Genomic DNA, 115,343 nt, shown 5'->3' on the forward strand with positions numbered 1-115,343 from the left:
ATACAGAAAGTAAACTTCCCATATTTAACATTCATCGTTTACAGCGTGGACTACCAGGGTATCTAATCCTGTTTGCTCCCCACGCCTTCGCGCCTCAGCGTCAGATTTGAACCAGATAGACGCCTTCGCCACTGGTGTTCCTCCTAATATTTACGAATTTCACCTCTACACTAGGAATTCCTCTATCCTCTTTCAATCTCTAGGTTAGCAGTTTTAAAAGCAGTTCCAAGGTTAAGCCTCGGGATTTCACTTTTAACTTACTAACCAGCCTACGCGCCCTTTACGCCCAATAATTCCGAATAACGCTAGCCCTCTCCGTATTACCGCGGCTGCTGGCACGGAGTTAGCCAGGACTTCTTCTGTGAGTACCGTCATTATCTTCCTCACTAAAAGAGCTTTACAACCCAAAGGCCTTCTTCACTCATGCGGCATGGCTGGATCAGGCTTTCGCCCATTGTCCAATATTCCCCACTGCTGCCTCCCGTAGGAGTCTGGACCGTATCTCAGTTCCAGTGTGGCTGATCATCCTCTCAGATCAGCTATAGATCATTGCCTTGGTAGGCTATTACTCCACCAACTAGCTAATCTAATATAGGCTCATCTAATAGCAATAAATTTTTCCCCCGTAGGGCGTATACGGTATTAGCTGCCGTTTCCAACAATTATTCCGTACTACTAGGTAGATTCCTATATATTACTCACCCGTCTGCCACTAAGTTATACCATAGCAAGCTACAATATAACTCCGTTCGACTTGCATGTGTTAGGCCTGCCGCCAGCGTTCATTCTGAGCCAGGATCAAACTCTCAAATTTAGACTTCAACCTATAAAAGGTTGAGGGTACATCGGATAAATCCGACAAAAAATAATTTAGCTTAATACTGCTGTCTTTATTTCTACTTTAGAAATATTTTAATCTCCAACTATTCAAACAACTTTGAGAATATTATTATGTGATATAATCACTATGTCAATATGTTTTTGCAAATCAAAAGCATTAATGTATAAATATATAACTATTTGGAATATTACCATGAAAAAATACATCTTTCTGCTTGCACTCGCACCAATGTCAGTTGGCATCACATTATACTTATTGCGCAACATTGATAACACAAAACAATCTATAACTGCGGGTGACAAGTTTTACGAAGTATTATTCTTTAAAAAAGATAATAAGCCGCTGCTAGAAGAAATAGATTCAAATTGGGGGTATTTAGCAAATTTTGAACACGCATTCAATCATATCTCAGATTCAATGCCAACAAACACAGCATCTATTTATAATGATTTGGCAGATGATAAAGATGCTCCTGATGTTTTGCGTGAGTTAGCACAATACTTAGAAGTAATGAGCTTACTTCACTCCAACGGTGAAAAAATAAATAAAGATAAAATTGATAATTTAGAATCAAGTGCAGTGTATCCTTATTCAAGCCAAGAAGCTATCGCTGTAGTAAAGATACATAATAACGACATTAAAGGTGCAACTGAAATATTGCGTTCCCTATTAAATGACAGAAAATGCCCTATCCTAATCAAAGCTAATGCACAAGAACTACTCAGGATATATGGAAGTTAACTCATTAGACTTTTTGTATAGTTTTTGGCAACAACCGTTAGAAACGAAAAAACTTCCTTGACAAACTCCGCCAGCCCCCTTATCATGATAGTGAAGGTATTCAGTTATCTTCATCTGTGCAGATTAAACAGCAAGAAAACAACGTAGTTGGTGTCTTATTTTTAATTTTTTGCACTATGTGCACCTTATGTCTTCACAACATTTCTGGGTTTTTACCTATATAAGCTGAAACGCGCTTATAAGTCGTTTAAGACAGTATAGTACGCCAATTTGCAGGATTAGAGAGTGACAACTAGCTAACACGGGGTTTCTTTTGCCTTTTTTTCTGCTTAGTAAATTTCTTAAACATTTAAACTAAGGTGAGCTGCACTTAAAAGCAGCTAAATTGCAGTGTTTAAGACTTAAAAAACGCCAATACAGAAAATAGACAATGACTAGGGCTTCTTTTGCCTTTTTTTTCGTTTGGTAAATTTCTTAACGTTTGTAGCTAAAAGAGCCCAAGAGAGGTGTCATCCCGCTGCTTGTTAGCGGGATCTATGTTAAGAGATACCGCGAATGAATCGCGGTATGACGTAGGACTGCTGTCATCCCAGTGTCGGGGCACTGGGATGACAAAAAAGGGGCTACTCGGATGACAAAAAAAGGATGCTACTGGAATGACAGGAGAATGGGCTACTTGGATCCTAGAGGGAAGCGTTCGTGCAATTATTGTGCATGAATTTAAATGGCACAACTTATGACAATTATCTTCGCACCAAAACGTTTGTGAGACTCAGTGGTTAGATTTACTTCGCCTATTCAGCTAATTTTTATTACAATTATAACAAAATAATTTTGATTTTAATGAAAACTGTATATGTATGTCAATCCTGTGGTCATAGCACTGGTAGGTGGGTAGGAAAGTGCATTGCATGTGACAATTGGGATACAGTTGTTGAAGAAATAGCAGTAAAAACGGGCAAAAGAAGTATATCTGCGCCAATTTTAATAAAGGCGTTATCGGGTAGCGAAATTATCACTCCAAGTCGTTTTCTAACAGGAGTAGAAGAATTAGATAGAGTTTTTGGTGGGGGTATCGTTCAAGGTGCTAGCATTCTAATTGGAGGCGAACCTGGTATTGGAAAATCTACCCTTTTGCTTAGAATTGCAGCTAATGTTGTGCAACTTTCCTCTTTTGAATGTCTTTATGTATCTGGCGAGGAATCTTTAGAGCAGGTGAGCCTCAGAGCAAAGCGTCTTAAGATAAATGAACCTAAAATTAAGCTTTTATCTACAGTGTCTTTAACTGATGTAGTAGCAACAATAAAGGAAAATAAAAGCATTAAATTTTTAGTAATTGACTCTATACAAACAATGTATGATAGCAGAATTACATCGGCACCAGGAACTGTAACTCAGGTTCGTACTTGTGCCCATGAATTAACCATTCTTGCGAAACAATATGGTGTTTCTCTTTTAATAGTTGGTCATATAACTAAGGATGGGCAAATAGCTGGACCTAAAACTTTGGAGCATATGGTAGATACGGTATTATATTTTGAAGGTGAAAATAGCAATCAATACCGTATTTTGCGTACTATTAAAAATAGATTTGGCCCTGCAAATGAAATTGGTGTTTTTGAGATGTCTGAAGCAGGACTTGTGCCTGTTGATAATCCATCATCATTGTTTCTGATGGCCCATGACAGAGAAGTAGTTGGCAGCGCCGTATTTGCAGGAATTGAAGGTTCAAGACCAATTTTAATGGAAGTTCAAGCGTTGATAGCAGGGACTAATATGGCAACCCCAAGAAGGGCAGTAGTTGGGTGGGATATTAATCGATTGGCTATGATCATCGCGGTGCTAAATGCTCGCTGTAAAATGTTTTTGCATGATAAAGAGGTATACCTAAACATTGCAGGGGGACTCAAAATACAGGAACCATCGGCTGATCTTGCTGTTGCTGCTTCCCTTATTTCAAGTGTAGTAAATTTACCGCTGCCAACTTCTTCAATAATCTGCGGTGAAGTTGCACTTTCTGGAGAAATTAGGAATGTCTCGCATGCTGATCTTAGACTAAAAGAAGCACAAAAGTTAGGATTCAAAAAAGCAATTATGCCTAAAAATGGTAATTACTCTTCTCATGATATTGAGATAATCAAGCTTGGTCACGTAAGGGAATTAAGAGAAATTTTTAATTACAATTAAATAATGCTTCAGCAAACTCTTTACTAGTAAACTCCTTTAAGTCCTCTATACTTTCACCAATTCCTATAGCATGTAACTTTACCTTATAAGCTTCTGCAAGTCCAATTACTACTCCGCCCTTAGCAGTGCCATCTAGCTTTGTTATGATTAACCCTGTAACACTAACCATCTTACTAAATGCCTCTAATTGGCTATAAGCATTTTGGCCGATAGTTGCGTCAAGAACTAAAATAACATCATGAGGGGCAGTGTCATCCAATTTCTTTATCGTTCTATATATTTTTGATAACTCCTCCATAAGGTTCACATTATTTTGCAGCCTTCCTGCTGTGTCAATTAGAACAACATCAACGTTATCTTTTATAGCTTGACTTACAGCTCTATATGCCACACTCGCAGAATCGCTACCATGCTCTCCAGTAACAATCAAGCAATCAGAACGTTCTGCCCAAATGTTTAATTGTTCACTAGCAGCAGCTCTAAATGTATCACATGCAACAAGCATAACGGACTTTCCCATCTCCTTATATTTATATGCGAGCTTACCTATAGTTGTGGTTTTACCATTACCATTTACTCCACATACCATTATTATATGTGGTTTTCTGTTTAAAATTAACGGTTGCACGACAGGGTTTAATATAGCTTCTATTTCGTTCATTAACTGCTGTGTGATGATATTATGCTCAACTTCCTTGTCAAATTTGATGCTTGTGAGCCTGTCAATAATCAACTTGGAAGTTTTATGACCAATATCCATGCTAATTAGCAATTCTTCTAGCTCATCTAAAAGCGACTGATCTAATTTTTTTTTGGCAGAAAAAATACTTTTTACTCCGTCGCTAAAGCGAGAAGAAGTTTTCAACAAGCCTTTATAAAGATTACCAAATAAACTCAAGGGAATACTCCTTTTAAAATTATAAACTTAATACAGAGAATGACATGCACTACGTATATTTGTAAAGAAAAATGCACTCGCAACCGTTACATTTTACTCACAAAATACAGCGGTTGCGAGTGCATTTTTCTTTAGTTTTTAACCTAAATATGTTATAATATAAGGTAGTGGTTTATAGGTAATTTTATGAGTTATAATGAAAAAATTTTAGATCATTACGAAAATCCAAGGAATGTTGGTTCTCTGGATAAAAATGATCCAAATGTTGGTACTGGTTTAGTTGGTGCACCATCGTGCGGTGATGTAATGAAATTGCAGATAAAGGTCAATGACAAAGGTGTTATTGAAGATGCAAAATTTAAAACTTTTGGTTGTGGTTCTGCCATTGCTTCAAGTTCCTTGTTAACAGAGATGATAAAGGGAAGAACCATCAGTGACGTTACACAGATAAAGAATACTCAAATAGTGGAAGAGTTGTCTTTACCTCCAGTGAAGATACACTGCTCGGTGCTTGCTGAAGATGCTATAAAGGCTGCTATTCATGATTATCAAAGCAAACAAAGTAAAGGTGGACATTGAGAACTAAAGCATGAGTGAATATCAAGGAGTAAACGCTATAAAGAAAGATAAAAAACTTATTACTATAACTGCGAAAGCAGTAGAAAGGATAAGGCATTTATTGGACCAAAAGAAGCATACTAACCTTGAGAAACCGGAAGAAGCAATAGGAATAAGAGTGCTAATTAAACAAAAAGGATGTTCTGGTTTAAAATATGATATTGAATATGCGTATGATACTCGTCCTTTAGAGTCGATAATTGAGGAAAACTGCAGTGATGACCAAAAAGTTAAAGTGTTGATCGATCCAAAATCTGTCATGTTTATTCTTGGCTCTGAAATGGATTATGTAGAAGAAAAATTTTCATCGGGTTTTGTTTTCAAAAATCCTAATGAGAAAGGAAAATGTGGTTGTGGAGAGAGTTTTCATGTCTAGCAACTATTTTGCATTGTTTGAAATTGAACCAACTTTCAATATCAGCTTTGATGAGTTAGAGAAAAAATATATTGAGCTAAGCAGGACTGATATAAACGAAGGACAATCTAAAAATATAATTAATATTAACAAAGCTTATCAGGTGCTAAAGTCACCTCTAAAACGTGCCGAGCATTTGTTGAATCTTTTTGGTGTGGAAAGCCCAAAGGATCATCCAAATTCTGAAATATTAAATGAATCAATGGAAATAAGAGAATATTTGCTGGACTGCGATGATCTACAATTTGCAAGTAGGATGGTTGATGAAAAAATAAAAGATTGCGTTAAAAACCTAATTAACACTTTTGCTGTAAAGAATTTTGATGGAGCTGCTACACAAGTCTTAAGATTGAAATATTTATATAAGTCATTTGAGGAGGTGAAAAAGAATGCAACCAATTCAAATTTCTGAACCAAATTCAAGTGAAGTAGTTTTTGGTATAGATCTTGGCACTACTAACTCTTTAATTGCTATGGTAAATAAAGCTGGCAACGTGGAGATATTTAAAGATGAGCAGGGAAGAGAGCTACTGCCTTCTGTTATTTCGTATGAAAATAATACATTGAAAACTGGCTGTGACGTCGGTCAAAATGCAATCTACTCAATAAAGCGTTTAATGGGTGAAAGTGTTGAAGAATTAAATAAAGAAGGCCTCAATTTTGAAATAGATAACGAAAGTGAAAAAGTTATTAGAGTAAAATGCTCAGAGGAAAAGTATCTTACTCCTGTTGAGATTTCTGCTGAGATATTAAAAGCTTTATGCGAGAGGGTGAAAAAGTCTACAGGAATGGAAGTAAAAAAAGCAGTGATCACTGTGCCAGCTTACTTTGACGATTCAGCACGTAACGCAACTAAATATGCAGCAAAATTAGCTGGCATAGAAGTTCTTCGCCTCGTTAACGAGCCAACCGCTGCAGCGCTTTCTTACTCCATTGAAAAGAACAACAGCAGCGGAATATATGCAGTTTACGACCTTGGTGGAGGAACATTTGATATTTCAATATTGAAATTACATCAAGGAGTGTTTCAAGTCCTTGCAGTTGGTGGTGATACCAAACTCGGCGGTGATGATTTTGATCACCTACTAAGTTCAATTGTACTTGATAAGTATAGAGAAAAGGCAGGTTTAAGCGAAAGTGTCATCCCAGTGCCCAGACACTGGGATCCAGAGAACTTGATTGCAAATGAACATACCAAAAAGTTATATAATAAGAACTGGATTCCAGTGTCAAGCACTGGAATGACAGGGCCATTATCATTCGTTGAACTACGTGCCGTGAAAGAATACCTAAGTGAAAATACATCAGGCACTTTTGGCTTTAACATTAACGGCAAGCCATTTGAATGTGAAATAACTAGAGAGAAGTTCGAACAGGCAATAAGTCCTTTAGTTAATAAGACTATCAATATAGTCACTCGTACTATAAGTGATATAGATCTTAAAATTGATGATATAAAAGGAGTAATTTTAGTTGGTGGTGCAACTAGAACACCATTGGTTCAAAATTCACTAGTCAAGCTCTTTGGAAATAAAGTACTAAATGACGTGGATCCGGATAAAGCAGTTGTCATGGGAGCAGCTCTGCAGGCTCATGATTTAACTTCGAGCTCAAAAGATAGGAATATTCTCCTGGATGTTTTACCTTTATCACTTGGCATAGAAACTATGGGAGGCATAGTTGAAAAAATCATACCAAGAAATACACCACTACCAGTTTCAGAGATAAAAGAGTTTACAACTTATGTTGATGGGCAACCAGCAATGAAAATTCACGTTTGTCAGGGAGAACGTGAAATGATCGAGGATAACAAATCTCTAGCGCAGTTTGAACTAAAAGGTATACCGCCACTGCCTGCAGGTTCTGCAAGAGTTGAAATAGAATTTACAGTTAACGTTGACGGAATCTTGACTGTTACTGCAAGAGAAAAAGCTACTGGAATTGAGCAGACAGTTGAAGTAAATTCAAATTTTGGCTTGAGTGAAGCTGATGTTCAAAATATGGTTAACCAGTCAATAAACAGCTTTGATGAAGATATGAAGGCTCGTTCCCTTGCAGAGGCTAAAATTAACGGTAACAAGCTCATACATCTAGTTGAAAATGTTTCCACTGATCAAAAGTTGAAAAACCTATTACAAAACGCAAAAAACGCTTTACAAGGCAATGACTTGAATGAAATTAACAACGCTATCGCCGAGTTAGAAAATTCTTCTTTAGAGTTGTGTGAATTAACAGATAGGTAGAGTTTACACAACTTTATGCAATATCCTGTCAAATCTCAGAGCAACAGGTAACCTGAAATTAAATGGTAACCAATCGACCTTCCCCAATTTAAACGATAAACCAACTATACTTACACGCCCAATGATATTTTCCATTGGTACAAAACCAACTTCAGGAAACCTGCTATCCAAAGAATTATTTCTATTGTCTCCCATAACAAAAAATTGATCGTTAGGTACATAATAAACCGTAGTGTTATATGATAGCTTATTAGAAATGTTATCTACCAAAATCTCATGCTCCTTGCCACTTAAAAGCGTTTCTATATATCTTGGTATGTTACGATTTGACTCATAATCAAAAAAACTTTCAATTTGCCTTCGCTCTACTTTCTGATCATTTAGGTATAATTCTCCCTCTATCATTTGCACTTTGTCGCCTGGTGTTCCTATTACTCGCTTAACAAACCTGATGCTGTCATTTCTTGTGGGTTTGAAAACTACTATGTCGCCACGCTTTGGAGGGGTATAAAAAATCCTGCCGCTAAAAATGTTTGGAGAAAATGGAAATGAGTGTTTACTGTAACCGTATGAATATTTACTAGTAAAAATGTAATCCCCTTCAAGTAGGGTGCTTTTCATTGAACCAGAAGGTATATGAAATGGCTCGAATAAAAAACTACGTATTGATAGCGCAATCAACAGTAAAAAAAACAATGAAGATAAAAATCTTCCCGTTCTTATCACCCAGTTTTTGCTTAGTTCTTCCAACTTTTCCAACTTTGTTTTTCTTATAGATTAAGCTTATTATAATACATAAATTAAAAAATGGTAATATGAAATTTTACTTGTGAATGTTATTCCTCTATTCAAAACAATTTTGAAAAGGCGGTTCATTTCTTTCAACGGTGTCATCCAAGTAGCGTGACACATAACTGTACGAACATTGCAATTTGCAGGTGGCAGATGAAAGTAGCTGACACTGAGATCCAGAAAAAAGAATGGTGTCATCCAAGTAGCTGACACTGGTTCCTGCAATCTCATCGAAAACGTTGTAACCACTTTCTATGCTAATTTGCTTGTAAGCAACCTGGATCCCAGTGGGCTTTGTTGCATAGCAACCGAAAAAATCTGGTGGCTACTGACAAAATTCATTATAAATAACCATTTAACTGTTGAAGAAAAAATATGCCACAGAAAATGAAAGTCAGTAACCAAAACGAATATAACAAATTCCTTGAAAAAAGGGGAAATATTTTTCGTTACATCGATGAAGCTATCGAAAATTGGTATGAAAATAGTCCAAAAATGCAGGGCGGCAACTATATTTACAGTGATAAAGTCGTAATTTTGGTGCATATAATTGTCAATCTTTTTAGAATTGGGTTAAGACAAACGGTGGGGTTTATAAAAGGATATCTGCAACAAATAGGAAAAAATTTGGCAGTTATCAGCTATTCACAAGCATCAAGAAGGTTTAAAAAACTTAATATTAAGATAAATGATTGCAGGGTTGATAAAAGCAACATGGAAAATATTGAAATTATCATAGATAGCACAAGTATCAGCATTTACAGTAACACTCCTGGCCACAGTAAGGAAAACAGTGCAGATAGAAAGTACCGAAGCTACGAGCAAGTAAGAAAGTTACATGTTATGTTAAGTGTGAATAGTAAAAAAGCTATAGCTGCAAGATACAGTAATGGCGTCTACTCTGACCACTATGGAGCTTGCGATTTGCTTGAAGAAGTTAATTTTCAGCACAAAATAAAAGCATTATATGCAGATAGGGCATACGATAGGCACAAACTTTATAAATTGTGTAAGAAATACGATATAAAGACAAAAGTTCTACCAAAAAAGGATGCAGCAGAACATTCAAAAATAGATTATATGTCTGACAGAAATGCTGCTATTAGGTTAATAAAATTATATGGACAAGATGGTGTAAAAGAGTGGAAAAAGGAAGCAATTTATGGAAAGAGATCTTACATAGAAGGATTTTTCTCAAGGTTGAAGCAAGTATTTGGATTTAGCTTTAGGAATAAATCTGAAGTAAATCGTGAAAAAGAATTACTAATTAAGTGCTATTTGCTCAACAAATTCACTGATATTGGTATGGCTAAATTTGAAATCATTACATAAATTTGTCGTAAACCATCACTGCTTAAGGTGCTATGCAACAAAGCCATCCCAGTGTCGGCTACTTGGATGACACCATTATAGAGTGAACCAGTGTCAGCTACTTTCATGACACCATCTGGATGTAAATTTCCTTAAACGTTCGTAAACTTAAAACTTTACTTTAGGTCAAACTGCTGTATAGTGGCTTTATAGCTTTAGTTTTACAATGAATATACCTAGTATAGAAAATTGTGATCTTCACAATAAAACCGTCTTACTCAGAGTTGACTTCAATGTTCCTATAAAAGATGGAGAAATTCGTGACGTCACTCGTATTTTGAGAGCATTGCCTACTATTGAGTATTTAGTGAATGCAAGTGCAAAGATTATTATTATATCGCATTTCGGACGCCCAAAGGCCAGAGACAATAATCTGTCGCTAAAAAATGTAATTGACACTTTATCGCAGTTACTAAATAAAAAAGTGAAATTCATTGATGATTGCGTTGGTGAAAAAGTGCAAAAAGCAGTGAGTGCTATGGATGCAAGAGATATAATATTACTAGAGAATCTAAGATTTTATAAAGAGGAAGAGCAGAGTGACTCAAATTTTGCCAAACAACTAGCATCTCTAGCGGATATATATGTAAATGATGCATTTTCTTGCTCTCACAGAGCTCACGCTTCTATTTCACGCATTACAGAGTTTTTACCTTCCTACGCGGGATTTTGCTTACAAGATGAGCTAAAGTATCTTGAAAAAGCTGTATCGTTTAAAGCTAAACCTATTACTGCGATAGTTGGGGGAGCCAAAATGTCAACTAAGATAAAAATGCTTATAAAGCTAACAGAAAAGGTTGATTACCTAGTTCTCGGAGGTGCAATTGCTAATAATTTTTTGTTATTTAGCAAAGTAAATATAGGAAAATCTTTCTTTCAAAATGGTGTTGACGACCTTCTACATAATATTGTTGAAACAGCAAATAAAAACAATTGCAAAATAGTTGTGCCAGAAGATGTTCTGGTTGCAGTAAACCCTGATTACAGCACTAGTATTTCAAGAAGAACTGAGTCCATTTTGGACGGTGATATAATTTTGGATATCGGACCACAAACTTTGAGTACAATAAGCCGTATAATAGCAAGCAGTAAGACTCTGCTGTGGAATGGACCTATTGGTGTTTTTGAACATTCAGCTTTTGCAAGTGGTACAATAGGGGTAATGAAAGTCGTAAGTGACTTAACGCACAAAGGAAAGTTAACCAGCATAATAGGGGGAGGTGATAGTCTATCTGCAATAAGCGCTGCAGGCCTTACCGATAAGGATTTTACATATGTTTCCACTGGTGGAGGAGCGTTTTTAAGTTGGCTGGGTGGTGATGAAATGCCGGGAGTTGCTGCTCTGCAAAAATGATTAGATTAAAACTTTTTTAAATTGTTTCTTATAAGCTAGCTTTTTTGTGAACGTGATTATGTCGAAGACAGTTAAACTAATTTTGTGTTTAATAATACCAATAATAGGATTTATTTTTTATATTAGGGATCATTATTTTCACACTGACTATGTAGAAGAAAATAATTTTGAACCATTTTTCAGTTCACAACCAGGTTATATACCACCGTTTCCAGAATTAACTGACTTCGATAGAGGAGTGTTGAAAGTTTGTGGAGATTGGGGAGCACATCCAGATAAAGAAGATTTCAAAATTTTACTTAGTTGTCCGCAGCATCAAGAAGTAGTGAAAGGAATATATGATAAGCTTGATCATCAAGTGATTACGCCAGATGCGGATTTGGAGTTATTTAAAGATGAACTGGCTAACATTTGGTTTACAAATAGTGAAAGTGAAAAAGAAACTATAGGGTTTGGACATATTTTTTGTGGTGAGCCAAACGATAAATTAGGTGGTATGCATTTTGTAGGTAGATATGTTGAAGCTCAAGAAGATAAATGGGCAGGTGCAATTTGGAATGATAAGTCCCTATGCAATAAATCAGATATTAAGCCACCAGTTTATACATTTGGAATGAAATATTTGGGTAAGGATGGGGAAGTGAAAGTTAAATGCCCAAATGGATACGCATATAACCTTCATGCCGATGATATTTTAATTTCTGCAACTAAGGCGTTCAAGGAATTAGGAAAAGATGGAATGTGCCTATATGAAATGGAAGATGACAATTATCAATCAGTGTTTGTAAGAAAGAATGATGCTATACTCACGTTCTATCCCGACTTAACACCAAAATGTGATGATAAGAGTACTTATTGTAGCTGCAGTAAATCTTAATTTATTTCAGCCAAAGATATATATAGCTAAAGTGGCTTAGGTTTACCTACAATTTGAAAAACAAAAATTCGTCATCCCGCTGCTCGTTAGCGGGATCTAGAGATACCGCGAATGAATCGCGGTATGACGTAGGGAAACCTTTCTTGGGTTAGCTATACCAGCAATGATGCCGTTACTTCAAAAATCAGGTAAACCTTTCTTAGGTATATTTTCAAACTCACCAATTAAAGTTTTTATATCTTGCGGTAAATCAGAGACAAATTCCATGTATTCCTTACTTTTTGGGTGGTGTAATCCTAATTTGTAAGCATGTAGTGCTTGCCTATTGAAATTACGAATAAAACTAGAGTTTTTAGCATATTTTGTGCTTTTACTACTATTTTTTCCGTAAACTTGATCACCAACTATGGAATGTCCTATGTGGCTCATGTGGACTCGAATTTGGTGTGTTCTGCCTGTCTCTAAAGTGCATTTAACCAGGCTTGCTTGTCCTATAACTTTTTGTACTAAATAGTGAGTGATTGCTAATTTGCTTGTGATTTTTGTTACACACATCATTTCTTTATTACCGCGTTTGGGAGCAATGTTAGTTTTTATAGTTCCCTGCTGGGAAGATAATGCTCCCCAAACTACTGCTAAATATTCTCGCTTTATTTTACGATTTGATAACAATTCAGACAAAAAACTATGGGCTTCCTCATTTTTTGCAATTACCATCAGCCCACTAGTATCTTTATCGAGTCTATGAACAATTCCTGGTCTTACATCAAGGTGAGCGATAACTGCGTTCAAGAGCGTATCATTGTTTGTCCCAGCACCAGGGTGCACTGTTAATCCACTTTGTTTACTCAGAACTATAATGTCCTCATCTTCATAGACGATATCAAGTTTTATGTCATAATTAGGCTCAATTGATGTGGATATGTCAGGTTGAACGAGATGTACTATATACTCTTCACCTGGTTTTACTATGTGATCATTATTAATTATCGGTATGCCAAGTAATTTCACCTACTCATTTTGTATCAATCTTTGAGCTTTACTGCGTGATATGTTGCACTTTTCAGCTACGTAGATATCTAGCCTTAATTTCTCCTTATCATTATTAACACTTAAGGTTATTACTGAGTGATCTATAGTGATTTACCCCGCGCCATTTCCCATGCTGCTTGAATATTTTGATTTACGAAATCAACTTTTGTACTAGGAAGATCACCTTGTTTTTTAATATGGCAAGTTGTTTGAGAGCCATCTTTCCAGTGAATTATTATCTTGTTATCAAAATCCCGTAGTGTTGCCTCAACCTTTTTTTCTTTATTATCTTTTTCTTCCAGCTTAATAGATTCTAGTATGTAATGTAAAAATTCACTTGCTTTGCCGTTGATTTTTTCTTTCCACTTGTCTGTTCTTTTTCGTTCAAGTAAATCTTTTTTCAGCTGCCTTACTCTGTCTTGTTTTTCTAAGACTGCCATTTGTTCTTGTAGCTTCTTCTCTTCATCTACTAATTGATCAGTATTATCTTCATTATCAGGCTCACTTGGTTGGTTGTGTTCTTCTAATAACTGTGTCTGTATCTCTTGATTTGCAGATTCATTAGTACTAGTTTGTATCTCTTTATTTGCAGATCCGTTAGCATTAGATCGACTACTGCTTCCTTGCCCATTTTGTTGAGGGTTGGGGTTATTAGATGCGTTAGGTAATCTTTCATCTGCAAAAGTTGCTCCGGATAATCCCATACGGGCTCCAGGTTTAAGTCTAGATATTCTATCTTCTAAAGTCTCTGCTAGATTACTCAAGTTGTTTACTAAACTCATTACCTTTTCTACGTCCACTTCACTCAGTTTACCTTTTACGTCTCCGCTAACTTCTTTACACAGAACATCCACACTTTTACTAATATTTTTCAGGCAGTCAGTTATTTCTTTACTAGCAGTTGTTTTCACCTCATCCACATTTTTCTTTATATCTTTTTCTAATTTATCAAGTAAAGCTTTGAGATCCTTCCCTATACTGCCAAGCGTTTCTTTAATGTTAATATTTGCAGGCCTTAAAAGACTATTATCAAGTAAATCGCAAGCTTTTTTAAGGTTACTGCGAAATGAGTCGCAAAACGGACCAAACAGTTCTTTTATTAGAGATATTAGTTCATTTTCCTTTTTACCAAGCTTATTTTCTATTACTGATACAACCATGCCCTTTCCAGACCAGTATGGAAGTAGAAGACCTAAAGTACTGTGGTTTCTAATAGTATGATTTTCATAATCTACGCTATTACTTACTAGATTGCTAAGTGTTGATATGATGCATACAAGAATAACAACTAATAAAGATATTAATGTTATTAAAACATTAATGGATTGTGATATTGCTGAAACTACTATAATAGCACCAAATACATACGATCCAGTAAACAAGAAAATCCTATTTCTATTTTCTGCTTTTATATCTTCTAGTATTTCTCTCTGCATCTTAGAAATTGGTAAAACTATTGAAAGCTTTTTCCTCTTACGATCTAAATTTGTTACAATTTCAATTTTTTCGGCTTCTTGAACAATCTGGCTGTACTGTTCATCAACTTGATAGTTTCCTACTTTTTTATCTATCTCATTCTCTTTTATTTTTTGTGTATTTATAAAGTTTATAACAGCAGTAAATAAGAGAACTGCAAGAGGAATAAAGGCAAGAGGTGCTGGCGTGAACGTAAACCCAGCAATACTTACTGTAACAGGCTGAATAGAAAAGGCAGTAAATGCTATAAGAGTAGCAATGGTACTTGCTATCGATATAGTACCAGAATACTTTCTTATAGAGCTCAAAATTCTACTGGGCTGGTCAGCAAGTTTTCTAAATCCTAAAAAATCAAAATAGTCTTTGAAAGGATCTTTAGTGTCTGTAACCATAACATTTTTCTAGTTTTAATTTATTTAGGTATACATTAACCAAACCTTAAAATCAAGTTTCTTAATTTTTCAACATGTGCCAAGGCCGGTTAGAGCGCACTGTATTAATCTTTACGTAACGATTTGTTAACCAAATTGAATGTGTGCCATATGTTTTTAGATTGGTGTATTTAATAGTTCTAGTATTACAAACTGAATAGTCGAATTCACTTAATTGAATTATTAAATCAACTTTATCACAATTTTCTGAAATATCTTCTTTTTTATAAGCAAGCAGTACTGATTTATTATTTCCTTTATTATATATACAGCCATAATCGTTGCACTTTAGTCTTTTATCTGGATTGCTATATTTTGTATGATTCAAAATTTGGTTCTGCCCATTTTGTTTCGCCCATGTTTTGACAACAAAGTTCCTATTTTTTCTGGTGAGAGAATATAGTAAGTTATCACTCTCCTTTGCAGCAACATTATCAGCATTTATTAGGATGTCGGGGGTTTTATATGCGGTGCTAAAGCAAATACCTAGTACAATAAAGAAAATTCCGAAGAAACGCCAATTTCTTTCCCACAAGCACAGCCACAATAAACCAAGTGTTATGATAATAATTGATGAGGCAGGAAAAGTACGAATGGGAATAACCAAATACTGAAGACTAGCGATTGCATTTGTTATATACAAGATAATCTCTAACTTTTGGACGTCTAATGGTAAGCTCTGAGATAGAAATACCATCAACTGTTATTGGATTATCAAGTTTTACTGTTGTCATACTTTCTCCTAAAAAATAAAATTCTAAAATCTTTTTAAAACTAAACCTAAATACCTAAAACCGTTTGCAGCAAGGCCATTTGATCAACACCATTTATCTTTCTAATCATATTTTCAGCATCGATTTCTATTAATTCATTACCACCTATAGTAAGTTTGTAGTAATGGGCAGCTGCAGTACACTTCAGCGTTGCTTTTTCAGCAGGTTTCCAGCTACCAAAATCAAATTCTTTGAATATGCCCCTTAAATTGATTATTACTGCTTCAATATCATTGTTTCCGCTGCCTTGTAATCCTCCACGAAGCGTCAAAGAAACTGAGTTTCCATTTATCAACCCAAATAGCCGAAAGAGTTCCGTATCGTATTCAGAAAAAGTGAAATCTGCTTCCAGCTTTTCCATTCCCATGTCAATATTTATTGGAATATCCATACCACCAGCTCTATATTCATCTGTTTTTATGGTAAGTTTTGGCAAGGTTATTTCATCTATTTTTCCTGCATAACCACGACCATCAACGAATACGTTAAAATTTCTCAGTATTTTCGGTAACATTTGTTTTTCTCCTTTTCTTACAGTACTTCGCTATTGATCAAGTGTGACCTAAAAGTAATCTGTTCAGCTGGGTATGGTGGTGTAAACTCAAAGTCAAAGTATACTTTTCCGCTTGCAATATTTGCCGGTGTATTGAGTTCAGATGTTGCATAACATTTTCCGCTGATAATTGCCCCTTGCGCTTTTAAACTTGCTAGGTAGGAATTCACCCCCTCAATCACATCATCTATGTAAGTTTTGGTAATATTGCGATCAACTGCCCATAGATGAGCTCGAAGTAGACTATCATTGATTAAATCTGCAGTGCGCCTCACTGATAGAAAAGCCCATTTCGAGTCATTTGAACATGTTCTATTGCCCCAAAGCCTATAGCCATTTTGATGAATTACCGTTGTTACTTCATTTTCATTTAAATGGTTTGCTCTACAATTTGTATTACCGAGCGTAAAATCAATAGGCCTGCTTGTTCCAACAATACCATTTATCTCTTTATTTGAAGGTGAATGCCAGAAGCCTTGTTCGCTGTCTATTTTAGCTATTAAACCAGCTACAAATGGACTCGATGGCAAGATTTTTTCTTTTCCTTCAATAAATAACTTAATCCATGGGTCAACTACGTAAACTCTTGAGCTGCCTACACTTTTTCTCCATTTTATTGCTTCTTCATCATTAGTATTTGGTCCGTCTGCAACAATAATTGCTCTTAATTTTTCTGCTATGGAAATTAAAGCACTCACTACTGGATTTACTCCATCTATTTCAGGTAACTGATGAGTAAACTGAGGTGCAATTAATATTCTTGGAGCAACATGAACTATACTTTCACTACTGAGGAATGCCTCTATCCCTTGATATTCTCCAGTCTCTTTATCAACTCCACCGATTATACTTTGAATAGTTTCACTTTCTTTGAGCTTTGGATCGCTGTTTTCACTTTCTTTAACTCGAATAACTACTACTGTTGCACCAATCTGGGAAAATATTCCATTTATTGCAGAAGGTAAACTGCCACTCTTTCCGAGCTTTGCTGCTTCCTTTAAGCTTCCTGCAACTAACACTGGTTTATTTAGCGGAAATTTTTGCTCATCTGCTTCAGGTGCAGTACCAATTACACCTATCACTGATGATTTAGCTGTACGTACTGTCTTTGCTCCTGAGGTTACCTCAATAACATTTACGCCATGTAAAAATTCTTCAGCCATTTCTTTGTATTTTTTTCCTGAAATCATCTAGCAAAGTCTGTAGCTCATTTTCACTTTTGGCTTCTTCAATCTTTCTTTTGGCTAAATCTTCAAGCTCTTCACATTTAATTATTGCTTTTACTGCTTTTTTCACTTTTTCCTCAATTATTCTTGCCATTTCAATAACCGTAATACCACGGACTTTTGCTAATGGTTCTATAATTTCTGTATCCTTTTTACTTATAGACTCTGGTGCTGCTAGAATGCTTTTTGCTGCTTTTTCTTGTATTTGATACGATTTAGCTTTTTGGTGAGAATTTCCAGCGTATTCGTTAGTATAGTTATTAAAATAAAAACGAAGTGCAGAAAGTTTCGCATTTTCCAATAATTCCAGCTCAATATCTTCCTTATTCCTTTCAACAATTTTCTCTCCTTCTGTTAAACAATAACTTTTTTGCCAGTCAAAATTCTTTGGTGCTTCATACCAATCATTTCCAGTTGGCTTGTTTTCAAGTGTTGTTGTTTTAATCTGCTTGTGGTTTTCAAAACGTATATAAATAGTCACAAATTCCTCCTCATTGCCATATTTGATCAGTTCGTTCTAACCCTGGACATTGCCAACCCCTGAGCGTCCTTTCCACATCTACCTCAAGCCCTGTGGTGAGAAAATTGCTACGTATGTTATAAATCCCCCACTGAATAAATTGACCATAGTTGTGTACATAATTTGATGCAAGCATACCTTGACTAACTTGTGTTCTGGAATACAGATAAGATGATGTGTAAAGTAATATTGCAACTGTTTTTCCTGCTGGAATCTCCACATTACCAGATCCGGCTAACTTGCTATCAGAACTCGTGTATTGGTAAACATTTTTCCATACTATTTTTGAAATACTTGATTTATTAGAATTAGTGTTATCAGGAGTTCCCACAAATAATCCTGCTCCCCCATACTCCGTACTCGAATACGATGATCCAACAAATTCCATTGTCTTATTTATGTTCACATTGGTTGTATTTTTTACAAATACTACTCCAAGTGCAGCATACGGGTAATAGTATATCTCATCATAACTACCCGAAAAACTTTTTGTGCATAACTCTCCGTAAATAAATGTTCCTTTACTTCCCTCTATAAAACTTAGTTGTCTTGGCCGATAAAAACTAACGTAATCTGTATTGTACGTATGGCTACCTGCTAGTAGTTGTAACATATAGTCAGTTTTTGTTATATCACTACTCCACTTTCCAAGCTCTGTCGTAAAAGTTCCGTGGCCAAAATAATTATTTTTTCTGCCAAGTACACCAAATAAGAAAGGTAATGACCCTGGTTCAACCATGTTGCGCTTTCTTATTTCATTTATAAGAGACACTTTTAACTGTTCATCCCGAGTTTTTACCTCATTTATCAGGGATGTTTTTAATTGGTTATCACGAGTTTCTATTTCCCCAATAATTGATGAGCCAGATGGTACATTATTAACAGCACGAAAATCTTCTACTAAACCTTTAAGACCATCTTTATGACTATTACTAATGCTATTTATTGCTGCAATATTGGCATTCTTTCTCGTATCAAGTAGCGATAAATTTGTTGTTCCTTTTTCATCAATTCTCTTTAATAACTGCTTCTCTGATTCAGAGATCACTGCTAAAGAACTAGCTTTTTTATTATCCAGATCAGTTAAGTGTTTTTTTGCACTATCAAGAAGTTCTTTTAGCTTACCATCAGTCATCTGTACAATTTCAGAAACTGCACTTTTGTCGACTATTGATTCCAATGCTTTAGCAAGATATGCTAATTGATCTGGTGTACTGTTTGCTGCTAAATCCTTAAGCCTCTTTTGTAGTGCATCAATTATCTCTTTTACCTCAGTCATCTGCACAATGTCAGCAATAGCTTTTTTATCTGCTATCAATTCCAGCGATTTTGCAAGATATGCCAGTTGATCAGGTGTGCTATTTGCTGCTAAATCCTTTATCCTTTGGTATATTGCTTCTTTCATTTCCAAAAATTTAAAAAAGTTTCAAAGTTAAACCGCTCAAAATTACTCTTAAGTTGATTATGCTCATCTTCTCTTTCGGTAATATCTTCATCTATTTTCTTAATTGTGGTACGGATACGAACAACATCTTGCACAGCAATGTTTTCTGGATGAGGCAAAGAGTATCCTCTACTTGTTTTATCATCTGACATTCTGCTAAGTGATAATGATTCGTAGATTTTTGACTTTTGGACGATAGACAACCGTTCCACTTAAAACCAATTTTATCCTTGTATCATTACCATTAAAATTTGATAGCACATGAGTTCTCTCTACCCAATTTTCTCCAATTGGTTTTCCTGATGTTAAATTTACTAATTGCCAATCCACGTTTTTTTGTACATATGCTTTAACATCTGCAGTGCCAGGTATCAGCGCATCATATGTTATGGTAATCTTAGTGTTAGCTCCTGCTGTAATGCTTCTTGTAACATAATCTCCGGACTCTGAAAGATTACCTAGAACTAGCTGTAACCCTGGATATAGCACTGGACTTTTTTCTTTTGACCCTTTTAAATTTGCCTTTACTGTTAACTCTCCAGATAGTCTTTCACGCAGCGCGAGCGGCAAGTTATCAGATAAAAAGTTTTCTCTTCCCTCTTCATCTGTTAAGATAAATTCTACATTGGTATCAAATGCTACTTTTTCGACGTTCGTCAAAACAATTAAATCTGATACATTATTTACAGTAACTTTGCCAAGATCAACAACATGAGAAACTTCACTAAATTTTGCAGCTAGTAGTCGAAACGTTAAATCTAAATTTTGATGTGGAGTCCAGGTGCTTGCATTGCTAGATGACAGTAATACTCCTACTTGATATGGTTGACTCGTTACCCAGCGGCTATTTACTGCATCATATTTGCCAAGTTCTGCTATTTTTACTGTAGTATCTGCATCATCAGTAAGCAGTACTATCGCATACTCTTGTTCTGCATGGCAAAACACTGGTGACCAAGTTATACGTGTTGCTGTGCCATCTATCTTTATATCTTTTGGCTCAATATAGCTTTCAGCAATGACAGTTTGTGAGGGTACTCCCACTGCTGTTTCTGTAATCTGCACAACAACACGTTTTTTGCCTTTATTTATGAACCATAGCTCTACACCTCCTATGTGCCTACTCTCATTTAAAGTAAATGTTTGCGCTAAAGGATCAATTCTTCTTGCTGCAATAACTCTTCTTCTCTCTTCTATAGTAATAGTTTTTTTACCAGTATACGTTGTTTCTCCATAACTTCCTTTATCCCCATAAAACTGTACTAATTTAGTACCTGCTGGAATATTTGCTGGTACTTTCACCTTTCCCTTTAATTTTCCCTGGTTGTTAGCTCTTTTTTCCACTTTTTTTTCCTCTATGCCATAGGTATAATAGAAATGCCATCAAATTTTATTTCCTTAAGCTTTTCATCTGGCTCAAAACCTTCAATCTCAAAATTTTGAGTTGCTTCTCGCATAAATTCAGTTTCGTATGAGGTACTTGACAGCAGCTCTGTTGTTTCTTTAACATTAAACACTCTGGTTACTGGACTTTTCCAATTTGTTTTTACCTCCGTCCAGTGATCAATATTTTTATTTAAAGTAATTTGTGCTGGTACTGGATCAAAAGCTTGATACGGATTAATTCTTTCTCCTTTAGTCTGTAAGAGCTGTTCTAGTACCGGCTCAAGTTCATACGGCAAAAGATATCTTTCCCCACCTTTTTCAATATCTGCAACTTCTACATCTATTGGCAGAACTAGCTCTCTATTTACTATTGCTGCAGACTGCGAAATTCCTTGATCACGCATATCATCATCGAAGAACGAATCAACAAATACTCCTTTTTTGGTGGTAGGTTCTCTTGAATTTGCATCACTGCGTAAACGTTCCTCTGCAACTAGAGCATAAAGATCATTTATTCCTTTTTTCATTGCTTCAAGCTCATTCATCGGTACAGCATGAATAGCATTATTCACTATTTTTACCCCTTCTTTTTCTCCGTTTTTCCATGTTTGGTGAATGTAGCAGAGCAAAAGTTGTCCGCTAGGCGCTTTAGGCATTGATGGTCTCCAAGAATGGGAAATTCCTTTTATCCTTCTTATTGTGCCTTTTGCATCTATAGTAATTAAATCAAAGCGGGGCATTTTCCAGGTGTAATCAATCAGAACCAAGCTGTTATCAACTGCTCCTTTTACTTTACACCCCTCTTCACTTATATCTTCAGGAATTACATGAGTGCGGCAGCGGTAAGTTATTTGATAACTACTTCCAGGAGCTGGTTCTTTACCTGGTAATGACCAATCAACGTTTCCTGCATTTAACTTATAGTCTGTACTATTTTCATAAATAACATTGCCTTGTTTAACTTGAATAATCTCAAGTACTGCAGAATCAGGTATCGGATCAACAGCTCCTGAGTATGAACCATGAGTAACAGTAGTGGTTTTCTGAACAGTTATATCTACTTTTTTAATTTCACTTATTGGAAAATCATTAACTTTAAGTTCCATTACTCTTTGGCTATTTGGCTGAAAAGTATGTGGTTCTGATTCAACTGATTTTATATTCGGATCTTGATCAAAAGAAACACGAATACTATGAGGTAACTCAATTTCATAACCATCAACATGAGCTTTGCCCTCATTAATCACAAATATTTTTTTTCCCTTTTCGTCTCCCTCTTCTCTCTGCAAACACATTACTTCTAGACCATTTACAACGTAGGAACCATTTGCCTCTTTGTCATAACGAGCAAGCGCAGTAGTTACTATATTTGCTTGTGGTGGCGGTGAATGTTCTATCAATACTCCATTTTCAATATTGTAAATTGGGTAAAATTCGCCATTTGTAGAGTTAACAGTAACACTTTCTACTTGGTATCCCCAAATGGTGGAAACTTTAAGCCTTGCAGCTCCTACTTCCTGATAGTTTCTTGTACCAACAGCAGGATCACGAAGATTTTCGTCCTCAAGTTCTGTAATGGTAGATTCTAGGTAATAAATACCTATACGAACTGTGGTACTCAGTGGAATAACAAACTCTTTTGCCTCTACTTTTCTCACCGCTCCACGAAGATAGATTTTTCCTGACTCAAGTGTAACTTTACCAGTTTCTCTATCTATAATACAATTGCTTCCTGTTATAACATCACCATCACGAAATATTGCATCACCTATGCCTTTAAGCTTAGAAAGAGCATACTCCTGAGTCTCATTTAATTCTGCAGACTGTAGACCTCTTCCTGCAAGGAACAAACTTTTTTCGTACTCTTTGTCAGGATTAAAGCGGTTATAATAGGCGTTTAAAGTCATTTTATTCTAAAAGGTTACAACAAATGAAAAAGTTTCCCGAGTTGCAGATGTTCTGATAAGTGGTACAGTGTGTTCTAAAACTAATAAGATCCCTGGGTCTTCTATATCTTGTGGTTCAAAATACCTCTGTCCTATAGGTAATTCTTCTTTTACTTTAGTACCAACCATAACCCCTAATTCCCGTATAACTTGATTTGCTGCGTTTGTGAAATCGAAAGTAAATTTGAGATAGAGATTATTAGTTGGTACATTTGAGGGCCTAAACCTTCCAGATGGAGTTATAAGTTCACCGTTTTCATCACCTGTGCAGAATAGCACTTCGTCTGCAGTACGTCTGCCAAGTTCATTGAGCAGCTTTTCAGAAGTTATCAGCTCTGGTGGTGTGCTTTCACTATACTCTACAGTAACTTTATCACTTACTGGAATAGAGCTATTTTCCGTAAGTTTTATTACACCAGTACTGCCATTAACTGTATAGTCAATACTTGGCTGATAAGTTGTTTGCCCTGTAAAAACCTTCACATCTTTAATAGGTTGATGATCAAATTTTATTTCACCCTTAACGAAAGTTTTTTCTACTTTGTGGCTACTTTCCCAACTTGAATCACCTGTTCCCCAAGCAAGATGGATAGATTGCTTTTTGATGCTTGCTGCTATTGCTGCTCTTCCTGACTGTGTGAGTATTGACATTTTTAATTAAGCCCCCTATATTATATATGTACGGTGAGTTCAAAATTCGTCCGCAAAAATCAAAATATTTTTTTATATCAGAAAAATTTTTTAGGAGAATAGTTCAGCTCCACAGCTAAACTTTCCAACGCCGCGAGCAAATGGTCCGCTAGGAATGTCAAGCCATTTATCTTCTTTTGAACCAGTAGCCATTCCCTTAACCAGCTTCCGTGTTTGTAACAGCTCTTGAACTATACGCTCCATTCTATCTCTTCCTATACTGTGAAACTCCTCAGGTAGTCTATGCCGCTGTTTATACACTCCTGTACTTCCTGTATGGGTAAATGGATGTCCAGAAATTGCTGCTCGTGTAATTGCAGTTATAAGATGCTGCTTTGAATCTTTTTCGTTCATATTTTTTATTCTTAATCTTTCAGTTATGTCCTCTAACAATCCTGTTTCTTCATTTCTTAAATAAGTGCGTAAAGTGCGATCAGCCAAACCGTTTGCTTTAACAATTGCTCCATAAAATAATGCGTTCTGTCTTACAGATTCTCCTATTGATTTAAAAATTGTCGGTTTAGCTGCATCTTCCACAGACCAAAAAGCGTATGAACACCTAACACCATTAACAAGAGCAGATGTACCTCTAATGGCATCACGTGCTTGCTCAACAGTCGATATAGGTTTTTCACTTTTTGGCTTTCTCATATGATGGGCAGTAATTATTGATGCTCCAGTGCTACCTGCTAAATCAGATAATAAAGACATCAAATAATCGCCTACGGCTGGGTCAGTATTTAAATCAGCATGCACAAATGATGCAAGTGGATCAAATACGATTAATTTTAAGTCTTTTATTTTATTAAGTTGTTTTGTTATAGATTCAAATTCAGGAGAAGTCTCTATAACTTTACCTGAAACACTCTTTATGATTGTAAGTGATCCACTAACATTTGGTAATGGTACAATAAAGAGCCTATCTTTATATTTTAATCTTTCGCATTGCGAATCAAGACGCTCTAAACGACGATGTATTTCACTCATATCATCTTCTGCTGAGAAAATTACCACAGATCCATGTTCAGTAACTAAAGGACCAAAACCACATGGCTGATCTTTTCTACTCGCAACTTTCAGTGCTAAATCAAGCAGAAGCATACCTTTGCCAGTATCTCCCATCGCAGCTAGAATAGATGTTACTCCTAAAGGAAATAACCCTTCAACAAGAAACTTTTGCTCTGGTACTGGACCTATAAAACGTTCTACGCTCCATTCTTGAATATTAAGCAATTGCTTAACGATGATTTTTTTCGAGTTATTTTCAATGAATTCAGGAATATTCATCTTTTCTTCTATACCATCAGCTGAATCCCATCCTTTTGGTTTATTGTCAGGTATTTCAAGAAGAGTAAGTGATAAAACACCAAGAAAAGTAAGCTTTTTCACAACTTTCTCAGCATATTGTTTACCTGGTTCATCATTGTCTGGCCAAATAATAACATGCTTACCCTTAAGTGGTGACCAGTCTGTTTTTTCTATTTGTGCATTTGCTCCTAACATTGCAGTTGTGGCAGTTATACCTTGCTCTATCAGAGCATCTGCACACTTTTCACCTTCAACTAAAATCACCTTATCAGATTTCATAATACCTGAAATATTATATAAAGGCCTGATCTGTGGTGGAGTAAAACTAGACCTTTTTACATCAAAAGGAAGATATCTTTTTCCTGAATCAGTGTTATAACGATAAACTGTAGCAATCACTTGATCACTTTCATCGTAATAGTTCCATGATGCCGTTGGTTGCCCCAGAGTGTTATTTTTTTCCGAATAACCAATCCACTTAGCAATATCTTCTATCGTATCAGTAAATTGATTTTTTCCAGTAACAGCAGCCCAAAGATCAAAAATATCTCCTCCTTCTCCGGTAGAAAAATCATGCCATAATCCGGCTTTACTGCCAGTTAACTCCACTATCATACTTTTTCCTTGATTGCCTTTTAGATCACCTACATAGAACTTATCACCACGAAAAGTTCCTCTTGGCAGTAAATAAGAAAGACATGACCTTATATTTGATAGGAGTTGAGTTCTTAACTGTTCTTTCTTCCCTAATAATTTATAATGTCCATTTCTTTGTGAACAATAAATATCCATACCTACCTGAAGAATTTTTATGTTCTAGCTATAACGTTAGCAGTTTTCCAACATCCATTAATCTTATTGATGAATTTTGTTGGTATAGATCTACCGTTTCTAAGTTCATATACTACTTGCAAGATATTTGTACGTTTATTGGGTTGAAATATTACTATTCCAGATGTATAAAAACTTCTTAAAGCGTTAGCACCAACGAGAGCTTGAAATGGATTCTTTTCCAATATAGAGGTAGGTACTTTTTTGGTGTGATTTGTGATGATTATTCCAGCCATAGGATTAATCTTGGAACGTAGTTTTTCTATTGCATGCTGCAGACCATAGTTAACGGAATTATAAGGAGAATCAATCACAACTAAATCAAACTTTTCCTCTACCATATTTTTTATTTTTTCTATACCTTCTTCATTTAAGGTCAAATTCATCTTGTTCGTCACAATTAAGTTTTCTGTTGCTAAATGAGGAAGTTTGTTGAGTTGTTGTATACGTTCTCTAATGTAATCATATTCCATTTCGTTTTGTAGATAGAATATTTTTAGCGGTCTTGTAGGCTTCATGCCAAGAAATGATCTTCCTGCTGCCAGATGTACTAATAGAGAAAGAAGAAAATGACTTTTGCCAATCTTTGGAGTACCACCTATGACCAAAAGACCACCTGGTGTCAAAATTCTTGGGCCTATTATATCTTGTGGCATTGGTGATTTGTCATTTAAGTAATGGTTTACAGAAAATGCTTTTCCTTCGTTTTGTTTTTCTTGTAATATGGAACTTCTTTCATCTTTACTGTTCAACCATGTTTCAGCAGAATCTATATTACCTTTAACTAAAGTCCAAAGGTCTATTATATTTCCTTTCTTTTCTTCGATCAGGTTGTACCAATTTCCTGCATTTTCTCCTTCCATTTCAACTATTATCTTATTTCCATTTCTACTGCCAATATAGAATTTATTTTGGTAAGATTTGCCTTCAGGTAACAAATAAGATAAACAATCTTTGATATTATTAATTAATAATGATTTTATTTTTAAAGCATTTTTAGATGAAAAATCCATAAAATTCTCCTTGTTTATTCCAAATTTGTTCAACATATTTTTTAGACGTTTAAAGTCAAGATTAGCCAGCTCACAAACAGTTTCAAAAGATCGTGAGCGAATCCATTGACAAGCCTCTTTTTTAAGTTTAGGGTTTTTTCCTGCTGCATCCTGAATAGCTCTAGTAATAACAGCAGCCCACAACTTTCCTTCGTCATACTTCAAAATGGCAACCAATCATCTTGAAAACTTTTTTGTAATTCTGGAGTAATAACTGTAGTAATCCTATTTCTATCTCCGTATGTATTATTAGTTTCAACGCCTACTTTCGCTGTAAACTCTAAATCGTTGAAATCAGCTATAGAGTTGATTTTTCTAGCAGTAACTGCTTTCTCTGAAGTGTCATTTGCATGAATATTTCTGGATGATTCCAAAATACTACGCAGCATAGAACGTCCAGATTCTCCCCAGATGTCTTCTTCACCTTCTGCTTTGCCATTTTTGATACCTATAATCTGAAAAATCTTGCGTTTTGCATATGGACCTTCAGTGACAGTAAATTCAGTGTTTAAATAGATGCTGCCAGTAGTGTAGTTTTTAGTGAACCAATTTTCATAACCTCCAGGCTTTATTGCCATTTTTACCTTGACTATTGTACCTTTCGGTATTAAACTGCTCTGCAGTTTTGCATTATTAAAATCAGTTAAAAAATCTTGTAGCATACGCTCTCCTATAAGTTGACTTTAAAGTGAAAGTTAGCTATTCCATTAGCTGCCAATGACCATTTATCTTATCGACAAGTTTGTTTGGCACGCGTTCACCATTGCGAAGCTCAAATACTATCTGGCGTGCACTGCTTTCTTCATCATGAGCAAACATCACCATACCAGTACTGTAAAATCCACGTAAAGATCCAGCACCACTTAGGCCTTGAAATGGATCTTCTTCGAGCATCTTTTTCGATAATTTTTTTGTATGATGAGTGAGTACAATACAAGCATCTGGATTGACAGCACTGCGTAGCTTCTCAAGAGTCTTTTGCAGAAAGAACAGCATAGCACTATTATCATTTTCATTCCCATATTCACTGCTAAAGATGTTACGTAATGGATCTATGGCCAAAACATCAGGTTTAAAGCGTTCATTTACAATCTCCTTAATTTCACTTATTTCATCATGATTAAATGATAAGTGCACTTTTGGCGTAATGATTAAGTTGTTAGCAGCTACATTCAAAAGTTCATTATCAAGTTGTTGCAAACGTTCTTTCATATATTCATATTCAATTTCAGTTTGCATGTAGAAAATTTTTAAAGGTCTATTTGAAACCATACCAAGAAAAGAAACACCTGCAGCCATATGAACGAGCCATGAAATCAAAAAGTCACTTTTGCCGATTTTAGGTGGGCCACCCAGTACCAATAAGCCTCTTTTTGTTAAAATTCTTGGTGAGATTATATCCTCTGGTATTGGCGATCGATCGTTCAAGTATTCTTTCACACTGAAAAAAGGAATTTTTTGACCAATAGTTAAAAAGTTTTGTAGCATATAATAACCTCCTATATGTTGGGCGTAACAGGTTGAATTGCAAAAGCTTTAGTTTTAATTTTTGTAAGAAGTTTTCCTAGATGCGGTTCTTCAACCATATTAAGGCAACCACTTCGATCTTTAGCAGGATATCCCCAAGAATTAATCGTCTGACAGACAAATGAACGAACCTCTGTACCATCATCTTTCTTGATTCCAACCATGCTAATTACTTCATCAACAATGCCAGGAATTTCACTTGCGGTTTTAGCACCTTCACATTGAGGTAGCCAAGTCGAGCGATTGAAATCATCAAGGTATTGCCCAAGAGTTCCAACTATAATGATGTCTTTATTTGGAATATGTTGAAACTGATTGAGCCAAGCCATCATCTCTTGAGCAAGTAACCCGTAAGCAGCTCTCATATCTTGTTTTCCTGATCTTTCAGAAAAAGCTTCAGGTTGCATTTTTGCCCACAATAGACATAAACGCGAGGCTACTGTAATACTATCGATAAAAATACATCGATACTTGAGAAACTCTGAAGCAAGCTCTTTGTATTTACTGGATACATGCTCATAGTGTTTTTGGCTATATGCTGAGTCAGATTTTAACGCAGGATTAGGACCACCTATGAGACATGCAATATCTCTTGCCTCATTCCAAGTACGAATACTTACAGAATCCCCTTGCCAATCTTGAACAGCAAGTAAACCTGCCTCAAAATCAAGACAAAGTGTTGGTTCATTTATGGTTTTTAAGAGACTAGTTTTACCTATACCATAAGGACCAAAGATGACCATTTTTATACCTGTTTGAACTTTTAGCCGTTCATTGCTGTTCATTATTTTCATTTTTCTTCCAGTACCTAAATATATATGTACGATGACCTAGGCAATTCGTCCGCAATTTGCAAAAAAAAAATTTTGAGCAAATATAATCGAGAGCTTATAACTTCTCTAAAACTGAGAATTTATTGCGTATTCGTTCTAGTGTGCGATAGATAGTTGTCTTTGGTATTTTGGTTATTACAGAAACTTCAGTAATAGTAAATACCTTAAGTAATTGACATAAATTACTATCTTTTTCAGACAAAGTTGAAATTATATTATTTATGTCAGTGCGAATTATCGCTTCGATTTCCGAGTTCCTATGATCTGGAATATCGTCGTTTATATCATCAAAAGTTATATTACGTTTTAGACATAACTGATTGCGTAACATATTGCGAGCACAATAATTAGCTAATCTAGCAACGAAAGTACTAAAACTACTTCTTTTCTCATCGTGCTGGTTAAGATATTGCCAAACCTGACAAAAAAGCTCTTGTTCTATATCTTCGAGACTTTCGTTAATAAAACAGCTTTTGGATTTAAGGCGCGAAGCTTGAAATCTCACATGTTTAACAATTGTAGAATCGATTCCTTGATAAGAATTCTTCATAAAAACTCCAAAAGTTTCATGAATAGAGATTTTTACCAAGACTTTGTATGACTAATTTATTATAAAAAAGTAGTAATAATTTTTTTATCTAAAAGAATAAAATCTTTAAAGATTAAAATAAGATTTAAACGTTTTGATACACTACTGAAGCTACTTTTTCATAGGTAAAAAACTACCAATTTCGTACCTAATTTCTGAATTACTAATTAGTATTTCAGAAAGCAGTAATCGTTAAGTTATTGATAATATTGTCTTTTTTATGTTCTATTCCTAAAAGCCGTTTCTAAAGTTAAGTGGCTAAAATCGGCCAGTGAAGAGGATTTACGGATTACTGAAGTCTTATATATATTATATATATATTTAAATACAGGTAAAATATAATATATGATAATATAATAATATAAATATTGGCGTAATATAAGTTATGTAAAATAGTTATTAAGATAAGTAAAAACTCAAATGGCAGGATATGAAATTTTTTTTAATTTTTTTTCAAAATTGCGGACGAATTTGCGAGTCATCGTACATATATATTATACAGGGCATTGAACTTTAATTACACAAAGGAGTTTTTGTACGTCAATCTTAACACTAGATCTCGGCAAACAAACGGGCTGGGCAATTCTAACAGATGGAGTAATTGAAAGTGGAAGCAAAAGCTTTCATGGTAGCCGTTTCAGTGGAGGTGGAATGTGTTTTTTAAGTTTTCACAATTGGCTTAATTCTTTGAAACATGAGTTCACTGCAGTGTATTTTGAGGAAGTAAGAAGACATCTAGGAACTGATGCAGCGCATTGCTATGGCGGTTTTCTCGCAGTTCTGTCTGCTTGGTGTGAAGAGAACAATATTCCCTACCAAGGTGTTAATGTTAAAACTATAAAACGCTTTATAACAGGCAAAGGCAATGCAAGTAAGAGTGAAGTTATTGAAGCGATACGTGAAAAAAGTTTTTCACCTAGAGATGATAATGAGGCCGATGCTTTGGCATTAATGTTCTATATTAGTAAAGATATTAATAAGACGAAAAATCCATAAAAAGTGGGTCCTTTCAGCCAGAATGGCGGATTTGGTGGGTTTGACCCCAGGCCTTCTTTAGCGTCAGAGATATTTTGAATATTAACTTTTTAATTATTAAGATATGAATTTAGCAATCCACTACTATCCTGTTGAAAACCTCGTCGAATATAAGCGTAATCCTCGTAAAAATGATGACGTAGTAAACAGAATGTGTGCTTCTATTCGAGAATTCGGTTTTCGTATTCCAATAGTTGCAAAAAGCGATGGAACTGTGGTTGATGGTCATTTAAGACTTAAAGCAGCAAGAAAACTTGGTATGGAGAGTATTCCAGTTGTTTTAAGTGATAATTTAAATGAACCACAAACCAAAGCTTTTCGATTACTGGCAAATCAATCAGCTAATTGGGCAAAGTGGGATGATGATCTTTTAAAGGTAGAAATTCAAGAGTTAGAAGATTTGCAGTTTGATCTTAAAATGACTGGATTTGAATTAGAAAAAGTTCAAAACTTTCTTGATGATTTAGATGATGAAAAAGAAGATCTTTCTGACTTAGTTGTTGATGACAAAAAGGTAGAAATAACAAAACCAGCTGATCTATGGATTTTAGGTGATCATCGAATCTATTGTGGTGATAGCTCTTTAGTTGAATCATATAAAGCGGTATTAGATAATAAAATGGCAGATATTACCGTATGTGATCCTCCATATAACGTTGATTACGGTAGCAGTCAGGAGAGAGAAGAGAAAAAAATATTAAATGATAATCAAGGTGAAAAGTACGAACTTTTTCTCTACGACATCTGTTCCCATATTTTAGCATATACGAAAGGTGCAATTTACATCTGCATATCATCATCAGAGTTTTCAACGTTACAAAAAGTATTTGAGGAAGCGGGAGGGAAATGGTCAACATTTATCATTTGGGCAAAGAATCACTTTACGCTAGGAAGATCAGATTATCAAAGACAATACGAAGCAATGCTCTATGGATGGAAAAGCGGCAATAAACGTGAGTGGCATGGGGGTAGAAATCAAAGTGATCTGTGGTTTTATGACAAACCAGTGCATAACTCATTACATCCAACAATGAAGCCAGTAGAGCTAATGGAAAGAGCAATAGTTAATAGCAGTAGATCAGGAGACATAGTACTTGATCCATTTAGCGGCTCTGGAAGTACACTGATTGCATGTGAGAGAACAGGAAGAATTTGTAGGACAATAGAGCTAGATTCAAAATTTGTAGATGTAACCATAAAACGTTGGCAAGTATATACCGGAAGAGATGCCCTTTTAGCCAGTACTGGTAAAACTTTTGCAGAAATTCAAGAAGAAAATTCGTAAAAAGGAGCAAAGGAGGAAAAGAGTGGAAAAAATCACACAAACGGAATGGGCAAGAGAGATAGGAGTATCAAAGCAATATGTCTGTTATTTAGTAAAAAAAGGAATAGTTGAGTTGGAGGATGGTTTGATCGACCGAGAGCAAGCAAATGAAGCGGTAGCAGCAATAAGAGATCCAAGTCAGCCACTGAGGAGGAAAAATCCAGAAAATACAAGTAACCTTTCCACGATGTTGCTAAAAACTAGAATAAAAAATGAAATGGAACGAGGTAAACTGCTTGAGGCAAAAGCTAAGGCTGAAATAGGAGAACTTGTAGCAGTAGAGGAAGTAAAGCGCGATGCATTTAACGTAGCAAGAGTTGTCCGTAATAATTTGCTTAATATTCCAAATAGAGTTTCAGCACTACTTGCATCACTGAGTGACACTGAAAAGATTCATATGGCGCTCACTGAAGAGATTACAAACTCATTACAAGAATTATCTAATACTAAATTTCAAATATAAAAAAGATTTTGAATAGAAAATGGCTAAGTTTAGAGTTAATAAAGTGTCTCATTAATCAACCTGGATTAGATGTTAATGTTAGAGGATTAAATGGAAAGACACCACTACATTGTGCTATAGAATTTGATGAATTAAGCATGGTGGATTTGTTACTCACGAAGAAGAATATTAATCCTTTTGTAGAAGATAATGATGGTAAAACATCTCTTGATTACGCCAAAGAAGAGAAAAAAGCAGAAATATTGAAAGCGTTAATTAGTAATAAATACGGATCAGAACAAGATAGCTTACTTCACTTAGCTGCAATGATAGGTGAAATTAATGCAGTGAGATATTTGATCAGAAAAGGTATTGACGTTAATGTACGAAATGCTTTGCATCATACGCCATTACATCTAGCAGCAGGGATAGGACATGCAGAAGTTGTAAAGATTTTGATAAGAGAAGGAAAAGCTGAAATCGAGGTTTTTGATGCACGAAATCAGACACCGATGCACTATGCAGTTAACAACAAAAAATTGGAGATAGTAAAGTTATTACTGGAGCTAGGAGCAGATGTAAATAGCGCACGTGTAGGACAAAACTCGATGAAATTATCACCTATTCATATAGCTGTAAGTAATACTAATTACGATGAAAGAGATTTGTGTCTTGATATTCTCAAATGCTTAATAAAGGAGCCTAATGCTCAAGTAAATTTGCAAGACTACGAAAATAAAACGCCACTACATTACGCTGAAAGACTTAAAACAATAGAAGTTTTACTAACTCGAGAAGATATAGACCCTCTGGTAAAAGACGATAGCGGCAAGACACCATTTGATTACGCTAAACCTGAGATAAAGAAGGCTTTGATAAGTAATAAATACGGTTCTGAAAAGAGTAGTCTACTACATTTAGCTGCACAAAGAGGAGAAATTGAGCTTGTAGAGTCTATCTTAAAAGAAGAAATCGATATTGATATTTCAAATAATAAGAGTCTATCACCGATTTACCTTGCTGCGGAAAAAGGGCATTTACATGTAGTAAAGTTATTGCTGAAAAAAGGAGCAAATTATACACCTGTTTTACATTTAGCAATTAAATCAAACAATTTAGAGTTACTTAAAGTTTTATTTACTGAAAAAAATGGTGCATTGCTCTGCAGAGATACCGTTATTAATTTTCCAACCCTTCATAATAAATATATAGCACAGAGAGAAATAGCAGATAAAAGGATGAAAAAACATAATAATATTATCTGCATCTGTATTACAGTTAGCGCAGTAGCAATGGCAGCATATATAGGTTTAACAGCAACAACAATAAGCAGTGCAATCATTTTTGCAACAATAACAGGGATATTTGCGCTTGTTATAGCAATAATGATAAGTGAGATGAGCAAAAGATGTATAGAAAACGAATTTCAGAAAAAGATGTTTATAGAATTGGAGGAGTGTAGTTCTACTGTTAATGGTGTCGAGATAGAACCAATTATGAGTAGATGCAGATAATGATATACGCTAGAGCTTTTTCTGAAGGTTTAAGACCAGATCCTCAGCTTAAAGTATCAGAGTGGGCGAATGAGTATCGAGTTTTAGCACCAACTGCAGCATCAGAGCCAGGTAAATGGAGAACGGAAAGAACTCCTTATTTAAAAGAAGTCATGGATTCGCTATCTCCATCTTCGTCAGCGGAGAAAGTAGTATTCATGAAAGGAGCACAGATTGGAGGAACAGAAGCAGGAAATAATTGGATAGGCTATATTATAGATCAAACACCAGGTCCAATGCTAGTAGTACAGCCAACAGTTGAAATGGGAAAACGTTGGTCAAAAGGAAGATTTGCGCCACTGATTGAAAGTACACCATGTTTAAAAAGTAAAGTAAAAGACCCAAGATCAAGAGATTCAGGGAATACTGTACAAAGTAAGGAATTTCCAGGTGGAATAGTAGTAATAACTGGAGCAAATAGCAGTGTAGGATTGAGATCTATGCCAGTAAAGTATCTCTTTCTTGATGAGATTGATGCGTATCCAGGAGATTCAGGAGGAGAAGGAGATCCAGTACTGCTTAGTATTGCTCGAACTAATACATTTGCACGGCGAAAGATTTTTTTAGTGTCAACACCAACGATTCATGGAATAAGCAGAATTGAGAAAGAATTTGAAGCAACAGATAAGAGATACTTTTTTGTTCCATGTCCGCATTGTAATTACTATCAAGTTTTAAAATGGTCACAAATAAAATGGGAAGATAAAAATCCAAATACAGCACACTATATATGTATAGAATGTGGTAAAAAGATAGAAAATCATCAAAAGACAGAGATGCTTGAGCGTGGAGAATGGAGAGCTACTAATAGAGTAAAAGGTGAGAAAAAAGGATTTCATCTTTCCAGTCTTTATAGTCCAGTAGGCTGGTATAGCTGGACTCAAGCAGTAGAAGATTTTCTTCATGCAAAAGAAAGTGAACAATTACTAAAAGTATGGATAAATACTACGCTTGGAGAAACCTGGGTAGACAAAGGAGAAGTACCAGATTGGAAGCAATTATTTAACAGGAGAGAATTTTTTCCCGTAGGCACAGTACCTAGGAGAGAAGTGGTGCTTACTGCAGGAGTAGATGTCCAAAAAGATCGTTTAGAAGTAGAAGTTGTAGCATGGGGAAAAAGCCGCGAAAGTTGGTCAATAGAATACCGAGTATTTGAAGGTGATACTGGAAGAGGAGAAGTATGGGGAAAACTCTCTGAGCTCTTAAATCATCATTTTATCGGTGAAAATGGTCTTGAATACATGATAAGTATGATGGCGGTTGATGCTGGGTATGCGACACAAGAAGTATACAATTGGGTAAGAGGTCATCAAGGCTCTGGAAGAGTAATGGCAGTGAAAGGTGTAAATAAAGCTCTAGTACCACTTAGCAGCCCAAGTAGAGTAGATATAACAGTTGGTGGTCAAAAGCTAAAAAGAGGAATAAAGCTCTGGCCAGTGGGAGTATCGATTTTAAAGTCAGAACTTTTTCAATTACTTAATGTTTTAAAGGACGGTGAAGAAGCTCCAGCAGGATACTGTCATTTTCCCGAGTATGCACCTGAATATTTTAAGCAGCTAACGGCAGAGCAATTAGTCAGCAAAGTAGTAAAAGGTTATACCAAACAAGAGTGGCAAAAGGTAAGAGAAAGAAATGAAGTATTAGACTGTAGGATTTATGCAAGAGCTGCATCGATAGCACTGGGAATAGATAGATGGCCAGAGAGTAAATGGAATAGTTTAAGTGAAAAACCAGAAAGTAAAAAATCAAAGAAAATAGTGAAAAGCAAATGGATCAGCGAGTAGTAAATGTATAACGAAGATTATCTAATTCAAGTTGAACAAGCAATAAAGAAGCTTCAGAGTGGCGAAAGAGTGGTATCAATTGCATATGGTGACCATGTTGTGAGATATGCTGAAGTTCAGATAAATGATTTGCTCAGCCTCAGACAACGCATCAAAGGTGAACTAAAGATTGCTGGAATGAAGCCTAAACGAAAGATTATTTTTGCAACAAATAAAGGAGTTATATGAGGGAAAATTTTCTGAGAAAAGTTGTAAAAGAGGAATATTCTGAATTTTTAGAGCAATTAAAAACTTTTATAAAACTATGGGAGAATAGAGAGAGTCCAGTAAATGGAATAATAGATTTGTCACATTGGCAAGAAAATGTGGATTTTGAGTTAGCTAAAGAGAATGGTATAGTTGGAGTAATTCACAAGGCAACACAAGGGCTAAAATATGTGGATTCAAAGTATGCGAAGAGAAGAAAGAAAGCTGAAGAAGAAGGATTACTCTGGGGAGCATATCATTTTGGCACAGAAGGAAACGGCAAGAATCAAGCTGATCATTTTCTAAAAACGGTAGGCGAAAGCAAAAATACCATACTTGCGCTGGATATTGAAGAAAACAAAAGTGGCAAAAATATTGCAGTTAAGCAAGCTGAGGAATTTGTAAAGAGAGTTGAAGAAGTAACAGGAAGATTACCCCTAATTTATGGCAGTAGCTATTTTCTTAAGGATTTTGCCACGCCAACTTTGACAAAATGTCCATTATGGATAGCAAGCTGGAGAAAAGAGCTCACATTACCAAAAGGCTGGAATGATTGGATTTTATGGCAATATACTGACGGTAAAACAAATCCAGAGCCACATGAAGTAGAAGGAATCGGAAAATGTGACAGAAATAAATTTAACGGAACTTTGAAAGAATTAAGAGAATTTTGGTTAGTATGATGCTGAAAAATTTCAAACAACTATTTAGTAAGCCAAAAATCAAAAGTTCTGCTTGGGATGCGTCAGGCTCAGGAAGAAGAGTGATGTATTGGCAAGGAGAAACAGGAAGCATAAATAATTTACTTTCTCAGAGCCTTGGGCACTTACGTAGCCGCTCTCGGGATATGGTAAGAAAAAATCCATATGCAGCAAATATCATTGATACAATAGTAAGTAACTCTATTGGAACAGGAATAAAACCACAATCAAAAGCAAGAGATGGAGAATTTCGAAAGAAAGTGCAAGAATTATGGCTAAAATGGACAGATGAAGCAGATAGCTGTGGAATAAGTGATTTTTATGGATTACAAGCTCTAGTATGCAGAAGTATGATAGAGGGAGGAGAATGTTTTGTACGTTTAAGAACGAGAAAGCTGGAAGATAGATTTTCTGTGCCATTACAACTGCAAGTACTTGAGTCTGAACATTTAGATAATAAAACAAATCAAACTTTAGGAAATGGTAATGTAATAAGAAACGGGATTGAGTTTAACAAGCTTGGGCAAAGAGAAGCATATTACCTATTTAAAGAACACCCTGGTGAAGGCTCGTTTGGTGAATCAGTGAGAGTGCCAGCAAATGATGTTTTACATATTTATAGACCATTAAGACCTGGGCAAATCAGAGGGGAGCCTTGGCTTTCTAATATACTGCTGAAGCTTTATGAGCTTGATCAATATGATGATGCAGAGCTGGTGAGAAAGAAAACTGCAGCAATGTTTGCTGGATTTATTACGAGACTCGATCCAGAAGCAAATATCATGGGAGAAGGTGAAGCAAGTGAGCAAGGAGTAGCACTATCTGGCCTGGAACCTGGAACAATGCAGCTTTTAGACCCAGGAGAGGACATAAAATTTTCAGAGCCATCAGATGTTGGAGGAAGTTATGAAGCATTCATGAGACAGCAACTGAGGGCAATAGCAATAGGTACAGGAATAACATATGAGCAGCTAACAGGAGATTTAACAGGTGTTAATTATTCATCCATTCGAGCAGGGCTGATAGAGTTTCGCAGAAGGTGTGCAATGTTACAGCATAACGTGATAGTGTTCCAGTTTTGTAGACCTATTTGGAATAGATGGCTAGAATTAGCAGTGCTTTGTGGAGAACTGAGTATAGATGAAAAAGTAGTAAAAGCAGCGAAAGAAGAAGTAAAATGGATACCACAGGGATTTGATTGGGTGGATCCACTGAAAGATCAGCAAGCACAACAAATGGCAGTAAGAAATGGATTTAAGAGTCGATCGGAAGTAGTATCAGAAATGGGTTACGATGTTGAAGAAATAGATCAAGAAATAGCAGAAGATCAAAGACGTGCAAGCGAACTGGGTTTAAGTTTTGATTCTGAGGTTACTGCAAATCAAGAGGTGATATGAAACAACAATGGCTAAACAGATGTGTAATGGTAGAACCAAGGAGTTTTGAGTTACTGTCACTACAAACAGGAAAGCAGCCTATCTTTAAAAATATAAAACATGCAGTAAGAAATAGTGAAAGAGGAATAATACCGATACATGGCATTTTAACTAAAAAACCTGGTGCATTTGATGAAATGCTCGGAATGACATCATATGAGCAAATAGAAGAACAAATTACACAAGCATTAGCAGATAGTAGCATAGAGACAATTATACTGGAAATAGATAGCCCCGGAGGAGAGGTAAACGGTATATTTGACCTAGCTGACTTTATTTATGAATCAAGAGCAAAAAAGAGGATAATAGCGATAGCAAATGATGATGCATATTCTGCTGCGTACGCTATAGCCTCTAGCGCTGAAAAGGTATTTGTGAGCAGAACCTCAGGAGTAGGAAGCATAGGGGTAATTGCAAGTCATATAGATCAAAGTGGATTTAATGAAAAATGTGGAATAAAATATACCACAGTATTTGCAGGAAGTAGAAAAAATGATTTAAATCCACATGAGCCAATGACGTCTGAAAGTCTGGAAAGCTTACAAAAAGAAGTAGACCGACTATATGAAATGTTTGTGCAGCTAATAGCGAGGAACAGAGGTCTTTCAATTGAAAAGATTCGATCAACGGAGGCAGGGCTATATTTTGGCGAGAGAGCAATAGAAATAGGTCTTGCAGATGGAATTACAATTCTTTCATCTATTAATAAAAACAGGAGTATTACTATGAATGAACAAACTACAACTGACCTAGAAACTGATAATTTAACTAAGTATCGTAATGAAGTTCTTGAATTAATACGTTTATGTAACTTATCACGAATGCCAGAGAAAATAGAAGAATTTATAGAGCAAGGCGTAAGTATTGAGCAAGCCAGGGAAGTTTTAATGGAATTACTTGCAGAGAGAACGAAAAAGACAGAGATACTGAGTGCAATACCGCAGAATTCAGGAGAAGAGTTGATGATGGAGGTAGCAAGGACTAGAGCGCAATCAAGTATTTAAGTTTTTTTATAACCGCCGCGTACAACAATTACAAACATGGCGGTAAAACTAAAGGGGAAAATAAATGAGGAAATTTTATGAGTTGTATAATCGAACAAAATAATCTAGGTGACTTATTAAAGTATGAGGCATCAAGTCTATATTCAAGAGACCAAATAACGGTAGCCAAGGGACAAAATCTTAAACTTGGTACAGTTGTTGGTAGTGATAAGGATAACATGATTAAGATAATAAATCCAACTGCAACAGATGGTACACAAACAGCAATAGGTGCGATAGTAAGTGATGTAAATGCGACAGAAAATGCCAAAGCAGTAATCATTACACGTATAGCAATGCTAGCAGATCATGCAATTGTGTGGCCAACAGGTATCACTGAAGAGCAAAAAGCTGCAGCAATAAAGCAACTTGAAGGACGAGGGATCATTGTCCGCAAGGGAGTGTAACTTAAATTAATAAGGGGGAAAAAGAATGCAAAATCCATTTACGAATACAGCATTTAGCATGACGGCACTAACAAATGCGATGAATATATTGCCGATAAATTATGGACGTGTTGAAAATTTAAATTTGTTTCCAAGTAGGTCAGTAAGATTTAGACATATTACGATAGAAGAACACAACGGAGTGTTAAGTTTACTACCAACGCAAGTACCCGGAGCACCAGCAACAGTAGGAAAAAGAGGAAAAAGAAAGATAAGAACATTTACGATTCCGCACATTCCGCATGATGATGTAGTGCTGCCAGAAGAAGTACAAGGAATAAGGGCATTTGGATCAGAGAGTGAACTTAAAGCGCTTGCAGATGTAATAATTGATCATTTGCAGCTAATGAGAAACAAACATGCAATAACATTAGAGCATTTGCGAATGGGAACGCTCAAAGGAATAATTTTAGATGCTGATGGGTCAGAATTATTAAATCTGTACAACGAATTTGAAATAACACCAAAAGTAGTAAATTTTGCCCTTGGAACAGCAACAACTGACGTAAAACGTAAGTGTCTGGAAGTACTCCGGCACATAGAAGATAATCTAAGTGGTGAATATATGACTGGAATTCATGCCTTGGTAAGCCCTGAGTTTTTTGATGCATTAACTTCTCATGCTAAAGTAAAAGAAGCATATGAAAGATGGCAAGAAGGAGCAGCACTTCGAAATGATATGAGGTCAGGATTTACGTTCTGTGGCATAACATTTGAGGAATATAGAGGGCAAGCAACTGACCCTGAAGGAACCGTAAGAAGATTTATTGAGAAAGATACAGGGCACTGTTTTCCAGTAGGAACAGCAAGCACATTTACAACATATTTTGCACCAGCAGATTTTAATGAAACAGTGAATACTCTTGGACAGCCACTCTATGCAAAACAAGAGCCAAGAAGATTTGATAGAGGAACTGATTTACATACGCAGTCGAATCCATTGCCAATGTGCCATCGTCCGGGAGTTTTGGTAAAAATTAGTTCTAGTTGATGAATATAGGAAAATTATTGGAAGATTGTTTTGAGCATTTAGGAGTGGAAGCCACATATTGTAATAAAAACAAGGAGGGCATTCGTAGAATAAAAGTGCTAATTAAACGTCCTGATACTACGTACTCTCTAGGTGCAGATGGAGCATTAACTCAGCAAATTGCTTCTGTAGAAATACGTGATCAGGACGTTACTTCCTTTAGCATAGGCGATTATATCAAGATTGAAAAAAGGTTCTACAAGATTTTTGAACCACCGTTAAAAGATTCTTCGAGTGAAATATGGAAAATTGAAGCAATAGAAAGTGTTTGATATTAAAATTAGTAACAATATTAATGAAATAATCTCCAATATTGAAAGAAAAGAGCAGAAAATAAAACTGGCAGCTATAAAAGCGTTAAACAAAACGGCACTATGGTTAAAAGCGCAAGCAGCTAAGGAAATCAGTGAGGAAAAGAGAATAAAATTAAGTTTGATAAGAAAGAGATTAAGAATTTTTAAGGCAAAAACTAGCAGATTAGAAGTGTTAATTAGAGCAAATCTCTATGACATTAGAGCATCGACAATTGGTAAAATACAAAAAACAAGAAGAGGATCGAAAGTAGGAAAGCATGAGTTTATAGGAGGATTTGCAGCAGTTATGCCAAAAGGAAATAGCGGTATGTTTAAACGTGAAGGAAGAGCAGCATTGCCAATAAAGGAAGTTAAATTGTCACTCGAACCTGAGGCTTCAAGGATAATAGGGAATCTTGTTAATTATGAGGTTGAGGAAGTGTTTGAAAAGTTCTTTGAACGTGATATTACAAGAAATATATGAATTTTAAAGATTTGCATAACGCAATCTGCACTACGCTGAAGAAAGAAATACCAGCAATTCAAACTTGTGAAATTTATCCATCGATAAGGAAAGAATTATTAGCGCCAGCGTTATTTGTAGAGCTTGTGAGTTTAGAATCGGGAAAAGATCCAGGAACAGAAGAATTAGCACTGAAAGCAAGATTTGAAGCACGAATTGTGATTGATAGCACAATAGAAAATGCAGCTATTATTGTCAGAACATTAGCTGCTGAGGTGGCAAAAGTTGTAAACAAAAATACATGGAATATAAAAAATGTTTCACCAGGAGAATTTATCTCTGCAGAAATTGACGGATTTAGACCCGAATTAGATGCATATTTGGTGTGGATGGTTGATTGGAGTCATCAGCTTCATTTAGGTAAATCTATATGGACAGAAAATAAGATTAAGCCACATACGATTATAATAGAAGAAAATGTTAGAGAGTAATTTTGCTATTTCAGAGCTGCAAAGAAAGTTAGCAAACATTGTACGAATAGGAGTTGTAAAAGAAGTAGATTATGAGAAAGCAAAAGTAAGAGTGAAGATAGGAGAACTTTTAACAGATTTTCTTCCATGGATAACTTCTAGAGCAGGAGAGGAAAGAAGCTGGCTACCACCAAGCATAAATGAACAGGTAGTAATATTGTCACCATTGGGAGAGTTATCATTAGGAGTAGTACTAGCTGGAATATATCAACAGAAGTATGCTGCACCAGAGAATAAAAAAGAAATAAATAGTGTGAAGTTTCAGGATGGAACAAGATTGTTATATGATAAAGAGAAGCATCATTTAGAGATTGAAGTAGTAGACAAAATAACACTGAAAGCTGGGGAATCGAGCATAGAGATGACGAAGAGCGAAATAAAACTGAAAGCAGATAGAATAAACCTTAATTAAATGAATAAATCGGTTGTACGAGTAGGAGATTATTGTGTAGAAGTAACACCGCATTTTTGCATTAGTGGGAGTAACAATGTTTTTGTAAATGGTAAGCCAATGTGCAGACAAGGAGAAAGTTTTAGTGAAGGAGAAGTAATGGTTCAAGGATCAAAAACAGTGTTTGCAAATGGGTTTGGAGCGGGAAGAGTAGGAGATATAGTTTCATGTGGGTTTAAAGTAATAAAAGGCAGTGAAAACGTGTTTGCAGGCTAAAAATGAAAGGGATGGACTCCAAAACAGGAAAAGAATTAGAAGGAATAGAACATCTGAAACAATCAATAATTGATATACTGACCACTCCTATTAACAGTAGAACAATGAGGAGAGATTATGGGTCAAGACTATTTGAATTAGTAGATAAGCCAATAAATAGAGATTTAACTTTGGAAATCTATTCAGCAGTAGCAGAAGCTCTACAAAGGTGGGAGGAAAGATTTAAGCTAGAAAAAGTAAAAATGACAGAGGTGAAAGAAGGAAAAGTAACGCTTGATCTAGAAGGATTATACTTACCAAGCGGGAAAAACATTCATTTTGATGAAATTGTAGTTTAAAGATGAAGCAGCTAAATATTGTAGAAAAGCTGAGTTATGAAGAAATCTTTTCGAGAATGAAAGAAGAGTTAGTCCGTAGAGATGAAACCTTTTCAGGATTAGTAGAATCGGATCCAGCAATGAAGGTATTAGAAGTAGCAGCATGGAGAGAGTTGTTACTCAGACAAAGGATAAACGAAGCTGTAAAGGGTAATTTACTAAAATTTGCAACGGGAGAAGATCTTGATAATTTAGCTGAGTTTTATGGAGTGGAGAGGCAAAAAGAAGAAGATGATGAACGATTTAGAAAAAGAATTAAAGCAAAGATAGTAGCGTGTGGAAGCAAGGAGTATTATAGGTATCATGCACTGTCGGCAGATAGTAGAGTAAAAGATGCATTAGTAGAATCACCTATACCAGGAAAAGTACAAATTTCAATCTTATCAACAACAACTGGCATAGTGTCAGAAGAGCTACTAGAAATTGTAAAAAAGCAGGTTACTAGAGATGATATAAGGGTTTTAACAGATACAGTAACAGTAGTTGGTTGCAATATTACGGAAATAGATATTCACAGCAGAATGAGCATAAGTCCTGTGATATCGAAGGAGGAAATCAAGAAGCAGTTCATTAAGAAGTTTGAAGCAAATAGAAGGCTGGGATGGAGTGTGACAAGATCATGGATAATAGCGAATCTATTTGTAGAGGGTGTAGAAAATGTGGAATTAATCGAGCCAAAAGAAGATGTTGTAGTGCTAGGAAATGAATGTGCAAATTTGCGAAATTTAAAGATTGAGTTGAATTAATGTTACTGCCACCAAATGCAACAAAACAGGAAAAAGCGCTAGTAGATGCGATAGATTATAAAGTAGATCCAAGCTGTATCAGGGGATTTAAGTTTAGATTGGAAGAAGAAACATTGCCGTGGATAATAGAAGAATATGGTTTAGAAGAAATACTACGCTGGGTAAAAGATAAAAGAAGAGCCATAGTAGAAGGAGTAAAATTTCAAAGACTGCGAGGAACACCTAAATCACTTAAAATAGCACTCAAGTGGGCAAATATAGAAGACATTACAATCATCGAAGAACCACCCGGTAAACACTTTTTTGAGTTGCAAGTAGGGATAAAAGAGGTACCAAATGACTTCTTCGTAGATGCAGTAGTAGAGCTGGCAAAACTATCACTGCCTGTAAGATCCAGATTGATGAGGATTTTTAACGATTATTATAATGCGCAAAGATTTATATTGGATGAGAGTTTATTTGGAGATCTTCTTTCTGACTATTCAGGGGTAAAAATAGAAAAAGATGGACCGGTGTTATTGTTTGGAAGAGTAAATTTCTTCAGGTTTAGTGTTACGTCAATTAAGGTTATAGAGAGTTATCTACGCAACCATTATGAACAAACATTTAGTAATGACATATATCGATTAGATGTAGCAGTACTTGGAGAAACAGAGCCTCATACAAAAGATTACAAAGGCGTCTATGAAAGAAGTCATCAGTGGTATAACTTAAAAGCACTATATCCATTACCACAGAGTTTATTACCAGAAATTAAGTTTGCGAAGGCGCAAGTTATATTATCGGACAGTTGGAACTTAGAAGAAATAAATGCGTGCTTTCCGGTTGGTAGCATAGAAGAAGAAGGAAATAAATTTGTATTGGGAAACGATAAACTTTCATGGCAACGTTGGAATTTAAAACACAAACCAATTTTAGAAAGGTTTAGCGTTACTCACAACTATAAAGTAGAAAATTATACAGATCAGAAGGTCAGAAAATATGTTTTAGCAGAACACAACGTTTACTATAAAAATGATTTGGATTCAGAGCAAAAAGACTCAATACACGAATTAGAAAAGCACATTTTAGTATTTTACCCGGGAGTACTGAAGTGGCATGAACATCGACATTTGCACAGAAGTTGGAAAGATAGTCGAATAATATCTCTAATAAGTTAAGTACTTATATTTAGATACTCATATATTATATTAATAATAGGTAAAAGTGTATGAAATAAAAAGAAAAAGACTTGCTTTCTCATGCTAAAAAGGACATGACTTGAATAGCAGCAGGTAAATATAAGAAATTTGTCTGGTGCTAGAAAAGCTAATTTTGTGAGGTATGAAATGAGTTTTAGCAAGAGTAAGTTTTTTAAAGAAGTATCAAGTAACGGATTTAAAGACATTAATAAAAGAAATGAAGAAGGAGAGACGATCTTGCATCAAGCAGTAGAAATCTCTGATTACAAAACAGTGAGATTATTAATAAAAAAAGGAGCAGAGGTAAATGCAAGAGATAAAAATGGTTATACACCTCTACACTGTGCAGTATTCGCAAAGAGTTTAGAAAATGTAAAAGTGCTGCTAAGGTCGGGAGCAGAAGTAAATGCCACTCAATATGTCACTGGATGTACGCCACTCCACTCTGCGTGCAAGATGGGAGGAGCAGGAGTTGAAATAATAAAAGAGCTGGTAAAGGCTGGAGCTGAAGTTAATCAACTGAATAAGTACGGCGCAACGCCAATGTATTACATCTGGGAAAGTGAAAAGTATCGTCTATGTGATAGCAAAGAGAGTGAAAAGGCGAGTAAATTTTTGAGAGAAAAAGGAGGAATAACAAAAAGTAGAGAACTGACGTGCTATGGAATAGAGGGGCTAGTGGGAGAAATAGCAGACATGTTGAATGGAAGCTACATGCCGGAGCTAAAAATAATAGAGATAGGAGAAATAAGGAAGAGAGACAAATCGCTAATAAAGAAAGAATGTCAAAATTTAGCAAGCAAGATAATCAGCCAAGTGAATGCAATGATAGATGAGGTGGTAAAAAGGAAGGCTTAGGTTTAAAGAAAAGGTGGGGTAAGTTATGGTAAAGCTGGGTAAAAAAGATAAGTCACTATTAGAGAACTCGTTTAAAAATATTTATGAAAGAGACGAAAAAGGAAGAACAGCTCTACATTATGCAGTAGAGGTAAAAACAGTGAGGTTATTAATCGAAAAAGGAGTAGATGTGAATGCAGCAGATGTAAGAGGACATACAGCACTGCATCTAGCGATAACGGAGAAACGTCTAGAAACAGTTAGAGAATTGATAAAATCAGGAAGGAATGTAAATGCTGAAGAGTATGGCAATAAATGCACTCCGCTGCATCTTGCATGTATGGTAGGAGAAAAAGAAATAGTGGAGGAGCTAGTAAAAGCAGGGGCTGAAATAGAGCAAGCAGATAAATTTGGAATAACAGCGATGGATTATGCGAAAAATAGCAAAGAAATAGCCGAGGTATTAAAGAAAGAAACAGAGAAAATGGAAAGTTTGTTAAAAAAATAAGAGTCGTATCAGAAAGCGCAACAGCAGTTGGCAAAGGAAGGGCTAGACCAAATTTGAAGGCTGTAGCTGATAAAAGTTGGTCTTTTTCATAAGAGTAAATGGATTGATGGAAAAAAGGAGTGGTAAGGCTCCTTGCACTACAAAAACATTTGCAGGAGAAACTATGAGAAAAAGAACATTAACTTGCCGATACGAGCCAGATGAATTAGCGGAACAACATCTAGCAGACGCCTATGAGCTGTTACTAAGGTATGCGGTAAAAAGAAACAATGAAAAGGAGATAAAGAAAAATGATAACAGTGGCCTTATATGCAAGAGTTTCATCGAAGAGTCAAGCGCAGAACAATACAATAGAGAGTCAAATTGCCGAGCTCAAGCATAGAATTGCTGCAGATAAGCATGAGTTATTGAATGAGTATGAATTTAAGGATGATGGGCTTAGTGGATGGAGTTTAGAACGTGAAGGTTTAGATGCATTACGTGATAAAGTAGGAGAAGATCAAATTGATAAAATTTATATTCATTCACCTGACCGACTATCAAGAAAATCTGCACATCAAATGATATTACTTGATGAATTTGAAAAAGCAGGAGTAGAAGTAATATTCTTAAATCATAAGACTGAAAATAATCCAGAGTCTAAATTGTTATTGGGAATGCAAGGATTAGTGGCAGAGTATGAGTGTACAAAGATTATGGAACGTAGTCGTAGGGGAAAACTCCATAGAGCAAAAAAAGGCTGTGTAAGTGTAATTGGCATTGCACCTTTTGGTTATAATCGTATAAAGCATGTAGATAGAGAAAAGACAAAGTTTGAAATAAATGAAGAGGAAGCAAAAATAGTAAAGCAGATATTCATGTGGGTAGGGCAAGAGAGAATAAGTATAAGGGAAGTGATACGTAGACTAAGAGATAAGTCAATTAGAACAAGAACTGGAAAGAAGGTGTGGTGTCCAATAATAATTTGGAAGGTATTAAGAAATCCAGCATATAAAGGACAAGCAGCGTTTGGTAAATTAAAGAGGGTTGAAAGAAGAGAAAGAAATAAACAAAAGGTTTCTATCTGTCGCACAGATGAGGACAGCTGGATTTATATACCAGTACCAAAAATAGTTGATGAAGGGTTATTTAATAAAGTACAAAAGCAACTGGATGAAAATAGAAAAAGAGCAAGGATGCAGAGAGAGGGAGGAAAAAAGAAATATCTATTACAAGGTCTAGTTGTGTGTCAAAACTGTGGATATGCGTATAGTGGTGCACAATGTGGAGTTGAGGGAAAAAAGTTTAGCTATTATCGCTGTAGTAGTACTATACGTATTACTGATGGTAGGGAGAAGTGTACTAATAAATTGGTCCGTACAGATATGTTAGAAACAGCTATATGGGAAAAGGTGAAAAATTTACTAAAAAACCCAGAGATAATAAAAAATGAGTATCACCGTAGAATTGCAGAAAATAAAAATGATGAATCATCAGATAAGAAGTTTGCAAGAAGGGAAAATCAAATAAAACAAGGCATCGAAAAGTTAATGGAAGACTATTATAGTCAAGAAAATGTAGGAGATAAAGGATATATAAGTGAGGAAGAATTTAAACAGACGATGAAAAGAATGAGGGAACGCTTAAGAGGGATAGAAGAAGAGAAGAAAAAGGTAGTTGATCAAAAAGCAATAGAGAAGGGAATGAACCTTATCATCAACAGTATAAAGAGTCTTTATACTAGTATAAAATCGAACTTGGAACAGCTAGATTGGCAAACTAAGCGTGGTATCATTAAAGCATTAGTAGAACGAATTCAGATTAGTCATGACCAGGTAGAGGTGGCATTTAGAATCGAAGAACCAGCCCAGGATGGAGAGATTTTTAATTTGCAACATTGTACTGGACGTCATGATAAGGGGGCTGGCGGAGTTTGTCAAGGAATTTTTGCATTTAATTCGTTTCTGCGAGCTACCTGGTTTTCCTACTGAAATTTTGAAAAATGTAATCTACTTCTATATTCAAATATATCAAGCAGTAATTCAAAATCAGCCATTGCACCTTTTGCGTTATTATACGCGAGATTGAGCAGCTCTTTGTCCTGATATAAATCAGCAAATTTAAATTCCATACATCCTGATTGTTTTGTGCCTAAAATATCTCCACTGCCTCTTAGCATCATATCCCTTTCAGCAATGTAAAATCCGTCCTGTGACTCACACATGATCTTTAACTTTGAAGATGAGCTTTTACTTAAATTATCGTATAATAATACACAAAAAGATGGCTTGTTTCCTCGCCCTACTCTGCCTCTTAACTGATGTAATTGCGATAACCCAAATTGCTCTGCATTTTCTATAATCATAATGGTTGCATCTGGCACATCTATACCAACTTCTATCACAGTGGTTGCAACAAGCAAAGAAAATTCATTTCTTTTGAAGGAAAACATAACTTGATCTTTCTGCTCCTGAGTCAATTTTCCGTGTATTATCCCGACTCTATCAAAAAATGTTTTTTGTAATTCCTGAAAACGCATCTCTGCTGCAGCAATATTGGTCTCTTCGTTTTCTTCTATATATGGACAAATCCAATATGCTTTTTCGCCCCTGTTTATAGCACCTTTTAGCTTTTCAATAACATCTGGCACCCTACTAATGTTCATAGTTACAGTTTTTATTGGCAATCTGGATTTTGGTTTTTCTCTCAAAATTGAACATTCAACGTCACCATACATAGCTTGCTGCAAGGTTCTTGGAATGGGAGTTGCAGTAACGAAAAGTATATCGGCATTTTCTCCTTTTCCTACCAAGCGATTTCTCTGCATCACTCCAAATCGCTGTTGCTCGTCTATGACTGCAAGCCCTAAATTTTTAAATGTAACGTTAGCTTGAAATAACGCGTGGGTGCCAATCACTATATTTAAAACACCACTTGCAAGTTCGTTCATGATAATCTTTCTTTCCTTGCGCGAAGTTTTACCAGTAAGCAGCGCAACTTTTATATCGGTACAGGATAAAACTTCCTCAATCCAATTATAATGTTGCTCCGCCAAGATAGTAGTCGGTGCCATTAGAGCTACCTGCATGTTGTTTTCTACCACATTTAGCATCGCAAAAAGTGCAACTACGGTTTTGCCACTACCAACATCACCTTGCAGCAAGCTCATCATGCGATACTTGGATTTTTGCCTCTCTGAAATTTCATCTATTGCACGAATTTGATCGTTTGTTAATTGAAACGATAATTCATTTAAAACTTGCTCTTTATATTTATTCAATACTATAAATTCTCTTCCCCTTTTTTTTACATGATTTTCTCTTGCAAGTTTCAGTGCTAGCTGATACGCAAACAATTCATCATAAGCAAGCCTTTTTCTACAAACCTCGGCTTCCGCCAATGAGCTTGGTCTGTGCAACTTTATGATGCTTTCCCTCCAACTTAGCCATTTTTTTTGCTTGATTAATGTATCATCTATCCACTCTGGCAAATCAGGCAATTCTTTCAGGTTAGAGCTTATTATGTTCCCAATGCTCTTATTGGTAATGCCACGGCATAATTGGTAGACTGGCTCTATGCGAGCTATTTCTTTAAATTGGTTGATGTCAAGCGACACGTAATCTGGATGAGTAATCTGCCAATGCTCAGCAAATTTTTCGAGTTTGCCACTGATGATTACATAGGCTCCAACTGGAAATAGTTTATATAAATACTTAACTGAGTGATTAAAAAAGACTATGAATATATACTGACTCTCACTTTCAACGACTATTTTATATGGTCTACCTCTAAAAGTGGGCGACTGATGCTCATGAACTTTTGCCATGAAAGTTGTAAATTCTCCAACTTGAGTATCAAGTAGTGACTTACTTCTATCTATATAACCAAGCGGCCTATAAAACAGCAGGTCCATCACTTTGTTCCCACCACAGAGTTTAGGTAATATTGCGGAATGGAACTTAAGCATATTTTCCAGCTTGCCATTTAGAAAAGCCAGCACATCTAATTGCTCATTGAGATTCATACATGTGTAAAACTGTTTATCAATAATAGAGTCTTCTTAAGATCCTGTCACCTTATAGTCAAACTATTTGCTATCATAGAACTTGCGTTTATATAAAATATTTTTATTGACTTATTAATCATTTTTATGTACTATTATACTATTAGTAATTCATATACAGGGTATTAACAATGAATAGCTTTATACCACAAGAAAAGGAAAATCCAATAGTTACACTAAAAGCTCAAGCAGAAAAGTTTGGTTTTAGTAAGTTAAGAGCTGGTAAAGACAATGCTGAAGCAAACTCTGGTGAACAGATGTATAAAGACATCAATAGAATGGATTTTGTTATTAATGGTAAAAGTATAGACCAAAACTTTATTAATCAATTATATGCAAAACACGCTAGCTTGATTGAAAACAACAAAAATGGAGAAAAGAATTATTGCCCATTTGCAAAAGAAGTTTTTAAGGAAATGTTCAAATATGCTGAAGCAAAAGTTCCAAGTGATTCTATCCTAGAAGAACTAGTTACCAATTGTAATCAGGCAGGGCATGAAGCTGGTGTATTGATAGAATCTCAACTTGCACTTGGCCAACATTCATTTCTAGTATTCTCCCCTAAAAGAGTAATGAATATTGATTATATTGACCAAAATAATGTAAGTATTAGATCGGATATGAAATTACCGATATTTTTCCAAAGGAGCGATGGTAAAGCCGGTGACAAGGTGTGTGATCTATCCAGTTCAATTGAATTCACAATTGAATCTCAAAATGATAAAGATGATGTAACATATAAAGATGGTAAATTGTCACTTACTGCTCCTCGAGAACTGAAAAATTACAAAATTGATGGCAAAAATTTATTTGATATTATTAAAGAGTATTTCCAGAAATTTTGCGAGAAGTTAGGATTTAAGTTTGAAGCAGAGGTAGAACATAGTTTAGGTAATCCACTAGAAGTAAACAGCCATCTGGAAAATATGGAACCGCCCATTCATAGCAATGAGCATGGAAATACACCTGGAAACTAACAATTAAAATATTTCAAGCGCTGTTAGCTCATTTGCACAATCAATTACTTCAGAACTTGGGAACTGGTTTTTAAACCAAGTGTACTGGCGTTTTGCGTAGTGTCTTGTGTTTGTTTGAGCAATCTGTATCGCTTCGTCTAAAGTAATCTCACCTTTCAAATACTTTACAATTTCTGGCACTCCATGTGCTTTCATAGCTGGCAAATGTGGAGCTAAGTTCATACTAAGTAGCTTTTTTACTTCATCAATTGCTCCATTTTCGATCATTTTGATAAAACGAGAATTTATTTTTTGGTATACATCCTCACGTTTAGGCAAAATTGTATATATCTTAAAATTATCGAATAAAGGAGGCTGTCTATTTTCTTGCCATACAAAGATTGTCTTACCAGTTTCAGTGATAACTTCAAGTGCCCTTGAAAGGCGGTGCGAGTCATTCATGAATACTTTACCTTGAATCCTTGGATCTTTGCTTAGCACTAATTTGTAAAACTCCTCTTTACTTAAATTTTTCCTTAATTCGCTTACATTTTTCCTTACTTTCTGACTTATTTGTGGCATTGATGATAAGCCTTTGATTAAACTGCTGATGTAAAGCCCGCTTCCTCCAGTGATGATAGGTATTTGAGCATTTTCTAATGCGTGATTAACTTCTTTTTCTAAATCCTCTAACCATAGACCCACGGAATAATTTTCTTTTGCTGAAACATAACCATATAATTTATAAAATTCTTCTTGCTTTAGTGGTTGAGCAGTAATTATGGGAATTTCTTCATATACCTGCTTTGAATCACAATTTATTATGCTGATATTATTATATTTTTTTATCAGGTTATCACACAATTCTGATTTACCTGAAGCTGTAATTCCTGTAATAATTACTATATTATTTTTCATTTATATTAATTTAATTAACATATGATAGAGTGTAGTAAAAATTTGGGTCCTAAAATCTAAAGTTTGGAGATTTTTATGGCAGAAAACAACGACAATAATTCATTTATTAAGCGTTTCACAAACAGGACTCCTGGCGGTACAGGGGAAGGTTTTTCCAGTAAGTATTCGTCTCAAAACACCAAAGAACGGGCATTAGGGGAAAAAGGGAAAATTTCTGAATTAGCAAACAAAAAAACCGAATCCAAGGAAGCTTTTTCTGAAAGTGGCGGCATAAAAAGTAAAAGCAGAACTGTCAATGAAAGATCTTTTGCTGATGCAACAAAAAGAAGTAGGTCAGATCTTATATATTTAGTCCGTGGTAAAGATCGTGGAAAATCAGCGTGGCATTATGTATTAGTTGATAAAGAGAAAAGAGAAATGTTTCTAGCAAAAAGCAGAACTGGCTCTATAGATGTTGCAGACTATGGAGAGATTTTGTATTCAGGATGGGGAGAGGATCCACCACAGGCAATAGTTGATAAAGTCAATGAAGAGTTTGGGTTGTAGCAAGTCTGCATAACAAATGGTAAGCTGCGTTGCATTACGTTCACAAAAACTAGCAGTTACTATATAAGATACAATGCAACAAAACTGATCTAGTTGTTATGAATAAGTTTTTAGCTATATGGTATCTAAAATAATAAATGCAATACAGAACAACTTGTTAGTGTGTTTTCCAACAGAAACAGTGTATGCTCTTGCTTGTAATGCATTAAATAATGAATCTATAGGAAAAATATATCAGATAAAGAAACGCTCTCAAAATAAACCACTGTCTATATTTGTTAGTGATATTTGCAGCTTGATGAGAATAGCAAAGCTAGAGAAAAAGTATATTGGTTTAGTAAATCACTTTTCTCCTGGACCGATTACCTATATTTTACCACTTAAAAACAATAATATATTGCCAAACGAATTCTTTAAAGATAGTATAGGCATCAGAATCCCTGAGCATCCTATTGCAATTTCAATACTAAACAAACTGAAAGTTCCAATAGTTGCAACTAGTATAAATATTTCAGGAGAAAAAAGTGTATGTAAGGCAGACGATATACCACAATCCATTAAGCAACATTTATCTGCAGTGATTGAAGATGATGAATTAGTTTCTGGTATAGAATCTACTATTATTGACTTAACCGAAGATAAGATTAAGGTTTTAAGGGAAGGTGCAATTTTATTACAAACAGTAACCAATGCATTTTCAAACTAAGATCTATAGGAGAAAGAATGAAAAAAGTAATAGGTCACAACCAGGCCAAAAAAAAATTAATGAACAACTTATCTGTTCAGTCTTGGCTGATCTGTGGTAAAAAAGGTATAGGAAAAGCAACACTTGCAAAATCCTTCTCCAATTGGTTACTCATAAAAAGCTATAATGAAGTAGCATTGGACTTACACATTGTTGAAGGTGATACTATCGGAATAGAAAAAGTCAGAGAAATGAAAAACTTTCTACACTTAAGTCCCATTCAATCAGAGCACAAAATATCTATAATAGATAGCTTAGAGGCAATGACTAATAACGCTAAAAACGCAATATTGAAAATATTAGAAGAGCCGCCAAAAAATTCTAAGATATTTATAATTAGCCATAAGCCATATGATATACAAACTACTATCCAGTGTAGGTGCTTTCAGCTAAATTTACTTCCATTAACTTATGACGAAACAAAGCAAGTTGCTTCATCTCAATGTAAATTTGATGATCAAACGTTTGACGAAATGATTACTTTATTTCCTGGAATGCCAGGAATGATAATAAATGCAATAAGTAGTGATGCTTATGAAGCATACAAATGCTTTTATAAATTTCTTCATGATTTAAAGAATCCCAATATGATTAATAAAGTAATTAATAGCGAAATCGAACTAGAACTAGCATCATATATAATTCAGGCCTTCATTTTAGAAAGCATAAAGAGAGAGGTAAATGGTGTTGAAATTTTACTAGGTCAGTGGAAAAAAATAGATGAACTTTTCGTTGTTGCTAAGCAACTTCACTTAGATAAAAAGCATGTTTTAGCTAATGTAGTTAATATCATGACATAAGTTTACAAAGTATAATACTTTTAACATAAATTCATGATAAAATTCTGTTAATTTAATACTCGAAGTATATAATTTGACTGATAATAAATTAACTGTATGGCAATCAATAGAAGTTTTGACGAAAGCCATACTAAACATGCAGAAAGAATTAAGTTCAATCAAGAATATAGCTTTAGACCAGGACGTCACCTTAGAAAAAGGAAAGGAGTTGTTAAGCGGCATTTATGAAGCAAATTTTAAGCTAAACAAGGCAATCAATATAGCTACTTTGCCAAAAATTGGCTATCATATGCTAAATGGTGAGCTTGTTGTACGTAATCATATCACGGAAGAGGAAGTAAAGATTCCTAGAGATTTTCATTACCTTAAAGTCGTTAAATCCGATCATGATGATTATAAATTAACGTTTTGTAATTTTTTAGGTAATGAGTTCTTTGAATATAAAAAGTATGATCCACAATATTCTGGCGTTTCAGATGAATATAAGTTTGTGGATTTTGGTAGTGTAAAAAAGACTCATAATCTAAAATTTAAGGAATACGTTGGTCATGCACCTAAGTTTTTTGCTGCAGAAGGGCCTATTGAGCCTGGATCTCAAAACCATGCAATTGATCTATTTGAGCTAGTCAAAAGTGGTAAAGGTAGCAAAGTGGGAACCCTCGCTGATGAATTTGGTTATTTTGATGATCAAAATAAATTACATTATTATAATTATCACAAAAGTGCTGAAAGTAATATTTACAATCCTGAAAATTTCAGTGTAAAAATGATCAATGTAGATGTGAGCAAAATCGATAAATTCTACCTTATTGCGGAACAAGGTGATATAATCATTCATCCTATTTTGGAAAATTTAGACATATTTTAAAGTTTTTTAGAGTATCTAATCTTATTGTTATTATAATTGGGTTTGGTAGCATTGTGTTATGGAAGATAAATTGCTTGAATCAGTAAAAAACAAAAGTTATTTCAGTAAAGCAGTCGAATGGTACTGCCATAGGTATCTGTTTTGTGTAGCAGAAAGATCTTGGATGGCATTAATAGTATCGCTTCTCCTAGTATGCTTATGTTTATTAATATTAAACATATACCTGTTATTTCCTGTTAAAAAAGATTTAAATTTTGTGAAGTACATGAACCACACAGAAGATGAGTTCTCTGCAATGCATAAGCTTAGTTTCAGTAAAAAGGAAGATGAATACACTTCCACAGCGAGGTACTTAATAAGTAAATACATTGAAATATACGAGTCCATTAAGATCGTTGAACCGAAGTACCAAGAAAATTTTATAAGAAACAATTCTATACATAAAATCTATCAAGGCTTTCAGGAAAAAACGAACAATGAAGCTGTTAGTTCACCTTCATCCAAAAGAAAAACTGCCAACATAAATGTAATAACATTATCTATTGATCGATCGACCAAGGACTTAGTTACATTTGCTGGAAATGCTACTGTAGTTTTTACAACCGAGCAAAATAAGGAGGTGAAAGATCATACTGTGGAGATTAGCTTCACTTTGTCGAATATAAAAGCAACTCTGGCTGGTATAATACCATTTAAATTTATTGTTAATGGTTATAAATACAGATTTTAAAATATTACTTGGTAGCTAAAAAAAATAACTAAAGTGCATGTAGCAGTAATAACTGGAGGTAAAACTAGAAGAATTGGCGTTTTTTTAATAAAGTAATTCTGAGAAGGTTTTAAGAAAAAGGCATTGTAAATTATCGGTAAAAAGTACAGAGCGTTAAGTATAGTACTAACAATTAACACTAGAGTTACAAACACAGAAAGTATTACATTGCCAGAGTTGAAAACAGCTTGAAAAATGAGAAATTTACCCCAAAAAGTCGGAGCAGGCGGCACCCCTATCATAGACAATGCACCTATAGCAAATGCTGTCATGTTAATTGGCATACTGCGTCCTATACCGTGAATCTTATCTATATATTTCTCACCTGTTTTCGTTATTATTGCTCCGGCAATGAAAAACAAAGTGATTTTTGCAAATGCGTGGCAAACTAATTGAAAAATTGCAACCCTCATGCTGAGCTCACTAAAAATTGAAGCAAATAATATAATATACGACAATTGAGAGATGGTAGAGTAAGCAAGCAATTTCTTTAATTCTTTTTGCTTTAATGCAATCAATGATGCAGTAATAATAGTAAATCCAGCAGCGTACGGAAGCCACCCTCCAGCAAACCAATTTTGCTGCACAAAACGTTGTATGTTATCGACGCCGAAAGTGTATAATATAACTTTTATGATGATGAAAACTCCGGATTTCACAACAGCAACAGCATGTAATAGTGCACTCACAGGAGTTGGTGCAACCATTGCTTTTGGTAACCAAAAATGCATTGGCATTAATGCAGCTTTTCCTATTCCATAAATCAGCATAGCAAAACACACTGCAATGAAAGTGATGAGTGAAGTATCAAATTTGAATATTCCACCACTTACAAAGTCTAAAGTATGAAATTCATTATATAAAAGGCCTATTGCAGGAAAAAATAATACTAAAGAAGAGAAAAATAGCACGCCAAAGTAATAGCGCCCTGCAATCATTGATTCATTTGTTGAGTTGTAAGTAACCAGAGGGTATGTACTAATAGTTAGAAGCTCATAAAAAACAAATGTAGTGAGCAAATCTCCAGAAAAAGCAATAAACATTGCACAGCTAATCGATATTGAAAAAAAGCATAGAAAACTTGAGTGATTGCTATCAGCATAGTTATTCTGCATATAACATATTGCGTATATACTGGTTAGTATCCATAAAAACGATATTAATAAACTGAATATTACTCCGGTAGACTCTAGCTTTAAACTAATGTGCAAATTATTACCAAAATCCATGAGAATAAATTGAGAATGATCACCATATACCCAATATAAAGTGCACAGACACGTATACGTAAACAGAAGTACAGAAGAAGTGACAGTAATACTATTGTTCACTCTGGACCATTTACCAGTAAAAAAGGTAACAAAAGCACTTAAAAGCGGAATCAACGCAGTAATTAATAAATAATTCTCGGTAATTGAAAATGGTAAGGAAAGATACATTAAGATATAGTCCATTAAATTTTCTGCTTAGGTAAAGCTAGAATTATACTCAAATCATAGAAAAACTGCTATGTTTTTTTGGTAAACTAGTTGTTTGTGTATGCTATAGCTATACCGCCGCGGTATCTCTAGATCCCGCTAACTAGTAGCGGGATGACGAATTTGTCGTTACGTCATACCGCGATTCATTCGCGGTATCTCATCCGCTAACTAGTAGCGGGATGACGAATTTGTTGTTTTTCAAATTGTAGGTAAACATACTGTAATTGTATTGAACAATTTAAGTTGTCATTCCAGCGCGTGACGCTGGAATGGCTTTGTTGCATCGCTAGCTATGATGGATTAAAGATAAAAAAGATGGAGAATATCAGTAGCTTATTATTCTGGTATTTATAACAAGAACGGTCAGTGAATACCTAAATTTGAGTAAAAGAAATTTCACTACCACTCACTAATCCGGCTAAAATTCAAGAATTTCAATGCTTTAGCTATTTTCAATAGAATTAAGTTTATTAATATAAATAATAAATTACTATTCTTAAATTTGATCAGATTGATTGCAAAAAAACAAGATTTTCAATAGGTTGCTTATAATCCTAGCTATAGTTAGCCTTTCATAAGTAGCGATGCAACAAAGCCATCCTATGGTCAAGCCATAGGATGACAAAAGAGTAAACTTTATCTGTGTGAGCTATAGACGCAAATTATAACAAATGCAGTAGCGTAATCTCCATCGTCACTCAGAGAAAGATGAATCTTGTAGTCCTTTGAGATGAAATCCTTTCTGACAGCAATATATGGTTTTCCTCTTACATCGCTGTATATTTCTATATCTTTCATTATAATGCCCTGGCTAAATCCAGTACCTCGTGCTTTAACAAAAGCTTCTTTTGCTGCAAAGCGTTTGGCAAAATACCTTGCTCGCATTTCTTGACTATTATACTTTCTACTTAGCTCTATTTCTTTTTCAGTGTAGATTCTATTGAGAAATTTTTCCCCGTATTTTTGTAATATTCTCAATACTCTTGGTATATATACTATGTCAGTGCCGATACCGCGTATCATTTTGTGCTAAAGCGATTTATTGCTTCCTCAATCTGCATTTCTTTTACCTCTCCAGTTGCTCTATTTTTTACTTCAACTATATTTTCATCTATTGCCTTTTTTCCAACAATTATTTGCCACGGCAAGCCTATCAGATCCATTCTAGAAAATTTTACTCCTATACTTCTTTCCGTATCATCGTAAAGCACTTCATCACTTTTCAAAGCTTTGTATATTTTATCTGCAGCCTCCGTTACTTTCGTTTGTAAATTGATTAAACCAATTCTGAAAGGAGCCACCGATTCTGGCCAGATAATTCCTTTATCATCATGAAAAGCTTCTATTATTGCACCAACAAGTCTTGAAACCCCAATGCCATACGAACCCATATGTATATTGACATTTTTTCCATCTTGAGAAGTAACACTTGCTTTCATAGGCTTTGAATATTTGTCGCCAAAATAAAAAATATGCCCTATTTCAATACCTTTACTAACATTTAACTGCTCTTGTGATATAGGGCAAGTCTCAGGATCATGCATATCATCTGCAACTGCGTATATACTCTTTAAACTTTCAATATCTTCACTTTCTAGTAGTTCAGAAAATTTATTGTCATAATATAAAGTGCTCTCACCAGTGTTTGCCAATATATGAAACTCGTGGCTCAAATTTCCTCCAATTGGCCCAGTGTCCGCTCTCACTCCAATTGGAGTAAGTCCCATGCGTTTGAAGATTTTTATGTAAGTTTTGTACATCAAATTATATGAATTCAGTGCACCTTCGTAATCTACATCAAAACTGTATGCATCCTTCATCAGAAATTCCCTACCCCTCATAACACCATAACGTGGTCTTACCTCATCACGGAATTTCCACTGGATATGATACAAACAAAGTGGCAAATCTTTGTAACTTTTTACCACATCTCTAATTAGATCAGTTGCTACCTCCTCATGCGTTGGACCGAAAAGCATATCTTCCTCATGCCTATCCCTTATACGTAGCATTTCCTTACCGTAATCATCGTAACGTCCCGATTCTCGCCAAAGATTTGCTGGTTGCACACAAGGCATTAATGCTTCAATTGCACCAGATTTATCCATTTCATCTCTGATAATATCTTCAATATTCTTAAGCACGCGCAGACCAAGCGGCAACCACGTATAGATGCCAGATGCTATCTGCTTTATTAAACCTGCACGTAAAGAATATTGATGGGAGATAATTTTAGCATGGGTAGGCTTTTCCTTTAGAGTTGGTAGGTAATATTTGGATAAACGCATATAATAGACCTGATTGTATTAAGTAATCTTAATACAATCAGACCTGTAGGTAAACTTATTTTGAAAAAGAAGGGAAGTGTGTGGTACTTCCCTTGATAATTTTATAGCTACCGTGGTCTTGGTACAACATTTTCATCCCGCTAACAAGTAGCGGGATGACGATTGTCAGGGTGTCATCCCAGCGCCCCTATGATGTCATCCGAGTAGCTGACACTGGGATGGCTTTGTTGCATCGCTCAAGTGAAAAGAACTGGCAGTTACTGACAAAATTCATTATAAATAGCCATTTAACTGTTGAAGAAAAAATATGCCACAAAAAATGAGAGTCAGTAACTGCCATGAATATAACAAATTTCTCCAAGAAAGAGGAAGCATTTTTTGTTATATCAATGACGCCATAGAAAATTGGTACGAGAATTGTCCAAAAATGCAGGGCGGCAACTATATTTATAGTGATAAAGTTGTGATTTTGGTGCATATAATCGTCAGTTTCTTTAGAATTGGTTTAAGACAAACAGTCGGGTTTATAAAAGGGTATTTGCAACAAATAGGAAGAGATTTGGCAGTTATCAGCTATTCACAAGCATCAAGAAGGTTTAAGAAACTTAATATTAAGATAAATGATTGCAGAATTGATAAAAATAATATGGAAGATATCGAAATTGCTATGGACAGTACAGGAATTAGTATATACAACAACACTCCTGGTCACAGCAAGGAAAATAGCACTGACAGAAAATATCGTGGCTATGAGCAAACGAGAAAATTGCACGTAATGTTGAATATAAACAACAAAAAAGCCATAGCTGTAAAATACAGTAACGGTGTCTACTCTGATCACTATGGAGCTTGTGATTTGCTAAAAGAAGTTGATTTTCAGCATGCCATAAAAGCACTATATGCAGATAGAGCATGTGATAGGCACAAGTTTTATAAGTTGTGTAACGAATATGATATAAAGACAAAAATTCCACCAATAAACAATGCGGCAGAACATCCAGAAATAGATTATATGTCTGACAGGAATGCTGCTATTAGGTTAATAAAACTATACGGTGAAGATGGCATGAAAGAATGGAAAAAAGAAGTAAATTATGGGAAAAGATCTTATATTGAAGGGTTTTTCTCAAGATTAAAGCAAATATTCGGATTTAGTTTTAGGAATAAATCTGAGATAAATCGAGAAAAAGAACTGCTAATCAAATGCTATTTGCTTAATAAATTCACTGATATTGGTATGGCTAAATTTGAGATAGTTACATGAATTTACCATAAATCACCATCTCATAAAGTGTGATGCAACAAAGCCATCCCAGTGTCTGGGCACTGGGATGACAAAAAAGGGGCTACTCGGATGACAAAGAAATAGGCACTGGGATGACAAAAAAGGGGCTACTCGGATGACAAAGAAATAGGCACTGGGATGACGAGAAAGGAGTACTGGAATGACACCTACGCACGCTCACTTTGTCATTCCAGCGTGTGACCAGAAAAAACATAGACCCCAAGTGTCAGCTACTTGAACAACATCACTTTGCTTAAAAATTGCAACGTTTGTACACGGTATGACGTTAGCTATTGTGCTACACCTTTCCCCTTTCCCCTGAAACTAAAATCTATATACTTAACTTTAGAAACTTCAAAATACGATGCGATCTAATATTAGAGAGTTATTTTGCTATATAAAGCCTAATCTATCTTATTTCATCATAGCTTTTATTGCAGTTTTATTTTCAGCCTTAACGATCCTCCTCTTTGGCAGAGGCTTAAGCAACATAATTGATTCTGGCACAGAGCACGATTTTACTACCAAACTATTAGTTGCAATACTTATAGTTTTAGCCATTTCTCTCACTGCATTTACTCGGTTATATTTCATTGGCATTGGCAGCGAGAAAGTTATCGCAAGAATCAGATATGACTTATATAGCAGTATCACTGACTTGCAACCAAGTTTCTTTGAGAACACAGGCGTACAAGATGTTATCTCAGCACTCATTACTGATACCTCTGCGCTGCAATCAATAATAAATAGCAGCCTACTCACCATATTGCGAAATTTTGTAATATTAATTGGCAGTGTTGCCATGTTATTATATACAAATCTGCACCTAACTGCGTATGCAGCCGCAATAGTACCTATACTACTCATTATTATGACCTCATTTGGAAAAAAAGTGCGTAGCTATGCACGCTTTGCCCAGGATAAATTAAGTGAGCTTGCATCACTTAGTGAGGAAAATTTTCGATCTATAGTGACTATCAAATCGTTTGTACTCGAAGAAAATGAAAAAACCCGTTTTAAGGAGTATTTAAACTCAGTATCAAAATCATACGTAAAATTAGTACTCTTGCGTGCTATTTTAGTAACTCTAGTTATCACGTGTGTGATAGGTTCACTAGTTGTTTTGCTCTTTTTTGGTATTAAAGAAGTCTTAAGCAATAATATAACTATTGGAGAACTCTCCTCATTTGTGTTTTATTCAGCGCTTGCGGCAGGAGCTATAAATAATTTGAGCGATAATATCAGTGATTTACAACGAGGTCTTGGAATAGTAGAGCGTTTATTTGAATTTAAAAATATGAAAAGCTCTATAGCAGATGCCAATGATCCTATAAAAATTTGTAGTGTTCAAAAAGGAATTTCGTTTAATGGCGTGACATTTTTTTATGAATCTCAGTCTGATAAGCCAGCGTTAAATAACATATCATTTTCTATAAAGGCAGGTCAAGTAGTATCAATTGTTGGACCATCTGGCAGTGGTAAAAGCACCATTTTAAAACTTCTGCTCCGTTTTCATGATCCAAGCAGAGGCAGCATTACTATCGATGGGCACAATATTAAGTCAATTGCGTTAAATGACCTCAGATTGTTGTTTGGCTTAGTGCCACAAGATAACATAATATTCTCTTGCTCAATAATGGAAAATATACTATATGGCAAACCTGGTGCTGAATATGAAGAAGTGAAGCAAGCAGCTATCAGCGCTTATGCGATGGAATTTATTGATAAGCTGCCTGATAAATTTGATACATTTGTAGGAAAAAGAGGATTAAAACTTTCTGAAGGACAAAAACAACGTATTATAATAGCAAGAGCCATACTCAAAAACCCTCAGGTTTTAATACTGGATGAAGCAACCTCTGCCCTTGATTATAAAAGTGAGAACCTCGTGCAAAAAGCATTAAGCAAGTTAATGCAAAACAGAACAACGATCGTAATTACACACAGACTATCAACTGCACTTAAAACTGACAAGATTATAGTAATTAATCACGGAAAAGTAGAAGAAGTAGGGACTCATGACTCCCTAATAAGTAAAGACGGGTTGTATGCAAAACTGGCGAAGATACAGTGGAATTGAAAGAAAATTTACATCATATCGTTAGTTGATATGCTAGATTTATAATTAAAGTTATTAAATTTTTAATCATTTTAATTTATAATAATCTTATAGTATTTTTTTAAGGATCATTATGACTTATCATTACAGTAATTTACCAAAACTACCATTTACGGGTTATAATTTGCCAGCTTTACCAGCACCAGTATCGAACTGTGCACAAGCTTGTGCACCTGCATACGCACCTTGTGCTACTAATTCGTGCCACAATCATTTTAACTCATATCATAACTATTATGACACATGTTATAATCCTTGTGATGAATTTGGGTTTCTTTATTAGAAGATTGTTTTTAAACAACTCATAAACGCACGTCTAGCTATACGTGCTTCCAAGAGCACATGGTTTCCCATGTGCTTCACATTTTGCTTGAAAATATAATAAACAGGTGCTTACTTGTTATTCACAGTAACCATATATTACAATTTATTTCAGCAACACGACTAATTTGACTACTGACAGCTTCTTCTTGGAATCTTATCATTATTCTACCATAGTAAAACTTTTAACTCTAATATCTGCTACATTAAAGTCGTATTTTGAAATGTACTGTAAGTTTGTATATGCTAATTTTAGCCTCAAAATTATTAAATCATTAACTTTTTTATCCTATAATAATCTCATAGTATTTTTTTAAGGATCATTATGACTTATCATTACAGTAATTTACCAAAACTACCATTTACGGGTTATAATTTGCCAGCTTTACCAGCACCAGTATCGAACATGGCTTATAATTTGCCAGCTTTACCAGCACCAGTATCGAACTGTGCACAAGCTTGTGCACCTGCATACGCACCTTGTGCTACTAATTCGTGCCACAATCATTTTAACTCATATCATAACTATCATGACACATGTCATAATCCTTGTGATGAATTTGGGTTTCTTTATTAGAAGATTGTTTTTAAACAACTCATAAACGCGTGTCTAGCTATACGCGCTTCCAAGAGCACATGGGTGTTATTCAACCCATGTGTTTCACATTTTGCTTGAGAGGATAAGCAAGTTGTTATTCGCAGTGGCTATAGCAGTTCTACCAAAATTTATTTCAGCAACACAACTAATTTGACTACTGACAGCTCTTTCTTGGAATCTTATCATTATTCTGCCATAGTAAAACTTCCAACTCTAATATCTGCTACATTAAAATCGTATTTTGAAATGTACTGTAAGTTTGTGTATGCTAGTTTTAACCTTAGAATTATTAAATCATTAACTTTTTTATCCTATAATAATTCAATAGTTACTTTTTAAAGGATTTTTATGACTTACAATTTTTCTTCGTATCCACATATGGATCCATGTATTTCTGCACGCACAGCTTGCATAACTGATCCACGGTACCATCATAACTTTGACCCACGTTGCCATAACCGCTGGCATGATGGACTCGAATTAAATATACAGCTTCCCGAATTAGATTTAAATATACCACCTTGTCCTGCTTGTCCTGCTTGTCCCCCTTGTCCCCCTGTTCCTGCTTGTCCCCCTTATGGCTTTGTTGCATCGCTAGCTATGATGGATTAAAGATAAAAAAGATGGAGAATATCAGTAGCTTATTATTCTGGTATTTATAACAAGAACGGTCAGTGAATACCTAAATTTGAGTAAAAGAAATTTCACTACCACTCACTAATCCGGCTAAAATTCAAGAATTTCAATGCTTTAGCTATTTTCAATAGAATTAAGTTTATTAATATAAATAATAAATTACTATTCTTAAATTTGATCAGATTGATTGCAAAAAAACAAGATTTTCAATAGGTTGCTTATAATCCTAGCTATAGTTAGCCTTTCATAAGTAGCGATGCAACAAAGCCCCCCCTTATCCACAAGTTAAGCCTGAACCTGAATCTAAAATAATCGTTGATTTTTCAAAGCTTGCAATAACGGTCAACCCAATAACTGATGATATTCTTGATATTGAGACCAAAGAGCCAACAGGCTACAAGTTTAAAGAATGTGCAAAAATTATTCAGAATTCTAAAAACAACCTTCAGGTTATAGATGGTAAACTTGTGGGCAATTGTGAAGACAATTCTGCATGTGATAAATGTGTAGAAGTAATAAACTCTTCTATATTAGATGCAAAAAGTGCTGAAGCCTTTTTTTCTACCCACAATATGTCAGTGCTAGAAGGCACTGTTCATATTATATAAAAGTAATACAGTGTGTACATTGTTAGTACACACTTTCACTTTATAGTTAATTTTTTAATAATTTTATTTACTAATGGAGATATTTTATGCCAACGAATACTTTTTCTTGTCCGAATCAAAAAAATGCAAATCATGTACGTATATTGCCACTTGATACGTGCTATGTCAGTGATATGTTAAAAATTAATTTGTTCACAAAGTTGGATGATTGTAAAGTCAATAAGAGTAAGTTGATTTATGATAAATGTGGTAAAGATCTTAAGTGTAAAATTGATGATAAGACTATGAATGAATTGAAAAAATGTTTTAAGTTTGAGATTGATGATAAGACTAAGAATGAACTGAAAGAAAATATTAAGGATGAACTGGAGAAAGGTCTTAAGTTTGAGATTGGTGATAAAACTAAGAATGAACTGAAAGAAATTATTAAGAATGAACTGAAGAAAGGTCTTAAGTTTGAGATTGATGATAAGACTAAGAATGAACTGAAAGAAAATATTAAGAATGAACTAGAAAAAGGTCTTAAGTTTGAGATTAGTGATAAGACTAAGAATGAACTGAAAGAAATTATTAAGAATGAACTGAAGAAAGAGAAAGAGCCTGATGATGTTAAAGAACCTGATGGTGTTAAAGAACCTGATGGTGTTAAAGAACCTGATGGTGTTAAAGAACCTGATGATGTTAAAGAGCCTGATGATGTTAAAGAACCTGATGGTGTTAAAGAACCTGATGGTGTTAAAGAACCTGATGATGTTAAAGAACCTGATGCTGGTAATGATGGTGACAGCGAAGGTATGGCTTTCTCTTACCATGGTTACGGCAACGACTTAATATAAACTATAACTTTCCTAGATCATTTAATCTAGGAAGGTAAAATAGTTAAGATAACTCTTCAACTAGCCCCACTTGTCCGCTATACTGCTCTAGGTTTTCATAGTTTTTCTAGTTGATGAACATTTTCAAACATGTTTCCTCTCTAATTTCCAGCAAATTAAATGAGTTGAAGCAAAGGGGTGTCATAAATACAAGTGCGGCAAATTTTATTGTAGAGCCTCCAAGCAATAGAGCACATGGTGATATCTATACAAATGTTGCTATGGTGCTTGCAAAGCATGAAAAGAAGAATCCAGTTGAGATTGCAGAGGTTTTAGCTAAAGAGTTTGAACTTTTTGATGAAGTTGCAAAAGTGGAAATAGCGGGCCCTGGTTTCATCAACATGCACTTAAAAATAGAAGTATGGCATGGAATTTTAAAACAAATAAATGAGCTGAAAACAGAGTTTGGCACCCTAGATATAGGGAACAATCAGGCCATCAATGTTGAATTTGTATCGGCAAATCCAACTGGTCCACTGCATATTGGTCATGCAAGAGGAGCAGTATTTGGTGACGTTTTGGCAAATTTATTGAAAAAAGTTGGTTATAAAGTTACTAAGGAATACTATATTAATGATGCTGGAGCGCAGATAGATACACTAATAAAGTCAGTATATTTGCGGTATAAGGAAGCTCTGGGAGAAAAAATCAGCATTGAAAAAGGTTTATACCCAGGTGAATATTTAAAACCGATAGGGAATGGGCTAGCCAAAAAATATGGCAAGGAGCTTCTAGAAAAGCAAGATAATCAGGTGATTAGAGAATATACTTTAAGTTCTATCTTAGAATTCATAAAGGAAGACATGAACTTACTTGGGGTAAGTCATGATGTTTTTACTTCAGAATATGAGCTACAAAAAAGTGGCAAAATTGAAGAGAGTATAAAGATATTGTCTGACAAGGGTTTGGTGCATGAAGGGTACCTGGAGAAACCAAAAGGCAAAGAAAGTGAAAACTGGACTTCCAGAAAAGAAATGTTATTTCGCTCTACAAAATTTGGTGATGACGTTGACCGCGCATTGAAGAAAGAGGACGGCAGTTGGACTTATTTTGCCTCAGATATCGCTTACCATTTTGATAAGATATCACGTGGTTTTAATAATATGATAGTAGCAGTCGGTAGTGATCATAGTGGTTATATCAAAAGGCTAAAAGCAGTTGTCTCTGCACTAAGTGATGATCAAGCAAAAATAGAGGTAAAACTGCATAATATTGTGAATTTTTTCGAGAATGGCAAACCTGTTAAGATGTCCAAAAGATCAGGAAACTTCCTCACAGCAAGAGATGTAGTGGAAGAAGTTGGCAGGGACATAACTCGTTTTATAATGTTAACACGCAAGAATGATATGGTCTTGGACTTTGATTTTGCTAAAGTTAAAGAACAGTCAAAAGACAACCCTATTTTTTACGTGCAATATGCGCATGCTCGTGCTCATTCGTTAATGCGTAATGCTCCAAAAGAGCTCCCAACAGCAGACCCTTCACTTTTAAAGACCGATGGGGAGCTCTTCCTCATAAAAACCTTAGCAAAGTGGCCAAATGTGATAGAAACAGCGGCAAGGCTTTATGAGCCACACAGAATTACTTTCTACTTACTTGAAGTTGCAGAAGCGTTTCACGTTTTATGGGGACATGGCAAGAGTGATTTAAACATGCGGTTCATACTGGAAGACAACTTAAACCTCACCGCTGCAAGAATGTTTCTCGTCCAAGCCTTAGCGCACGTCATCGCTTCTGGACTTTCCATCTTTAATATAGAACCGTTAGAAGAAATGAGTTGACTTTTTTTGTGCAAGATTGTTTTTTCAACGAATAGAGAAGTTGACAAAATTAAGTAAAAATGTTATAGCTTATAGTAGTATTTTTTGGTTAATATATGGCTCACAGTCAAAAAAAGCTCAATGTTAATGTAAGTTTTGACAGTAAATTGGCTCAGTATCTTACAGAAATGGCAGAGATTCAAAATAAAACTATCCCTGAAGTTTTAGTAGATTTAGTGGAAGAAGAGTTCGAAGAAGATGTAGAGCTATCCGAAATAGCTGACGATCGCCTCTCTGAAGGTGAAGAAGAAGTAGAGGATGATGAAAACATCTGGAAATAAAACTTACACTATAAAATTCTTAAAAAATGTTATTGAAAAAGAAATTCCAGCTCTTCCGGCAAAGATTAAATTAATGGTTCAGGAGGCCATAAAGAAACGCCTTACAGTTGATCCTTTTAATCTAGGAAAGCTAATTGACAAAATAAAAGAGGAATTAAAGAAATATCCAGAAGAATATAAGAAATGGGAAGAAGCTGGTTTTGATGTAGATTACCTATTTGAAATTAAAGATGATACACTAATAGCATATGATCGATTTACGTTATTGCATTTAGCTGTTTTATGTGGCTATGAAAAAATAGTAAACCTTCTAATAGAAAATGATGCAAGTGTTGATGTAGAATACAAAGGGATGACTCCTTTACATTTTGCTGTTAGAGAAGGTCATACAGAGATAGTAGAAATTCTAGTAAAAAACGGGGCGAAGGTTGATGCAAAGGCTAATGTAGAAGGATTTAAAGGATATACTCCTCTACATTGTGCTGGTGAACGAGGTCATACAAAGATAGCAAAAATTCTTATAGCAAATAGGGCAAATGTTAATGCAAAGGCTGATCATCTAGAAAAAACAAAAGGTATTACTCCTTTACAAGAAGTGGAAGAAGAACAAGGCATAACTGGGAATGAGCAGAAAGCTTGATCTGCTGGATCCCAGTGTCTGGGCACTGGGATGACAAGAAAGAGGCTACTTGGATGACACCCTGACAACCTCCATCCCGCTACGTGTTAGCGGGATCTAGAGATACCGTGACGGTATGACGTAGGACTGCTGTCATACCGCTACGTGTTAGCGCCACGCACAACTGTACGAACGTTGTAGTTTGGGCCACCAGTGGGCAGTGCCCAGACACTGGTTCTATGCAACTTAATTAAAAACGTTTGTTTTAGCGTAAGACAACTACCTTTAGCTCATCAGCTCAGTTATAAGCAAAATTTCTGGATTCCAGACTGGAATGACACCATTTGCTGTCTTCAAAAATGAATGTTCGTACAGCTATGCATAACTCTTTCAGATTTCATAATATCTCTTGCCACTCATCTGAACAGATACCCATTTTGGAGGGATACCAATAATAGTTGTGAGCGGGTGACCACTAGTCCACAAGCATAACACGCTCACGAAACTTTAATGCGATAGCTTGATTTCTACTGAAAGACAGCATTATGCCAAGTGCGATGCTCGAAGATAAAAGAGAAGAACCACCATAGCTAAGTAGTGGCAGGGTTATGCCGGTGGTGGGAAAAACACTCAATGTTACCCCTGTGTTTATTATGAATTGTGTGATGAATTGAATTGAGATACCAAGAATCACCAATAGATTGAATAATTCATTTTCTCTATATGCAACGTAAAGCAAGCGGGCGGAAATGATGCCAAATAACATCAATGTGGCTAAGCACGTAATCAAACCAAATTCTTCTGCTAAAACAGAAAACACAAAATCTGTATGACAATCAGGAAGAGAGGTTTTTACGCTACCTTCACCAGGTCCAACTCCAGTTAATTGACCTCTTTTGAATGCTTCTAATGATTTTGTGACTTGAAAGTTATCGCGTTGCGTAAAAAAGACAAAATTGTAAATCCTTTGCTTTATATGTGGGAGGCATAAGTAAGCTATTGTAGTTCCAGTTGTGGCCATTCCTATTATGCATAGAAAGTATAAAAGTGGTATACATGCAATAAACATTTGACCAATAAAAGAATATGTTAAAAGCATGGACATACTGAAATCAGGTTGCAAAAGTAACAACACAAAAACTAACAGAAATATTATGATTGATATGTGCATTTTAAACTTCATTCCGCTGGCTAAGATACTAGCTATAACAACAGAAAAAAATGGCCTTACGAACTCAGATGGTTGAACTGAAATTTTGACAATATGTAACCATCGTTTCGCACCTTTTACCTCTATACCAAGTATTATCGCAGCTGCCACTAAAATAGTAAATAAAATGAAACCTGCGAATGAGAGGTTAAGTATAGTTCTTGTGTTGAGAAAAGAAAATGTCACCAGGGTAATTAGTGACAGGACTATATAAATTGTATGGCGCCGTATAAAATAATCTTGTGGTAAAGAAAGACGCTGCGCAATTACAGGGCTTGCTGAATAAACAAGAATGAAGCTTATAGTGAGCAAAAAAAACACTGGAAGGATGAGATAATAATCCAGCGTTCTATACCAGAATTTAATATTCATTTTGTTCCAATGTGTAATGCCACTATTCCATAGCTCATATTATGAAACTCAACATTCTTAAAGCCTACCTCTTCAATTTCCATTTTAAAATCAGCCTGAGTTGGAAACTCTCTAATGCTCTTCACTAAATATTCATAAGAACTCCTGTCTTTAGCAACTATGCTGCCAATTTTAGGAATTACTTTAAATGAATATAAGTCATAAAGTTTGGTAAATATCTCATTTTGATAGTGCATAGGGGCAAATTCTAAGCAGATAAATTTTCCATGTGGTTTTAATACCCTGTGCGCCTCATTTAAAGCCTTCTTGCGGTCAGAAACATTTCGAATGCCAAAAGCTATTGTGCAATAATCAAATTCGGAGTCTTCAAATGGTAAACTTTCTGCACTTGCACATACCCAATCAAAATTAATTTGGTTTGAATTTATAGCTTTATCACGTCCTCTGTTTAGCATGTTTTGATTTATGTCACATACTGTAACCTTAGCACTTGGCTCTTTTCTTACTATTCTTATTGCTATATCTCCAGTTCCTCCAGCAATATCTAAAATCTTAGAGTTTTTTGTAAAATGCACACTATTTACCATCTTATCTTTCCATAATCTGTGCATTCCGAGGCTCATTATATCATTCATGGTGTCGTAGCGACTTGCCACGGAATCGAATACCTCTTTAACTAATTGTGATTTCTTCTCGATTTTTATAGTAGACATTACGTAAAGCCGCTCAACTCCTTTATAATTAGTAAAAATTAATTTGAATTAACACAAATGTCAACGACAGGCCTTGAGCCTGTTGAAATCTTCTTCAGCGTGGTATGATGACCGAGTTAGTGGGCTTGATGCAACCACTAAGAAACCTTTGGAGTAAGCAACGTATTTATAATGCTCAAATTCCTCTGGGGTAACATACCTATCAAGTTTTGCATGTTTTGGAGTTGGTTGTAGATATTGACCAATTGTAATAAAATCAACCTCAGCACTGCGCAAATCGTCCATAACCTGAAGTATTTCCTCTTTTGTTTCTCCAAGACCAACCATAAGCCCTGACTTTGTGAAAACTTTAGGATTAATCTGCTTTACCATCTTCAACAAATATAGTGAATGAAAATAGCGAGCTCGTGGTCTTATTTTTGCATACAATCTCGGCACTGTTTCAATATTGTGGTTATAGACATCAGGTGATGCAACAGCAATTGCTTCAAATGCTCCTTTCTTATTTAAAAAATCAGGAGTTAAAATCTCTATTGTTGTTTCTGAAGTTATCTTTCTAATTTCTTCTATGCACTGTATAAACTGATTTGCGCCACCATCTGGTAAATCATCACGATCAACAGAGGTAATGACAACATGTTTTAAGTTTAACTTTTTTATCGCTTTTGCTAAATTTTCTGGCTCATGAGGGTCTAGTTTATCAGGAATGCCAGTTGCAACGTTGCAAAATGCACAAGCACGAGTACAAACAGAACCAAGAATCATCACAGTAGCATGACGTTTATTCCAACATTCACCAATATTTGGACATGCAGCTTCTTCACATACCGTATGTAAGTTATGCAGTTTAACGATGTTTAAAGTTTCATTGAATACTTCACCGGTCGGAGCTTTTGCTCTGAGCCATTGAGGTTTGCTATGCATCTGAAACGGCTAACTCTACCTCTTGCTTTACTAAAACTTTTTTCAACCTTCTTTTTATCTTCTGCGCTTTTTCACTTAGTTTAATCGTTCTTGTGTTGAGCAAAAAAGCATCTAAATCACCTTTGTAATCTATAGTTCTCAAAGTTCTTGTTGCCACACGAAATCTAAACTTTTTATTCAATATATCACTTGTCAACGTAACCTTATGTAAATTTAAAAGAAAGGTACGCTTTGTTTTACGATTCGAATGTGATACCTTATTACCAAAAGATTTTTTTCTATTTGTTAATTCACAAACTCTACTCACTTCAATATACCAAATTATTCTATGTACTTAGATTACCTTATATAGTCAAATAGTCAATACTCTCTTGCTTAATTTTTATACCATATACTGCTTTGTAGCCAAAAAATATCGTAATTTTTTCTATTATAAGAGAAATCATATGCTGAATTTCTAATGCTTTACTGCCATTTGTTACTACTAGATGCAATACACCAGAATTTACATTCTGTGCATATGAGATCTTTTTCGGTTTTGTACACTCTGCTATTTCTTTCCCTACTATATTTCGCCAGTTTAAAATCAGACGTATTTCATTTTTGCTAATCTTATTTTTCATGCATTTTAATGCGTAATTTTCAATTATAGACTTTAATTTTTTTGGACCGCTACGTTTGAGCATTTTTCTGTTTTGTTTCTAGTATAACTAAATAAGTAAGGTTTACTACTACATTGGATTTCCTCAGTGCCAAATCCAAGTAGCTAACACTGGGATGACAACCTTCTAACTACTTTACAAACCTCTAGCCTCACACCGTAAAAAGCAGTATTTTTATGTAAAATTTATCTCAACGTAGCACTTGTCAGGCAAGTCGTAATCACGTTCCATCCAAAAATTTTTGTGCTGCCATCTTTGCCTCATAATTAACCTTCTAGCTGTTTTAATTGTAATTAGTTAAATTATTATTAACCTGAGTGAATTTTAAATTAGATTTAAAAAGTACAGTATTGTCTAAAATGAATGATATACGGTGTCCGAATTTTAGACTCCTTCTTTTTTGTTGTCATCCCAGTACTTGATACTGGGATCCATTTTTCTTTTTTTTTCTGGATTCCAGCGGGCTTTGTTGCATCGCTAGCTATGATGGATTAAAGATAAAAAAGATGGAGAATATCAGTAGCTTATTATTCTGGTATTTATAACAAGAACGGTCAGTGAATACCTAAATTTGAGTAAAAGAAATTTCACTACCACTCACTAATCCGGCTAAAATTCAAGAATTTCAATGCTTTAGCTATTTTCAATAGAATTAAGTTTATTAATATAAATAATAAATTACTATTCTTAAATTTGATCAGATTGATTGCAAAAAAACAAGATTTTCAATAGGTTGCTTATAATCCTAGCTATAGTTAGCCTTTCATAAGTAGCGATGCAACAAAGCCATTCCAGCGTCACGCGCTAACTTTTAATAGCGATAGTTATTTCTTATTTGTTAAGATCTTTCCTCAATCCAAGCTGCTTGAATGGCTTCGAGTATTTTCTCGTTACAGCGTTTTTCATCATCATCAAATTCCTCTAAACTCAAGACCTTTTTTTTAAGCTCAGTGAATCTGATATTAATTATATTCTCATCTGGAAATTTTTCCTCTAGAGCTTCTACAATATCTTCTATATCAAGCCATTTCATACTTTTTTGTATTTATCTGCTAAGTTAAATTGGTGCCCATGGGGAGACTTGAACTCCCAAGGTCGCAAAACCCACGGATTTTAAGTCCGCTGCGTCTACCGATTCCGCCACACGGGCTTTTTTTTATCTATCTAGAGTAAAACTCTACTACTAAATTGACTTCCATGTCTGCTGAATAAGGAACCTCAGAATATTGAGGTGACCTCAAATACTTCACTGAATGCTCTTTACTATCTGTCTCTAAATAATCCGGAGCCTTGCGCTCTTGTTTTTGTTCAGCCTCTACTACTATAGGGATTTTTGCTGCCCTTTCTCTTATTTTTATTATATCACCTGGTTTCACTCGATAACTCGATATGTTGACCACCTTATCATTAACTGTAACGTGCTTATGAGATATGAGCTGCTTCGCTGCATAAATTGTTGGCACAAGACTAGAGTGGTATAAAACAGAACTGAGCCTTGATTCTAAAATACCGATAAAATTATCAGCCGTATAACCCCTTCTGTTATAAGCATCTAAAAATGTACGTCTGAGCTGCTTACTTGAAATCGCATAGTAAAACTTAAATTTCTTATGCGCAGCAAACTGCTTACCAAAGTCGGATAACTTCTTGAATCCAAGAATACCATGTTGACCTGGAGGGTATTTCCTTTTGTTTACTGGGTCTTTAGCTCTACCCCATAAATTTACACCAAGTCTACGGCTAATCCTATACTTTCTAGTGATAACAGTTGTCATATAAAAACTCTCACGATTTAACTTTAGATTATTAAGGATTTTAGCACTCAGTGTCAACTTGTTTTTGCTGATATAATCTTTTATACTTCATTTTTAAGTTTTTCTATTAACACATGAATCATTCACATTTGGAATCTATGGCAAACGCCATCCGTTTTTTATCAATTGATGCAGTACAAAAAGCAAACTCTGGACACCCAGGTATGCCACTTGGCATGGCAGATGTTGCAACTGTTTTGTTTGCTAAATATCTGAATCATAATCCTGATGATTCTAAATGGTTCAATAGAGATCGCTTTGTTTTATCAAACGGTCATGGGTCAATGTTACTATACTCAATATTATATTTGACAGGTTATACTAGCATAGATGAGCTAAAAAACTTTAGGCAAATGGGATCCAAGACCCCAGGTCATCCAGAGTTTGGCTTGACTTCCGGGGTAAAGGCAACAACAGGCCCGCTCGGTCAGGGGTTTGCCGCTGCTGTTGGCATGGCACTTGCTGAATCAATCCTTAAAAAGCAATTCAGAATCAATCACTACACTTACGTAATGCTAGGGGATGGCTGTCTTATGGAAGGAATAAGCCATGAAGCAGCATCGTTTGCTGGGCATCTTAAATTGAATAAGCTCATAGCTCTTTTTGATGATAATGATATTTCTATAGATGGCGCTACTTGCCTTTCCTGTTCTGATGATGTAGAGAAACGCTTCTTAGCGTATGGATGGAATGTTGACAAAATTGATGGCCATGATTTTGATGCCATATCCTTTGCAATAGAGCAAGCAAAAAAGTCTGATAAACCTACAATGATCTGCTGCAAAACCATTATCGGAAAATTTTCAAGCCGTGCTGGCACATCCTCTGCTCACAGTGGTGCTTTTTCGGAGGAAGACATCAAACAGATGAGAGAGAAATTAAACTGGAATTACGAGCCATTCCATGTGCCAGAAGATGTGAAAAACGCCTGGAAGAAAACTGTTGAGAGAGCAAGGCAAAATTACAATTCATTGTCATTCCAGCATGTGACCAGTGAAGAAGAAAAAGAATGGATCCCAGTGTCAAGCACTGGGATGACAGAAGAGAATGCTGGGATGACAGAAGAGAATGCTGGGATGACAGAAGAGAATGCTGGGATGACAGGATATCATGCAGAACTTCAAAGGCGACTAGATGAGCGTCTGCCAGATAACAGCAATTCGGTGTCATTCCAGTGCTTGACACTGGAATCCAGTGAAAATAAAGAACTTCAAAGACGGTTAGATAAACGTCTACCAGACAATATCGATAATGTTTTGGCTAACTTGAAGAAACAAATACACGAGACAATGCCAAACGAAGCTACACGTTCTTCTTTCGGCATGGTAATGGAACTTTTAACACAACATATGCCGGAATTAATCGGCGGTTCTGCTGATCTTACTGGGTCAAATTGCACTAAATATAAGCACATGCAGGTAATAGATAGTAATAATTATAGTGGTTCTTATGTCCACTATGGAGTGAGAGAACACGCTATGGCAGCATGTATGAATGGTATGGCACTTCACGGCGCGATTCTTCCTTATGGTGGCACTTTTTTGGTATTTTCCGACTACTGTCGTCCTGCTATACGTCTTTCAGCTTTGATGAAACAGCAGGTTATCTATGTGATGACTCATGACTCAATTGGAGTGGGAGAAGATGGCCCAACTCACCAACCAATAGAGCATTTAGCTTCTTTGCGTGCTATACCAAATCTATATGTTTTTAGGCCAGCCGATGCAGTTGAAACTCTAGAGTGTGTTAGCATTGCACTCGAAAAAAAAGAGTCACCTGCACTGTTTGCGCTCTCAAGGCAAAACGTAAGTTACATGCGCAAATTCTATTTTGATATCGATCAATCTGCTAATCTATCGAAGTTTGGTGCATATATTTTGTGTGAATGTTCAAAAGAATTAAAAGTGACAATATTTGCTACGGGGTCCGAGGTTGAAATTGCAGTTGAAGCAAGGGAGAAATTGCAGGAAAAGGGTATAGGTACAAGGGTTGTTTCTATGCCATGCTGGAGGCTTTTTGATGAGCAAAGTGATGAATATAAAGCGGCGATATTAAATAATGACAGCATCAAAGTTGCAATTGAAGCTGGAAGTGAAATGGGTTGGCATAAATATATAGGTTCAAACGGTATATTTATTGGCATGAAAAGCTTTGGAGAATCAGCACCTTATAAAACACTTTATGAGCATTTTAATATCAGCGCCGATCACGTAGTAAAATGTGTGTGTGAATTTTATCATTCCACTGTATATATTCAATAGAAACCACTTGACAAACTCTGCCAGCCCCTTTATCATGAAACTGAAGGTATTCAGTTATCTTCATCTGTGCAGATTAAACAGCAAGAAAACAACGTAGTTGGCGTCTTATTTTTAATTTTTTGCACTATGTGCACCTTATGTCTTCACAACATTTCTAGGTTTTTACCTACACAAGCTGAAACGCGCTTATAAGTCGTTTAAGACAGTATAGTACGCCAATTTGCAGGATTAGAGAGTGACAACTAGCTAACACGGGATTTCTTTGCCTTTTTTTCTGCTTAGTAAATTTCTTAAACATTTAAACAAAGGTGAGTTGCATTTAAAAGCAGCTAAATTGCAGTGTTTAAGACTTAAAAAACGCCAATACTGAAAGTAGACAATGACTAGGGCTTCTTTTGCCTTTTTTTTCGTTTGGTAAATTTCTTAACGTTTGTAGCTAAAGTAACTTAGGTTCACCGACAACCGTCATCCCGCTACTTGTTAGCGGGATCTATGCTAAGAGATACCGCGGCGGTATGACGTAGGACTGCTGTCATTCCAGTGCTCCTTTTTTTGTCATTCCAGCGCGTGACGCTGGAATCTAGTAAACCTTTAGCTATATTATGTCATGGTCTCCTGAACTATTCGGTGGTTCTAACACAACTGTTTGGTCAGATTCAGATGATGATTGTATTGGCTCATCAGACCCAAACAACCATGAAAAAAACCCACCAAAAAATGATGCAATTAATGAAAAAGGCTTCATAAGTATACTAAACAAACTACCAAAAAAAGAGCTCGGCTGTTCTTCTGTTTGTGCAGGTTCTATGGGAGCAATAGGCTGTGCACTTCCGGTTGCTACATCAGTTCCTTTTTCTGCAATGTCTGATCCTGATTGAGCATCACCTTCTTGCTTTTCTTTCTTTTCTGTACCAGCATCTTCTTCTTGAACCCCTTTACTATCCGTCGATGGCTCATCAATTAAACCAGCATCAGGGCTTTCTGCGGCTTTTTGAAATAGAGTTTTTATTTCTTCGTTAGTAGTTAAATCGAAAGGAGTTTTTTCATCTTTATCTTTTACATTAATATTTGCTCCTGCTTTTATTAGAGCGTCTACTATTTCTTTGTTGTTATTTTGAGCAGCCTCATGTAAAGGAGTCCATCCACTATTATCTTTTGCATTAACATTTGCTCCTTTTCCTAACAGAGTTTTTACTATATCCGTATAGCCCTTTTCAGCAGCCAAATGTAGAGGAGTCTCTTCTCTATCATTTTGTACATCAACATTTGCCCCTTTATCCAATAGGGCTTTTACTACCTCTTTATGGCCATTTAGAGCAGCCAAATGTAAAGGAGTCCATCCACCCTTATTTTGTGCATTAACATTGATCCCTTGTACTTGCAGTAGGGCTTTTACTACCTCTTTATGGCCATTGTCAGCAGCGAAGTGTAAAGGAGTTTTTCCTTTTTCATCTGTTGCATTAACATTTGCTCCTTCACTTATTAGACGGTTTACTGCATCAATATCACCTTTTTCAGCAACCTCAAGTAATTCAGCTGTGTTTTGTAATAGAGTTTTTATTTTGTCATCAGTGGCTAATTTTAAAGGAGTGTTTCCATCTTCATCTTCTGCATCAACATTTGCCCCTTTATCCAATAGAGCTTGCACCACCTGCTTATGACCACTTACAGCAGCCAAATGTAAAGGAGTCCATCCACTATTATCTTTTGCATTAACATCGATTACGTCTGCTTTTAATAGAACTTCTACCACTTCTTTATGGTCATTTTCAGCAGCAAAATGTAAAGGAGTTTTTCCAGAATTATCTGTTGCATTAACATCGATTCCATCTTTATCCAATAGGGCTTTTACTACATCTTTTTTGCCATTTAGAGCAGCCAAATGTAAAGGAGTTTTTCCATTTCTATCTGCTAAATTAACATTTGCTGAGTAGCCTATTAGAATTTTTACCATCTCTGTTTTATTAAGTAAAGTAGCCAAATGTAAGGGAGTATTTCCATCCTCATCTACTATATTATCAATATTTGTTCCTATAGATAGATTATCACCAAATAGCCCTTCTAATAGACTTTGTACCAGTGTGTCTACCTCCTGCGCATTACCATTTTTAACAGCTGAGCACAAAGCTTCGATGTTTTCTTGTGCTTGTTCTAGAACTTCTACTACCTCGTTGTGATTATTTTTTTTAGCAAGATCTAAAGGAGCATTGTTTTTGTTATCTTTTGCATAAACATTAATTCCTTCGCTTCTTATTAGAGCACTTACTATCTCTGTATGACCATTTGCAGCAGCCCAATGTAAAGGAGTCTTTCCAAAATAATCTTTTGCATTAACATCTGCTCCTTTTCTTAATAGAGTGTTTACTATATCCGTATAGCCCTTTTCAGCAGCCAAATGTAAAAGGGTCTTTTCGTGATTACCTTTTGCTGCAACATCAACTTTTTCTGTTGTTAATAGCACCTTTACTACACCTTCATGGCCATTTTCAGCAGCCAAATATAATGCCCGAAAATATTCATTAACATCGATTTCTGCTGTTAATAACACTTTTACTACACCTTCATGGCCATTTTCAGCAGCCAAATATAATACCTTAGAATACGTGCTAATATCGATTTTTTCTGCTGTTAATAACACTTTTACTACACCTTCATGACCATCTCTAGCAGCAAAAAATAATACTTGAGGATATGTATTAACATCTATTTCTTTTGCTGTTAATAACACTTTTACCACACCTTCATGGCCATTTTGAGCAGCCCAACGTAAAGAATTCATTCCATAAAGACTGTCTACTGCATTAACATCTGCTCCTTTTTTTAATAGAATTTCTACTACATCTTTGTGACCCCCCATAGCAGCAAAAAGCAAGGGAGTTATATCCATACCTGCTTTTGCATTAACATCCGCCCCCTCATCTAATAGAGCATTTACTATATCCGTATGGCCATTTTCAGCAGCCAAATGTAAAGGAGTCTTTTGCAACCAATCATCTTTTGCATTAACATTTGCTCCTTCACTTATTAGACGTCTTACTTCATTAATATCACCTCTTTTAGCAGCCTTAAGTAATTCAGCTGTGCTTTGTAATATAGTTTTTATTTCTTCGTTAGTAGTTGAAGCTAAGGGAGTGTTTTCCTCGTCATCTTCTGCATTAACATTTGCCCCTTTATCCAATAGAGCTTGCACCACCTGCTTATGACCACTTACAGCAGCCAAATGTAAAGGAGTACATCCATCATTATCTTGTGCATTAATATCGATTACGTCTGCTTTTAATAGAACTTCTACCACTTCTTTATGGTCACTTTCAGCAGCAAAATGTAAAGGAGTTTTTCCAGAATTATCTGTTGCATTAACATCGATTACATCTTTATCCAATAGGGCTTTTACTACATCTTTTTTGCCATTTAGAGCAGCCAAATGTAAAGGAGTACATCCACTATTATCTTTTGCATTAACATTTGCTCCTCCTTTTAATAGAATTTTTACTACATCTTTATGGCCCTTTCCAGCAGCCCAATGTAAAGGAGTCTCTCCTTTATCATTTTGTACATCAACATTTGCCCCTTCACCCAATAGGGCTTTTACTACATCTTTTTCGCCATTTAGAGCAGACCAATGTAAAGGAGCATTTCCAAAATTATCTTTTACTATATCTTTATTTACATTACTCATCCCACACCTCCATGTAAAATTATATTATCACGGCAAAGCCGTTAATAATCTATGACCTTTATGTTCCTGGGTTACGCAAATAATGCCCGTGTTTTTCAGTATATTTGAGCAGGCTGTACATAAGAATTGCAATTGTAGAGCATATTATTGTTAATAGTAAATTTGGTAAAATGCCATAGCGAAAAAATTTTCCTACTATATATATTCCAATAGCCCCAAACATCATATTGCAGAATGAGAGGACTGCACTACCAAGCCCTATACCTTTGATCGTTTCTAAAGCAGAAGTTACGTTATTGCTGATTACTAATGCAAGCCCAATATTGGCTGGAATCCAGGCAACTTGAAGAATTAATATATTTAACTTGTCCGCGAAATAAAAATATACCAATAAACTATCGGATATTATCGGTAACACCAAACCTATTATTAGCATTTTGCTAACCCCTACTTTTGGTACATACCTTCTATTAATTAAAGTTCCAATTATGTAAAATATGACTATGATCGATATGAGGTAGCCAAAATACTGTACTTCAATGCCCATTGATTCAAATATGAACGGGTAGTTAGCAACATATGCCCAAAGCCACATGAAAGTTAATCCATGAATGGCTGAAAACCCAAGGAAACGATAATTTCTAAATATTGATATATATTGCTTGAAGATATTAGTAGTTATGTTAGTTATACTGGTTTCATTTTTATTCACAATGAGTGTTTCTTGTAACTTAAAGTAAATAAAAATAAGCATAGCAATTGCCGCAAGTGATATAATAAAAAACAAAAATTTCCAACTATACCCATGTGAAATTATATAACCGCCCACCACTGGAGCTATTCCAGGTGAGAGTGCCACTACCATATTTAACTTTGAAATTACTCTCGAGTATTCACTACCCGAGTACATATCCCTTATTGCTGCATACCCAACAACACCTGCAACACCAGCCCCTGCTCCTTGTATGAAGCGAATTAGTATCAAGAGCGCAATACTGTCGGCTATATAACACATGATACTTGCTAAAGTAAAAATTGTCATACCAATCAGCATCATTGGACGCCTACCATAATGGTCCGATAATGGACCATAAATTAATCCAGATACTGCAAATCCAACTAGATTCAAGCTAATTGTAAGCTGCACTACACTGCCTTCTACTTTAAAATAATTGGCAATGCTTGGTAGTGCAACTGAGTATAGGTCAGTTGCCATATCGACAATTGCTACAGACAATATCATAATAAGAGAGATGATATTTTGCGAAAGAGCTGTTTTCACTTAATGATTTACTGGATTAAATATACTTGATTATAATATATTTTTTTCATTAGTATAAGTACAATGTTACATAGTAAACGATGTCATTCGAGTAGCGGACACTGTCCTCCTTTGTCATCCCAGTGCCTTGACTACTTGGATCCAGGAATTTTATTAAGTATAAAAGTAGCCGTTTTATACAACGTTTTGATGATTATGGAAAGGCTGGATTCCAGACTGGAATGACACCCTCCTAGTGGATTCAAATCACAATGTTCGTACAGTTATGTGCTTTGACACTGGAATCTTAAGCTAAAATCATAAAAAGCCTGAATTTCAATATCTTATCTTCAATTATTCAGGTTTAAGTTTAAATACTGAGCATCAATTGTTCAGGACCTTTGCTTCCGTGTTATCCAACGAATCACCATAAGTCACTGCTTTGAGGTAAAATTTTCTCCCTGATTGCACTTCAAAAGAAATTATTGAATCATCAAGTAAGGTAAATTTCTCACCTCCTGTATGCTCATACTCTTTAGTACCTTCTTGCCCTCTAATTAGGTTGCTAAGCTTATATTTATTTTTATCTATGAGTTTAGTACTCTGGAATTTCACTATCTCTTTTCCGATTAATGCTGAATTTGAATCGATAATTCCTAGCAGCTTACCAAAACGTAATACTATTACAAGCCCCTCATCGGTAGATTCCATTACATATCCGTAAGTAGACTGTTTATTTGTGCTTGCGATAGGCTTATAATCCTTATCGTTGTACGAAATAAAGAGTGTTGCTCCTTTCCAATTCTTTTCCTCATTAATTAAAGTAAAGCTTGCGCTATTACCTTTAACATGCGGTAAATCTATCATTTCTATGATGGTTTTGCTGATGTGAGAAGGAGGGTATTCCTTCAGCATAAGTGACCTTGTTGAAGGAAAAGAAAGCTTATATATAGAGTGATCATAACCAACGCCAATTACTTGAATGGACATGCTTTCAAATTTTGTTTTTATAATTCTCACCGTATGCTTTTTCTCACCGTCTAAAATCGTTATGACATCACTTGGCGCAAGCCATGCATATTTTATCGGTAGCTTGAAATTGTATATATTTCTCTCTTGCCACGAAGAATAAAGTAAAACTTCAGCGATATTTTGTGCCTCTCCCTCCTCCATAATGAGCGGTATTTCAACTGTTGCAGCAGTGCCTTGCTTTGGCAACTCAGCATATTTAACATCAATTGGATAGCCAAAATTGCGATTAAAATAAACGACGTTAACTTTATTGTTTAAATCCAGTTGACTAATATTAACAAGTTTTGAATTGTTACTGAAAACCGTTTCACCAATTGGCATTACAGTTGTAACTCCCCTGCCCTTTTGGACAAATTTCAGTTTAGAGCCCTGTTCAACCACATCAAAAAAATAGCAACTTTGCAGCATTTTAATAATAGAACGTACGGGTTGCTGGTCGTTTATCACATATCCAGACAATAACCCTTTGACGCCACCTGTATCAAACTGATCGCTTTTTAAACCTGCTTTTTGTAATAGATCCGATAAAACATCGGAAATATTAAGCTGTGAAAGCTTTCCCTGAATCCAATGTCCTGTTTGCCAATTATGGCAGTCAGTCCACATATCGCACAAGTTGGGGAAATAAGGAAATGGCCTTGCATCCCATGCCCAGAGAAACATTTTTTCTACCATTTCTGAGCTTTGCCACTTCTTTAGCGTTCCTTCAATTGCAATTTTTTGTGAAAGAAAGCTCACCTCTCCGTTTGAATATCGTGGATATTTGCTCTCTATGCTGCCTTTGTCAACAAACACATTTGGCTCATTAGTGCAGCCGTTCATACTGGGAAATCCATATTCAGTAAACCATATTTTTTTCATTTTTGGTTGCCATTTTGTTTTACTACCACCGGGGTTTATGTGAGTTTCACTCCACCATTTCTCTATATTTTTCCACGCATACCTGCTGTCGTTATACTTTACTTTTTCAGGCTCACTTTTTGAGTAATCATAGAAATAATCATACCCCACTCCACTGCTCCAACCACCCATTACATCTTCCGCAGAATAGCCAAAAGGAGGCTCTGGACCATCAGTCAGTGGAAAATAAGCATCTATGCCAACAACGTCGATGTACTGTGAAGACCACAGTTCATCCATATTATACCAACCATCATATGAGTGGTATTCGCTCCAATCCGCAGCGTAAGTTACTGTTACTTCTTTTCCAAGATCAAGTTTTATTCGCTTTGCAAGCTTAACTAGCTCTGCCACTGCAGGGTAATTACCTTTTTCATCTCTGATTTTGGTAAGTTCAACAAATTCAGAACCAATGATAAACCCTTCCACTTTAGTTTGTTTGGCAATGCTTGCATAATGCTCTATAAATTTGTTGTACTGATTCTTAAAAAAATCACTTATATCTTGAGGAGCCCCGCTCAATCTTCCTCGCCACTCTTTGTTCTTTGTATCAAGTAAGGGCATCGGATAGAGCATCACCTTGTAGCCTCTGCTGTGTAGCTCTTCTATATATCTTATTAGCGCTGAATCACTAACTGTGCCACCATATCTTGGGTTTCCATTATCATCTTTTGAAATTAGCTGAGCATCATCTCTGGTACTACTTCCTACTTGCCAATCATCAGGTAATATTGCGGAATCATCTTGAAATTCAACTGCAGGGTATATTTTACAATCTTTAATGTTCAGATCATTCACAAACCAATTGACTACTACCGATACCCACTCAACATTTGGTAAATCTCCCTTTAATTGATCCAAAGAAAGCACTGCATCGCTCTTTTTAGTGTGGTTGTTATGATTTACCCTTTGTGCCAGCCCATATGGGATATATTGGTTGCTGCTTATTTTCTCTTGCGCGATTTTCTTCTGTATTTTTGTATCATATACAAACTCTCCTGAGCCTGGTATTATATTGATATTCTGAATATTTTCTACTACTGAAAATCCGCTAGGCTTTAATATAGTCTGCACTTCAAATGTGAATACCGGAACGCGGTTATTATAGTCTGCTAAAGGAAAATTCTTGATGACTATGTAAGATATTCCCCTATAAGCCGGCACACCTTCGATTGACGACATAAATGGATCAGGATTTTGGTCTTCTCTGCCGCTGTAAAAAGTATAATCTATTTCATCAAAGCTAAGTGATGTTGTATCTGCCCAGATTCTGTTTAATTTTTCTACTTTCCCCTTGCAGATCGCAATTGCAAGCGTTGCATAGTAATTATACTCAACATTCATACCTCTTCCAATTTTGCTTTTGGTGGTTATCGCCTCTTCTTTTATTGGCTGTGACCAAATAATGTTCCCTGCAATGCGAGCAGTGCCATAGATAATTGGTATCGTCCTTCCATAGGTTGAGGTTTGAACTTGCAGATTTTTTAGTCTCGCACCATGCGTTACTTTCTGCTCAGCATCAAGGCTAAACATCGCACCATCAAGCTGCGCACCAAGAAAAGCACCGAGTTCTGAGCCGATAATCTGGCCAATTGGACCAAAAATGCTGCCTGCTTGACCAAAAATTGATGATAAAATTATTGTGGACATGATAATCCTCCTTTTTGTTTCTATAGTTAATGTAGGCTCTACGTCATACCGCCGCGCCGCTAACAAGCAGCGGGATGACGAGCTTATCGTTATGCCGCCACGAACCGTCATACCGCGATTCATTCGCGGTATCTCTTAGCATAGATTCCGCTAACAAGCAGCGGGATGACGAGCTTATCGTTATGCCGCCGCGAACCGTCATACCGCGATTCATTCGCGGTATAGATTCCGCTAACTAGTAGCGGAATGACGAATTTGTCGTTTTACAGCCACTTGGATGATAATTTGCCACTAAATAGTAGGAAATTCAATAGCTTACAATGAATAGTTGAAGTTTTTAATTAAGAAAAGCACATGGCGAACCATATGGTTACAAATTTATTATAATCAGTGAAAAAAAGTGCGGAAGTAAAAAATTTATGTTGATTTTACAATATTAATTATTAGCATAATTAGCATGATTATAAGTATGGTAAAACCAATGAAAGTTAACTTATCTAAAGAAAATAGTGAGAGAGTCTTATCCGGTGCAAAATGGATTGCTAACCTTGTTCAAGGTTATTTTGCATCACTGAATAATAATAGCATAAAACCAACTAGCTCTGGAAAAAAGCTAATAGATGCTTTTTTACTTGTCCCAATCATTGTACCCACTGCCATTACAGTAGCATGGGGAGTGTGTACCTATTTTCTTTTGGATGCAGTTAGTATTCAAAAAAACAACTCCTTATTATCTAAAATAGCAAAATTTACAGCTAAAATCTTCATCTATATTGCTGCCGCTATGATTTTAATTCCGTGCATCATATCAAATGTAGTAATTTCACTGATACCTGCACTTATTTTTTATTGCATTAATAGAGATTTCCTTCATCAAAAAAATACAAGTATAGAAAATCAAGCGGCAGATACAATGAATGATGAAGAGTACAAAAAGCGTATTGAAGAAGAAGTTGGTGAATTGGAACAGCAAAACATTGCAGAACCAACTACAGAAGTAATATCTCGAACAGTGGAAGGTATAGATCGGACCATTATAGTAGGGATTGTAAATGATGATATTAAAGACGGTAAAGGAGTGATAAGAACAGTTGAAGATGACCACAATGTAGCTATAAAGGGGATAATTGCTGCTGGTGAAACAGAAGGTTATGCTGTCGGTTTTGGTTTACAATGTAGCCTTACTGAAGAGGGTGGCGTAGACCTTCAATGTGGTCTTAGCACACGCATTGGAAGTAACAAAAAGCAGGCAATTGAACGTTTGGGAGAAAGTGAATCAGTACGCACTTTGCTCTCTGGCAATGGTGGAATATTATTTATAGAGCAGCCCGGTAGCCCACAACGGAAGCAGTAATTATTTCACCAGCGGCAAAGTGATACCATGCTGATTCATATATTTTCCTTTCATATCATCATATGATTTTTCACACTCACTTTCGCCGCTTAAAAATACGAATTGGCATGCGCCTTCATTAGCGTAAATTTTTGCAGGAAGTGGGGTGGTGTTTGAGAATTCGAGTGTGACATGACCTTCCCATCCAGGTTCTAAGGGAGTAACGTTTACTATAATTCCACACCTTGCGTAAGTTGATTTACCAACACAAATGACCAGTACATTTCTTGGTATACGAAAATATTCCACTGTGCTTGCAAGCACAAAGCTATTTGGTGGAATTATGCATACGTCTGTTTCTTTATCTATAAAACTATTCTCAGAGAAATTTTTAGGGTCCACGATGGCTGAATTAACGTTAGTAAAAATTTTAAATTTATTATCCACTCTTGCATCATACCCATAAGACGATAGTCCGAAAGATATAACACCTTTGCTGCTTTTGTGATCCACAAAAGGCTCTATCATTCCAAAATTTTCAGCTTTTTCTCTGATCCATTTATCTGGCATAACTGCCATAATTGCCCCTTAAAGTTGTGTAATACTTACAATAATATAAAATAAAATTTAAATGTAAACTGTAGCTTTTGTCATGCAATTAAAGCTTTTCAGTTTGATTTTTTATTACAATAATTAGATTTATGTTCTTAGCTAAAAACAATGTTTAGAAACTTTCTCCTGATTTTTGTATTCGTATTATTCACGCCGCTGTCAAATGCTGATGCCAGGAAATACATCAGAATTGTTGGATCTTCAACCGTTTTTCCTTTTATCTCATTTGTAGCCGAGGAGTTCAATCGTGTATTCTCTTTTAAGACTCCAGTTGTGGAATCGATAGGAAGTGGATCAGGGTTCAAAATGTTTTGCTCAGGAATAGGGGAAGACACGCCAGACATCACCACTTCATCTCGCCCTATGAAGGAAGTAGAAAGAGAACTATGTAAAAGAAATAAAATTAATGAAGTGATAGAGATCATCATTGGCTATGATGGAATTGTCATTGCAAATTCAAATCAAAGCCATAGATTTGATTTCACAAAGAAGGACTTATTTGAAACTTTATCTGCATATTCTCAAGAAAATGATAAATTAGTAAAAAATAATAAGAAGTTTTGGTCTGATGTAAATCAAGCCTTACCAAAAACAGAAATTGAAATTTATGGTCCACATCAAAATACAGGCACATACGAAACTTTGGTTAATTCTATTATGTTCAATCAATATTCATGCATGAACTCGAGAATTTTCAAAGAGAATTATAAAGATCAGGAAGAAAGAAAGAAAGCATGTGGTAATATAAGGGATGACGGAAGGTATATAGAAGTTGGAATTAATGAAAACATAATAATACAAAAATTGAAAAGTAACAAGAACGCTTTAGGGATATTTAGTTTTAGCTTTTTAATGAGGAATCAAGATAAAATACAAGGGAGCACAATTGCAGGAATTGAGCCAACTTACGAAAATATATCATCGGGAAAATATATATTAGCAAGACCTCTATACCTTTATATAAAGAAAGAACACCTGGATACTGTTGATGGATTAAGAGAATTCATAAAAGAAATTATAGATTCGATCGGCATTGAAGATGGGTACCTATCTAGGCTTGGTCTAATCCCACTTTCAAGTGAAGACATGAAAAAAGCTTCAGCAAAAGTTTATGATATAACGTGACGGCAACGCTTCTTTTATATTCTTGATACTGTTCAGGGGCACGGCTAATGCGCAAATATTGAGCAAAAGTGGTGTCATTCCAGTGCTTGACACTGGAATGGCTTTGTTGCATCGCTAGCTATGATGGATTAAAGATAAAAAAGATGGAGAATATCAGTAGCTTATTATTCTGGTATTTATAACAAGAACGGTCAGTGAATACCTAAATTTGAGTAAAAGAAATTTCACTACCACTCACTAATCCGGCTAAAATTCAAGAATTTCAATGCTTTAGCTATTTTCAATAGAATTAAGTTTATTAATATAAATAATAAATTACTATTCTTAAATTTGATCAGATTGATTGCAAAAAAACAAGATTTTCAATAGGTTGCTTATAATCCTAGCTATAGTTAGCCTTTCATAAGTAGCGATGCAACAAAGCCCACTGGAATCCAGACTTTAATTATTATACTCGTAAATAAGTGTAATAGATAATGGTCCTGGTGAGAAAAAAGTTCACCTCAAATGCAGTATTTTTGTTGAAATAGCTCAACTGGATGCCAGTGGGCTTTGTTGCATCGCTCAAGTGAAAAGAACTGGCAGTTACTGACAAAATTCATTATAAATAGCCATTTAACCGTTGAAGAAAAAATATGCCACAAAAAATGAGAGTCAGTAACTGCCATGAATATAACAAATTTCTCCAAGAAAGAGGAAGCATTTTTTGTTATATCAATGACGCCATAGAAAATTGGTACGAGAATTGTCCAAAAATGCAGGGCGGCAACTATATTTATAGTGATAAAGTTGTGATTTTGGTGCATATAATCGTCAGTTTCTTTAGAATTGGTTTAAGACAAACAGTCGGGTTTATAAAAGGGTATTTGCAACAAATAGGAAGAGATTTGGCAGTTATCAGCTATTCACAAGCATCAAGAAGGTTTAAGAAACTTAATATTAAGATAAATGATTGCAGAATTGATAAAAATAATATGGAAGATATCGAAATTGCTATGGACAGTACAGGAATTAGTATATACAACAACACTCCTGGTCACAGCAAGGAAAATAGCACTGACAGAAAATATCGTGGCTATGAGCAAACGAGAAAATTGCACGTAATGTTGAATATAAACAACAAAAAAGCCATAGCTGTAAAATACAGTAACGGTGTCTACTCTGATCACTATGGAGCTTGTGATTTGCTAAAAGAAGTTGATTTTCAGCATGCCATAAAAGCACTATATGCAGATAGAGCATGTGATAGGCACAAGTTTTATAAGTTGTGTAACGAATATGATATAAAGACAAAAATTCCACCAATAAACAATGCGGCAGAACATCCAGAAATAGATTATATGTCTGACAGGAATGCTGCTATTAGGTTAATAAAATTATACGGTGAAGATGGCATGAAAGAATGGAAAAAAGAAGTAAATTATGGGAAAAGATCTTATATTGAAGGGTTTTTCTCAAGATTAAAGCAAATATTCGGATTTAGTTTTAGGAATAAATCTGAGATAAATCGAGAAAAAGAACTGCTAATCAAATGCTATTTGCTTAATAAATTCACTGATATTGGTATGGCTAAATTTGAGATAGTTACATGAATTTACCATAAATCACCATCTCATAAAGTGTGATGCAACAAAGCCATGCCAGTGTCACGCACTGGCATGACACCATTTGTTGTAAACTCACTTTTATGGTTATCTTTTTATACTACCTTGTCTACCTTATTTTGTCGCTTTCCTGAACGGATACATATTCTTTGTCTAGCGTAGTCAGATCCCAGCGCGCCGCGCTGGGATGACATTATTAACGTTGTACTGCTGTAAACGTTCTGTCTACACTTGGATCTTCTAAAACCTTAGCAATACCAGCACCCATTAATATAACGGCTGCCAAAGCTGTTAAAGCCAGTGCAACTGCAGGATACGCTAGCACATAGGCTGCAATAGCACCAGCTACGCATAGTCCAGTAACGCCTAGAGCAATCTTCCCTTTGTGTTCACTCCAGAAGTTTGTATCGTTATTTTCTGTGGTTTTGTTGCCAGTAGTTGGTGCAGTAGTGTTAGTTACTATAGGAGCGTTGGAATCAAGACCCATTACCCTCTTGTGCTCTTCCACTTCTTCAATAACTGTTTTAAGAGCAGGATATATATCTGTGTTATTAGGGTCAATTTTTCTTTGAAAATGTTTAAGATTATCTATTGTATCCGTAAAATATGGTTGATCTTCAAAAAATTTTGTTACCTTGTAACCACACAAAGAATCACGAGTTTTTTGATCAGCCTCCTTCCAAATTAGTTCAATGATCTCTACTTTAGTGTTAACGCTAGCTTTAGAACAGTTAATAACAAAATCTAAAATGGTACCTTTGTCACCAGTCAAAGTCTCCTCGTGGCTCAAAACTGCTTGTATATCACTATGTCCATTACTGTCGAGTACGTTCTGGAATTCTTGAAAATTGCCATTCCAGACTGCCTGTCTTAATGAACCTAGAATTTCTTCTTGTGCATTAGTTAATTCAATCATATCTTACCTCTATTTTCTATAAAGTTTAATTATCACACATATTTACAAGTAAGTCAAGTATATTGTTAATAACTGTTAATAAAGGCCAACAAAATGCTTGACGTTAGAGTAGCTTTTATGGCTTTGTATAGCGAGGAAATAACTCTATGAAAAATCATCAACGTTTACAAACTTTACGTTCAATTGTATTTATTGTGGGAATATTCCTATTGTTATTTAGCTTAGCAATGCTTATTCCTGCTATTACTAATAAATGTCTCAGCTACGAATGGAAAAATTTTCTCGCTGGATTCATAATTACCTGCACATCTGGCGTAATTTTTATTTTACTCGGTAAATTAAATGGCATGCCGGCAATTTTTGCAATTACTAGTTGCACCTGGATTGCCTTGTCTTTGTTTGCAGCTATTCCTTTCTATTTTGACAATCTGAGCTATGTTGATGCATTATTTGAAACGATATCTGGCATCACAACCACAGGGGCAACTATATTTAATGATATTGAAAAACAATCTCCAGGAATACTGCTATGGAGAGCAATGCTACATGGCATGGGGGGTTTTGGTGTAATCACTTTAGGAATTGCAGTTTTTCCTATGTTTAAGATTCTCAGCCTAAATAATTTACTTTATTCTGAATATTCAGATGCTACAAAAAGGAAGTTGCCGAACACGCGAAGCGTAGTAATTCATATTACAGCAATATATTATGGCCTAATTTTGTTATGTATATTTTCCTATTATCTGGCTGGTATGCCACTATTTGACGCAATATGTCACGGAATGTCCGCTGTATCAACTGGTGGATTTGCTAACTATAATGATTCTATAGGGCACTACAATAACCCTATGTTAGAAGTCATAACGATCATTTTTATGATTTTGGGTTCTCTGCCTTTTTTTAGCTATTTAAAAATCATAAGACGGTTAGACATTTGCTATGATGAACAGGTCTCTTACTTTGTTAAGATAGCTATTGTTTCATCTTTATTTGCTTGTTTTTGGTTGTATCAAAATGTTGATTTAGGAGTGTCATTATCATTTAGATACAGCACGTTTACCATCACCTCTTTAATTACGTCAACTGGTTATGCAATCTGTAATCATATAGATTGGAGCTTCATTTCAGTCTTAGCTTTTTTTCTAACCTTTGTTGGTGGATGTAGTGGTTCTTCAAGTGGTGGCATCAAAATCTTTCGTTTGATCATTTTTCTAAAGTCTATAGGAAATCACTTTCGCCTTTTATTAAACCCAGGTGCAGGTAATAGGGTAAAATTCAACGGAAAAACCCTGGAGAATGATGAAGTTCACTCTGTCTTTATATTTTTTGCAATTTTCATGTTAACGTTTACCATTTCATCAATAGTGATGTCTTACTTAAGCAATGCAGACTTTATAACTAGCATCAGCTCAGTCTCTGCAACGCTTACAAATTCTGGCCGGCTTTGTTGCATCGCTACTTATGAAAGGCTAACTATAGCTAGGATTATAAGCAACCTATTGAAAATCTTGTTTTTTTGCAATCAATCTGATCAAATTTAAGAATAGTAATTTATTATTTATATTAATAAACTTAATTCTATTGAAAATAGCTAAAGCATTGAAATTCTTGAATTTTAGCCGGATTAGTGAGTGGTAGTGAAATTTCTTTTACTCAAATTTAGGTATTCACTGACCGTTCTTGTTATAAATACCAGAATAATAAGCTACTGATATTCTCCATCTTTTTTATCTTTAATCCATCATAGCTAGCGATGCAACAAAGCCATTCTGGCCCGGGATTTAGTAATTTAATAGGCCCTTCAGGTAACTATTCTTCTTTCAGTAATGAAGTAAAATTATTTTTGTCGTTTTTGATGCTGCTTGGTAGACTTGAAATATTGCCAATCTATTTTTGTATAGGTAATTTATTCTTATTTAATAGAAAGAAATAGTTGGTAAAGTTGTGAAACTTGATATTATAGCTAAACTGACTTACGACAATTTGAAAAACCGTCATTCCGCTACTTGTTAGCAGAATCTATACCGCGAATAAATCTACAGATGTACGAACATTGTCTATCAGGAGGGTGTCATCCCAGTGCCCAGACACTGGGATGGCTTTGTTGCATAGCAACCGAAAAAATCTGGTGGCTACTGACAAAATTCATTATAAATAACCATTTAACTGTTGAAGAAAAAATATGCCACAGAAAATGAAAGTCAGTAACCAAAACGAATATAACAAATTCCTTGAAAAAAGGGGAAATATTTTTCGTTACATCGATGAAGCTATCGAAAATTGGTATGAAAATAGTCCAAAAATGCAGGGCGGCAACTATATTTACAGTGATAAAGTCGTAATTTTGGTGCATATAATTGTCAATCTTTTTAGAATTGGGTTAAGACAAACGGTGGGGTTTATAAAAGGATATCTGCAACAAATAGGAAAAAATTTGGCAGTTATCAGCTATTCACAAGCATCAAGAAGGTTTAAAAAACTTAATATTAAGATAAATGATTGCAGGGTTGATAAAAGCAACATGGAAAATATTGAAATTATCATAGATAGCACAAGTATCAGCATTTACAGTAACACTCCTGGCCACAGTAAGGAAAACAGTGCAGATAGAAAGTACCGAAGCTACGAGCAAGTAAGAAAGTTACATGTTATGTTAAGTGTGAATAGTAAAAAAGCTATAGCTGCAAGATACAGTAATGGCGTCTACTCTGACCACTATGGAGCTTGCGATTTGCTTGAAGAAGTTAATTTTCAGCACAAAATAAAAGCATTATATGCAGATAGGGCATACGATAGGCACAAACTTTATAAATTGTGTAAGAAATACGATATAAAGACAAAAGTTCTACCAAAAAAGGATGCAGCAGAACATTCAAAAATAGATTATATGTCTGACAGGAATGCTGCTATTAGGTTAATAAAATTATATGGACAAGATGGTGTAAAAGAGTGGAAAAAGGAAGCAATTTATGGAAAGAGATCTTACATAGAAGGATTTTTCTCAAGGTTGAAGCAAGTATTTGGATTTAGCTTTAGGAATAAATCTGAAGTAAATCGTGAAAAAGAATTACTAATTAAGTGCTATTTGCTCAACAAATTCACTGATATTGGTATGGCTAAATTTGAAATCATTACATAAATTTGTCGTAAACCATCACTGCTTAAGGTGCTATGCAACAAAGCCCACTGGGATCCAGGAATTTTATTAAGTTGGTAAGCATAAAAGTAGCCATTTTATGTAAAAATACAACATTTTGATGATTATGAAAAGGCTAGATTCCAGTGTCAAGCACTGGAATGACACCATTCGCTGTACAGTTTACCTTTAAAAATGAATGTTCGTACAGCTATGGAATAAATCGCGGTATAGCTATAGATAGTATCAGCTGTTTAATAAAAAGATCGTAGCTAAACCAAGAAACATAAGAGCTGAGAGAATATCAGTTGTTGCCGATGTTAGGATTGAAGAAGAAACTGCAGGGTCAGACTTTAAACGGTGAAGCATTATAGGAATGAAAGTTCCGATGAACGTTGCAATAATTGACATCATAATCATGGAGACCACAAAAATCATCTCCACTTTGAAATTGTGAAATCTTATTGCTAATACTACGAGTGAAATGGTAGATAAAATTACCCCGTTTATAAGACCTATTAAAAATTCTTTCATCAGTACTCTTTTTGCATTTTGCTCAGTTAGATATTTTGTTGCGATTGCCCGGATGGTTAGCGTTACTGTTTGGGATCCTGCATTTCCGCTCATTGATGCAATTATCGGCATGATTATTGGCAGTACTATAAAACTTTTTATTACATCATCGAAAAAGCCAACTACTATGGAACACATTGTTGCAGCTAAGAGGTTAAACAGTAACCAAGGTAGCCTTTTAATTATAGTTTTATGTATAGGGGCATTTATATCGGCTTTAGAAGATACACCGCTTATTTTGAGTACATCCTCTTCTGTTTCTTGTTGAACAACTTTTATCACATCTTCAATTAAGATCACACCAATAATTTTACCATTCTTATTTACTACCGGAGCCGATAATAGAGAGTAATCTTTAAATATTCTTGCTACTTCCTCTTGGTCTACTCCAGTTTTAATGATTTTTATGTCATGATCCATTATCTCTTTTATTATTGTGTCTCCTGAGTGAGATATTACCTTATTTAAATTAACACTGCCTATAGGCTCTAATTTTGAGTTGATAATGAATATCTGGTGAAATCTTTCTGGTATTTTTTTATAGTTGCGCAAGAATTCCATTAGCTGATTTATCGTCCAATAATATGGAGCTATAACCATATTTTTATGTATCAACCTTCCTGCACTTTCTTCTGGGTATGATAACAACTCCTCTACTAATTTTTGAGTTGCATTGGGTAAGTAGTTAAGTATGTTTTCTATAGACTTTCTATCCAAATCTTTCACTATGGTTACTATATCTTCTACATCAAGGAGCATTAGTAACTTTGCTGTATTTTCTATTCCCAATGTTTCTATGATCTCTCTTTGTAAATCTGGCACTACATGCACTAGGGCATCACTTAACAAATGTTGATCGAGGATATTAACTAATTTCTCCCTGTGATCACTGATTGAAGTAGATAAAAAATAAGCTAACTGAACGCTATCTATCGTTTTTACAATATTACAAACATTTTCTAGCTCCTCGTTATCAAGTGACTCTATTAAGTCATCAATAGCCTTTTTGTCTAAACCATAATGAGAACTTATTTTAATATTCATTACTTTACCTTATTTTTTAATAAATATACACACTTGATTTCCTTAAACATTAAAGTATAATGAAATTATTTTGAATTAACTATCATATGGTTAAATTTCTATTTTGTTTGCTGTTATTGTTAGTAATAGTAAATATATTAAAATCTAAAGTATAATGAAAACTTATTCAGAAATTTTCGAATACTTTCAAGGCTTAAATAAAAGTATTTCTCTTATCAGGAGGTGTCTTTGACATAGAAAAATTAAAGTTGCGTCTTGAAGAGCTGGATTCCCAAGCGTCGAATGATAATCTGTGGCAAGACAATCAAAAGGCACAAGAAATTTTAAAAGAACGTTCTAAAATTAAGCATGACGTAGAGTTGTTTTTAAAGTTGGAAAGCGATTACAACGATGCCATTAGCTTAATGAAGTCTGCTATTGATGAGAATGATGAAGAATTTTTCTCTGAAGTTGAAAGTGAATTAGCTAAGCTAGAGAAATTAATCAAACTTAAAGAGACAGAATCCTTATTTACTGGTGAAGCAGATAACAATAACTGCTTTTTAGAAATCCACTCAGGAGCTGGTGGAACAGAGAGCAATGATTGGGCTGAAATGCTGATGCGCATGTATGTAAGATGGGCAGAAATTTATCACAACTTTAAAGTTGAAGTTGTAGAAAAATTAGAAGGAGAGTCGGTTGGTATAAAGTCTGCAATGATAAAAATCGTTGGAGAAAAAGCTTATGGGTGGGCAAAAAGTGAAAGTGGAATTCACAGGCTGGTTAGAATATCGCCGTTTGATGCAAATGGTAAACGTCATACCAGTTTTGCAAGTGTAGGAGTAACTCCAGTGATAGAAGATTCAATTGATATTGCTGTGGATGAAAAGGATCTGAAAATCGACACCTACCGTGCTTCCGGAGCAGGCGGTCAGCATGTGAACAAGACTGAAAGTGCGGTACGCATTACGCATATTCCAACTGGTGTTGTAGTTCAATGCCAAAATGGTCGTTCTCAACACAGAAATAAGGATGAGGCGTTAAAATTACTTAAAGGACGTTTGTACCAAATTGAACTGGAAAAAAAAGAACAAAAGATGGCTGAAGAGTATGGTAAAAAATGCGATATAGGCTGGGGTAATCAGATCAGATCGTACGTTATGCATCCATATCAAATGGTGAAGGATTTAAGAACTGGACATGAAGTGGGTAATATAAATTCTGTTTTTGATGGTAATATAGATTGTTTCATAGTTAGTGTGCTTACTAAGCAAAATTAGGTAGGGTTAACTTTCTTGTCATAATATATGATAATTAAAATATTGTTAAAGTAGGAGTAAAGTTATGACAATGAGCAATGATAAGTGGAAAAGAATATTAAGTACAGTTAATGAAGAAGGGAATTTAAGTAAGGACAATGTAATTGAGAAAATTAGAGAGAAATTGTCACGAGATTCAGATGAATATACTCAGTTGAGCGAAACTGGTTTTGATGCGAGTCTCACCTGCTTAAATATAGAGTATACTAGTAGTTGCATAGAACCTGGATTTTTTGGCTTACCATCCATACGTAACCAAGTGGAAATCCATCATAGAACATTATTTATTTTAGCTGCTATTACTGGTCATGTGAAGATAGTAGAAGCTCTAATAGAAAGAGGGATAGACATTAATACAGTAGATAAAGATGGTTTGACTCCTTTACACGAGGCTGCTGGTAGTGGTCATGTGGAAGTGGTTAATGCTCTAATAAAAAAAGGAGCAAATGTTAAAGCGGTAGATAAGTATGGGAATACTCCTCTACATTTGGCCGCTTCACATTATAGCGATGAAGGAATTGTAAAAGCTCTAATAGAAAACGGGGCAGATGTTAATGCAAAAAATCAAGATAGATGTACTCCTTTACATTATGCTGCTTTGAGTAGCAATAATAAGGAGATAGTAGAAATTCTAGTAAAGGAAGGAGCAGATGTTAACGCATCATTAGATGAATCTATGATCACTCCTCTACATATGGCTGCTAGAGGACATAATGCTAATTAAGAAGTTGTACAGGCTCTAATAGAAAAAGGAGCAAATGTTAAAGCGGTAAGTAAAGATGGTTTGACTCCTTTACACATAGCTGCTTCATGTGGCTTGAGTGGAGAGATTGTGAAAACCCTGATAAAGGGGAAGGCGAATATTGATGCGGTAGATAAATGTGGAAGGACTCCCTTACACTTTGCTACAGATTGCTTCAGCAGCACAAATATTGAGATTCTAATAGAAAACGGAGCAGACTACTCATTAAAGAATAAAAATGGTAAAGCCCCAATGGATCTTGACAAAAGCGGATATATAAAACAGTTTTTGGAAAAGAAGGCAATTAAAAACGGTATTATTGCCGGCTGTGCAACTGCGGCACTCAGTACTGCTATAGCAGTGGCACTTTTTGCAACCGGGACAGTTGCAGTTGAATTGATGTCCGTAATGATAGCAGCAGCTATCATTACAGCAGCGGCACTAGCAGTTGGTGGTATTACATATAGCATATTAAAACCTAGTACTAAAATGGACGAAACGAAAGAAGCGCAAAACGTAAATGGGAATGCGCAGGAAGTATTTCCTTAATATAATTCCAATTGTGGGATCTCTTATTCCATTTTATCAACAGTTTGTTTTGCAGTATCAAACAATTTTAATCCTATAATCCCGAATGTAACTAAAATAAAGCATATTACTTCGAATAAATTAACTGGTTCATTAAATAGGTAAACTCCAAGTATCGAAGCTCCTATAGCACCTACTCCAGTCCAAATTGCATAGCATACTCCGATAGGTATAGAACGTATAGCGAGCGAAAGTAAATACGTACTAAGAGCCATGGAGAGTATGCTAATTATTGATGGTACGAGATGAGTAAATCCACAACTATGCTTAAGTGTTATGACCCAGAACACTTCAATTAGTGACGATAAGAGTAAATATACCCAATTCATGCATAAATTTTTAGGTTTAAATAGAGAGCTTTAGCCCTATGGTTCCTATTACAATTAAAATGATACATAAAACTTGAGATAAATTAATATTCTCTGTGAAAGCGGTTGCACCAATTATAGTTATTCCAATTGTGCATATTCCAGAGGAAACTGCATAGCATACTCTAATAGGTAGAAAGCATGCTGCAAGAGATAAAAAGTAAATGCTAATGATCATAATTACCAATGTTGCAATCGAAGGCACAACTTTAGTAAAACTGTTACTAAACTTTAACGTTACAGCCCACAGTATCTCTAGGATACTAGACAGCAACAAATATAACCAGCACATTTTCGTAACATTTCAATCTTGTATTGTAACAGAAATTGTTAGTTAAAACTACACTAAAGTGCAATAGATCTCTCTTTCGAAATTGCTTTGAAAGCCAATATATTAAACTTAAAATAACATTCTAAAAAACTTTTCTACGAAATTCAATTCCTGTACGTCATTTGCTGCATAAAGAGGTGTAGTTTGTTGCTCAATACCTGGTATTTCTACAAAAACTTTGCCCACTTCTTGACCTTTTTTAATGGGTGCAGGTATCATATCTTTATATTCAATACGCACCTTAATTTGGTCATGCAATTTGCGGTTGTAAGTTATGGTAACATCGTTTGCAACTGTAATAGGCACTTTTTTATCTTTTCCATAGAGAACATTTACTTCCTCAACTACACTGTCTTTAGCAAATATTTTCTTAGTATTAAAATGTTTTAAGGAGTATTGTATCAGTCTTTTTGCTTCTTCTATTCGCTCTTTCTCAGTGTTTAAACCATTTACGACAGCAAAAATTCTCCTATCATTTCGTTTTGCAGATGCTACAATGCCATAACCACCAGCATTTGTATAACCGGTTTTTAAACCGTCAACCCCAATGTCGTGAAAAAGTAGAAGATTTTTATTCTTTTGTGCAATTTCGTTATATGTCAAATATTGTTCAGAAAATAAATCGTAATATTCAGGAAAATCAGTGAAAATCCTTTTTGCCAGCATTACCAAGTCTTTTGCGCTCATAAAATGATCTCCATCTGGCCACCCGCTTGAGTTGACAAAATGACTGTCATTCAGGTTCAAATTTTGTGCAACCTCATTCATTTCAGCCACAAAATTCTCTTCTGATCCTGCAATACCCTCGGCTAGTGTTATGCAGGCATCATTACCTGAGACTATTGTAATTCCTTCGAGTAATTCCCTCACCGTAACGGATTGACCTTCTTTCAAAAACATAGAAGAGCCTTTTCTTTCCCACGCTTTTCTGCTTACTCGAAATTTATCCTCCATATTTATTATTCCAGCTTTTAGATAATCGAAGGCTATATATAAAGTCATTAACTTGCTCATTGAAGATGGGGCCATTTTTTCATCGGAATTATGGTCAAAAATGAACGAGTCTGAAGCTAAATCTAAGACTACTGCTTGCTTTGCTTTGGTTCTAAACTGGTATGAGTATGAAGAAAAAGGAAGTATAAAAACTAATAGCAAAATTACCAATCTGCTTAACATATCTATAATTTTAAATTTACAGTGCACTAATTAATAGTATAATTTTACAGGGGCATTTCAATAGATCTCTTGCATAAAACTTGCTTGACAAACTCCGCCAGCCCCCTTATCATGAAACTCAAGGTATTCAGTTATCTTCATCTGTGCAGATTAAACAGCAAGAAAACAACGTAGTTGGCGTCTTATTTTTAATTTTTTGCACTATGTGCACCTTATGTCTTCACAACATTTCTGGGTTTTTACCTATATAAGCTGAAACGCGCTTATAAGTCGTTTAAGACAGTATAGTACGCCAATTTGCAGGATTAGAGAGTGACAACTAGCTAACACGGTGTTTCTTTTGCCTTTTTTTCTGCTTAGTAAATTTCTTAAACATTTAAACTAAGGTGAGTTGCATTTAAAAGCAGCTAAATTGCAGTGTTTAAGACTTAAAAAACGCCAATACTGAAAGTAGACAATGACTAGGGCTTCTTTTGCCTTTTTTTTCGTTTGGTAAATTTCTTAAATATTTATGGCTAAACGACAACCGTCATCCCGCTACGTGTTAGCGGGATCTCTTGTTAGCGGCTGAGATACCGCGAATGAATCGCGGTATGACGGTCTGCGGCGATATGACGGTTCGCGGTGGCATGACGATAACTTCGTCATCCCGCTGCTTGTTAGCGGCTAAGAGATACCGCGGCGGTATGACGGTGTAGATAGTAATTCGTCATCCCGCTGCTTGTTAGCGGGATCTCTTGTTAGCGGCTGAGATACCGCGAATGAATCGCGGTATGACGGTTAAGTATCCCGCTACTTGTTAGCGGCTAAGAGATACCGCGGCGGTATGACGGTGTAGATAGTAATTCGTCATCCCGCTGCTTGTTAGCGGGATCTATGCTAAGAGATACCGCGGCGGTATGACGGTCTGCGGCGATATGACGGTTCGCGGTGGCATGACGATAACTTCGTCATCCCGCTGCTTGTTAGCGGGATCTATGCTAAGAGATACCGCGGCGGTATGACGGTCTGCGGCGATATTACCCCGCCAACAATGTTGCAAAAAACGTAAAATTAGAGAAAAGCATTTCTCGAAAACTTCTATGTCCAAAAACAAGAGTGCCATTTATTTATAGTGCCAACAATCAATTAACCATCAGTTTCAATGAATGATATGAACATATTATTTCAAGGAAAGTTCATGGGAAATAAGAGATTAGCTATACGGATTAGCTGTAGCTATGAAACTAACCGGTTGGCAGAAAAGTATTTGTTAGATGCTTATGAAAAAGCCGTGTCAAAGCAAGTAAGCCAAAAAAATTTAAAACATAAAAATGGGATTCAAGGAGGATCAAATGGTAACAGTGAGTTTATATGCAAGAGTTTCTTCGGGGAAACAAGCACAAGAAAATACAATAGCAAGTCAAGTTGCAGCTTTAGAGAAGCAAATTAGTACGGATGGATACAAATTATTAAGTGAGTATAAATTTATTGATAATGGCTACAGTGGATCTAATCTAGTCCGTCCTGATCTAGAAAAGTTACGTGATAAAGTAACAGAAGGTAAAATTGATAGAATTTACATTCATTCACCTGATCGCTTATCTAGAAAATATGCATATCAAATGGTATTACTTGAAGAATTTGAGAAAGCAGGAGCAGAAACGGTTTTCTTAAATTATGAGATTAACGATAATCCAGAATCTCAATTGCTGTTACAAATGCAAGGTATGATAGCAGAATATGAACGAGCGAAAATTATGGAACGAAGTCGTCGCGGAAAGATTTATGCAGCTAATAAAGGTTGTGTAAGCGTAATGGGAGGAGCTCCTTATGGTTATCGTTATATAGATAAATATATGGGAGGAGGACAAGCTTTATTTGAAATAAACGAAGAAGAAGCTAATGTTGTTAGGAAAGTATTTTTGTGGATAGGAAGAGAAAGGACAAGTATTGGGGAAGTGTGTCGTCGGCTAAACACTATGTCTATTATAACACGAACAGGAAAAAAGTACTGGGATAGAAGTGTGATTTGGGGTATGTTAAAAAATCCTGCTTACAAAGGACAAGCGGCTTTTGGTAAAACAAAAGTAGGTATAAAGTTACAACATATCAGACCACAGAAACATTCTTGTGAACAACCGAAAGATAATTACTCTACCTATTCTGTTGAAAAAGCAAATTGGATTTATGTTAAAGTGCCAAATATAGTGGACGAAGATGTATTTGATATAGTTCAAGAACAATTAGCTGAGAATAGAAAAATAGCAAGGACAAGAGAAAGAGGAGCAAAATATTTACTACAAGGTTTAATCGTATGTAAGCGTTGTCGTTATGCATATTACGGAAGTCCTGTAAGAAATAAGCGAGGAGAAAAAATTGATCATTATGCTTATTATCGTTGTATTGGTAGAGATTCTTACCGTTTTGGTGGTAATAAAATTTGTGATAATAAACACATTCGTACAGATGCATTAGAAACAGCCGTTTGGGAAGAGGTTAAGCATTTATTGAAAAATCCAAATAGGGTTTTAGAAGAATACAGGCGTAGACTTTCAGAGCTTAAAAAATCATCATGGGATCAAAAAAGCGATTTACTAGAGAAACAAGAAAATAAATTAAAACGTGGTATTGCTAGACTTATTGATAGTTATGCTCAAGAATATATTAATCAAGAAGAATTTGAACCACGAATTAAAGCAATGAAACAAAGTTTAAAAACAATTGAAGAGGAGAAGAAAAGGATATTCGATCAAAAGAAATTAAAACAGGAATTAACTTTGGTTGTAACCAATTTAGAAGACTTTTCTTCCAATATTACATCAAACCTTGATAACGCAGACTGGCTAACTAAACGTGATATTATTAGAACGTTAGTCAAGAGAATTGAAATTAACCTTGAGGACGTAAATGTGGTATTTCGTGTAAAAGAGCTACCAAACTCTCCTGGAAATAATCGAGAAGAAAAGAAAAATTTGCAACATTGTTGGCGGGGTAATCGTCCCTCCTTGAATTGTACCACGTTTTGTGGATTGAAGCTTTCCATCTTCCATAACACCAGCTCCTAACCATCCTTTTATGATTTTCTTTAATGTTGGTGTGGTATTGAGCTTTTCAAGCAATTTATTATGGTTAATATTGTCAAAGCATCCAGAAATATCAGCATCTAATACATATGCTGTTTTCTGTTTTAGCACATCAAATATGGCTTCAATTGCATCATGACATGATCTACCAGGTCTAAAACCATAAGTGTTTGGCTCAAGTTTTGCCTCCCATTCTGGTTCTAAAGCCATTTTTACAAGTGTTTGTTTTGCTCGACACGATATAGTGGGTATACCAAGTGGGCGATGCTCCGATGGCTTACCAGATTTTGGAATCCAGACACGTCTTGATGGCTTTGCTTTTTCTTTTATATCTAAAAAATATGATAGTTGTAATCTTTCTTTTTGATTAAGGTTAGCTTTTCCATCAATACCTGCAGTCTTCTTCCCCCTATTGTCCTGTGTTACTTTCTTAACAGCGAGTGTTTTTGCACTTGTTGATTTGAGTAATAATCTCTGAAGATTATGCATCTTTTTGATATCATTACATTTAGAAGCTTGGTAAATTCGTTTTTGTAGCTTAAATGAAGATTTCTTTAGCTTGCGCCAAGGAATTCCATTCCATTCATACCTAACTTTTTGCTGGTCCATAACATATTCACTACTATTCACCACTTTACCTTCCAAATTAAAGTGTTTACGTCTGCATATCCCAGATATTACTTTGGGCATTAGCTTCTTAAACAATCCTTCCACATAGTAGCTTGTGGCTGGCTACTTACTTATATTTTAATGAATATAAGAGCTTCTATGTGGTTACTCTGTTCCATGGCTTCGTTTCACGTTAAACTTAGATTCCTACTATTTGCCGGAAGCTTGGAACATCAATAACTAAAGTCTTCAATCTTTAGTTCCCTTTTTGCTTCGTACCATTTTGGTCTATGCGTAGTTCAATCTCTTTTCGCATATTATGCTTTGACGACAATTCAAACATAGGTTTCTCTCGTAATCATATCTAACTCTGTTTGCAGGGATTCACCACGAGATTTAGTGTTACCTGCTTTTATCTCATGCTTGCATCCCAGAGGTTGCCACTCTTTGAAATGTGAGATATACATTATCCCTGATGTCTGGGAAGATGGAATTTAACCACCACAAAACCATGACCTTCCAGGTCGCACTAAAAAAGAAACACCACCTTTCTACTATACTTTCTAACTGCTCTACTTTACTTTTTGAAAATTTGGGCAATTCTATAAAGATAAATTGAAAATCTTTTAAGTAATGGCCGTTAGTTTTTATATCACGTATATTATGAGTAGAAATATAATCAACTTCTTCAGGAAGTAAGTTACAATTTGATATAGCAATAAAGAAGACTTTCTTTAAATCAATGTAGTTGCCAGATTTATCTAATTGTCTTGAGTAGGCTTTAGCGGCATATAATTGAGCGCGTTTTTCGAAGCCCTTGTCTCTAGCGAGCTGCATTTCTGCTATATATCTATTTCCATGAGAATCCTTGCAGAGAACATCAACAATACTTTGTTTATCAGAGGCAACTTCGGGATGGCTTTGTTGCATCGCTACTTATGAAAGGCTAACTATAGCTAGGATTATAAGCAACCTATTGAAAATCTTGTTTTTTTGCAATCAATCTGATCAAATTTAAGAATAGTAATTTATTATTTATATTAATAAACTTAATTCTATTGAAAATAGCTAAAGCATTGAAATTCTTGAATTTTAGCCGGATTAGTGAGTGGTAGTGAAATTTCTTTTACTCAAATTTAGGTATTCACTGACCGCTCTTGTTATAAATACCAGAATAATAAGCTACTGATATTCTCCATCTTTTTTATCTTTAATCCATCATAGCTAGCGATGCAACAAAGCCCTTCGGGATCCATAATAGTGCTAAGAAACTCAACTTCTTGTATTGCATTTATCTCAGTAAACCCTAAAATATCGTTCAAAAAGTGGATCAGGATATTCTTATTTTTTTCCGTTCCAAAGATTTTTTTGAAACACAAATCATTGCGAGGATCGAGAAATTTTGAAAGAGCCATGGCAAAAATGCTTGAAAATATTAATAATTATACACTATTATTAACAATTATTCAACCATATTTTTGAAGATAGCTATAGCTATGCTGCCGCGGTATCTCTTAGCATAGATCCCGCTAACAAGTAGCGGGATGACGAGGATGCCGCCGCGAACCGTCATAGCGCCGCGGCGCTAACTAGTAGCGGAATGACGGTTTTTCAAATTGTCGGTAAATCTAAGTCAGTTTAGCTATAGGCAGCAATTTTCTGTATTTATTTTAAATTGAAGAAAGCTCAAATGAAAGATCGTGTTTTGCTAAAAATCACAGAATGCAGTCTGGTTACACCTTATCTTTGTTAGCTATAGCAAGTAATTGTATTTGTAATATGACAAATCACCTGCTGAAAAATCATTTTATGATCTAAATCAGTTTTTTTACAGGTAACTTCTAAGCTTATCAATTCTTCCAAAATCTTTTTAAGTTCTGAAAGTTGCAAACTTTTCAAATGAGATTTAAAGCTCTGCAATTGTTTAAAAAACAATGGAGGGCTTAGCTGATCAATCGCAGCCTGCTCACTCATTCCACCTTGCACTGACAGCAAAACGTTTTCAAGGCGTAGGAAATAATTTGATATAATGCGAATTAGCGCTATCGGTGAAAAATTTTCTTGCGATATCAATGCATCAGAAATTCTAATGAAGCGCGACATATCTTTACTTGCTATGGCAGAGCATAGATCATCAAGTGTAGCATAGTCGTTGCCGGAAGTTGAAAAGCATAATTCTATATCAGTAAGTTTTAGGTCTTTTCTCTCCCCTAAGTACAAAACTAACTTCTCAAGTTCTGAACATATAGGCAGCTTGCTATGATTAAAGTAAGATTGCAAATGGTAGATTATCTCATTTGTGCATTTTATATCATTTTGTTTTAAGTAACTTGATATAATGTCATAAAGATTGCTGTTGCTGTCCTTATAGCAAGCAATCACACCAAAAATTTTTGAACTCTCCATATAACTTTTAGTCGCAGAATTATATGGAAGATCACTTGCTACCATCATTACATAGTGACCACTTGCGTTATAATCCAATACGTTTTTTAACTCTTTGGATATACCTCCACTCACATTTATCAGCTTAATTAATTTTTTGCTGGTAAACATCGAAACGTTTGCCAATTCAGAAAACAGTAAACCGGGTGACTTATTCACTATTGCAAAATCCATCACCTGAACTGAATACTCATCCAAATTGGCAATTATTTCTTGTACATAAAAACCAACCCTACTGTTATCACTTCCATGAATTAACACACCACTTAAAGCATCAGGTTTCTCTAGGAATTTTTTAACTTTGGATGGTATGACCCTCATGCCATCTATATGATATCATTCTCATTTGATTGTACATGAGTATCCAAAGACTCTGAGTTTTCTTGCGCAATATTGTGCACATCATCTGCCATACTCTGCACATTATCCGACTCTTCTGTTTTTCCTGTAATATAATTATAAAATTTTTTCATAGGTTGAGATATATATTTGGAAAAAAATCCTTCTTCGCTCATATTGCTTACTCCATAAGATTAACAGCTTATCATTAGCACATAAACAATAATATAGCAAAGACTATTTTGTGCTAAGATAGTGATGTTTTATAATGAGTATATTACAAAATTATTAACATTCGAGACTAAAATCAAGCCAACCTGCTTAATACTAACCTTATAAAATAAGCGATAATTAAATATACGGCTGCAACAAGTATAATTGCAGGTCCAGTTAACAAATCAAAACTTGCAGATAACATCAGACCTGATATCCCAGAAATCACAGAAAAAACTGTTGCAACAATAATCATCTGCATTGGAGTTTTCGAAATGAGCCTTGCAGATGCTGCTGGTATTAGCAAAAATGCAGCAATGAGTAATATTCCTATTAATTGGGCAGCAATTGCTATAAATATAGCAAGAGTGATTAAAAATTCTAGTCTAACAAAATTAACATTAATCTTCTCAACTACTGCTAAATCTTGATTAATTGAAATCATTAACCAATAACGCCATCTAAATATTAATATCAAAGTAACTATTACAGAGATTAAAAAAATCAATATTATATCACTTTGATCGAGCGTTAATATATCACCAAACAGTGAGCTAATAATACTATTATTGCCCGATGGAAGAAAAGACATAAGTATTAAACTCGATGATAAAACTACATTGGTAACAATGTTCAATATCGTATCAGCAGAATATAATCTGTTAAAATTAAGAGAAAGTAGTATAGCAAATGTAATTGCAATGAGCATTATGCTAAGCGATGGGCTAATCTTAAAGATTAAAGCAAGTGCAACACCAAGCAACGAAGAATGGGACAAACTATCACCAAGATAAGATAACCTTTGCCATATCATAAACGATCCTAAAGCGCCTGTTACTAGGCTAATTACGACTACTGCAACTAGACTATTGATGAAAAAGTCCTGGGTAAACATTTCAAGCATGCTATATGGCTATTAGATAACTGACAACAAATCTATCTTCGGATATTAAAACGTTATGGGTTCTGCATGCTGCACCGGTTGTCATAAATTCAAAATTTAAACCTTTTTGTTCCATAAGATAGGACTTCACTGAAGAACTTGGTATATTGCGTGTTTTACCAGTACCTATTATCAAAATTTCTATTTCCTCTGTTAAAAAAGATTTAAAATGTTCCTTGCTATTTATATCACTTTCTTTCAATTTAATCACCTTTTCAGGAAAAACTATAATTGAGCCGCAATATTCTCTATTATTCACCAAAAATTTTCCTTCCCTGTAACCATTTATAAGATTTTTATTCTCGGAAATTAAGGGCATAAAGTCAAACTATTAATTGAGTGTCACATACCCACCATTCTGGTTGCTTTTCTCTGATATTAACTGCAGCAGCTTTTGCATTTTCCTCACTATCGAATATTCCAAAGCATGATACACCACTGCCTGACATGCGAGAAAGTATAGAGCCTTCTTGTGACTCAAGTGTTGATATCACATCCTGAATTTCAGGTACAAGACTTACTGCTATCTCTTGAAGATCGTTTCTCGTCTCTTTAAGAAGCTTCAACAAATCCTTTTCAGCGTCATCGCTCCATTTAATTGGCTCAGAAAATTCTCCTTCATGTTTGGAAAATACCTCTAGTGTGCTCAAAAACTTTTTTTTCGGCTTCACCAGTACTATATTTGTGGGTAGAGAGAATTTTTTTATGGGACACAACTCTTCACCAATACCTCTAACAAAAACTGGCTTGCTATCTATACTCGCAGGAACATCAGCACCAACGCTTAAAGCTATTTCATTTAAAATCGTCCTATCAATCTTCCACAGCTTCCCTAGTATGCGTACCACAGCTCCAGCATCTGAGGAGCCACTGCCCAAACCCGCAGCAATTGGTATATTTTTCACAACCTTTACAATGACTTTAGTTCGCGCAGGAGCATATCTAAGCAATAGATTAACTGCTCTCATTACGGTGTTGTACCTGTTATTAATTCTAAGTTCGGAATTTACAAATTCAACTGTAGAGTTATCGTATCTAGAATACTTCTCACCTACTTTTATTTCCAAAAAATTAGAAAGATTAGCAAAGACAAATAAACCTTCAATCAAGTGATATCCTGTTTCCTTCTTATTTACAACATGCAAAAAAAGATTGATTTTTGCAGGCGCCTTTACACAAAAACTTTTCATTATATATCTTCACTAAGATTATTTTTACATTATATATATAATGCTATTTTAGTCAACTTCTATAAGGTTTTCGCACTTCTGATGAGATCAAATGCCATAAATCCCAATTTCTCTGTATGGGTAAATGCGTCCGCTGGTACAGGCAAAACAAAAATCTTAATAGACAGAGTATTGAGACTTTTATTAGAAAACAAAAGAAATATTCTCTGCTTAACGTTCACCAATGCTGCAGCAAACGAGATGGAGAATCGCATTCACAGCATACTCAGTAAGTGGGCAATATGCTCAGAAAGTGAATTAATAATGGATCTGGAACAACTAGACCTATTGCAAATCAGAAAAAAAGAAACCTGGATCCCAGTGTCAGCTACTTGGATGACAGGGGATGACGCAGAAATAACGGAGAATGATGCTGAGGTGATAGCACCACATAATCACGATTTAAGTGAAAATCCAGTAGCTCACCCTTCGACGTCATCCCAGCACCCCTATTTGTCATCCCAGCACCCCTATTTGTCATCCCAGCACCCCTACTTGTCATCCCAGTGCGTGACACTGGGATCCAGAAAAAATAAAGATTATTTAACAAGAGCAAGAAGGCTTTTCTCTGAATTGGAAAATCTTGGTCTAACTATACAAACCATACACGCTTTCTGTTACAAACTAATTTCCAACTTTCCCATAGAAGCTGGCATCGCCCCAAATTGTACGCTGAGTGAATGTAAAGAATTACATTCCATCATATTCAATAAAGTGCTTCATAATGAAACTGTGCAGGATAATATCAATCTTATTGCGGCTGAATTTGATGAAAATAAGCTACGCGATTTGCTTTATACTTTATGTATAAAAAGATCGATATCAGAAAATGATTCAGAATATATCAAAGATAAACTCAGTGCTCCAGATGAAATTCATGACTTACAGAGTGAAACGACTGAGCACATAAAAAGATTAGCCGAGATATTAAGTGAAGGCAGTAAAAGAGATCAGAGTTATAGTGCAATGCTCTATGATTGGTGTAATAGATTCCTTGTAAAATCTCCTATCATTCCACCACTCTCTGTCATTCCAGCGCGTGACGCTGGAATCCAGAAAAAAAGAAATATGGATCCCAGTGTCAAGCACTGGGATGACACCGGAATGGAGCGGAAAGACACCAGAATAGAAGATTTAGCCAAGGTATTTCTCAAATCAGAATCGCACGAAAAAAAGAGCATATCATCCATTGCAACAAAAAGTACTTTGGAAAAATTTAGAGATGCAGAGCAAATAATAGAGAGCGTTCAGAATGTAGTGTTTACTCATATAAAAGACATGAACTCTTATCAAATATTCAAGAGAACCAGTAGCTTACTTGGTATATTTAAAGTATATGTTGATCTATACAGTAGCGAAAAATCAAAAAACGCACTGCTTGACTACAATGATATAATTGGCTTAGCAACAAATCTTCTCAGCAATCCAAACTACAAAGATTGGATATTGTTTAACTTGGATCAAAAAATAGATCACATCCTTGTTGACGAGGCACAAGACAATAGCATCAGCCAGTGGAAAATTATAACAAATCTCTGCGATGAATTTTTTGCCGGTAATGATGAAAAGCGAACCTTATTTGTAGTTGGTGACGTAAAACAATCCATATACAGATTTCAAGGAGCAAATCCCCATCTATTCAACTACATGCAACAATACTTTCATACGAAAACTGGTGGCAGAGATTGGATATCATGCCAACTTGAAAAGTCATTTCGTTCAACTCCAGAAGTTTTAATGCTTGTAGATAGAATATTTAATAACTTCCGCGCAGAAATATCTTTTGTTGATAATGAAATAAAACATGTTCCACATAGAGAGAATGACCAAGGATATATTGAAATTTGGCCAGCGTTACCAAAGTGTAAAGAGAAAGAACAGCGAGCTTTACAAATTCCTCTGACATGCAGGGAAAATTATATAATAACAGATCGATTACTTGCTCAAACAATAGCCAACAGAATTCACAATTGGTTAAACGAAGGGCGGATTTTAGTCGCTAAAGATCGCCATATAGAGCCAAGGGACATTGTGATTCTGGTACGGCAACGAAACGTGTTAGTTGATTACATAATAAGCGAACTTAAAAAAGCAAACGTGCCAGTTGTAGGCCGAGATTATTTTAGAATTATGGACTATATAGCCGTGCAGGACTTAATAGCTTTGGCCGAATTTTTACTCCTCCAGGCAAATGATCTAGCTCTTGCAAATGCTTTAAAATCACCGTTATTCAATTTTACCGAGGATGATTTATTTAACATTGCATATGACCGTAAAGAGCATTCACTATGGGAAAGAATTCAGGATTATTCTGTGGTTATCTATAGTGAATTAAACTATCTCATTAACTTATCTCGCATAGAGTCTCCTCTTGCACTATTTACACATATATTGCGTACAGGTAAGAAGAAATTTGCTGCAAGGCTAGGTCTTGAGTGCTTCGAGGTTCTAGACGAATTTATGAACCTTGTGTTGCAATTTGAAAACCCATCTCTTCAAGCATTTGTTCAATGGATCAAGGAGAATAATCCGGAGATTAAGAATGATATGCAATCAGAACGCAATGCTGTGCGAATAATGACAATTCACAAATCAAAAGGTCTGCAAGCTCCCATAGTATTTTTGGTTGATACAAACACAGTGCCAAGAAACAGTGAAAGCATTATCTTTGATGGAACGGAAGTGCCATTTTGGTGTGGAAAAAACAATAACGCTTATTGTGATCAAGTAAAAAGAGAGAAAAAACTAGAGGATTATAACGAATATTTGCGTTTATTATACGTAGCACTCACACGTGCTGAAGATGAGTTATACATCTTAAGTAAAGAGCCAGTGCAAAAGGGCTCTTGGTATGATCTAATCACTCAGTATGGAGAACCATATGAAAAGAAACAAGCATACTTACAGCCAATATTTAAAGAAAAAGTTGAAGTGCTATGTGTGAACGCAAACTACCCTTACATTTATAAAAAACGTGATTATTTTGACGTTCCAGTCATTTCCCTTCCGCCAAACCTATCAATGTCATTCCAGCGCCCTCTTTCGTCATTCCAACATCCTTCCTTGTCATCCCAGCGTCCTCCCCTGTCATCCCAGTGCTTGACACTGGGATCCAGTAAAAAAGAAGGAAAATCAGCATCAGCTACTTGGATGACAGATGGTTATACAAGAGGCCTGATCATTCACAGCATATTACAATATATGCCCAAGATAGAAAAAGAAAGGAGAAAAAACTGGGTCAGAAAATATCTTGACAATATAAACACCAGTGAAGATAAGGATGAAATTTACAGTAAAATATTGGCCTTTAATGAAAAATATGGCTATTTGTTTGACTTAGAAGGCAAATCAGAGATTACACTGAGTGGAATAATCGATGGCGAACCAGTATTAGTACGACTAGATAGGCTATGCATAACGCAAGATAAAGCGATCATAATTGACTACAAATCACACCGTAACGTTTCTGTTTCCTTATTAAATGAAATAAAAAAGCAAATGCTGACCTATAAAACCTTAGTACAAGAAATATATCCAAACAAGCAAGTAGAGTGTGTGGTTATTTGGGTGGAAGATTTAACCATTCAATCTGACCTTTAACGAAACTTGATTACAAGAAATAGCTACTACGTCATACCCCGCGGTATCTCTTAGCATAGATCCCTTACTTAACCGTCATACCGCGATTCATTCGCGGTATCTCATCAGCTAACAAGCAGCGGGATGACAGCAGTCCTACGTCATACCGCTGCGGATAGATCCCGCTAACAAGTAGCGGGATGACGAATTAATTAACTGTCATGCCGCCGCGAACCGTCATACCGCCACTCCTTTCTCGTCATGCCACCACGAACCGTCATACCGCGATTCATTCGCGGTATCTCATCAGCTAACAAGCAGCGGGATGACAGCAGTCCTACGTCATACCGCTGCGGATAGATCCCGCTAACAAGTAGCGGGATGACGAATTACTTAACTGTCATGCCACCACGAACCGTCATACCGCGATTCATTCGCGGTATCTCTAGATCCCGCTAACAAGTAGCGGGATGACGAATTAATTAACTGTCATGCCGCCGCGAACCGTCATACCGCCACTCCTTTCTCGTCATGCCGCCGCGAACCGTCATCCCGCTACTCCTTTCCCGTCATCCCGCTACGTGTTAGCGGGATCTCAGCATAGCTATCTTAAAGCTAAGTAATATAAGTCAACCCAGCTAGGATTCTTTTGATTGATCAAATTAATTTTCCACTGCCTTGGCCATTCTTTCAGGCGCCTTTCTCTTGCAATAGCTAAACTTATATCTTCAAACTCTTCAAAATATACAAGTTTATTTACATTATATCTTGATGTAAAACCTGAAACAATTTTGTTTTTGTGTTCCCAAATCCTCTTGATCAAATTTGCAGTTACACCAATATATAATGTGCTATTAGCTTTATTTGTAAGTATATAGATATATGATAACTTCATCTTAATCGTTTATAGCTAAAGTAACTGAGGTTTACCAACATTATACTACACCATCGTGCCACAATAAAACTTACCGTCATCCCGCCGCGCCGCTAACACGTAGCGGAATGACGATTGTCGGTAAATCTAAGTTACTGTAGCTATAAAAGCTTTCACAACAACCTATTTTCCTTGAAACTAAAATAGCTACTGAATGTAATAATAATGTGGTCTATTAATTCTATTCCTATACTTTGGCAAGCTTCTGCTAGTTGCCTAGTGAGAGATATATCGCTATTTGAAGGTTGTGTATCTCCGCTTGGATGATTGTGAGATATTACAATGGATGTTGAACCAATCAAAAGTGCGCGCTTGATGATCTCTCTGACATAAAGAGGAGTTTGATCTACTGTACCAACGTTTTGCAGGTCTTCCGCTATTAGACGATACTTTTTATTCATATAGATGACGCGAAAATTTTCCTTATTGAGGCTTCCTATGCTTATTCTTAAATAATCAAGCAATTTTTCCCAGTTATCGATTATAGGCAGGTCTTTTATTTCTTCTCTTGCAGAACGAACAAAGGCTTGTTTCACACAAAAGATGGCAGATATTGCTGCATTGCTGACACCATCAACATTTTGCAGTGCTTCCAGGTCAGCATTAAAAACTTTATTCAAACTGCCAAAATTTTCTATCAAACTCTTTGCTATCGGCTTTACATCAATTCTACTGTATGCTGAATATAAAATGTGCTCTAAAACTTCATAATCAAGTAATGATTGTCCATTATCTAAAATAATTTTCTCTCTTAGGCGCTTTCTATGCCCCTTTTCGTAATTTTTCATCATTAGTGAATTGCTTATCTCTTGTATAATAAGAAGTTAGATTTTTAAGTAAAATATTTAATAAAGCGCATGACGCACAATTGTAAGAACATTCATTTTTAAAGACAGTAAATGGTGTCATCAAAGTAGCTGACGCGAGCTCTACGTCATACCGCAATTCATTCGCGGTATCTCAGCAGATCCCGCTAACAAGTAGCGGGATGACGAAGTTATCGTCATGCCACCGCGAACCGTCATATCGCCGCAGACCGTCATACCGCCGCGGTATCTCTTAGCATAGATCCCGCTAACAAGCAGCGGGATGACGAAGTTATCGTCATGCCACCGCGAACCGTCATCTCACCGTTGCTAGCTTGTGTTGCATTACACGGATTAGAGCAACATGTCAAAAAAGCATTAACAAACGAACTCTTTCAATGCATGAAAAGAAAATATGGTAGGATATCGCATAGAAACGCGCAAAAGTCTATTAGTGTAATTTTCTACTGTGATGATTTTGTCATCATACATGAAAACGAAGAGATTATTCTTAAAGCAAAAATTTTAGTTGAAGAATGGTTAGAAACCATTGGACTAAAATTAAAGCCCTCTAAAACAAGAGTTTCTCATACATTAAGAACCATTGACGAAACAAAACCAGGATTTGATTTTCTTGGATTTTCAATAAGACAATATCCAATAAAAGAAAGTAAGAAAGGTTACAA

The 115,343-nt window shown here is 35.5% G+C and carries 116 protein-coding genes, 1 tRNA gene, 1 rRNA gene and 4 pseudogenes (2 of these 122 only partly in view); 62 read left to right on the forward strand and 60 right to left on the reverse strand.

The features are described 5' to 3' along the window. Nucleotides 1-814, reverse strand: a 16S ribosomal RNA gene (locus tag OOK92_RS06530); it reaches 690 nt to the left of the window's first position. A gap of 153 nt (nucleotides 815-967) precedes the next feature. Between OOK92_RS06530 and OOK92_RS06535 the strand changes: the two genes are divergently transcribed. After that, entirely contained in the window at nucleotides 968-1,582 is a 615-nt protein-coding gene (locus OOK92_RS06535; RefSeq protein WP_264735602.1) for a hypothetical protein, read from the forward strand. Between the two features lie 843 nt (nucleotides 1,583-2,425). Beyond that, nucleotides 2,426-3,769 carry a DNA repair protein RadA gene (gene radA, locus OOK92_RS06540; RefSeq protein WP_264732599.1) on the forward strand — a complete coding sequence of 448 codons (1,344 nt, stop codon included), beginning with the start codon at nucleotides 2,426-2,428 and terminating at the stop codon, nucleotides 3,767-3,769. Here the strand turns inward: radA and ftsY are convergent. Next, complete coding sequence (gene ftsY, locus OOK92_RS06545) at nucleotides 3,756-4,667, reverse strand: signal recognition particle-docking protein FtsY (RefSeq protein WP_264735603.1); 912 nt, start codon at nucleotides 4,665-4,667, stop codon at nucleotides 3,756-3,758. The genes radA and ftsY overlap by 14 nt on opposite strands. 186 nt (nucleotides 4,668-4,853) lie before the next feature. Between ftsY and iscU the strand changes: the two genes are divergently transcribed. From iscU to OOK92_RS06565, 4 genes are read left to right on the forward strand one after another with little or no spacing between them, the layout of a single operon-like run. Beyond that, a complete protein-coding gene (gene iscU, locus OOK92_RS06550; protein ID WP_114516867.1) occupies nucleotides 4,854-5,246 on the forward strand; it encodes a Fe-S cluster assembly scaffold IscU in 393 nt (130 codons plus the stop codon). Nucleotides 5,247-5,256: 10 nt separating this feature from the next. Beyond that, entirely contained in the window at nucleotides 5,257-5,661 is a 405-nt protein-coding gene (locus tag OOK92_RS06555) for a HesB/IscA family protein (protein ID WP_264735604.1), read from the forward strand. Further along, entirely contained in the window at nucleotides 5,654-6,112 is a 459-nt protein-coding gene (locus OOK92_RS06560; RefSeq protein WP_264735605.1) for an iron-sulfur cluster co-chaperone HscB C-terminal domain-containing protein, read from the forward strand. Before OOK92_RS06555 ends, OOK92_RS06560 begins: the two co-directional genes overlap by 8 nt. Beyond that, nucleotides 6,090-7,943 (forward strand): Hsp70 family protein, encoded by a 1,854-nt coding sequence (locus OOK92_RS06565; protein ID WP_264735606.1) that lies wholly within the window; start codon nucleotides 6,090-6,092, stop codon nucleotides 7,941-7,943. Before OOK92_RS06560 ends, OOK92_RS06565 begins: the two co-directional genes overlap by 23 nt. 3 nt (nucleotides 7,944-7,946) lie before the next feature. On the opposite strand, the gene lepB is transcribed toward OOK92_RS06565, so the two are convergent. Together lepB and OOK92_RS06575 are read right to left on the reverse strand one after the other, a co-directional pair. Further along, a complete protein-coding gene (gene lepB / locus OOK92_RS06570) occupies nucleotides 7,947-8,693 on the reverse strand; it encodes a signal peptidase I (protein ID WP_264732601.1) in 747 nt (248 codons plus the stop codon). 36 nt (nucleotides 8,694-8,729) lie between these two features. Continuing rightward, complete coding sequence (locus OOK92_RS06575) at nucleotides 8,730-8,966, reverse strand: hypothetical protein (RefSeq protein ID WP_264735607.1); 237 nt, start codon at nucleotides 8,964-8,966, stop codon at nucleotides 8,730-8,732. Nucleotides 8,967-8,997: 31 nt separating this feature from the next. On the opposite strand from OOK92_RS06575, the gene OOK92_RS06580 reads away from it, so the two are divergent. The 4 genes from OOK92_RS06580 to OOK92_RS06595 all read left to right on the forward strand — a co-directional run bounded on the left by OOK92_RS06580 (nucleotide 8,998) and on the right by OOK92_RS06595 (nucleotide 12,337). Continuing rightward, nucleotides 8,998-9,126, forward strand: a complete 129-nt coding sequence (locus OOK92_RS06580; protein ID WP_264735608.1) for a hypothetical protein — start codon at nucleotides 8,998-9,000, stop codon at nucleotides 9,124-9,126. Further along, nucleotides 9,111-10,067 carry an IS5 family transposase gene (locus OOK92_RS06585; RefSeq protein WP_264735368.1) on the forward strand — a complete coding sequence of 319 codons (957 nt, stop codon included), beginning with the start codon at nucleotides 9,111-9,113 and terminating at the stop codon, nucleotides 10,065-10,067. The genes OOK92_RS06580 and OOK92_RS06585 overlap by 16 nt, the downstream gene beginning before the upstream one ends. A gap of 205 nt (nucleotides 10,068-10,272) precedes the next feature. Beyond that, nucleotides 10,273-11,460 (forward strand): phosphoglycerate kinase, encoded by a 1,188-nt coding sequence (locus OOK92_RS06590; RefSeq protein WP_264735609.1) that lies wholly within the window; start codon nucleotides 10,273-10,275, stop codon nucleotides 11,458-11,460. 58 nt (nucleotides 11,461-11,518) lie between these two features. Then, complete coding sequence (locus OOK92_RS06595; protein WP_264735610.1) at nucleotides 11,519-12,337, forward strand: EndoU domain-containing protein; 819 nt, start codon at nucleotides 11,519-11,521, stop codon at nucleotides 12,335-12,337. 177 nt (nucleotides 12,338-12,514) lie between these two features. Here OOK92_RS06595 and OOK92_RS06600 read toward each other — a convergent pair whose 3' ends face one another. The 18 genes and pseudogenes from OOK92_RS06600 to OOK92_RS06685 all read right to left on the reverse strand — a co-directional run bounded on the left by OOK92_RS06600 (nucleotide 12,515) and on the right by OOK92_RS06685 (nucleotide 29,915). After that, a complete protein-coding gene (locus tag OOK92_RS06600) occupies nucleotides 12,515-13,348 on the reverse strand; it encodes an RluA family pseudouridine synthase (protein ID WP_264735611.1) in 834 nt (277 codons plus the stop codon). A gap of 122 nt (nucleotides 13,349-13,470) precedes the next feature. Next, complete coding sequence (locus tag OOK92_RS06605) at nucleotides 13,471-15,237, reverse strand: hypothetical protein (protein WP_264735612.1); 1,767 nt, start codon at nucleotides 15,235-15,237, stop codon at nucleotides 13,471-13,473. Nucleotides 15,238-15,298: 61 nt separating this feature from the next. Beyond that, nucleotides 15,299-15,925 (reverse strand): annotated as a pseudogene (locus tag OOK92_RS06610) (ComEC/Rec2 family competence protein); the annotation flags it as partial. After that, nucleotides 15,900-16,010 (reverse strand): annotated as a pseudogene (locus OOK92_RS06615) (phage tail assembly protein); the annotation flags it as partial. The pseudogenes OOK92_RS06615 and OOK92_RS06610, both read right to left, overlap by 26 nt. Nucleotides 16,011-16,056: 46 nt before the next feature. Beyond that, on the reverse strand, nucleotides 16,057-16,563 hold the full coding sequence (locus OOK92_RS06620; RefSeq protein ID WP_264735613.1) for a phage major tail tube protein: 507 nt from the start codon (nucleotides 16,561-16,563) through the stop codon (nucleotides 16,057-16,059). 17 nt (nucleotides 16,564-16,580) lie between these two features. Then, on the reverse strand, nucleotides 16,581-17,765 hold the full coding sequence (locus tag OOK92_RS06625) for a phage tail sheath subtilisin-like domain-containing protein (protein ID WP_264736403.1): 1,185 nt from the start codon (nucleotides 17,763-17,765) through the stop codon (nucleotides 16,581-16,583). Next, complete coding sequence (locus OOK92_RS06630) at nucleotides 17,758-18,309, reverse strand: hypothetical protein (protein ID WP_264735614.1); 552 nt, start codon at nucleotides 18,307-18,309, stop codon at nucleotides 17,758-17,760. The genes OOK92_RS06625 and OOK92_RS06630 overlap by 8 nt, the downstream gene beginning before the upstream one ends. A gap of 10 nt (nucleotides 18,310-18,319) precedes the next feature. Then, on the reverse strand, nucleotides 18,320-19,753 hold the full coding sequence (locus tag OOK92_RS06635) for a hypothetical protein (RefSeq protein WP_253303053.1): 1,434 nt from the start codon (nucleotides 19,751-19,753) through the stop codon (nucleotides 18,320-18,322). Then, the gene (locus OOK92_RS06640) at nucleotides 19,750-19,944 is read right to left on the reverse strand and encodes a hypothetical protein (RefSeq protein WP_015589010.1); all 195 of its coding nucleotides are present in this window, start codon (nucleotides 19,942-19,944) and stop codon (nucleotides 19,750-19,752) included. The genes OOK92_RS06635 and OOK92_RS06640 overlap by 4 nt, the downstream gene beginning before the upstream one ends. Before the next feature lie 4 nt (nucleotides 19,945-19,948). After that, entirely contained in the window at nucleotides 19,949-21,136 is a 1,188-nt protein-coding gene (locus tag OOK92_RS06645; protein ID WP_264735615.1) for a hypothetical protein, read from the reverse strand. An 11-nt stretch (nucleotides 21,137-21,147) separates the two neighbouring features. Then, complete coding sequence (locus tag OOK92_RS06650) at nucleotides 21,148-23,085, reverse strand: DUF4815 domain-containing protein (protein WP_264735616.1); 1,938 nt, start codon at nucleotides 23,083-23,085, stop codon at nucleotides 21,148-21,150. A 6-nt stretch (nucleotides 23,086-23,091) separates the two neighbouring features. Further along, on the reverse strand, nucleotides 23,092-23,775 hold the full coding sequence (locus tag OOK92_RS06655; protein ID WP_141456755.1) for a hypothetical protein: 684 nt from the start codon (nucleotides 23,773-23,775) through the stop codon (nucleotides 23,092-23,094). 90 nt (nucleotides 23,776-23,865) lie between these two features. Then, on the reverse strand, nucleotides 23,866-25,914 hold the full coding sequence (locus tag OOK92_RS06660; protein ID WP_264735617.1) for an AAA family ATPase: 2,049 nt from the start codon (nucleotides 25,912-25,914) through the stop codon (nucleotides 23,866-23,868). Between the two features lie 17 nt (nucleotides 25,915-25,931). Then, complete coding sequence (locus OOK92_RS06665; protein WP_264735618.1) at nucleotides 25,932-27,182, reverse strand: AAA family ATPase; 1,251 nt, start codon at nucleotides 27,180-27,182, stop codon at nucleotides 25,932-25,934. Then, the gene (locus tag OOK92_RS06670; protein WP_182364992.1) at nucleotides 27,167-27,667 is read right to left on the reverse strand and encodes a hypothetical protein; all 501 of its coding nucleotides are present in this window, start codon (nucleotides 27,665-27,667) and stop codon (nucleotides 27,167-27,169) included. Before OOK92_RS06670 ends, OOK92_RS06665 begins: the two co-directional genes overlap by 16 nt. A gap of 37 nt (nucleotides 27,668-27,704) precedes the next feature. Next, nucleotides 27,705-28,493, reverse strand: coding sequence for an AAA family ATPase (locus OOK92_RS06675; protein ID WP_264735619.1), 789 nt, complete (start codon nucleotides 28,491-28,493; stop codon nucleotides 27,705-27,707). A gap of 11 nt (nucleotides 28,494-28,504) precedes the next feature. Next, the gene (locus tag OOK92_RS06680; RefSeq protein ID WP_264735620.1) at nucleotides 28,505-29,326 is read right to left on the reverse strand and encodes an ATP-binding protein; all 822 of its coding nucleotides are present in this window, start codon (nucleotides 29,324-29,326) and stop codon (nucleotides 28,505-28,507) included. Nucleotides 29,327-29,420: 94 nt separating this feature from the next. Continuing rightward, on the reverse strand, nucleotides 29,421-29,915 hold the full coding sequence (locus tag OOK92_RS06685) for a sigma-70 family RNA polymerase sigma factor (protein WP_010962699.1): 495 nt from the start codon (nucleotides 29,913-29,915) through the stop codon (nucleotides 29,421-29,423). 582 nt (nucleotides 29,916-30,497) lie between these two features. Between OOK92_RS06685 and OOK92_RS06690 the strand changes: the two genes are divergently transcribed. From OOK92_RS06690 to OOK92_RS06800, 23 genes are all read left to right on the forward strand, one after another. Beyond that, nucleotides 30,498-30,950, forward strand: coding sequence for a crossover junction endodeoxyribonuclease RuvC (locus OOK92_RS06690; RefSeq protein ID WP_226079873.1), 453 nt, complete (start codon nucleotides 30,498-30,500; stop codon nucleotides 30,948-30,950). A 103-nt stretch (nucleotides 30,951-31,053) separates the two neighbouring features. Continuing rightward, nucleotides 31,054-32,274 (forward strand): DNA modification methylase, encoded by a 1,221-nt coding sequence (locus OOK92_RS06695; protein ID WP_264735621.1) that lies wholly within the window; start codon nucleotides 31,054-31,056, stop codon nucleotides 32,272-32,274. Nucleotides 32,275-32,296: 22 nt separating this feature from the next. Then, nucleotides 32,297-32,776, forward strand: coding sequence for a hypothetical protein (locus tag OOK92_RS06700; protein WP_264735622.1), 480 nt, complete (start codon nucleotides 32,297-32,299; stop codon nucleotides 32,774-32,776). An 8-nt stretch (nucleotides 32,777-32,784) separates the two neighbouring features. Beyond that, nucleotides 32,785-34,269 (forward strand): ankyrin repeat domain-containing protein, encoded by a 1,485-nt coding sequence (locus OOK92_RS06705; protein ID WP_264735623.1) that lies wholly within the window; start codon nucleotides 32,785-32,787, stop codon nucleotides 34,267-34,269. Further along, complete coding sequence (locus tag OOK92_RS06710; RefSeq protein WP_264735624.1) at nucleotides 34,269-36,092, forward strand: phage terminase large subunit family protein; 1,824 nt, start codon at nucleotides 34,269-34,271, stop codon at nucleotides 36,090-36,092. Before OOK92_RS06705 ends, OOK92_RS06710 begins: the two co-directional genes overlap by 1 nt. 3 nt (nucleotides 36,093-36,095) lie before the next feature. Then, nucleotides 36,096-36,320 (forward strand): gpW family head-tail joining protein, encoded by a 225-nt coding sequence (locus OOK92_RS06715; RefSeq protein WP_114517459.1) that lies wholly within the window; start codon nucleotides 36,096-36,098, stop codon nucleotides 36,318-36,320. After that, nucleotides 36,317-37,021, forward strand: coding sequence for a glycoside hydrolase family 25 protein (locus OOK92_RS06720; protein WP_264735625.1), 705 nt, complete (start codon nucleotides 36,317-36,319; stop codon nucleotides 37,019-37,021). Before OOK92_RS06715 ends, OOK92_RS06720 begins: the two co-directional genes overlap by 4 nt. Beyond that, nucleotides 37,018-38,436 carry a phage portal protein gene (locus tag OOK92_RS06725; RefSeq protein WP_264735626.1) on the forward strand — a complete coding sequence of 473 codons (1,419 nt, stop codon included), beginning with the start codon at nucleotides 37,018-37,020 and terminating at the stop codon, nucleotides 38,434-38,436. Before OOK92_RS06720 ends, OOK92_RS06725 begins: the two co-directional genes overlap by 4 nt. Further along, a complete protein-coding gene (locus tag OOK92_RS06730) occupies nucleotides 38,433-39,479 on the forward strand; it encodes a S49 family peptidase (RefSeq protein WP_264735627.1) in 1,047 nt (348 codons plus the stop codon). The genes OOK92_RS06725 and OOK92_RS06730 overlap by 4 nt, the downstream gene beginning before the upstream one ends. 77 nt (nucleotides 39,480-39,556) lie before the next feature. Continuing rightward, a complete protein-coding gene (locus tag OOK92_RS06735; RefSeq protein ID WP_077188124.1) occupies nucleotides 39,557-39,925 on the forward strand; it encodes a head decoration protein in 369 nt (122 codons plus the stop codon). A gap of 25 nt (nucleotides 39,926-39,950) precedes the next feature. Continuing rightward, on the forward strand, nucleotides 39,951-40,955 hold the full coding sequence (locus OOK92_RS06740) for a major capsid protein (RefSeq protein ID WP_264735628.1): 1,005 nt from the start codon (nucleotides 39,951-39,953) through the stop codon (nucleotides 40,953-40,955). Continuing rightward, a complete protein-coding gene (locus OOK92_RS06745) occupies nucleotides 40,955-41,266 on the forward strand; it encodes a head-tail joining protein (protein ID WP_264735629.1) in 312 nt (103 codons plus the stop codon). The genes OOK92_RS06740 and OOK92_RS06745 overlap by 1 nt, the downstream gene beginning before the upstream one ends. After that, complete coding sequence (locus OOK92_RS06750) at nucleotides 41,259-41,771, forward strand: phage tail protein (protein ID WP_406722527.1); 513 nt, start codon at nucleotides 41,259-41,261, stop codon at nucleotides 41,769-41,771. The genes OOK92_RS06745 and OOK92_RS06750 overlap by 8 nt, the downstream gene beginning before the upstream one ends. Beyond that, nucleotides 41,768-42,241, forward strand: coding sequence for a hypothetical protein (locus tag OOK92_RS06755; RefSeq protein WP_138265010.1), 474 nt, complete (start codon nucleotides 41,768-41,770; stop codon nucleotides 42,239-42,241). Before OOK92_RS06750 ends, OOK92_RS06755 begins: the two co-directional genes overlap by 4 nt. Next, entirely contained in the window at nucleotides 42,228-42,692 is a 465-nt protein-coding gene (locus tag OOK92_RS06760) for a phage baseplate assembly protein V (protein ID WP_208571542.1), read from the forward strand. The genes OOK92_RS06755 and OOK92_RS06760 overlap by 14 nt, the downstream gene beginning before the upstream one ends. After that, the gene (locus OOK92_RS06765; protein WP_213863528.1) at nucleotides 42,693-42,947 is read left to right on the forward strand and encodes a PAAR domain-containing protein; all 255 of its coding nucleotides are present in this window, start codon (nucleotides 42,693-42,695) and stop codon (nucleotides 42,945-42,947) included. A gap of 2 nt (nucleotides 42,948-42,949) precedes the next feature. After that, entirely contained in the window at nucleotides 42,950-43,285 is a 336-nt protein-coding gene (locus tag OOK92_RS06770) for a GPW/gp25 family protein (RefSeq protein ID WP_264735630.1), read from the forward strand. A gap of 2 nt (nucleotides 43,286-43,287) precedes the next feature. Then, complete coding sequence (locus tag OOK92_RS06775) at nucleotides 43,288-44,070, forward strand: baseplate assembly protein (protein WP_264735631.1); 783 nt, start codon at nucleotides 43,288-43,290, stop codon at nucleotides 44,068-44,070. Next, nucleotides 44,070-45,230: a phage tail protein gene (locus tag OOK92_RS06780; protein ID WP_264735632.1), complete on the forward strand. Its 1,161-nt coding sequence runs from the start codon at nucleotides 44,070-44,072 to the stop codon at nucleotides 45,228-45,230. The genes OOK92_RS06775 and OOK92_RS06780 overlap by 1 nt, the downstream gene beginning before the upstream one ends. Before the next feature lie 168 nt (nucleotides 45,231-45,398). Further along, nucleotides 45,399-46,109, forward strand: a complete 711-nt coding sequence (locus tag OOK92_RS06785; RefSeq protein ID WP_065095389.1) for an ankyrin repeat domain-containing protein — start codon at nucleotides 45,399-45,401, stop codon at nucleotides 46,107-46,109. 25 nt (nucleotides 46,110-46,134) lie between these two features. Next, nucleotides 46,135-46,596 carry an ankyrin repeat domain-containing protein gene (locus OOK92_RS06790; protein WP_264735633.1) on the forward strand — a complete coding sequence of 154 codons (462 nt, stop codon included), beginning with the start codon at nucleotides 46,135-46,137 and terminating at the stop codon, nucleotides 46,594-46,596. A gap of 103 nt (nucleotides 46,597-46,699) precedes the next feature. Next, on the forward strand, nucleotides 46,700-46,978 hold the full coding sequence (locus OOK92_RS06795) for a hypothetical protein (RefSeq protein WP_458694396.1): 279 nt from the start codon (nucleotides 46,700-46,702) through the stop codon (nucleotides 46,976-46,978). Further along, nucleotides 46,887-48,566, forward strand: coding sequence for a recombinase family protein (locus OOK92_RS06800; protein ID WP_264735634.1), 1,680 nt, complete (start codon nucleotides 46,887-46,889; stop codon nucleotides 48,564-48,566). The genes OOK92_RS06795 and OOK92_RS06800 overlap by 92 nt, the downstream gene beginning before the upstream one ends. On the opposite strand, the gene recG is transcribed toward OOK92_RS06800, so the two are convergent. After that, on the reverse strand, nucleotides 48,560-50,599 hold the full coding sequence (recG, locus tag OOK92_RS06805; RefSeq protein WP_264735635.1) for an ATP-dependent DNA helicase RecG: 2,040 nt from the start codon (nucleotides 50,597-50,599) through the stop codon (nucleotides 48,560-48,562). The genes OOK92_RS06800 and recG overlap by 7 nt on opposite strands. A 170-nt stretch (nucleotides 50,600-50,769) precedes the next feature. Here recG and OOK92_RS06810 point away from each other — a divergent pair, with 170 nt between their 5' ends. After that, nucleotides 50,770-51,615 (forward strand): hypothetical protein, encoded by an 846-nt coding sequence (locus tag OOK92_RS06810; RefSeq protein ID WP_264735636.1) that lies wholly within the window; start codon nucleotides 50,770-50,772, stop codon nucleotides 51,613-51,615. 3 nt (nucleotides 51,616-51,618) lie between these two features. Here OOK92_RS06810 and miaA read toward each other — a convergent pair whose 3' ends face one another. After that, nucleotides 51,619-52,512: a tRNA (adenosine(37)-N6)-dimethylallyltransferase MiaA gene (gene miaA, locus OOK92_RS06815; protein ID WP_253309493.1), complete on the reverse strand. Its 894-nt coding sequence runs from the start codon at nucleotides 52,510-52,512 to the stop codon at nucleotides 51,619-51,621. A gap of 75 nt (nucleotides 52,513-52,587) precedes the next feature. Here miaA and OOK92_RS06820 point away from each other — a divergent pair, with 75 nt between their 5' ends. The 5 genes from OOK92_RS06820 (at nucleotide 52,588) to OOK92_RS06840 (ending at nucleotide 56,201) form a co-directional block, all read left to right on the forward strand. Continuing rightward, nucleotides 52,588-53,058 carry a hypothetical protein gene (locus tag OOK92_RS06820; protein WP_264735637.1) on the forward strand — a complete coding sequence of 157 codons (471 nt, stop codon included), beginning with the start codon at nucleotides 52,588-52,590 and terminating at the stop codon, nucleotides 53,056-53,058. A gap of 118 nt (nucleotides 53,059-53,176) precedes the next feature. Beyond that, a complete protein-coding gene (locus OOK92_RS06825; RefSeq protein ID WP_253309491.1) occupies nucleotides 53,177-53,764 on the forward strand; it encodes an L-threonylcarbamoyladenylate synthase in 588 nt (195 codons plus the stop codon). Between the two features lie 17 nt (nucleotides 53,765-53,781). Continuing rightward, on the forward strand, nucleotides 53,782-54,603 hold the full coding sequence (locus OOK92_RS06830; protein ID WP_264731766.1) for a DNA polymerase III subunit delta': 822 nt from the start codon (nucleotides 53,782-53,784) through the stop codon (nucleotides 54,601-54,603). A gap of 73 nt (nucleotides 54,604-54,676) precedes the next feature. Then, complete coding sequence (locus OOK92_RS06835; RefSeq protein WP_253309489.1) at nucleotides 54,677-55,471, forward strand: hypothetical protein; 795 nt, start codon at nucleotides 54,677-54,679, stop codon at nucleotides 55,469-55,471. Between the two features lie 58 nt (nucleotides 55,472-55,529). Continuing rightward, nucleotides 55,530-56,201, forward strand: coding sequence for a VirB8/TrbF family protein (locus OOK92_RS06840; protein ID WP_264735638.1), 672 nt, complete (start codon nucleotides 55,530-55,532; stop codon nucleotides 56,199-56,201). Here the strand turns inward: OOK92_RS06840 and OOK92_RS06845 are convergent. The 4 genes from OOK92_RS06845 to proS all read right to left on the reverse strand — a co-directional run bounded on the left by OOK92_RS06845 (nucleotide 56,198) and on the right by proS (nucleotide 60,009). Beyond that, nucleotides 56,198-57,694: a proton-conducting transporter transmembrane domain-containing protein gene (locus OOK92_RS06845; protein WP_264735639.1), complete on the reverse strand. Its 1,497-nt coding sequence runs from the start codon at nucleotides 57,692-57,694 to the stop codon at nucleotides 56,198-56,200. The two genes, OOK92_RS06840 and OOK92_RS06845, sit on opposite strands and share 4 nt — an antisense overlap. Nucleotides 57,695-58,217: 523 nt before the next feature. Beyond that, the gene (locus OOK92_RS06850; RefSeq protein WP_264735640.1) at nucleotides 58,218-58,346 is read right to left on the reverse strand and encodes a hypothetical protein; all 129 of its coding nucleotides are present in this window, start codon (nucleotides 58,344-58,346) and stop codon (nucleotides 58,218-58,220) included. A gap of 11 nt (nucleotides 58,347-58,357) precedes the next feature. Beyond that, nucleotides 58,358-58,744, reverse strand: a complete 387-nt coding sequence (locus OOK92_RS06855) for a holo-[acyl-carrier-protein] synthase (protein WP_264735641.1) — start codon at nucleotides 58,742-58,744, stop codon at nucleotides 58,358-58,360. Beyond that, the gene (gene proS, locus OOK92_RS06860) at nucleotides 58,741-60,009 is read right to left on the reverse strand and encodes a proline--tRNA ligase (RefSeq protein ID WP_264735642.1); all 1,269 of its coding nucleotides are present in this window, start codon (nucleotides 60,007-60,009) and stop codon (nucleotides 58,741-58,743) included. Before proS ends, OOK92_RS06855 begins: the two co-directional genes overlap by 4 nt. Nucleotides 60,010-60,164: 155 nt before the next feature. Here proS and OOK92_RS06865 point away from each other — a divergent pair, with 155 nt between their 5' ends. Then, on the forward strand, nucleotides 60,165-60,332 hold the full coding sequence (locus OOK92_RS06865) for a hypothetical protein (RefSeq protein WP_264735643.1): 168 nt from the start codon (nucleotides 60,165-60,167) through the stop codon (nucleotides 60,330-60,332). Beyond that, entirely contained in the window at nucleotides 60,317-61,273 is a 957-nt protein-coding gene (locus OOK92_RS06870; protein ID WP_253309764.1) for an IS5 family transposase, read from the forward strand. The genes OOK92_RS06865 and OOK92_RS06870 overlap by 16 nt, the downstream gene beginning before the upstream one ends. A gap of 82 nt (nucleotides 61,274-61,355) precedes the next feature. On the opposite strand, the gene OOK92_RS06875 is transcribed toward OOK92_RS06870, so the two are convergent. Beyond that, nucleotides 61,356-61,508, reverse strand: coding sequence for a hypothetical protein (locus OOK92_RS06875; protein WP_264735644.1), 153 nt, complete (start codon nucleotides 61,506-61,508; stop codon nucleotides 61,356-61,358). A gap of 150 nt (nucleotides 61,509-61,658) precedes the next feature. On the opposite strand from OOK92_RS06875, the gene OOK92_RS06880 reads away from it, so the two are divergent. Next, entirely contained in the window at nucleotides 61,659-63,374 is a 1,716-nt protein-coding gene (locus OOK92_RS06880; RefSeq protein WP_264735645.1) for an ABC transporter ATP-binding protein, read from the forward strand. Between the two features lie 1,304 nt (nucleotides 63,375-64,678). On the opposite strand, the gene OOK92_RS06885 is transcribed toward OOK92_RS06880, so the two are convergent. Beyond that, on the reverse strand, nucleotides 64,679-64,924 hold the full coding sequence (locus OOK92_RS06885; RefSeq protein ID WP_264735646.1) for a hypothetical protein: 246 nt from the start codon (nucleotides 64,922-64,924) through the stop codon (nucleotides 64,679-64,681). Nucleotides 64,925-65,435: 511 nt separating this feature from the next. On the opposite strand from OOK92_RS06885, the gene OOK92_RS06890 reads away from it, so the two are divergent. The 5 genes from OOK92_RS06890 (at nucleotide 65,436) to OOK92_RS06910 (ending at nucleotide 69,192) form a co-directional block, all read left to right on the forward strand. After that, nucleotides 65,436-65,576 carry a hypothetical protein gene (locus tag OOK92_RS06890; RefSeq protein ID WP_264735647.1) on the forward strand — a complete coding sequence of 47 codons (141 nt, stop codon included), beginning with the start codon at nucleotides 65,436-65,438 and terminating at the stop codon, nucleotides 65,574-65,576. 86 nt (nucleotides 65,577-65,662) lie between these two features. Further along, nucleotides 65,663-66,412 carry a hypothetical protein gene (locus tag OOK92_RS06895; RefSeq protein WP_264735648.1) on the forward strand — a complete coding sequence of 250 codons (750 nt, stop codon included), beginning with the start codon at nucleotides 65,663-65,665 and terminating at the stop codon, nucleotides 66,410-66,412. A 113-nt stretch (nucleotides 66,413-66,525) separates the two neighbouring features. After that, a complete protein-coding gene (gene argS, locus OOK92_RS06900) occupies nucleotides 66,526-68,232 on the forward strand; it encodes an arginine--tRNA ligase (protein WP_264735649.1) in 1,707 nt (568 codons plus the stop codon). Between the two features lie 95 nt (nucleotides 68,233-68,327). Continuing rightward, nucleotides 68,328-68,552, forward strand: a complete 225-nt coding sequence (locus OOK92_RS06905; RefSeq protein ID WP_174132978.1) for a hypothetical protein — start codon at nucleotides 68,328-68,330, stop codon at nucleotides 68,550-68,552. Continuing rightward, complete coding sequence (locus OOK92_RS06910) at nucleotides 68,530-69,192, forward strand: ankyrin repeat domain-containing protein (protein WP_264735650.1); 663 nt, start codon at nucleotides 68,530-68,532, stop codon at nucleotides 69,190-69,192. The genes OOK92_RS06905 and OOK92_RS06910 overlap by 23 nt, the downstream gene beginning before the upstream one ends. 454 nt (nucleotides 69,193-69,646) lie before the next feature. Here the strand turns inward: OOK92_RS06910 and OOK92_RS06915 are convergent, their stop codons facing one another. The 8 genes from OOK92_RS06915 to rpsD all read right to left on the reverse strand — a co-directional run bounded on the left by OOK92_RS06915 (nucleotide 69,647) and on the right by rpsD (nucleotide 74,827). Beyond that, nucleotides 69,647-70,753 carry an FtsW/RodA/SpoVE family cell cycle protein gene (locus OOK92_RS06915; protein WP_264732371.1) on the reverse strand — a complete coding sequence of 369 codons (1,107 nt, stop codon included), beginning with the start codon at nucleotides 70,751-70,753 and terminating at the stop codon, nucleotides 69,647-69,649. Next, entirely contained in the window at nucleotides 70,750-71,466 is a 717-nt protein-coding gene (gene ubiE, locus OOK92_RS06920) for a bifunctional demethylmenaquinone methyltransferase/2-methoxy-6-polyprenyl-1,4-benzoquinol methylase UbiE (RefSeq protein WP_264735651.1), read from the reverse strand. The genes OOK92_RS06915 and ubiE overlap by 4 nt, the downstream gene beginning before the upstream one ends. Before the next feature lie 60 nt (nucleotides 71,467-71,526). Next, nucleotides 71,527-72,390, reverse strand: a complete 864-nt coding sequence (lipA, locus tag OOK92_RS06925; protein WP_264732375.1) for a lipoyl synthase — start codon at nucleotides 72,388-72,390, stop codon at nucleotides 71,527-71,529. Beyond that, nucleotides 72,383-72,697 (reverse strand): 50S ribosomal protein L28, encoded by a 315-nt coding sequence (gene rpmB / locus OOK92_RS06930; protein WP_006279619.1) that lies wholly within the window; start codon nucleotides 72,695-72,697, stop codon nucleotides 72,383-72,385. Before rpmB ends, lipA begins: the two co-directional genes overlap by 8 nt. A 37-nt stretch (nucleotides 72,698-72,734) precedes the next feature. Next, nucleotides 72,735-73,076 (reverse strand): DUF721 domain-containing protein, encoded by a 342-nt coding sequence (locus OOK92_RS06935; RefSeq protein WP_182182927.1) that lies wholly within the window; start codon nucleotides 73,074-73,076, stop codon nucleotides 72,735-72,737. A gap of 814 nt (nucleotides 73,077-73,890) precedes the next feature. After that, nucleotides 73,891-74,085: a Fe-S cluster assembly protein IscX gene (iscX, locus tag OOK92_RS06940; protein ID WP_253308941.1), complete on the reverse strand. Its 195-nt coding sequence runs from the start codon at nucleotides 74,083-74,085 to the stop codon at nucleotides 73,891-73,893. A gap of 30 nt (nucleotides 74,086-74,115) precedes the next feature. After that, nucleotides 74,116-74,202, reverse strand: a tRNA-Leu gene (locus OOK92_RS06945). 10 nt (nucleotides 74,203-74,212) lie between these two features. Next, a complete protein-coding gene (rpsD, locus tag OOK92_RS06950) occupies nucleotides 74,213-74,827 on the reverse strand; it encodes a 30S ribosomal protein S4 (RefSeq protein WP_264735652.1) in 615 nt (204 codons plus the stop codon). Nucleotides 74,828-74,940: 113 nt separating this feature from the next. Here rpsD and OOK92_RS06955 point away from each other — a divergent pair, with 113 nt between their 5' ends. Next, entirely contained in the window at nucleotides 74,941-77,127 is a 2,187-nt protein-coding gene (locus OOK92_RS06955; RefSeq protein WP_264735653.1) for a transketolase family protein, read from the forward strand. Nucleotides 77,128-77,722: 595 nt separating this feature from the next. On the opposite strand, the gene OOK92_RS06960 is transcribed toward OOK92_RS06955, so the two are convergent. Then, nucleotides 77,723-80,806, reverse strand: a complete 3,084-nt coding sequence (locus OOK92_RS06960; protein ID WP_264735654.1) for an ankyrin repeat domain-containing protein — start codon at nucleotides 80,804-80,806, stop codon at nucleotides 77,723-77,725. 58 nt (nucleotides 80,807-80,864) lie between these two features. Beyond that, nucleotides 80,865-82,088 (reverse strand): multidrug effflux MFS transporter, encoded by a 1,224-nt coding sequence (locus OOK92_RS06965; protein WP_458694398.1) that lies wholly within the window; start codon nucleotides 82,086-82,088, stop codon nucleotides 80,865-80,867. Nucleotides 82,089-82,151: 63 nt separating this feature from the next. Here OOK92_RS06965 and OOK92_RS06970 point away from each other — a divergent pair, with 63 nt between their 5' ends. Beyond that, nucleotides 82,152-82,313: a hypothetical protein gene (locus tag OOK92_RS06970; RefSeq protein ID WP_264735655.1), complete on the forward strand. Its 162-nt coding sequence runs from the start codon at nucleotides 82,152-82,154 to the stop codon at nucleotides 82,311-82,313. 138 nt (nucleotides 82,314-82,451) lie between these two features. On the opposite strand, the gene OOK92_RS06975 is transcribed toward OOK92_RS06970, so the two are convergent. Beyond that, nucleotides 82,452-85,649 (reverse strand): glycoside hydrolase/phage tail family protein, encoded by a 3,198-nt coding sequence (locus OOK92_RS06975; RefSeq protein WP_264736408.1) that lies wholly within the window; start codon nucleotides 85,647-85,649, stop codon nucleotides 82,452-82,454. A 43-nt stretch (nucleotides 85,650-85,692) separates the two neighbouring features. Beyond that, the gene (locus OOK92_RS06980; RefSeq protein ID WP_264735656.1) at nucleotides 85,693-85,863 is read right to left on the reverse strand and encodes a hypothetical protein; all 171 of its coding nucleotides are present in this window, start codon (nucleotides 85,861-85,863) and stop codon (nucleotides 85,693-85,695) included. A gap of 243 nt (nucleotides 85,864-86,106) precedes the next feature. On the opposite strand from OOK92_RS06980, the gene OOK92_RS06985 reads away from it, so the two are divergent. Then, the gene (locus tag OOK92_RS06985; protein WP_264735657.1) at nucleotides 86,107-87,003 is read left to right on the forward strand and encodes a hypothetical protein; all 897 of its coding nucleotides are present in this window, start codon (nucleotides 86,107-86,109) and stop codon (nucleotides 87,001-87,003) included. On the opposite strand, the gene dcd is transcribed toward OOK92_RS06985, so the two are convergent. Next, nucleotides 87,004-87,561, reverse strand: coding sequence for a dCTP deaminase (gene dcd, locus OOK92_RS06990; RefSeq protein WP_064125494.1), 558 nt, complete (start codon nucleotides 87,559-87,561; stop codon nucleotides 87,004-87,006). A gap of 141 nt (nucleotides 87,562-87,702) precedes the next feature. Here dcd and OOK92_RS06995 point away from each other — a divergent pair, with 141 nt between their 5' ends. Both OOK92_RS06995 and OOK92_RS07000 read left to right on the forward strand, forming a co-directional pair. Continuing rightward, a complete protein-coding gene (locus tag OOK92_RS06995; RefSeq protein WP_264735658.1) occupies nucleotides 87,703-88,719 on the forward strand; it encodes a substrate-binding domain-containing protein in 1,017 nt (338 codons plus the stop codon). A 635-nt stretch (nucleotides 88,720-89,354) separates the two neighbouring features. After that, the gene (locus OOK92_RS07000; protein WP_253309764.1) at nucleotides 89,355-90,311 is read left to right on the forward strand and encodes an IS5 family transposase; all 957 of its coding nucleotides are present in this window, start codon (nucleotides 89,355-89,357) and stop codon (nucleotides 90,309-90,311) included. A gap of 208 nt (nucleotides 90,312-90,519) precedes the next feature. Here the strand turns inward: OOK92_RS07000 and OOK92_RS07005 are convergent, their stop codons facing one another. Then, nucleotides 90,520-91,239, reverse strand: a complete 720-nt coding sequence (locus OOK92_RS07005; RefSeq protein WP_264735659.1) for a hypothetical protein — start codon at nucleotides 91,237-91,239, stop codon at nucleotides 90,520-90,522. A 146-nt stretch (nucleotides 91,240-91,385) separates the two neighbouring features. Between OOK92_RS07005 and OOK92_RS07010 the strand changes: the two genes are divergently transcribed. The 4 genes from OOK92_RS07010 to OOK92_RS07025 all read left to right on the forward strand — a co-directional run bounded on the left by OOK92_RS07010 (nucleotide 91,386) and on the right by OOK92_RS07025 (nucleotide 94,378). After that, nucleotides 91,386-92,780 (forward strand): TrkH family potassium uptake protein, encoded by a 1,395-nt coding sequence (locus OOK92_RS07010; protein ID WP_264735660.1) that lies wholly within the window; start codon nucleotides 91,386-91,388, stop codon nucleotides 92,778-92,780. 212 nt (nucleotides 92,781-92,992) lie between these two features. After that, nucleotides 92,993-93,172, forward strand: a complete 180-nt coding sequence (locus OOK92_RS07015) for a hypothetical protein (RefSeq protein ID WP_264735661.1) — start codon at nucleotides 92,993-92,995, stop codon at nucleotides 93,170-93,172. A 109-nt stretch (nucleotides 93,173-93,281) separates the two neighbouring features. Continuing rightward, nucleotides 93,282-93,437 carry a hypothetical protein gene (locus OOK92_RS07020; protein ID WP_264735662.1) on the forward strand — a complete coding sequence of 52 codons (156 nt, stop codon included), beginning with the start codon at nucleotides 93,282-93,284 and terminating at the stop codon, nucleotides 93,435-93,437. Further along, nucleotides 93,422-94,378 carry an IS5 family transposase gene (locus OOK92_RS07025; protein ID WP_264735368.1) on the forward strand — a complete coding sequence of 319 codons (957 nt, stop codon included), beginning with the start codon at nucleotides 93,422-93,424 and terminating at the stop codon, nucleotides 94,376-94,378. Before OOK92_RS07020 ends, OOK92_RS07025 begins: the two co-directional genes overlap by 16 nt. Nucleotides 94,379-94,621: 243 nt before the next feature. On the opposite strand, the gene mgtE is transcribed toward OOK92_RS07025, so the two are convergent. Continuing rightward, on the reverse strand, nucleotides 94,622-95,992 hold the full coding sequence (gene mgtE, locus OOK92_RS07030; RefSeq protein ID WP_253308930.1) for a magnesium transporter: 1,371 nt from the start codon (nucleotides 95,990-95,992) through the stop codon (nucleotides 94,622-94,624). Between the two features lie 154 nt (nucleotides 95,993-96,146). Between mgtE and prfB the strand changes: the two genes are divergently transcribed. The 3 genes from prfB (at nucleotide 96,147) to OOK92_RS07045 (ending at nucleotide 98,581) form a co-directional block, all read left to right on the forward strand. Then, a protein-coding gene (prfB, locus tag OOK92_RS07035) for a peptide chain release factor 2 (RefSeq protein ID WP_253308929.1) occupies nucleotides 96,147-97,251 on the forward strand; the annotation gives its coding sequence in 2 pieces (ribosomal slippage) (nucleotides 96,147-96,221 and nucleotides 96,223-97,251; 1,104 coding nt in all). A 64-nt stretch (nucleotides 97,252-97,315) separates the two neighbouring features. Continuing rightward, the gene (locus tag OOK92_RS07040; protein WP_264735663.1) at nucleotides 97,316-98,014 is read left to right on the forward strand and encodes an ankyrin repeat domain-containing protein; all 699 of its coding nucleotides are present in this window, start codon (nucleotides 97,316-97,318) and stop codon (nucleotides 98,012-98,014) included. Between the two features lie 18 nt (nucleotides 98,015-98,032). Further along, nucleotides 98,033-98,581: an ankyrin repeat domain-containing protein gene (locus OOK92_RS07045; protein WP_319803923.1), complete on the forward strand. Its 549-nt coding sequence runs from the start codon at nucleotides 98,033-98,035 to the stop codon at nucleotides 98,579-98,581. A gap of 23 nt (nucleotides 98,582-98,604) precedes the next feature. On the opposite strand, the gene OOK92_RS07050 is transcribed toward OOK92_RS07045, so the two are convergent. The 4 genes from OOK92_RS07050 to OOK92_RS07065 form a co-directional block, all read right to left on the reverse strand. Continuing rightward, nucleotides 98,605-98,949: a DMT family transporter gene (locus OOK92_RS07050; RefSeq protein ID WP_264735665.1), complete on the reverse strand. Its 345-nt coding sequence runs from the start codon at nucleotides 98,947-98,949 to the stop codon at nucleotides 98,605-98,607. A gap of 16 nt (nucleotides 98,950-98,965) precedes the next feature. Next, entirely contained in the window at nucleotides 98,966-99,262 is a 297-nt protein-coding gene (locus tag OOK92_RS07055; RefSeq protein WP_264735666.1) for a DMT family transporter, read from the reverse strand. A 126-nt stretch (nucleotides 99,263-99,388) separates the two neighbouring features. Further along, entirely contained in the window at nucleotides 99,389-100,495 is a 1,107-nt protein-coding gene (locus OOK92_RS07060; protein ID WP_264735667.1) for a D-alanyl-D-alanine carboxypeptidase family protein, read from the reverse strand. An 874-nt stretch (nucleotides 100,496-101,369) separates the two neighbouring features. Next, nucleotides 101,370-101,600: a hypothetical protein gene (locus OOK92_RS07065; protein WP_264735668.1), complete on the reverse strand. Its 231-nt coding sequence runs from the start codon at nucleotides 101,598-101,600 to the stop codon at nucleotides 101,370-101,372. 208 nt (nucleotides 101,601-101,808) lie between these two features. On the opposite strand from OOK92_RS07065, the gene OOK92_RS07070 reads away from it, so the two are divergent. Beyond that, nucleotides 101,809-103,542 carry a recombinase family protein gene (locus OOK92_RS07070; RefSeq protein ID WP_264735669.1) on the forward strand — a complete coding sequence of 578 codons (1,734 nt, stop codon included), beginning with the start codon at nucleotides 101,809-101,811 and terminating at the stop codon, nucleotides 103,540-103,542. Here OOK92_RS07070 and OOK92_RS07075 read toward each other — a convergent pair. The 8 genes and pseudogenes from OOK92_RS07075 to OOK92_RS07110 form a co-directional block, all read right to left on the reverse strand. Then, nucleotides 103,504-104,250 (reverse strand): annotated as a pseudogene (locus OOK92_RS07075) (reverse transcriptase N-terminal domain-containing protein); the annotation flags it as partial. The gene OOK92_RS07070 and the pseudogene OOK92_RS07075 sit on opposite strands and share 39 nt — an antisense overlap. A 450-nt stretch (nucleotides 104,251-104,700) precedes the next feature. Beyond that, nucleotides 104,701-105,084, reverse strand: a pseudogene (locus OOK92_RS07080) (Rpn family recombination-promoting nuclease/putative transposase); the annotation flags it as partial. 245 nt (nucleotides 105,085-105,329) lie between these two features. Then, nucleotides 105,330-105,584, reverse strand: coding sequence for a PD-(D/E)XK nuclease family transposase (locus tag OOK92_RS07085; RefSeq protein WP_406722537.1), 255 nt, complete (start codon nucleotides 105,582-105,584; stop codon nucleotides 105,330-105,332). Between the two features lie 334 nt (nucleotides 105,585-105,918). Then, on the reverse strand, nucleotides 105,919-106,935 hold the full coding sequence (gene holA / locus OOK92_RS07090; protein WP_264735670.1) for a DNA polymerase III subunit delta: 1,017 nt from the start codon (nucleotides 106,933-106,935) through the stop codon (nucleotides 105,919-105,921). Between the two features lie 5 nt (nucleotides 106,936-106,940). After that, nucleotides 106,941-107,129 carry a hypothetical protein gene (locus OOK92_RS07095; protein ID WP_264735671.1) on the reverse strand — a complete coding sequence of 63 codons (189 nt, stop codon included), beginning with the start codon at nucleotides 107,127-107,129 and terminating at the stop codon, nucleotides 106,941-106,943. A 131-nt stretch (nucleotides 107,130-107,260) separates the two neighbouring features. Continuing rightward, complete coding sequence (locus OOK92_RS07100; protein WP_253307337.1) at nucleotides 107,261-108,070, reverse strand: metal ABC transporter permease; 810 nt, start codon at nucleotides 108,068-108,070, stop codon at nucleotides 107,261-107,263. A 1-nt stretch (nucleotide 108,071) separates the two neighbouring features. Next, complete coding sequence (locus tag OOK92_RS07105; RefSeq protein ID WP_253307338.1) at nucleotides 108,072-108,428, reverse strand: Mth938-like domain-containing protein; 357 nt, start codon at nucleotides 108,426-108,428, stop codon at nucleotides 108,072-108,074. 4 nt (nucleotides 108,429-108,432) lie between these two features. Continuing rightward, a complete protein-coding gene (locus tag OOK92_RS07110) occupies nucleotides 108,433-109,299 on the reverse strand; it encodes a 4-(cytidine 5'-diphospho)-2-C-methyl-D-erythritol kinase (protein WP_264735672.1) in 867 nt (288 codons plus the stop codon). 81 nt (nucleotides 109,300-109,380) lie between these two features. Between OOK92_RS07110 and OOK92_RS07115 the strand changes: the two genes are divergently transcribed. After that, complete coding sequence (locus OOK92_RS07115; protein ID WP_264735673.1) at nucleotides 109,381-112,938, forward strand: UvrD-helicase domain-containing protein; 3,558 nt, start codon at nucleotides 109,381-109,383, stop codon at nucleotides 112,936-112,938. A gap of 583 nt (nucleotides 112,939-113,521) precedes the next feature. On the opposite strand, the gene OOK92_RS07120 is transcribed toward OOK92_RS07115, so the two are convergent. The 3 genes from OOK92_RS07120 to OOK92_RS07130 form a co-directional block, all read right to left on the reverse strand. Further along, a complete protein-coding gene (locus OOK92_RS07120) occupies nucleotides 113,522-113,812 on the reverse strand; it encodes a GIY-YIG nuclease family protein (protein WP_007549156.1) in 291 nt (96 codons plus the stop codon). A 152-nt stretch (nucleotides 113,813-113,964) separates the two neighbouring features. Then, the gene (gene radC / locus OOK92_RS07125; protein WP_253309929.1) at nucleotides 113,965-114,639 is read right to left on the reverse strand and encodes a RadC family protein; all 675 of its coding nucleotides are present in this window, start codon (nucleotides 114,637-114,639) and stop codon (nucleotides 113,965-113,967) included. A gap of 251 nt (nucleotides 114,640-114,890) precedes the next feature. Continuing rightward, nucleotides 114,891-115,028: a hypothetical protein gene (locus OOK92_RS07130; protein WP_264736426.1), complete on the reverse strand. Its 138-nt coding sequence runs from the start codon at nucleotides 115,026-115,028 to the stop codon at nucleotides 114,891-114,893. On the opposite strand from OOK92_RS07130, the gene OOK92_RS07135 reads away from it, so the two are divergent. Further along, nucleotides 114,985-115,343 carry the beginning of a group II intron maturase-specific domain-containing protein gene (locus tag OOK92_RS07135; RefSeq protein ID WP_264735523.1) on the forward strand. The gene runs 619 nt beyond the window's last position, so only the first 359 of its 978 coding nucleotides appear in the window; it begins with the start codon at nucleotides 114,985-114,987; its stop codon lies off the right edge, out of view. The genes OOK92_RS07130 and OOK92_RS07135 overlap by 44 nt on opposite strands.

This window comes from Wolbachia endosymbiont (group A) of Rhinocyllus conicus, assembly GCF_947250775.1.
In the GTDB taxonomy this organism is placed as follows: domain Bacteria; phylum Pseudomonadota; class Alphaproteobacteria; order Rickettsiales; family Anaplasmataceae; genus Wolbachia.

Bases quoted from the DNA above. Each gene is read 5' to 3' on its own strand.
- OOK92_RS06910 (WP_264735650.1), top strand. From the start codon at position 68,530: ATGATGAAAACATCTGGAAATAAAACTTACACTATAAAATTCTTAAAA.
- OOK92_RS07040 (WP_264735663.1), top strand. From the start codon at position 97,316: ATGACAATGAGCAATGATAAGTGGAAAAGAATATTAAGTACAGTTAAT.
- OOK92_RS06575 (WP_264735607.1), bottom strand. From the start codon at position 8,966: ATGAGATTGCAGGAACCAGTGTCAGCTACTTGGATGACACCATTCTTT.
- OOK92_RS07065 (WP_264735668.1), bottom strand. From the start codon at position 101,600: ATGGCACTCTTGTTTTTGGACATAGAAGTTTTCGAGAAATGCTTTTCT.
- OOK92_RS06675 (WP_264735619.1), bottom strand. From the start codon at position 28,493: ATGCTACAAAACTTTTTAACTATTGGTCAAAAAATTCCTTTTTTCAGT.
- OOK92_RS06790 (WP_264735633.1), top strand. From the start codon at position 46,135: ATGGTAAAGCTGGGTAAAAAAGATAAGTCACTATTAGAGAACTCGTTT.
- OOK92_RS07010 (WP_264735660.1), top strand. From the start codon at position 91,386: ATGAAAAATCATCAACGTTTACAAACTTTACGTTCAATTGTATTTATT.
- OOK92_RS06695 (WP_264735621.1), top strand. From the start codon at position 31,054: ATGAATTTAGCAATCCACTACTATCCTGTTGAAAACCTCGTCGAATAT.
- OOK92_RS07095 (WP_264735671.1), bottom strand. From the start codon at position 107,129: ATGAGCGAAGAAGGATTTTTTTCCAAATATATATCTCAACCTATGAAA.
- OOK92_RS06755 (WP_138265010.1), top strand. From the start codon at position 41,768: ATGAATTTTAAAGATTTGCATAACGCAATCTGCACTACGCTGAAGAAA.
- OOK92_RS06820 (WP_264735637.1), top strand. From the start codon at position 52,588: ATGGCAGAAAACAACGACAATAATTCATTTATTAAGCGTTTCACAAAC.
- OOK92_RS06775 (WP_264735631.1), top strand. From the start codon at position 43,288: ATGAAGCAGCTAAATATTGTAGAAAAGCTGAGTTATGAAGAAATCTTT.
- OOK92_RS07050 (WP_264735665.1), bottom strand. From the start codon at position 98,949: ATGAATTGGGTATATTTACTCTTATCGTCACTAATTGAAGTGTTCTGG.
- OOK92_RS07000 (WP_253309764.1), top strand. From the start codon at position 89,355: ATGCCACAAAAAATGAGAGTCAGTAACTGCCATGAATATAACAAATTT.
- lipA (WP_264732375.1), bottom strand. From the start codon at position 72,390: ATGCATAGCAAACCTCAATGGCTCAGAGCAAAAGCTCCGACCGGTGAA.
- OOK92_RS06915 (WP_264732371.1), bottom strand. From the start codon at position 70,753: ATGAATATTAAATTCTGGTATAGAACGCTGGATTATTATCTCATCCTT.
- OOK92_RS06785 (WP_065095389.1), top strand. From the start codon at position 45,399: ATGAGTTTTAGCAAGAGTAAGTTTTTTAAAGAAGTATCAAGTAACGGA.
- OOK92_RS06710 (WP_264735624.1), top strand. From the start codon at position 34,269: ATGATATACGCTAGAGCTTTTTCTGAAGGTTTAAGACCAGATCCTCAG.
- OOK92_RS06770 (WP_264735630.1), top strand. From the start codon at position 42,950: ATGAAAGGGATGGACTCCAAAACAGGAAAAGAATTAGAAGGAATAGAA.
- OOK92_RS06735 (WP_077188124.1), top strand. From the start codon at position 39,557: ATGAGTTGTATAATCGAACAAAATAATCTAGGTGACTTATTAAAGTAT.
- OOK92_RS06935 (WP_182182927.1), bottom strand. From the start codon at position 73,076: ATGCTCAAACGTAGCGGTCCAAAAAAATTAAAGTCTATAATTGAAAAT.
- OOK92_RS06985 (WP_264735657.1), top strand. From the start codon at position 86,107: ATGATTATAAGTATGGTAAAACCAATGAAAGTTAACTTATCTAAAGAA.
- OOK92_RS06905 (WP_174132978.1), top strand. From the start codon at position 68,328: ATGGCTCACAGTCAAAAAAAGCTCAATGTTAATGTAAGTTTTGACAGT.
- iscU (WP_114516867.1), top strand. From the start codon at position 4,854: ATGAGTTATAATGAAAAAATTTTAGATCATTACGAAAATCCAAGGAAT.
- iscX (WP_253308941.1), bottom strand. From the start codon at position 74,085: ATGAAATGGCTTGATATAGAAGATATTGTAGAAGCTCTAGAGGAAAAA.
- OOK92_RS06560 (WP_264735605.1), top strand. From the start codon at position 5,654: ATGTCTAGCAACTATTTTGCATTGTTTGAAATTGAACCAACTTTCAAT.
- OOK92_RS06880 (WP_264735645.1), top strand. From the start codon at position 61,659: ATGCGATCTAATATTAGAGAGTTATTTTGCTATATAAAGCCTAATCTA.
- OOK92_RS06960 (WP_264735654.1), bottom strand. From the start codon at position 80,806: ATGAGTAATGTAAATAAAGATATAGTAAAAGATAATTTTGGAAATGCT.
- radC (WP_253309929.1), bottom strand. From the start codon at position 114,639: ATGAAAAATTACGAAAAGGGGCATAGAAAGCGCCTAAGAGAGAAAATT.
- OOK92_RS06970 (WP_264735655.1), top strand. From the start codon at position 82,152: ATGTTACATAGTAAACGATGTCATTCGAGTAGCGGACACTGTCCTCCT.
- OOK92_RS07015 (WP_264735661.1), top strand. From the start codon at position 92,993: ATGCAACAAAGCCATTCTGGCCCGGGATTTAGTAATTTAATAGGCCCT.
- OOK92_RS06650 (WP_264735616.1), bottom strand. From the start codon at position 23,085: ATGACTTTAAACGCCTATTATAACCGCTTTAATCCTGACAAAGAGTAC.
- OOK92_RS07115 (WP_264735673.1), top strand. From the start codon at position 109,381: ATGAGATCAAATGCCATAAATCCCAATTTCTCTGTATGGGTAAATGCG.
- OOK92_RS06620 (WP_264735613.1), bottom strand. From the start codon at position 16,563: ATGTTACCGAAAATACTGAGAAATTTTAACGTATTCGTTGATGGTCGT.
- OOK92_RS06810 (WP_264735636.1), top strand. From the start codon at position 50,770: ATGAATAGCTTTATACCACAAGAAAAGGAAAATCCAATAGTTACACTA.
- OOK92_RS06715 (WP_114517459.1), top strand. From the start codon at position 36,096: ATGTATAACGAAGATTATCTAATTCAAGTTGAACAAGCAATAAAGAAG.
- rpsD (WP_264735652.1), bottom strand. From the start codon at position 74,827: ATGACAACTGTTATCACTAGAAAGTATAGGATTAGCCGTAGACTTGGT.
- OOK92_RS06555 (WP_264735604.1), top strand. From the start codon at position 5,257: ATGAGTGAATATCAAGGAGTAAACGCTATAAAGAAAGATAAAAAACTT.
- OOK92_RS06855 (WP_264735641.1), bottom strand. From the start codon at position 58,744: ATGATACGCGGTATCGGCACTGACATAGTATATATACCAAGAGTATTG.
- OOK92_RS06720 (WP_264735625.1), top strand. From the start codon at position 36,317: ATGAGGGAAAATTTTCTGAGAAAAGTTGTAAAAGAGGAATATTCTGAA.
- ubiE (WP_264735651.1), bottom strand. From the start codon at position 71,466: ATGTCTACTATAAAAATCGAGAAGAAATCACAATTAGTTAAAGAGGTA.
- OOK92_RS06535 (WP_264735602.1), top strand. From the start codon at position 968: ATGTCAATATGTTTTTGCAAATCAAAAGCATTAATGTATAAATATATA.
- OOK92_RS06780 (WP_264735632.1), top strand. From the start codon at position 44,070: ATGTTACTGCCACCAAATGCAACAAAACAGGAAAAAGCGCTAGTAGAT.
- OOK92_RS06870 (WP_253309764.1), top strand. From the start codon at position 60,317: ATGCCACAAAAAATGAGAGTCAGTAACTGCCATGAATATAACAAATTT.
- OOK92_RS06830 (WP_264731766.1), top strand. From the start codon at position 53,782: ATGAAAAAAGTAATAGGTCACAACCAGGCCAAAAAAAAATTAATGAAC.
- OOK92_RS06800 (WP_264735634.1), top strand. From the start codon at position 46,887: ATGATAACAGTGGCCTTATATGCAAGAGTTTCATCGAAGAGTCAAGCG.
- recG (WP_264735635.1), bottom strand. From the start codon at position 50,599: ATGAATCTCAATGAGCAATTAGATGTGCTGGCTTTTCTAAATGGCAAG.
- OOK92_RS07020 (WP_264735662.1), top strand. From the start codon at position 93,282: ATGTACGAACATTGTCTATCAGGAGGGTGTCATCCCAGTGCCCAGACA.
- OOK92_RS06605 (WP_264735612.1), bottom strand. From the start codon at position 15,237: ATGGTTACAGACACTAAAGATCCTTTCAAAGACTATTTTGATTTTTTA.
- miaA (WP_253309493.1), bottom strand. From the start codon at position 52,512: ATGAAAAATAATATAGTAATTATTACAGGAATTACAGCTTCAGGTAAA.
- OOK92_RS06660 (WP_264735617.1), bottom strand. From the start codon at position 25,914: ATGGATATTTATTGTTCACAAAGAAATGGACATTATAAATTATTAGGG.
- OOK92_RS06685 (WP_010962699.1), bottom strand. From the start codon at position 29,915: ATGAAGAATTCTTATCAAGGAATCGATTCTACAATTGTTAAACATGTG.
- OOK92_RS06595 (WP_264735610.1), top strand. From the start codon at position 11,519: ATGTCGAAGACAGTTAAACTAATTTTGTGTTTAATAATACCAATAATA.
- OOK92_RS06845 (WP_264735639.1), bottom strand. From the start codon at position 57,694: ATGGACTATATCTTAATGTATCTTTCCTTACCATTTTCAATTACCGAG.
- OOK92_RS06670 (WP_182364992.1), bottom strand. From the start codon at position 27,667: ATGCTACAAGATTTTTTAACTGATTTTAATAATGCAAAACTGCAGAGC.
- OOK92_RS07110 (WP_264735672.1), bottom strand. From the start codon at position 109,299: ATGAAAAGTTTTTGTGTAAAGGCGCCTGCAAAAATCAATCTTTTTTTG.
- OOK92_RS06980 (WP_264735656.1), bottom strand. From the start codon at position 85,863: ATGAATCGCGGTATGACGGTTCGCGGCGGCATAACGATAAGCTCGTCA.
- OOK92_RS07105 (WP_253307338.1), bottom strand. From the start codon at position 108,428: ATGCCCTTAATTTCCGAGAATAAAAATCTTATAAATGGTTACAGGGAA.
- OOK92_RS06590 (WP_264735609.1), top strand. From the start codon at position 10,273: ATGAATATACCTAGTATAGAAAATTGTGATCTTCACAATAAAACCGTC.
- OOK92_RS06635 (WP_253303053.1), bottom strand. From the start codon at position 19,753: ATGAAAGAAGCAATATACCAAAGGATAAAGGATTTAGCAGCAAATAGC.
- OOK92_RS06975 (WP_264736408.1), bottom strand. From the start codon at position 85,649: ATGTCCACAATAATTTTATCATCAATTTTTGGTCAAGCAGGCAGCATT.
- proS (WP_264735642.1), bottom strand. From the start codon at position 60,009: ATGCGTTTATCCAAATATTACCTACCAACTCTAAAGGAAAAGCCTACC.
- OOK92_RS06840 (WP_264735638.1), top strand. From the start codon at position 55,530: ATGGAAGATAAATTGCTTGAATCAGTAAAAAACAAAAGTTATTTCAGT.
- OOK92_RS06765 (WP_213863528.1), top strand. From the start codon at position 42,693: ATGAATAAATCGGTTGTACGAGTAGGAGATTATTGTGTAGAAGTAACA.
- OOK92_RS06875 (WP_264735644.1), bottom strand. From the start codon at position 61,508: ATGTTTTTTCTGGTCACACGCTGGAATGACAAAGTGAGCGTGCGTAGG.
- OOK92_RS06585 (WP_264735368.1), top strand. From the start codon at position 9,111: ATGCCACAGAAAATGAAAGTCAGTAACCAAAACGAATATAACAAATTC.
- OOK92_RS06885 (WP_264735646.1), bottom strand. From the start codon at position 64,924: ATGCAACAAAGCCATAAGGGGGACAAGCAGGAACAGGGGGACAAGGGG.
- OOK92_RS07085 (WP_406722537.1), bottom strand. From the start codon at position 105,584: ATGGCTCTTTCAAAATTTCTCGATCCTCGCAATGATTTGTGTTTCAAA.
- OOK92_RS06625 (WP_264736403.1), bottom strand. From the start codon at position 17,765: ATGGCTGAAGAATTTTTACATGGCGTAAATGTTATTGAGGTAACCTCA.
- OOK92_RS06995 (WP_264735658.1), top strand. From the start codon at position 87,703: ATGTTTAGAAACTTTCTCCTGATTTTTGTATTCGTATTATTCACGCCG.
- OOK92_RS06740 (WP_264735628.1), top strand. From the start codon at position 39,951: ATGCAAAATCCATTTACGAATACAGCATTTAGCATGACGGCACTAACA.
- OOK92_RS06680 (WP_264735620.1), bottom strand. From the start codon at position 29,326: ATGAAAATAATGAACAGCAATGAACGGCTAAAAGTTCAAACAGGTATA.
- OOK92_RS06565 (WP_264735606.1), top strand. From the start codon at position 6,090: ATGCAACCAATTCAAATTTCTGAACCAAATTCAAGTGAAGTAGTTTTT.
- OOK92_RS07005 (WP_264735659.1), bottom strand. From the start codon at position 91,239: ATGATTGAATTAACTAATGCACAAGAAGAAATTCTAGGTTCATTAAGA.
- OOK92_RS06725 (WP_264735626.1), top strand. From the start codon at position 37,018: ATGATGCTGAAAAATTTCAAACAACTATTTAGTAAGCCAAAAATCAAA.
- OOK92_RS06640 (WP_015589010.1), bottom strand. From the start codon at position 19,944: ATGTCAGATGATAAAACAAGTAGAGGATACTCTTTGCCTCATCCAGAA.
- OOK92_RS07025 (WP_264735368.1), top strand. From the start codon at position 93,422: ATGCCACAGAAAATGAAAGTCAGTAACCAAAACGAATATAACAAATTC.
- argS (WP_264735649.1), top strand. From the start codon at position 66,526: ATGAACATTTTCAAACATGTTTCCTCTCTAATTTCCAGCAAATTAAAT.
- OOK92_RS07120 (WP_007549156.1), bottom strand. From the start codon at position 113,812: ATGAAGTTATCATATATCTATATACTTACAAATAAAGCTAATAGCACA.
- radA (WP_264732599.1), top strand. From the start codon at position 2,426: ATGAAAACTGTATATGTATGTCAATCCTGTGGTCATAGCACTGGTAGG.
- OOK92_RS07070 (WP_264735669.1), top strand. From the start codon at position 101,809: ATGGGATTCAAGGAGGATCAAATGGTAACAGTGAGTTTATATGCAAGA.
- mgtE (WP_253308930.1), bottom strand. From the start codon at position 95,992: ATGAATATTAAAATAAGTTCTCATTATGGTTTAGACAAAAAGGCTATT.
- OOK92_RS06895 (WP_264735648.1), top strand. From the start codon at position 65,663: ATGCCAACGAATACTTTTTCTTGTCCGAATCAAAAAAATGCAAATCAT.
- OOK92_RS06730 (WP_264735627.1), top strand. From the start codon at position 38,433: ATGAAACAACAATGGCTAAACAGATGTGTAATGGTAGAACCAAGGAGT.
- OOK92_RS06955 (WP_264735653.1), top strand. From the start codon at position 74,941: ATGAATCATTCACATTTGGAATCTATGGCAAACGCCATCCGTTTTTTA.
- OOK92_RS07060 (WP_264735667.1), bottom strand. From the start codon at position 100,495: ATGTTAAGCAGATTGGTAATTTTGCTATTAGTTTTTATACTTCCTTTT.
- OOK92_RS06760 (WP_208571542.1), top strand. From the start codon at position 42,228: ATGTTAGAGAGTAATTTTGCTATTTCAGAGCTGCAAAGAAAGTTAGCA.
- OOK92_RS06865 (WP_264735643.1), top strand. From the start codon at position 60,165: ATGACGATTGTCAGGGTGTCATCCCAGCGCCCCTATGATGTCATCCGA.
- OOK92_RS06655 (WP_141456755.1), bottom strand. From the start codon at position 23,775: ATGTCAATACTCACACAGTCAGGAAGAGCAGCAATAGCAGCAAGCATC.
- holA (WP_264735670.1), bottom strand. From the start codon at position 106,935: ATGAGGGTCATACCATCCAAAGTTAAAAAATTCCTAGAGAAACCTGAT.
- OOK92_RS06745 (WP_264735629.1), top strand. From the start codon at position 40,955: ATGAATATAGGAAAATTATTGGAAGATTGTTTTGAGCATTTAGGAGTG.
- dcd (WP_064125494.1), bottom strand. From the start codon at position 87,561: ATGGCAGTTATGCCAGATAAATGGATCAGAGAAAAAGCTGAAAATTTT.
- OOK92_RS07100 (WP_253307337.1), bottom strand. From the start codon at position 108,070: ATGCTTGAAATGTTTACCCAGGACTTTTTCATCAATAGTCTAGTTGCA.
- OOK92_RS06825 (WP_253309491.1), top strand. From the start codon at position 53,177: ATGGTATCTAAAATAATAAATGCAATACAGAACAACTTGTTAGTGTGT.